This window comes from Bradyrhizobium lablabi (assembly GCF_018129385.1).
Classification (GTDB): domain Bacteria; phylum Pseudomonadota; class Alphaproteobacteria; order Rhizobiales; family Xanthobacteraceae; genus Bradyrhizobium; species Bradyrhizobium lablabi_C.
This window is the reverse complement of record NZ_JAFCLN010000005.1, coordinates 1-112188: the sequence shown is the minus strand read 5'-3', so window position 1 is coordinate 112188 and position 112188 is coordinate 1. Positions and strand designations below refer to the sequence as shown.

The 112188-nt window shown below is 63.3% G+C and carries 107 protein-coding genes and 3 pseudogenes (1 of these 110 only partly in view); 54 read left to right on the top strand and 56 right to left on the bottom strand.

Annotated features, from left to right (window positions below):
• On the top strand, positions 1-1832 hold the 3' portion of the coding sequence (locus JQ628_RS12460; protein ID WP_212222860.1) for a polynucleotide kinase-phosphatase. 727 nt of this gene lie to the left of the window's left edge; the window shows 1832 of its 2559 coding nt (coding positions 728-2559); the start codon falls outside the window, past its left edge; the stop codon is at positions 1830-1832.
• An 81-nt stretch (positions 1833-1913) separates the two neighbouring features.
• Here the strand turns inward: JQ628_RS12460 and JQ628_RS12455 are convergent, their stop codons facing one another.
• The 7 genes from JQ628_RS12455 to JQ628_RS34845 all read right to left on the bottom strand — a co-directional run bounded on the left by JQ628_RS12455 (position 1914) and on the right by JQ628_RS34845 (position 7040).
• A complete protein-coding gene (locus tag JQ628_RS12455) occupies positions 1914-2996 on the bottom strand; it encodes a DUF2167 domain-containing protein (protein WP_249127822.1) in 1083 nt (360 codons plus the stop codon).
• 24 nt (positions 2997-3020) lie between these two features.
• Positions 3021-4241 carry an MFS transporter gene (locus JQ628_RS12450; protein WP_212222859.1) on the bottom strand — a complete coding sequence of 407 codons (1221 nt, stop codon included), beginning with the start codon at positions 4239-4241 and terminating at the stop codon, positions 3021-3023.
• Between the two features lie 85 nt (positions 4242-4326).
• A complete protein-coding gene (locus tag JQ628_RS12445; protein WP_212222858.1) occupies positions 4327-4635 on the bottom strand; it encodes a hypothetical protein in 309 nt (102 codons plus the stop codon).
• Between the two features lie 35 nt (positions 4636-4670).
• The gene (locus tag JQ628_RS12440; RefSeq protein ID WP_212222857.1) at positions 4671-5408 is read right to left on the bottom strand and encodes a DUF899 domain-containing protein; all 738 of its coding nucleotides are present in this window, start codon (positions 5406-5408) and stop codon (positions 4671-4673) included.
• Between the two features lie 48 nt (positions 5409-5456).
• Entirely contained in the window at positions 5457-5990 is a 534-nt protein-coding gene (locus tag JQ628_RS12435) for an SRPBCC family protein (RefSeq protein ID WP_212222856.1), read from the bottom strand.
• The gene (locus JQ628_RS12430; protein ID WP_212222855.1) at positions 5987-6373 is read right to left on the bottom strand and encodes an ArsR/SmtB family transcription factor; all 387 of its coding nucleotides are present in this window, start codon (positions 6371-6373) and stop codon (positions 5987-5989) included. Before JQ628_RS12430 ends, JQ628_RS12435 begins: the two co-directional genes overlap by 4 nt.
• A gap of 70 nt (positions 6374-6443) precedes the next feature.
• Entirely contained in the window at positions 6444-7040 is a 597-nt protein-coding gene (locus tag JQ628_RS34845) for a CGNR zinc finger domain-containing protein (RefSeq protein ID WP_212222854.1), read from the bottom strand.
• 79 nt (positions 7041-7119) lie between these two features.
• On the opposite strand from JQ628_RS34845, the gene JQ628_RS12420 reads away from it, so the two are divergent.
• Positions 7120-8031 carry an SDR family oxidoreductase gene (locus tag JQ628_RS12420; protein WP_212222853.1) on the top strand — a complete coding sequence of 304 codons (912 nt, stop codon included), beginning with the start codon at positions 7120-7122 and terminating at the stop codon, positions 8029-8031.
• A gap of 3 nt (positions 8032-8034) precedes the next feature.
• Here the strand turns inward: JQ628_RS12420 and JQ628_RS12415 are convergent, their stop codons facing one another.
• Both JQ628_RS12415 and JQ628_RS12410 read right to left on the bottom strand, forming a co-directional pair.
• Positions 8035-9123 carry an adenylate/guanylate cyclase domain-containing protein gene (locus JQ628_RS12415; protein ID WP_212223147.1) on the bottom strand — a complete coding sequence of 363 codons (1089 nt, stop codon included), beginning with the start codon at positions 9121-9123 and terminating at the stop codon, positions 8035-8037.
• A gap of 99 nt (positions 9124-9222) precedes the next feature.
• On the bottom strand, positions 9223-9699 hold the full coding sequence (locus JQ628_RS12410; RefSeq protein ID WP_212222852.1) for an SRPBCC family protein: 477 nt from the start codon (positions 9697-9699) through the stop codon (positions 9223-9225).
• 314 nt (positions 9700-10013) lie between these two features.
• On the opposite strand from JQ628_RS12410, the gene JQ628_RS12405 reads away from it, so the two are divergent.
• The 5 genes from JQ628_RS12405 to JQ628_RS12385 all read left to right on the top strand — a co-directional run bounded on the left by JQ628_RS12405 (position 10014) and on the right by JQ628_RS12385 (position 12275).
• A complete protein-coding gene (locus tag JQ628_RS12405; protein ID WP_212222851.1) occupies positions 10014-10703 on the top strand; it encodes a VOC family protein in 690 nt (229 codons plus the stop codon).
• Positions 10704-10736: 33 nt separating this feature from the next.
• Positions 10737-11153 carry a cupin domain-containing protein gene (locus tag JQ628_RS12400; protein WP_212222850.1) on the top strand — a complete coding sequence of 139 codons (417 nt, stop codon included), beginning with the start codon at positions 10737-10739 and terminating at the stop codon, positions 11151-11153.
• Complete coding sequence (locus tag JQ628_RS12395) at positions 11150-11293, top strand: hypothetical protein (protein ID WP_212222849.1); 144 nt, start codon at positions 11150-11152, stop codon at positions 11291-11293. The genes JQ628_RS12400 and JQ628_RS12395 overlap by 4 nt, the downstream gene beginning before the upstream one ends.
• Before the next feature lie 21 nt (positions 11294-11314).
• Positions 11315-11992, top strand: a complete 678-nt coding sequence (locus JQ628_RS12390) for a hypothetical protein (RefSeq protein ID WP_212222848.1) — start codon at positions 11315-11317, stop codon at positions 11990-11992.
• Between the two features lie 133 nt (positions 11993-12125).
• Positions 12126-12275, top strand: coding sequence for a hypothetical protein (locus JQ628_RS12385; RefSeq protein WP_212222847.1), 150 nt, complete (start codon positions 12126-12128; stop codon positions 12273-12275).
• Positions 12276-12292: 17 nt separating this feature from the next.
• Here JQ628_RS12385 and JQ628_RS12380 read toward each other — a convergent pair whose 3' ends face one another.
• Positions 12293-13054, bottom strand: a complete 762-nt coding sequence (locus tag JQ628_RS12380; protein ID WP_249127820.1) for a class I SAM-dependent methyltransferase — start codon at positions 13052-13054, stop codon at positions 12293-12295.
• Between the two features lie 151 nt (positions 13055-13205).
• Between JQ628_RS12380 and JQ628_RS12375 the strand changes: the two genes are divergently transcribed.
• A complete protein-coding gene (locus JQ628_RS12375; protein WP_212222846.1) occupies positions 13206-14144 on the top strand; it encodes an FRG domain-containing protein in 939 nt (312 codons plus the stop codon).
• An 89-nt stretch (positions 14145-14233) separates the two neighbouring features.
• Here JQ628_RS12375 and JQ628_RS12370 read toward each other — a convergent pair whose 3' ends face one another.
• Genes JQ628_RS12370 through JQ628_RS12360 form a run of 3 tightly spaced genes read right to left on the bottom strand, consistent with a single transcriptional unit; the run spans position 14234 to position 16878 of the window.
• Positions 14234-15004, bottom strand: a complete 771-nt coding sequence (locus tag JQ628_RS12370) for an SDR family oxidoreductase (RefSeq protein WP_212222845.1) — start codon at positions 15002-15004, stop codon at positions 14234-14236.
• Between the two features lie 25 nt (positions 15005-15029).
• Positions 15030-16004: a zinc-binding alcohol dehydrogenase family protein gene (locus JQ628_RS12365; protein ID WP_212222844.1), complete on the bottom strand. Its 975-nt coding sequence runs from the start codon at positions 16002-16004 to the stop codon at positions 15030-15032.
• Between the two features lie 25 nt (positions 16005-16029).
• Positions 16030-16878 carry an alpha/beta fold hydrolase gene (locus JQ628_RS12360; RefSeq protein ID WP_212222843.1) on the bottom strand — a complete coding sequence of 283 codons (849 nt, stop codon included), beginning with the start codon at positions 16876-16878 and terminating at the stop codon, positions 16030-16032.
• A gap of 318 nt (positions 16879-17196) precedes the next feature.
• Here JQ628_RS12360 and JQ628_RS12355 point away from each other — a divergent pair, with 318 nt between their 5' ends.
• Positions 17197-17820, top strand: a complete 624-nt coding sequence (locus JQ628_RS12355; RefSeq protein WP_212222842.1) for a CGNR zinc finger domain-containing protein — start codon at positions 17197-17199, stop codon at positions 17818-17820.
• Between the two features lie 28 nt (positions 17821-17848).
• On the opposite strand, the gene JQ628_RS12350 is transcribed toward JQ628_RS12355, so the two are convergent.
• On the bottom strand, positions 17849-18487 hold the full coding sequence (locus tag JQ628_RS12350) for a class I SAM-dependent methyltransferase (RefSeq protein WP_212222841.1): 639 nt from the start codon (positions 18485-18487) through the stop codon (positions 17849-17851).
• 242 nt (positions 18488-18729) lie between these two features.
• Complete coding sequence (locus JQ628_RS12345; protein WP_212222840.1) at positions 18730-20403, bottom strand: Na/Pi cotransporter family protein; 1674 nt, start codon at positions 20401-20403, stop codon at positions 18730-18732.
• Between the two features lie 672 nt (positions 20404-21075).
• On the opposite strand from JQ628_RS12345, the gene JQ628_RS12340 reads away from it, so the two are divergent.
• The 4 genes from JQ628_RS12340 (at position 21076) to JQ628_RS12325 (ending at position 23233) form a co-directional block, all read left to right on the top strand.
• On the top strand, positions 21076-21477 hold the full coding sequence (locus JQ628_RS12340; RefSeq protein ID WP_212222839.1) for a hypothetical protein: 402 nt from the start codon (positions 21076-21078) through the stop codon (positions 21475-21477).
• A 5-nt stretch (positions 21478-21482) separates the two neighbouring features.
• Positions 21483-21902, top strand: a complete 420-nt coding sequence (locus JQ628_RS12335) for a hypothetical protein (RefSeq protein WP_212222838.1) — start codon at positions 21483-21485, stop codon at positions 21900-21902.
• A 78-nt stretch (positions 21903-21980) separates the two neighbouring features.
• Positions 21981-22493, top strand: coding sequence for a hypothetical protein (locus JQ628_RS12330; RefSeq protein ID WP_212222837.1), 513 nt, complete (start codon positions 21981-21983; stop codon positions 22491-22493).
• A complete protein-coding gene (locus tag JQ628_RS12325; RefSeq protein WP_212222836.1) occupies positions 22490-23233 on the top strand; it encodes a hypothetical protein in 744 nt (247 codons plus the stop codon). The genes JQ628_RS12330 and JQ628_RS12325 overlap by 4 nt, the downstream gene beginning before the upstream one ends.
• Positions 23234-23276: 43 nt before the next feature.
• Here the strand turns inward: JQ628_RS12325 and JQ628_RS12320 are convergent.
• Together JQ628_RS12320 and JQ628_RS12315 are read right to left on the bottom strand one after the other, a co-directional pair.
• A pseudogene (locus JQ628_RS12320) lies at positions 23277-23504 on the bottom strand (glutamine-hydrolyzing GMP synthase); the annotation flags it as partial.
• Positions 23505-23566: 62 nt separating this feature from the next.
• Positions 23567-23884 carry a hypothetical protein gene (locus JQ628_RS12315; protein ID WP_212222835.1) on the bottom strand — a complete coding sequence of 106 codons (318 nt, stop codon included), beginning with the start codon at positions 23882-23884 and terminating at the stop codon, positions 23567-23569.
• A 36-nt stretch (positions 23885-23920) separates the two neighbouring features.
• Here JQ628_RS12315 and JQ628_RS12310 point away from each other — a divergent pair, with 36 nt between their 5' ends.
• The 12 genes from JQ628_RS12310 (at position 23921) to JQ628_RS12255 (ending at position 35971) form a co-directional block, all read left to right on the top strand.
• Entirely contained in the window at positions 23921-24382 is a 462-nt protein-coding gene (locus JQ628_RS12310; protein ID WP_249127818.1) for a GbsR/MarR family transcriptional regulator, read from the top strand.
• Positions 24383-24445: 63 nt separating this feature from the next.
• The gene (locus JQ628_RS12305) at positions 24446-25129 is read left to right on the top strand and encodes a methyltransferase family protein (RefSeq protein WP_212222833.1); all 684 of its coding nucleotides are present in this window, start codon (positions 24446-24448) and stop codon (positions 25127-25129) included.
• A gap of 220 nt (positions 25130-25349) precedes the next feature.
• Positions 25350-25838: an AAA family ATPase gene (locus JQ628_RS12300; protein ID WP_212222832.1), complete on the top strand. Its 489-nt coding sequence runs from the start codon at positions 25350-25352 to the stop codon at positions 25836-25838.
• Between the two features lie 672 nt (positions 25839-26510).
• A complete protein-coding gene (locus JQ628_RS12295; RefSeq protein ID WP_249127816.1) occupies positions 26511-27596 on the top strand; it encodes a hypothetical protein in 1086 nt (361 codons plus the stop codon).
• 75 nt (positions 27597-27671) lie between these two features.
• Positions 27672-28484: an FAD binding domain-containing protein gene (locus JQ628_RS12290; protein ID WP_212222830.1), complete on the top strand. Its 813-nt coding sequence runs from the start codon at positions 27672-27674 to the stop codon at positions 28482-28484.
• Positions 28481-31195, top strand: a complete 2715-nt coding sequence (locus JQ628_RS12285; protein ID WP_212222829.1) for a molybdopterin-dependent oxidoreductase — start codon at positions 28481-28483, stop codon at positions 31193-31195. Before JQ628_RS12290 ends, JQ628_RS12285 begins: the two co-directional genes overlap by 4 nt.
• Positions 31192-32124 (top strand): antibiotic biosynthesis monooxygenase, encoded by a 933-nt coding sequence (locus tag JQ628_RS12280; protein ID WP_212222828.1) that lies wholly within the window; start codon positions 31192-31194, stop codon positions 32122-32124. Before JQ628_RS12285 ends, JQ628_RS12280 begins: the two co-directional genes overlap by 4 nt.
• Positions 32125-32217: 93 nt before the next feature.
• Positions 32218-32802, top strand: a complete 585-nt coding sequence (locus tag JQ628_RS12275) for a nucleoside deaminase (protein WP_212222827.1) — start codon at positions 32218-32220, stop codon at positions 32800-32802.
• A gap of 681 nt (positions 32803-33483) precedes the next feature.
• Positions 33484-33693 carry a hypothetical protein gene (locus JQ628_RS12270; RefSeq protein ID WP_212222826.1) on the top strand — a complete coding sequence of 70 codons (210 nt, stop codon included), beginning with the start codon at positions 33484-33486 and terminating at the stop codon, positions 33691-33693.
• A 776-nt stretch (positions 33694-34469) separates the two neighbouring features.
• Entirely contained in the window at positions 34470-34643 is a 174-nt protein-coding gene (locus tag JQ628_RS12265) for a helix-turn-helix domain-containing protein (RefSeq protein WP_212222825.1), read from the top strand.
• Between the two features lie 4 nt (positions 34644-34647).
• Positions 34648-35679, top strand: a complete 1032-nt coding sequence (locus tag JQ628_RS12260) for a CHAT domain-containing protein (protein WP_212222824.1) — start codon at positions 34648-34650, stop codon at positions 35677-35679.
• Positions 35680-35776: 97 nt separating this feature from the next.
• Positions 35777-35971 carry a hypothetical protein gene (locus JQ628_RS12255; RefSeq protein WP_212222823.1) on the top strand — a complete coding sequence of 65 codons (195 nt, stop codon included), beginning with the start codon at positions 35777-35779 and terminating at the stop codon, positions 35969-35971.
• Positions 35972-36185: 214 nt separating this feature from the next.
• Here JQ628_RS12255 and guaA read toward each other — a convergent pair whose 3' ends face one another.
• Positions 36186-37781, bottom strand: coding sequence for a glutamine-hydrolyzing GMP synthase (gene guaA, locus JQ628_RS12250; protein WP_212223145.1), 1596 nt, complete (start codon positions 37779-37781; stop codon positions 36186-36188).
• A gap of 108 nt (positions 37782-37889) precedes the next feature.
• Positions 37890-38846 (bottom strand): AraC family transcriptional regulator, encoded by a 957-nt coding sequence (locus JQ628_RS12245; protein WP_212222822.1) that lies wholly within the window; start codon positions 38844-38846, stop codon positions 37890-37892.
• Positions 38847-39226: 380 nt separating this feature from the next.
• On the opposite strand from JQ628_RS12245, the gene JQ628_RS12240 reads away from it, so the two are divergent.
• The 5 genes from JQ628_RS12240 to JQ628_RS12220 are packed head-to-tail and all read left to right on the top strand — an operon-like array spanning position 39227 to position 42170.
• Positions 39227-40282 (top strand): DUF2336 domain-containing protein, encoded by a 1056-nt coding sequence (locus JQ628_RS12240; RefSeq protein WP_212222821.1) that lies wholly within the window; start codon positions 39227-39229, stop codon positions 40280-40282.
• On the top strand, positions 40279-40584 hold the full coding sequence (locus JQ628_RS12235) for a PilZ domain-containing protein (protein WP_212222820.1): 306 nt from the start codon (positions 40279-40281) through the stop codon (positions 40582-40584). The genes JQ628_RS12240 and JQ628_RS12235 overlap by 4 nt, the downstream gene beginning before the upstream one ends.
• Before the next feature lie 45 nt (positions 40585-40629).
• Positions 40630-40902 carry a hypothetical protein gene (locus tag JQ628_RS12230; RefSeq protein ID WP_212222819.1) on the top strand — a complete coding sequence of 91 codons (273 nt, stop codon included), beginning with the start codon at positions 40630-40632 and terminating at the stop codon, positions 40900-40902.
• 11 nt (positions 40903-40913) lie between these two features.
• Positions 40914-41114, top strand: coding sequence for a hypothetical protein (locus tag JQ628_RS12225; RefSeq protein ID WP_212222818.1), 201 nt, complete (start codon positions 40914-40916; stop codon positions 41112-41114).
• A gap of 3 nt (positions 41115-41117) precedes the next feature.
• A complete protein-coding gene (locus JQ628_RS12220; protein ID WP_212222817.1) occupies positions 41118-42170 on the top strand; it encodes an HD-GYP domain-containing protein in 1053 nt (350 codons plus the stop codon).
• Positions 42171-43105: 935 nt separating this feature from the next.
• On the opposite strand, the gene JQ628_RS12215 is transcribed toward JQ628_RS12220, so the two are convergent.
• On the bottom strand, positions 43106-44401 hold the full coding sequence (locus JQ628_RS12215) for an RsmB/NOP family class I SAM-dependent RNA methyltransferase (protein ID WP_212222816.1): 1296 nt from the start codon (positions 44399-44401) through the stop codon (positions 43106-43108).
• Between the two features lie 24 nt (positions 44402-44425).
• Complete coding sequence (locus tag JQ628_RS12210) at positions 44426-44794, bottom strand: MAPEG family protein (RefSeq protein ID WP_212222815.1); 369 nt, start codon at positions 44792-44794, stop codon at positions 44426-44428.
• Between the two features lie 301 nt (positions 44795-45095).
• Between JQ628_RS12210 and JQ628_RS12205 the strand changes: the two genes are divergently transcribed.
• Complete coding sequence (locus JQ628_RS12205) at positions 45096-45935, top strand: metallophosphoesterase family protein (protein WP_212222814.1); 840 nt, start codon at positions 45096-45098, stop codon at positions 45933-45935.
• A gap of 130 nt (positions 45936-46065) precedes the next feature.
• Positions 46066-46335 carry a helix-turn-helix domain-containing protein gene (locus JQ628_RS12200; protein ID WP_212222813.1) on the top strand — a complete coding sequence of 90 codons (270 nt, stop codon included), beginning with the start codon at positions 46066-46068 and terminating at the stop codon, positions 46333-46335.
• A gap of 51 nt (positions 46336-46386) precedes the next feature.
• On the opposite strand, the gene JQ628_RS12195 is transcribed toward JQ628_RS12200, so the two are convergent.
• The 3 genes from JQ628_RS12195 to JQ628_RS12185 form a co-directional block, all read right to left on the bottom strand.
• Positions 46387-47409, bottom strand: a complete 1023-nt coding sequence (locus JQ628_RS12195) for an NADP-dependent oxidoreductase (protein WP_212222812.1) — start codon at positions 47407-47409, stop codon at positions 46387-46389.
• 155 nt (positions 47410-47564) lie between these two features.
• Positions 47565-49055 carry an IMP dehydrogenase gene (gene guaB / locus JQ628_RS12190; protein WP_212222811.1) on the bottom strand — a complete coding sequence of 497 codons (1491 nt, stop codon included), beginning with the start codon at positions 49053-49055 and terminating at the stop codon, positions 47565-47567.
• Positions 49056-49271: 216 nt separating this feature from the next.
• On the bottom strand, positions 49272-49520 hold the full coding sequence (locus JQ628_RS12185) for a hypothetical protein (protein WP_212222810.1): 249 nt from the start codon (positions 49518-49520) through the stop codon (positions 49272-49274).
• Positions 49521-49651: 131 nt separating this feature from the next.
• Between JQ628_RS12185 and JQ628_RS12180 the strand changes: the two genes are divergently transcribed.
• Positions 49652-51139: an MFS transporter gene (locus JQ628_RS12180; protein ID WP_212222809.1), complete on the top strand. Its 1488-nt coding sequence runs from the start codon at positions 49652-49654 to the stop codon at positions 51137-51139.
• A gap of 359 nt (positions 51140-51498) precedes the next feature.
• Positions 51499-51693, top strand: a complete 195-nt coding sequence (locus JQ628_RS12175; protein ID WP_212222808.1) for a septal ring lytic transglycosylase RlpA family protein — start codon at positions 51499-51501, stop codon at positions 51691-51693.
• Between the two features lie 8 nt (positions 51694-51701).
• Here JQ628_RS12175 and JQ628_RS12170 read toward each other — a convergent pair whose 3' ends face one another.
• Both JQ628_RS12170 and JQ628_RS12165 read right to left on the bottom strand, forming a co-directional pair.
• Positions 51702-52382: an RlmE family RNA methyltransferase gene (locus JQ628_RS12170; protein WP_212222807.1), complete on the bottom strand. Its 681-nt coding sequence runs from the start codon at positions 52380-52382 to the stop codon at positions 51702-51704.
• A gap of 141 nt (positions 52383-52523) precedes the next feature.
• A complete protein-coding gene (locus tag JQ628_RS12165) occupies positions 52524-53567 on the bottom strand; it encodes a Ppx/GppA phosphatase family protein (RefSeq protein ID WP_212222806.1) in 1044 nt (347 codons plus the stop codon).
• Between the two features lie 189 nt (positions 53568-53756).
• Between JQ628_RS12165 and JQ628_RS12160 the strand changes: the two genes are divergently transcribed.
• Both JQ628_RS12160 and JQ628_RS12155 read left to right on the top strand, forming a co-directional pair.
• Complete coding sequence (locus JQ628_RS12160) at positions 53757-56132, top strand: xanthine dehydrogenase family protein molybdopterin-binding subunit (protein WP_212223144.1); 2376 nt, start codon at positions 53757-53759, stop codon at positions 56130-56132.
• Positions 56133-57542, top strand: a complete 1410-nt coding sequence (locus JQ628_RS12155; protein WP_212222805.1) for an FAD-binding oxidoreductase — start codon at positions 56133-56135, stop codon at positions 57540-57542.
• Between the two features lies 1 nt (position 57543).
• Here the strand turns inward: JQ628_RS12155 and JQ628_RS12150 are convergent, their stop codons facing one another.
• Both JQ628_RS12150 and JQ628_RS12145 read right to left on the bottom strand, forming a co-directional pair.
• Complete coding sequence (locus JQ628_RS12150; RefSeq protein ID WP_212222804.1) at positions 57544-58152, bottom strand: 2-hydroxychromene-2-carboxylate isomerase; 609 nt, start codon at positions 58150-58152, stop codon at positions 57544-57546.
• Between the two features lie 20 nt (positions 58153-58172).
• Complete coding sequence (locus tag JQ628_RS12145) at positions 58173-58907, bottom strand: hypothetical protein (protein WP_249127846.1); 735 nt, start codon at positions 58905-58907, stop codon at positions 58173-58175.
• 184 nt (positions 58908-59091) lie between these two features.
• On the opposite strand from JQ628_RS12145, the gene JQ628_RS12140 reads away from it, so the two are divergent.
• The 3 genes from JQ628_RS12140 (at position 59092) to JQ628_RS12130 (ending at position 62614) form a co-directional block, all read left to right on the top strand.
• Entirely contained in the window at positions 59092-59589 is a 498-nt protein-coding gene (locus JQ628_RS12140) for a YaiI/YqxD family protein (RefSeq protein ID WP_212222802.1), read from the top strand.
• 5 nt (positions 59590-59594) lie between these two features.
• Entirely contained in the window at positions 59595-61415 is a 1821-nt protein-coding gene (locus tag JQ628_RS12135) for an ABC-F family ATP-binding cassette domain-containing protein (protein ID WP_212222801.1), read from the top strand.
• Positions 61416-61531: 116 nt separating this feature from the next.
• A complete protein-coding gene (locus JQ628_RS12130; protein WP_212222800.1) occupies positions 61532-62614 on the top strand; it encodes a D-TA family PLP-dependent enzyme in 1083 nt (360 codons plus the stop codon).
• 86 nt (positions 62615-62700) lie between these two features.
• Here the strand turns inward: JQ628_RS12130 and JQ628_RS12125 are convergent, their stop codons facing one another.
• The 8 genes and pseudogenes from JQ628_RS12125 to JQ628_RS12090 all read right to left on the bottom strand — a co-directional run bounded on the left by JQ628_RS12125 (position 62701) and on the right by JQ628_RS12090 (position 72253).
• Positions 62701-63930 carry an NAD(P)/FAD-dependent oxidoreductase gene (locus JQ628_RS12125; RefSeq protein ID WP_212222799.1) on the bottom strand — a complete coding sequence of 410 codons (1230 nt, stop codon included), beginning with the start codon at positions 63928-63930 and terminating at the stop codon, positions 62701-62703.
• 146 nt (positions 63931-64076) lie between these two features.
• Positions 64077-64994 carry an SDR family NAD(P)-dependent oxidoreductase gene (locus JQ628_RS12120; RefSeq protein ID WP_212222798.1) on the bottom strand — a complete coding sequence of 306 codons (918 nt, stop codon included), beginning with the start codon at positions 64992-64994 and terminating at the stop codon, positions 64077-64079.
• A 221-nt stretch (positions 64995-65215) separates the two neighbouring features.
• Positions 65216-65695, bottom strand: a complete 480-nt coding sequence (locus tag JQ628_RS12115; protein ID WP_212222797.1) for a MaoC family dehydratase — start codon at positions 65693-65695, stop codon at positions 65216-65218.
• A gap of 3 nt (positions 65696-65698) precedes the next feature.
• Positions 65699-67432, bottom strand: a complete 1734-nt coding sequence (locus tag JQ628_RS12110; protein WP_212222796.1) for an AMP-binding protein — start codon at positions 67430-67432, stop codon at positions 65699-65701.
• A 159-nt stretch (positions 67433-67591) separates the two neighbouring features.
• Positions 67592-68491 (bottom strand): annotated as a pseudogene (gene mmsB / locus JQ628_RS12105) (3-hydroxyisobutyrate dehydrogenase); the annotation flags it as partial.
• An 18-nt stretch (positions 68492-68509) separates the two neighbouring features.
• A complete protein-coding gene (locus JQ628_RS12100) occupies positions 68510-69592 on the bottom strand; it encodes an enoyl-CoA hydratase/isomerase family protein (protein ID WP_212222794.1) in 1083 nt (360 codons plus the stop codon).
• Positions 69589-70734 carry an isobutyryl-CoA dehydrogenase gene (locus tag JQ628_RS12095; RefSeq protein ID WP_212222793.1) on the bottom strand — a complete coding sequence of 382 codons (1146 nt, stop codon included), beginning with the start codon at positions 70732-70734 and terminating at the stop codon, positions 69589-69591. Before JQ628_RS12095 ends, JQ628_RS12100 begins: the two co-directional genes overlap by 4 nt.
• 22 nt (positions 70735-70756) lie before the next feature.
• Positions 70757-72253: a CoA-acylating methylmalonate-semialdehyde dehydrogenase gene (locus JQ628_RS12090; protein ID WP_212222792.1), complete on the bottom strand. Its 1497-nt coding sequence runs from the start codon at positions 72251-72253 to the stop codon at positions 70757-70759.
• 98 nt (positions 72254-72351) lie between these two features.
• Between JQ628_RS12090 and JQ628_RS12085 the strand changes: the two genes are divergently transcribed.
• The 3 genes from JQ628_RS12085 (at position 72352) to JQ628_RS12075 (ending at position 74750) form a co-directional block, all read left to right on the top strand.
• Entirely contained in the window at positions 72352-73269 is a 918-nt protein-coding gene (locus JQ628_RS12085; protein ID WP_212222791.1) for a LysR family transcriptional regulator, read from the top strand.
• Between the two features lie 166 nt (positions 73270-73435).
• The gene (locus tag JQ628_RS12080) at positions 73436-74020 is read left to right on the top strand and encodes an amino acid synthesis family protein (protein ID WP_212222790.1); all 585 of its coding nucleotides are present in this window, start codon (positions 73436-73438) and stop codon (positions 74018-74020) included.
• Positions 74021-74048: 28 nt separating this feature from the next.
• On the top strand, positions 74049-74750 hold the full coding sequence (locus tag JQ628_RS12075; RefSeq protein ID WP_212222789.1) for a glutamine amidotransferase: 702 nt from the start codon (positions 74049-74051) through the stop codon (positions 74748-74750).
• Between the two features lie 13 nt (positions 74751-74763).
• Here the strand turns inward: JQ628_RS12075 and JQ628_RS12070 are convergent, their stop codons facing one another.
• Both JQ628_RS12070 and JQ628_RS12065 read right to left on the bottom strand, forming a co-directional pair.
• The gene (locus tag JQ628_RS12070; RefSeq protein ID WP_212222788.1) at positions 74764-75372 is read right to left on the bottom strand and encodes a TetR/AcrR family transcriptional regulator; all 609 of its coding nucleotides are present in this window, start codon (positions 75370-75372) and stop codon (positions 74764-74766) included.
• Positions 75373-75432: 60 nt separating this feature from the next.
• A complete protein-coding gene (locus tag JQ628_RS12065; RefSeq protein ID WP_212223143.1) occupies positions 75433-75990 on the bottom strand; it encodes a PaaI family thioesterase in 558 nt (185 codons plus the stop codon).
• 127 nt (positions 75991-76117) lie between these two features.
• Between JQ628_RS12065 and JQ628_RS12060 the strand changes: the two genes are divergently transcribed.
• From JQ628_RS12060 to JQ628_RS12045, 4 genes are all read left to right on the top strand, one after another.
• A complete protein-coding gene (locus JQ628_RS12060; protein ID WP_212222787.1) occupies positions 76118-76891 on the top strand; it encodes an enoyl-CoA hydratase in 774 nt (257 codons plus the stop codon).
• Positions 76892-77107: 216 nt separating this feature from the next.
• Positions 77108-78304, top strand: coding sequence for an acetyl-CoA C-acyltransferase (locus tag JQ628_RS12055; protein WP_212223142.1), 1197 nt, complete (start codon positions 77108-77110; stop codon positions 78302-78304).
• Positions 78305-78417: 113 nt separating this feature from the next.
• A complete protein-coding gene (locus JQ628_RS12050) occupies positions 78418-79710 on the top strand; it encodes an MFS transporter (protein WP_212222786.1) in 1293 nt (430 codons plus the stop codon).
• A 282-nt stretch (positions 79711-79992) separates the two neighbouring features.
• Entirely contained in the window at positions 79993-80838 is an 846-nt protein-coding gene (locus tag JQ628_RS12045; RefSeq protein WP_212223141.1) for an alpha/beta hydrolase, read from the top strand.
• A gap of 72 nt (positions 80839-80910) precedes the next feature.
• On the opposite strand, the gene JQ628_RS12040 is transcribed toward JQ628_RS12045, so the two are convergent.
• Complete coding sequence (locus JQ628_RS12040; RefSeq protein WP_212222785.1) at positions 80911-82470, bottom strand: acyl-CoA carboxylase subunit beta; 1560 nt, start codon at positions 82468-82470, stop codon at positions 80911-80913.
• A complete protein-coding gene (locus JQ628_RS12035) occupies positions 82400-83374 on the bottom strand; it encodes an IclR family transcriptional regulator (protein WP_212222784.1) in 975 nt (324 codons plus the stop codon). Before JQ628_RS12035 ends, JQ628_RS12040 begins: the two co-directional genes overlap by 71 nt.
• 126 nt (positions 83375-83500) lie before the next feature.
• On the opposite strand from JQ628_RS12035, the gene JQ628_RS12030 reads away from it, so the two are divergent.
• The 4 genes from JQ628_RS12030 (at position 83501) to glsA (ending at position 89080) form a co-directional block, all read left to right on the top strand.
• Positions 83501-83722 (top strand): acetyl-CoA carboxylase biotin carboxyl carrier protein subunit, encoded by a 222-nt coding sequence (locus tag JQ628_RS12030; protein WP_212223140.1) that lies wholly within the window; start codon positions 83501-83503, stop codon positions 83720-83722.
• A gap of 183 nt (positions 83723-83905) precedes the next feature.
• Positions 83906-85069, top strand: coding sequence for a TAXI family TRAP transporter solute-binding subunit (locus JQ628_RS12025; RefSeq protein ID WP_212222783.1), 1164 nt, complete (start codon positions 83906-83908; stop codon positions 85067-85069).
• A 38-nt stretch (positions 85070-85107) separates the two neighbouring features.
• Complete coding sequence (locus JQ628_RS12020; protein WP_212222782.1) at positions 85108-87180, top strand: TRAP transporter permease; 2073 nt, start codon at positions 85108-85110, stop codon at positions 87178-87180.
• 64 nt (positions 87181-87244) lie between these two features.
• The gene (gene glsA / locus JQ628_RS12015; protein ID WP_249127814.1) at positions 87245-89080 is read left to right on the top strand and encodes a glutaminase A; all 1836 of its coding nucleotides are present in this window, start codon (positions 87245-87247) and stop codon (positions 89078-89080) included.
• Positions 89081-89150: 70 nt separating this feature from the next.
• Here the strand turns inward: glsA and JQ628_RS12010 are convergent, their stop codons facing one another.
• Positions 89151-91484, bottom strand: coding sequence for a Tex family protein (locus tag JQ628_RS12010; protein WP_349628054.1), 2334 nt, complete (start codon positions 91482-91484; stop codon positions 89151-89153).
• Positions 91485-91697: 213 nt separating this feature from the next.
• Between JQ628_RS12010 and JQ628_RS12005 the strand changes: the two are divergent.
• A pseudogene (locus JQ628_RS12005) lies at positions 91698-92954 on the top strand (Hsp70 family protein).
• Positions 92955-92959: 5 nt separating this feature from the next.
• On the opposite strand, the gene JQ628_RS12000 reads toward JQ628_RS12005, so the two are convergent.
• The 15 genes from JQ628_RS12000 to JQ628_RS11930 form a co-directional block, all read right to left on the bottom strand.
• A complete protein-coding gene (locus JQ628_RS12000; RefSeq protein WP_212222779.1) occupies positions 92960-93487 on the bottom strand; it encodes a carboxymuconolactone decarboxylase family protein in 528 nt (175 codons plus the stop codon).
• Positions 93488-94028: 541 nt separating this feature from the next.
• Positions 94029-94388 carry a Zn-ribbon domain-containing OB-fold protein gene (locus JQ628_RS11995; RefSeq protein WP_212222778.1) on the bottom strand — a complete coding sequence of 120 codons (360 nt, stop codon included), beginning with the start codon at positions 94386-94388 and terminating at the stop codon, positions 94029-94031.
• Entirely contained in the window at positions 94385-95521 is a 1137-nt protein-coding gene (locus JQ628_RS11990; RefSeq protein ID WP_212222777.1) for a thiolase family protein, read from the bottom strand. The genes JQ628_RS11995 and JQ628_RS11990 overlap by 4 nt, the downstream gene beginning before the upstream one ends.
• Before the next feature lie 144 nt (positions 95522-95665).
• A complete protein-coding gene (locus JQ628_RS11985; protein WP_212222776.1) occupies positions 95666-96832 on the bottom strand; it encodes an acyl-CoA dehydrogenase family protein in 1167 nt (388 codons plus the stop codon).
• A gap of 38 nt (positions 96833-96870) precedes the next feature.
• Positions 96871-97866: an OmpA family protein gene (locus tag JQ628_RS11980; protein WP_212222775.1), complete on the bottom strand. Its 996-nt coding sequence runs from the start codon at positions 97864-97866 to the stop codon at positions 96871-96873.
• A gap of 98 nt (positions 97867-97964) precedes the next feature.
• Positions 97965-99164 (bottom strand): CaiB/BaiF CoA transferase family protein, encoded by a 1200-nt coding sequence (locus JQ628_RS11975; RefSeq protein WP_212222774.1) that lies wholly within the window; start codon positions 99162-99164, stop codon positions 97965-97967.
• A 155-nt stretch (positions 99165-99319) separates the two neighbouring features.
• A complete protein-coding gene (locus JQ628_RS34500) occupies positions 99320-99520 on the bottom strand; it encodes a hypothetical protein (RefSeq protein ID WP_249127812.1) in 201 nt (66 codons plus the stop codon).
• 153 nt (positions 99521-99673) lie between these two features.
• The gene (locus JQ628_RS11965; RefSeq protein ID WP_212222772.1) at positions 99674-100843 is read right to left on the bottom strand and encodes an acetyl-CoA acetyltransferase; all 1170 of its coding nucleotides are present in this window, start codon (positions 100841-100843) and stop codon (positions 99674-99676) included.
• 36 nt (positions 100844-100879) lie between these two features.
• Positions 100880-101536 carry a bifunctional 4-hydroxy-2-oxoglutarate aldolase/2-dehydro-3-deoxy-phosphogluconate aldolase gene (gene eda / locus JQ628_RS11960; protein ID WP_212222771.1) on the bottom strand — a complete coding sequence of 219 codons (657 nt, stop codon included), beginning with the start codon at positions 101534-101536 and terminating at the stop codon, positions 100880-100882.
• Positions 101533-102447: a sugar kinase gene (locus JQ628_RS11955; RefSeq protein ID WP_212222770.1), complete on the bottom strand. Its 915-nt coding sequence runs from the start codon at positions 102445-102447 to the stop codon at positions 101533-101535. The genes eda and JQ628_RS11955 overlap by 4 nt, the downstream gene beginning before the upstream one ends.
• Before the next feature lie 9 nt (positions 102448-102456).
• Positions 102457-103443 carry a D-erythronate dehydrogenase gene (denD, locus tag JQ628_RS11950; RefSeq protein ID WP_212222769.1) on the bottom strand — a complete coding sequence of 329 codons (987 nt, stop codon included), beginning with the start codon at positions 103441-103443 and terminating at the stop codon, positions 102457-102459.
• 48 nt (positions 103444-103491) lie between these two features.
• A complete protein-coding gene (locus JQ628_RS11945; RefSeq protein WP_212222768.1) occupies positions 103492-104427 on the bottom strand; it encodes a carbohydrate ABC transporter permease in 936 nt (311 codons plus the stop codon).
• Positions 104420-105379 (bottom strand): carbohydrate ABC transporter permease, encoded by a 960-nt coding sequence (locus JQ628_RS11940; protein ID WP_212222767.1) that lies wholly within the window; start codon positions 105377-105379, stop codon positions 104420-104422. The genes JQ628_RS11945 and JQ628_RS11940 overlap by 8 nt, the downstream gene beginning before the upstream one ends.
• A 77-nt stretch (positions 105380-105456) precedes the next feature.
• Positions 105457-106776 (bottom strand): ABC transporter substrate-binding protein, encoded by a 1320-nt coding sequence (locus tag JQ628_RS11935; RefSeq protein ID WP_212222766.1) that lies wholly within the window; start codon positions 106774-106776, stop codon positions 105457-105459.
• Positions 106777-106859: 83 nt separating this feature from the next.
• Positions 106860-107927 carry an ABC transporter ATP-binding protein gene (locus JQ628_RS11930; RefSeq protein ID WP_212222765.1) on the bottom strand — a complete coding sequence of 356 codons (1068 nt, stop codon included), beginning with the start codon at positions 107925-107927 and terminating at the stop codon, positions 106860-106862.
• A gap of 212 nt (positions 107928-108139) precedes the next feature.
• Here JQ628_RS11930 and JQ628_RS11925 point away from each other — a divergent pair, with 212 nt between their 5' ends.
• From JQ628_RS11925 to JQ628_RS11915, 3 genes are all read left to right on the top strand, one after another.
• Entirely contained in the window at positions 108140-109168 is a 1029-nt protein-coding gene (locus JQ628_RS11925) for a LacI family DNA-binding transcriptional regulator (protein WP_212222764.1), read from the top strand.
• A 197-nt stretch (positions 109169-109365) separates the two neighbouring features.
• On the top strand, positions 109366-111192 hold the full coding sequence (locus JQ628_RS11920) for an IlvD/Edd family dehydratase (protein ID WP_212222763.1): 1827 nt from the start codon (positions 109366-109368) through the stop codon (positions 111190-111192).
• 167 nt (positions 111193-111359) lie between these two features.
• On the top strand, positions 111360-112091 hold the full coding sequence (locus JQ628_RS11915) for an SDR family oxidoreductase (protein ID WP_212222762.1): 732 nt from the start codon (positions 111360-111362) through the stop codon (positions 112089-112091).
• Positions 112092-112188 lie beyond the last annotated feature (97 nt).

The window sequence follows — 112188 nt, the reverse complement described above, 5'->3', positions numbered from 1 at the left end:
TGCGGATTGCGATGAGCATGACGGCTGATGGAATCGCCTATGCCGTGCAGGGCAACCATGATCGAAAGCTCGAACGCTGGCTGGCCGGCCGCAACGTGACGATCGCGCATGGACTGCAACAAACGATCGACCAACTCGCAGGCGAAGATCGCAGTTTCCGCGATGCGGTGAAAAACTTTCTGGATGATCTTCGCAGCCACGTCTGGATCGACGGCGGACGCCTCGCGGTGGCGCATGCCGGGCTCAAGGAAGAAATGATCGGCCGCGGATCGGGCGCGGTTCGCGAATTCGCGCTGTTTGGCGAGACCACTGGCGAGACCGACGAGTTCGGTTTGCCTGTACGAGCCGATTGGGCGGCAAGTTATCGCGGGCCAACCACCGTCGTCTACGGACATACGCCCGTGGTCCGCGCGGATTGGGTGAACAACACCCTTTGCATCGATACCGGTTGCGTTTTTGGTGGCAAGCTCACGGCACTCCGCTGGCCGGAGAAGGAACTGGTCGATGTTCCGGCGGTGCAAGTCTGGTCCGAGCCAATCCGCCCTCTCCGCGCCCCACCCGCATCCGCTTCCGCGCAGGCCGATGCCGACGAGGTGCTCGACATCAGGGATGTCAGCGGCCGGCGCTGGATCGATACAGAGCTTAAGGGCCGCGTCGTCGTTGCCGAGGAGAACGCTGCGGCCGCCCTGGAGGCAATGAGCCGGTTTTCCTTGGCGCCGCAATGGCTCGCGTATCTTCCTCCGACCATGTCGCCCTCCGAGACCAGCGCGCGCGACGGCTGGCTGGAACGTCCCGAGGAAGCATTTGCGCATTTTCGCGAACGCGGTATCGACGAGGTCGTCTGTGAAGAGAAGCACATGGGCTCGCGTGCGGTGATTGCGCTTTGCACGACGGCCGAGGCGGCCCGGGCACGATTTGGCATTGCTGGTGAGGAGACCGGTGCGATCTGGACCCGGACCGGACGGGCTTTCTTCAACGAATCCGCGACGACGGAAGCATTGCTCGCGCGGCTGCGTAGCGCGGTCCAGGACGCCGGCTTGTGGGACGAACTCAGCACGGACTGGCTGCTATTCGATGCCGAGATCATGCCATGGTCGGCGAAGGCCGGCAGCCTGATCGAAAGCCAGTATGCCCCGGTGGCAGCGTCGTCACGCGCAGGGTTGGCGGCTGCCGTGGAAGCACTGGCACAAGCCGGCAGTCGCGGCCTGGAGACTTCGGATATCCGCAATCGCTTCATCGATCGCGCAAGGCGCGCTGAACTCTATGGCAAAGCCTGGGCGCCCTACGTGTGGCCGGTCAAAGGAGTGGACGATCTCAAGGTCGCCCCCTTTCACCTGCTCGCCAGCGAAGGACGTGTCTGGTTCGATCAGGATCACGTCTGGCACATGAACCTTGCCGATCGCCTGGCAACTTCGGCCAATGGCGTCGTCACCCGAACGCAATGGCGGACGGTGGCGCTCGTGAGTGAAGAAGCCACGCGCGATGCGATTGGCTGGTGGGAAGACGTGACAGCTGGCGGCGGCGAAGGCATGGTCGTGAAACCCCGTGCCTTCATTGCGAAGGGCAAAAGGGGTCTCATCCAGCCCGCATTGAAGGTGCGAGGTCAGGAATATCTGCGGATCATCTACGGCCCCGAATATGACGTGCCGGAAAATCTTGTCCGGCTTCGCGAGCGCAGTCTTGGCGGCAAGCGGAACCTCGCGCTTCGCGAATTTGCGCTGGGCCACGAGGCCCTGAAACGTTTCGTCGCACGCGAACCGCTGAGGCGCGTTCACGAATGCGTCTTCGCCGTCCTGGCGCTCGAGAGCGAGCCAATCGATCCAAGGCTCTGATATTCGGAAGCCGCGCCCGGGCACAGTGCCCGGGCTCGCTCATTTGATTACGCCGACGCCGCGACCGTCCCCATGTTGGACCTATTCGGTGCGCGGTTTGCGACGGAAAAATTTTACCAGGCCGGCGCCTACGACAGCCGCGCCGAGCAGAATGACCTTGCCGAACTTGACCGCCAGCGCAGCCAGCAGTGCAAAAAGTCCGAGCTTCTTGGCTGCCACGCCGCCGACCAGAGCCATGATGCCATACTCTGCGATGCGGTCGGTGGTCGCGTTGAAGTCTTCATAGCGTTTGCCGGGATTGTAGGAGAGTTCCGCGAGCAGCTTGTGGGCCACCGATTTATCGCTGGCGATCCGCTCAGAGCCGGACAGCAGGTTCAGGCTGAAATAGCCGTCACGCCCCAACGCATAGGTATTGTAATTGATGTTCTTCTCGGTGTTGTCGGGCTGACCTTTGTCCTTGGCCAGCATCGACCACACCAGACGATGAGTTTTGGCATCATAAGCGGGCCGTTCCACCCATCCGATGACCTCCATCTCGGGGAAGCCGCGCGCAAGGCGGTCCTTGTTTGACTCATCCACGCCCTCCTTGATGTTTTTCAGGAGATCATCGGCGTTCCAGTCCTTGGCTTCATCATCCTTGATGTAGCCTTCCTTGATGTGACGAACCACCACAATCCACTGGTCGTTCTGCTGTGTTCCGACGACAAGACCGATGAAGGTTGCATCGTTCACGAGATTGCCGAGCGCGCGCAACACGCGCGTGCCTTCAGCCTTCGGCACGAAGAAATAGTTGGCCGGAAGTTTTAGCGCGGCTTGGTCGATCAGCGCGATGTCCGTGGGCCCGGCGCTGCCGGCCTTGCTGGCGGCTTCCCACGCAGCGGTCAACTCGGCCCTTCGCGCGGCTTCGCTGGGTGGCGCGGCTTGAGCAAATGCGGGAAGCGAACCGAACAGCGCCGGCATCAGGACGCTGAGGGCGACAATCAATTTTCGCACAGAAACTCTCCCGAAATTTTCGATGGAATGCGGCAGGCAGCAATAGCGGGTGACGCCAAACATATTCCATTCACAATCGCCCGGGAAGCGGCGATCGTCATTTACACGCTTTACGTGTCTGTCACGTCCCGCAAGGCGCGGCATGGTATTCCAAGAGAAAAGCCCGGGCATACGTGCCCGGGCTCGCTCATTAGACTACGCCGACGCCGCGACCGGCGCGGCTTGCGTCTTCGGGAACGGCCTGAAGGTCATCGCGATCAGGAACGCGCCGAGGCCCATGGCCCAGGAGCCGACATAGAGCCACGTGTAGCTGGCAAAGGTGTCGTAGATCAGACCGCCGGCGATTGGCCCGGTCGCCATGCCGAGGCTGCCCGCCATCGCCGTGCCGCCGATCACGGTGCCCATCATCTTGAGCGGGAAGTTTTCGCGAGCGATCGCCGCGTAGAGCGGCATCGTGCCGGCATAGACAAAGCCGAACAACGCCGCCACGGCATAGAATGCGCCGAGGTCGCGCACGAATGCGTAGGCGAGCGCTCCAAAGGCCTGAATCAGCAATCCCGCCACCAGCACGCGCTTGGCTCCGAACCTGTCGCCGAGCAAGCCAAATCCGATGCGGCCGAACAGGCCGGCAAATCCCTCGACGCTGTAGATCGAAACCGCCGCGATCAGCGGGATGCCGCAACTCACCGCGTAGCTGACGGTGTGGATGATCGGCCCCGAATGGGTGGCGCAGCAGAAGAAATTGGTCAGCAGCAGGATGATGAATTGCGGCGATCGTATCGCTTCGCCCACCGACATCTCGGCCGGCGGTCCGCCATCCGCGACAGCCGCATTTCCGTGCGTGAGTGCCGGCGAGCGCCGCACCAACAGCGATGCCGGAATCATGACGGCGGCCACGATGCCCGCGACAATCAGCATGGTCGTCCGCCAGTCATGGATGGAGACGAGCCATCCCACCAGCGGCGACATCGTCATCGGCGCGACGCCCATGCCGGCCGATACCAGCGACACGGCAAGGCTGACACGTCGGGCATCGAACCAGCCGGTCACGGTCGCCATCATCGGGGCAAAGATCGCGGCGATCGAGCCGCCGACCATTACGCCGAAGACCAACTGGAAGACGAGAAGCGAGGTCGTCTGGCTTGCAAGCGCAATGCTGGCCGCCAGCACCGTCGATCCCGTCAGCACTACCGGCAACGGCCCGAACCGGTCGGACAAGGTGCCCCAGACCATGCTGGCGCACGCCATGGCAAGGAACGCGATCGTCATGGCGCTCGAAATACCGGCGATCGACCAGCCGGTGTCATGCGCGATCGATTGCAGCAGGACGGGCAGCGAAAACATTGCGCCGAGCGCGACGCAGCCGAGCAGGCCGCCGGCCGCGACGATCACCCAGCGATAACGGGAAGGGTCCATAACAAATCTCCGTTTTGGCTCTCTCGCCTGCAAGACGATTGGGAAACGCCAAAGACGACAGGCACCGGTAACTTTTTTGCGAGGGCTAGCCGCTTCGTCGGCCGGAGATCAGTCGCAGCCAGGGCGCCAGATGGAAGGCGGACATCAGCAGGTACATGAGGACCATCCCCGTCAGAGGTGACGCCTTCGCAGACGAGCACAGTATATCCGCCGATCCCAGCACGCTCGTCAGCAGCGCCATCAACGCAAATGTCGGCGCGGCCGCAAGCGACAGCAAACGGTCCGCGCTTATCCTGAATGCGCCCTCTCGAAGACGCAGGGTGCCCAATTCAGGCTGGAGCGTGGCTCGACCGGCCGCCGGCGCTCCAGACCCGGTTCGCGAATAGAATTTCATCGCTCCGACTCCATCGGCGATGCCGCGTCAGCGGATTATTTGTTCTTGTTCCGGAACGCCGCCTCGCCTGCATCCGACACCGCGACCCATTTCGGATCGGGCGCGGCACCGGGAACGTAGCTGTCGTTCCAGTTCCACCATTTGTACGGCCGGGTCTTCGGATAACCTTCCGGCGAATCCTCCCATTCTTCCTGGCGGCCGAGTGCGGTCATATCGAGATAGCTCCACACGGAGCCCATCGCCTCGTCGCCGCGGTTGTTGATGAAGTACGTGCGGTAGATGCGCTCGCCGTCGCGGATGAAGGCATTATGCCCGTGCCATTCGTCGACGCCGAAATCGGCATCGAAACTGTCGGTGATCGTTACCCACGGGATGTGTTCCCACCCCATCCGCGCCTTCAGGCGCGCGATGTCGGCCTGCGGCGCGCGCGAGGCGTAGACGAGCGTCGTGTCCTTTGCGTTGAGGTGGACGAGGTTGGAGACCTGGTCGGCTCCGAGCGAACAGCCGATGCAGGCATGCTCGGGCCAGCCGTGCACGCCCGGCTCGAAGAAGGCGCGATAGACGACCAGTTGATGCCGGCCTTCGAACAGGTCGAGCAGGCTCACCTTGCCGTTCGGCCCGTCGAATTCGTATTTCTTCTCCACCGCCATCCAGGGCATCCGCCGCCGCTCGGCCATCAGCGCATCGCGTGCGCGGGTCACCTCCTTTTCCCGCACCAGCATCTTTTCCCACGCGGCGCCCCATTCCTTTGCAGAAACGACATGAGCCTTCATGACTAACCTCCTGTCTTGTCTTGATGCTTGTTGTGCGCGCCGTCCGCGTCAGGCCGGCAGGCGCGTCTCGTATTCCCGGTGCAGTTTCGCCCAGCCATCCCAGAACGGCGCCGGCTCGAGTCCGTTCACGCGGGCGACCAGCACGTCGAGATGCATGTGCCAGCCGGCCATGTGCTTGAGCATCATGCCGCGATCGGGGAAGCGCCGATGGACGATGGTGAGCAGCACCCTTTCGCCGCGCGGCTCCAGTTCGAAGGTGACGTCGCCGGTGTCGCGCCAGGTGATCGCAAGCTTGCGCGGCGGATCGAATTCGAGGATCCGGCTCTTCATCCGCGATTCTTCCGAAAATCCCTCCGGCCGCTTGCTTGGGGGATCGTTGAGCTCTTCGTTGCGCCAGACCAGCTCGAAGTCCGCGCCCGGCTGTCCTTTCATCACGCCGGCCGCCAGCCATTTGCGGCGCAGTTCGCTGTCGGTCAGATACGCCCAGATGCGTTCGACCGGACCGGGCAGCATGCGCTGGATCTTCAGCGTCGTCGGCTCGATCAGCGAGCCATAATTGTCTGATAACATGCCATCGTTCATCGCTTGTGTCCTTTCCCGCTCTTGCGGCCCGCCTTGCGCAGCACGGTCTTGCTTGCGTCCTCCTCGCTCAGAAGACGCTCGAGCACATCGAGCCGCTCGGTCCAGAAACGCTCGTAGAAACCAAGCCATTCGTGAACGCTGGCAAGCGGCCCCGGTTCGAGCCAGCACATGTGTGTGCGGCCCCTCACCTCGCGCCGGATCAGCCCTGCGTTCTCCAGCACCTTGATGTGCTTGGAGGCCGCCGCGAGCGAGATGGAAAACGGTTCCGCCAGCTCGCTGACCGACCGCTCTCCGTCCGCGAGATCGCGGATCATCTGCCGCCGCGTGGCATCGCCGAGCGCGTGGAAGATCGAATTCATCTGCCGGGTTTGTAGCTCAACCATGTGGTTGAATATAACGGCGCAGTCAGTCGATAGTCAACCTATCGGTTGAATATCGGATATCACGACCGCGTTAGATCGAACCGCTTCGTTCCCGGCGGGTTCCGAGGCTCGCCCGTTCCCGGAAGGCGGCGACCTTCACCCGGTTCTGGCAATTGAGGGAACAGAATCGCCGGCTTGCGTTGCGCGTGAGGTCCACATAGGCGCGGCCGCACTCCACCCGTTCGCAAATGCCCAGGCGCGACGCGCGATCGGCTGAGATCATCGACGCCAGGCCCTCGGCGCAAATCGCCGACCACATCGAAAGCAGCGGCGCGTCCGCCGGATGATGGTGCAGCCGCCAGCGCCCCGCTTCCTTGGCGAGATACGGATGCGCGGGATGCCTGGAAAGCAGGCGGTTGACGCGCAACGCCGCGGCATCGAGGTCATCGCGATCGAGCGCCGCGAACACGCGGTGCAGTTCGCGCGCCAGCTCGCCAAAGCCCCGCACATGCCCCGGCCGCAACGCCGCGACCGAGTTGGCATCGACGGCAAGGATGCGCTTGAGTGCGGCAACCGCATCGCGCGACGCCGCCTCACCCGCCTCCTCGACAACGAGTTCGTTGACGAGATCGATCGAGACCAGGATCCCGGCATCCCTGTAACTGTCTAATTTTACTTTACCGGTCACGCCGCCCTCGCTAGGCTGTTACTGTCTAATTTAATTACAGCAGTTACGCCGCGGGCCCGCAAGCGTCAGGGAGTACCGGATGACAAAATCGCTGGCTGGAAAGATCGCGCTCGTCGCCGGCGCAACGCGAGGCGCCGGACGCGGCATCGCCGTCGAGCTCGGCGCTGCCGGCGCGACAGTCTATGTCACGGGCCGCTCCACCCGAAATCGCCGTTCCGAGATGAACCGGCCCGAGACGATCGAGGAGACGGCCCAGCTTGTCGACCGCGCCGGCGGCTGCGGCATCGCGGTCGAAGTCGATCACCTCGAACCCGCGCGCGTGCGCGCGCTGGTCGAACGGATCGCGGCCGAGCAAGGCCGCCTCGACATCCTCGTCAACGACATCTTTGGCGCCACGCATATCGAGTGGAACAAGACCGTCTGGGAATCGGACCTCGACTACGGCCTGCACATGCTGCGCCTCGCCGTCGAGACGCATGCCATCACCAGCCATTTTGCGCTGCCGCTGCTGATCAGGAATCCCGGCGGCCTTGTCGTCGAGGTCGGCGACGGCACCGCCGAATATAATTCAAGCCGTTATCGCAACTCCTTCTTCTACGATCTCAGCAAGGCCGCCGTGCTGCGCATGGCCTTTGCGCTCGGACATGAACTGAAGCCGCATGCCGCAACCGCGGTTTGCCTGACGCCCGGCTGGCTGCGCTCGGAGGCGATGCTGGAGGCCTTTGGCGTGACGGAAGCCAACTGGCGCGGGGCCGCCGCGCGCATTCCGCATTTTGCGATCGCTGAAAGCCCGGCCTATCCCGGCCGCGCGGTGGTGGCGCTGGCGAGCGACCGTGACGTTGCGCGCTGGAACGGCCAGTCGCTGTCGACCGGCCAGCTCGCAAAGGTCTACGGCTTTACCGACATCGACGGCTCGCAGCCCGATGCCTGGCGCTATCTCGTCGAAGTCCAGGAAGCCGGCAAACCCGCCGACACCAGCGGATACCGATAGCGCCTAGTCCGGCACCGTGAAGACGGCACATGGCGTGGCGATCCCGCGCAGCTCATGCATGCCGAGCGGTATCAGCGGCATCGTGGTCCGGGCCGCTAGCGCGCCCGAGACCAGCACCGGCTTTTCGAGCGGCCGGCACAGCCCTTCCAGCCGGCTGACCAGATTCACCGCGGACCCGATCGCCGTAAAATCCAACCGGTCCGCCGCGCCGATATTGCCCCAATGAATCTCGCCGACATGCAGCGCCACGCCGAACGGCAGCGGCGCAAATCCCTGGGCAGCTCTTGCCTTGTCGAGATGCGCCATCCCTGCCCGCGCCGCCGTCACCGCGCGCAGCGCCGCATCGCATGCGGCGCGCGGCTCTCCATCCGTCACCGGAAAGATCGCCAGCACACCGTCGCCGATGAATTTCAGCACTTCGCCGCCGAACGCATGCACCGCGCCGGCGATCCGGTCGAACCAGGCATCGAGCGCCGCGATGACCTCCGCAGGCGGATGGCGCTCCGACATTTCCGTAAAGCCGCGCAGGTCGGCAAACAGCAGCGCCGCGGAAATGGTCTCGCCGACATCGCGGCGCAAAGGACCGGACAGCACACGTGCGGCGCTGCGCTTGCCGAGATAGGCTTCGAGCGCCGCCGTCAGCGTGGCGCGCGCCACGATCGCGGCGAGCGGTGCAGCCGCAAAGCGCGCAGCTTCGCGCAGCGCATCGGCCTCTTCCGGTGCAAACGGACGCGGGCCGATCCAGCCAAGCAAAGGTCCGTCCGGCTTTGCGCCGATGCCGTCTTCCTGCACGACACCGCCGGCAAGTTCGGCGAGCCAGCGTCGGCCGACTTCGCCTGACGAATCTGCTGCCGCCGTGGCCGGGAGTCCTCCCACAAAGCCCAGGGCCTCGATCACTTCCTCGCTTTCCGCCCGCCACAGCCAGGTGCGCCGCGCGATCAGCGGATGCGGCACCGCCAGTGTCAGCGCGCCGCCTGCGAGCGGCAGACCGTCGGCGGCCAGCCGCGTGCCGAGCTCGGCCAGCAGCCGGCCTGCGCCCGGCGCATCACCGGCCGCATCGACGAGCCAGGAAAGCGCCGAAGGAAGCTGCATGAAGCGATCATGCGGCAAGCCCGGTTTTCCTGTCACGAATTATTCGCGAGGCCTTCAGGCGCGAATGAAATTTCGCAATGATGGCTACCGCGCTAGCCTTTATTTGGGGCGCACATCGGGGCCGGGATCCCTGCCAACAGCCGACAGCGTGAGTCTGGCAAGGTAATGTGCCCAGCCGGTGCTGTGGCTCTCGCACTGTGCCGCAGTCGGCAGCCCGCTGTGGGTCATGCACAGCAAGGTCCCGCCGTCGCGCTCGATCAGGTCAATCTCGATCAGGCTCGATCCCGGCGGCACTTCCTCGCTGCCGTCCCAGCCAAACGTGTAGGCGAGCCTGTGCACCGGCACGACCTCGCGGAAGGTGCCGCGCGCCGCGCGGCCATGGATCCCCTTGAGAAGATAGAGTCCGCCGGGATGCATCTCGGTCTCTGCCTCCGTACCCATCCAGCTCACGATCTTTTCGGGATCGGTCAGGAAAGCGAACACGGTAGCGGGAGGAGCGGCGATCTGGGTTTCACGCCGGACAATAAACGGTTCAGCCGTTTGAGCTTTTGCCTGCGACGCAACTTGCTGGTTCATGTGCACCTTCCCGCCTGGTGAATAGGTCGGATGTTGAAATGCTGACCGAACGGCAAAGTTCAAGTGCTGGTTACTCGGCAAGGCATCGATCCGCCTTCTCGGAACACCCCGGTCAACAGTCCGTGACCGCCAAATAAATCGCATACGATTAAATCGGACCAGCTTGACATAGCCAAACTAATGGCCTAATTCACACGTATTCGATTACATCGGACACGATCTAGTTCACCGGCAATAATCCTCGGAATGCGAAAGAGAGTATCCGCCGAACTCCATACGATCCACGCGCCGCCGCCAACCAACAGGAGAGAGCAATGACCGCCACCGTCAAGGAACGCCCCGAAACCGCCGCCCCCAAGGCCAACAAGCCCGTCGACACGAAGTTCGAGATCGCCGTCGTCCCCGTTTCCGACGTCGATCGCGCCAAGGCGTTTTATTCCAGTCTCGGCTGGCGCCTGGATGCCGACTTCGCCGGCGACGACTGGCGCGTCATCCAGTTCACCCCGCCCGGCTCGCCCGCCTCCGTCATCTTCGGCAAGAACGTCACGGCAGCCGCGCCCGGCTCCGCGCAGGGCCTGTACCTGATCGTCTCCGACATCGAGGCCGCCCGCAAAAACCTGGTCGATCGCGGTATCAAGGTCAGCGAGATCTTCCACGCCGACGGTGACGTGCATGCCGGCAATGACGAGCCCTATCTGTTCGGGCGCGTGCGGATCAACGGAGTTCATCCCGAACGCGGCAGCTACCTTTCCTACGCCTCGTTCACCGATCCCGACGGCAACGGCTGGCTGTTCCAGGAAGTGACCACGCGCCTGCCCGGCCGCATCGATGCGAACGAAACGACTTTTGCCTCGCAAGCCGATCTCGCCGCCGCGCTACGGCGCGCTGCGGCTGCCCATGGCGAGCACGAGAAACGCAACGGCGGCCAGCACGATGAAAACTGGCCGGACTGGTACGCCGAATATCTCGTCAAGGAGCAGGCCGGCCAGCCGCTGCCACAGTGATAATTCGCCCGACAAACCGAAATGGAGTCAAACATGAGCAACCATCTGAAACGGACCGTGCAAGCCCTCACCATATCCGCACTGATCGGCGCAAGCGCCTTCGTGGCCCACGCCACCCAGGCCCAGCTCTCGCAGTTCAAGCGAACCGACCTGCAACAACACGACCTCAGCATCCCCGGGCGCGAAGCCATCCAGGTACGCGTCGACATCGCGCCGGGCGCCGCCTTCCCGAAACATTCGCATCCGGGCGAAGAGATCATCTATGTCCTCGAGGGCACGCTCGAATATCAGATCGAGGACAAGCCGCCGGTGACGCTCAAGGCCGGCGACGTGCTCTTCATTCCTGCCGGCGCCGCCCACTCGGCGAAAAACCCCGGTAACGTCACCGGCAGCGAGCTTGCCACCTATATCGTCGAAAAAGGCAAGCCGCTGCTCACGCTGGCCGAGTGATCACGGCCTTCTGCGCGGATCAGGACGCGGAAATTCCTGCCGCCATCGGCAAGACCTTCCGCTTCCCGGCACGCATCGGGAAAGAGCAAGCCAGCCAAATCAATCGCTTGCGCGTTGGCATGGCGGTTGCACCGACCTGATGGTCCGCGTCAGGAGTATCCATGATTACGAGTGCAGCCAACGCAGCAAGCTATTTGCGTCCCGCACAGGCGTCCGCGTCGAAAACGGCACTGACGCGTGCGGATGCTTTACCCGAGACCAGCGCGGACGAACCCGCCGCGGCGGAAGAAACGAAGCCGGGCATTCCGGTTTCCGCCGTCAAGAAACTGGATACCTCAGGGCTGAAGATCTTTTCGGTCAAGGACAATCCGGAACTGCGCGACCTCATGGCGGCGGCCTGGCTCCAGATGCATGCCACCTTGACGGGCTCCGAAGTTCCGGACAATGCCCCGCAAAACAACTACGCGACCGTCAAGGTCGGCGGGAAGGTCGTTGCCACCCTCTATAACAGCGGCTCCGTGGCGATGACCAACCAGGCCGCCGCAAAGGTCGGCGATCTCCAGGATCCTCCCGGCCTCATCGGCGGCCCCGATCTGGCGCAATGGCGCGCCGAACGAATCGCGAAGGCCGTTGGCGGCACGGTTGAAAAGGCCTCGACCGCGATCACGCAATCCGAATGGCGGCCGCGGGAGTCGTCATCAACAAACTATTCGCGCGAGCAACTCGATGCCGCCTTCGAGGCGATGCTGGCGGAAGGCCAGCGCGCAACCGCACAGCGGAGCGCCGGCTACTCGGCTGCGCGAGACACCTCGGGCGCCCGCACCGATCTCAACGCCTGATCGCACCTTCCCATACCAGGGTATGCCGCGCTCTCTCGGCAATTTGACTGGATGACGCCGGTCATTCCATTGATCGGTGAGGCCTCACACCTACGTCAAGGACAGTTCAATTCCTGATTCAGGAGAACTTTCCATGGCAACGCAAACCAATGGCTCGAGCACGTATTACCGCTACGAACTCGTGCACGGCGACGACGCCGACTTCATCGCCTATCAGCGAAATCGCGGCGACGGCGTCTGGCAGACCTTTTCGACCTGGATGATCCCGCGCTCAGCATGCTGACGATCGGCTGACCCGCCCTACCTGCCAGTCGGCTTACGACCGGCCACGCCGGTTGCGCAGCCGAAAAAGTATTTTGAGAATTCCACCTCGAGTCCGTGGCCGCGCAACATCGCGGCCAGCGCGGTGGCATCGCCGAAATTGGTGCTGTAGGTGCCGATCATCGCAAAATCCTGTGCGCCGCGCAGGTAAACGCGCTCGATGAGCGGCAACACGACTTTGAGGTGGAACAGGTAGAGCGGCCGCAGCCACCATCCCCTCGGGTCCGACGCCTCGATCATCGAGAATACGCCCCCGGGCTTGAGTACCCGCACGACCAGCGCCGCCAGCCGCGCATGCTGCTCCGGATTGAACGTCTTCAGCCCGAACGTCGAGATGACGAAATCGGCGCTGTCGGCCGGCAGGTCGCTCGCCAGCACATCGTCCTCGATGAACTCGATCCGGTGCGCCCGGTGCGCATGCAGCCGTTGCATCGCGAGGCGATGCATGCCGGACGAAATGTCGACCGCGGTGATCGACTTGATGCCATCAAACCGCCGCAGCAGATGCGGCCACACCTCCCCCGTCCCCGCCATCAAATCGTAGCCCTGCGCGCCCGCGGCCGATGGCGCCGGCATTGCCTCCACACACTGCCGCCGCCAGCGCTCGGTAAAACCGAACGAGCAGATCAGGCTGAACGTGATGTAACGCGACGAGCAGCGATCGAAGACGCTTTTGACGAAGGCGGGATCGTAGATGTCGGGCATGGCGGCAAGCACGAACGCATGAGGGATCGGATGCATCTGAATTTCGCTTGACGATCCCATACACAACTGAGAGCGCCACAATGCGCATCACGGCAGATATGGCTTCAGCGCTTGCTCCCGACGCACCCTTGTCCAATCGCGTCAAACTACTTATGATTGCATGTCGTTTTCTGCTAGGTTGTTTCGCATGTATCCGCTCGATGCTGTCTACGGACCGGCCGCATATCTCGAGTTCGAGCGTCACAAGGCGCTTAGAGCAATGAAGAGTACCCTGCAGGATTGGGAAGCGGTGAACAACGCCGCTTCGATCGAAGTCGACAGCTACGCCAAGCTTGTCGACGTCGTGTCATTCCTCTCCGTCATGAATAAACGGCTTACCTTGCATTTTCGTGGTCAAGCTGAAAATTGGCCACTGCGCTCCGCGATTTTTCGTCCTACCTGGCGATCGCTCAGCGGCACACATCACACGCTTCCGGCCGACGAAGACACGCGCGGCAAGATATGGAATCATCTGAACGGTCCGATATCTAAGATCGTCCACTCGGTGTGTGATAACCTTCCAATGCCACGGCCAAATACGCTGAGAATGTTTCGTGAAGCGGTGTGGGCCGTGGCGCAGCACTATGACTTGTGGCCGACACCGTTGATCGACGTAACACCGAGCCTTCGAGTCGCTGCGAGCTTTGCACTTTGGAACGGACAGGGTACTGGCTATCTGTACGTCGTGGCGCTCGTGCCCAGCACCAACTCGGTGACATTCGATGCCGACCAGCACATCGTGCTTGCTCGACTGCAGGCGGTCTGTCCGCCCGTTGCAAAACGCCCGCATTATCAGGATGGATTTCTGGCCGGTCGCTTCCCGTTCGTGAGTCCTGTCTCCAACATGGTCGACAGCGATCCGGACTACTTTTCCAGATTGAACCGCCGCCTTATCGCGCGAATTCATTTGAACGATGCGGCCGCCGGAGCCAAACTACCGATCCCAGGAGGCTTCTGGAGTGCCGATTTTCCCATCATGTCCGCCCGATCTTTGATGCCATCGGAAGAAGACGATCAGGTGCTATCTGCTTTCGCTAAGTGTTCCGACAAGATAGATAAGGCGATGAGTCAAATCTGTCAGGGCTAGCGGCGACTTGACGAACGTGTAACCGGGAGTGCCCCAAAACAAGCGGCGGGGCGCGTTAGCGTGGCCTACTTGGGCGGCGCGTCGCCCGGTCACACCGACTTCACCTCGCCGCCGTCCATGCGCAGCGTCGAGCCCGTCATCCAGCGGGCGCCGGGTGAGACCAGAAAGGCCATCAGCTCGGCGATTTCCTCCGGCTCGCCATAGCGCGCGATGCCGGCTTCCTTCGGGAATTTGGCGGTGGCTTCCTCGACTGTCATGTTGTGCAGCGGCGCCCAGTGCGCAAGATAGGAGCGGCGGCGGCCCGTCATGACGGGGCCCGGCAGCACGCTGTTGACCTGCACGCCGTCCGCAATGCCGCGATCGGAGAACGCTTTTGCCAGCGCGACGATCGCCGCGTTGATGGTGCCGACCGCGGCATAAGGCGACTTGGGAAACAGCGCCGAATTGCCCGACATCAACACCACCGAACCCCTTGCCGCCTTCAGCGCCGGCCACGCCGCGATCGTCAGCCGGCGCGCGCCGTGCAGCTTTAGCGCAAGGCCGCCCTCCCACTGCTCGTCCGTCATCTCGAACAAATCGATCTGCGGCACCGCGCCGGCGATGTTGAGCAGCGCATCGAGGCGGCCGAACGCGTCGCTGGTTCGATCGACGACCATTTGTGCCGCCGCGGGCTCGCTCAAATCGGCATCGATGACCAGCGCGTCTGCGCCGGCGGCCTTCACGACGCCAGCCGTCTGTTCCAGGTTGGCGCGGTCGCGGGCCACCAGCGCCAGTGCGGAAAAATCGCGCGCCAGCCGGATGGCCGTGGCCTTGCCGATGCCCTGGCTCGCGCCCGTGATCACAGCGACCGACTTTGTCATTGGCATTCTCCTTATCTGCTAACTCTCAGTCGTGCACCACGACCATCTTGCCGCGCGCTTCGTTCGACTCCATCACGCGGTGCGCCTCGCGGATCTCGTCAAAGCGAAAAACCCTGGCTGGCTTGACGTCGAGCTTGCCGGCCGCCGCATCGGCAGCGATCTGTCCCAACGGCACGTCGGAGAGCGGAAAGCCTGATGTGCCGAACACGAAGCTGCCGAAGAAGGTGAGGTAAACGCCGCTCGCCATTTGCAGCAGCGGGTTAAAATCGGGAATCGGATCGAGGCCGCCGAGCCAGCCGGCCAGGCACGAGCGGCCGCCGCGCCGGAGCATCGCCAGCGAGTCCAGCACGACGCTGTTGCCAACGAGGTCGAGCACCGCGTCGATCTGTTTTGCTTCCGCGATGTGCTTCGACAGATCGGGCCGCTCGATCTCGCAGCGCTCGGCGCCCAACTTTTCCAGGTGAGCGAAGCGTTCACGGCTGCGCGTGGTCGCGATCACCCGCACCCCGGCATTGACCGCCATCTTGAGCGCGGCCTGGCCAAAGGACGAGGTCGCGCCGCGAATGACCAGCAACTGTCCCTTCCTGATTTCGAGATTGCGGAACAGGCAGGTCCAGGCGGTCGCGTAGGTTTCGGGAATGGCGGCAAGTTCGGCCCACGGCAGGTCCGCCTCGATCAGCGCAACGTTGGAAACCGGCGCACGCGTATATTGCGCGTAGCTGCCGTTGATGGTGCGGCCGAGACCGCCCATCAGCGCCGCGACTTTTGCGCCGACCGGAAATTCACCGCCGGGGCACGATTTGACGATGCCGACGCATTCGATGCCGCTGACCGGCGCCGCCTCGGCCCACTCGCCGCGGCGCATGTGCAACTCGGCGTGGTTGAGGCCGAACGCCTTGATCTCGATGACGACGTGCCCGGCCTTTGGCTCAGGCTCGGGGATATCCTGGTAGACGAGGCTGTCCAGCCCGCCGAATTTTTCGAGCACGATGGCACGCATGACGAACTCTCCTTGACCTCAGAGATCAGTGAAGGAAGTCGCGGATCGCGGACGCGATCTCGGCGGCGTGGGTTTCCAGCGCGAAATGCCCGGTATCGAAGAAGCGCACCGTTGCGTCGGGGATGTCGCGCTTGAACGCCTCCGCTCCCGCCGGCACGAAGAACGGATCGTTCTTGCCCCACACCGCCAGGAACGGCGGCTTGTGGGTGCGGAAATAATTCTGGAAGGCCGGGTAGAGCGCGACGTTGCTCTTGTAATCCCCGAACAGATCGAGCTGCACCTCGTCGGCGCCGGGCCGCGACAGATAGAAATTGTCGAGCGAATAGCCGTCCGGCGAAACCTTTGCCGCATCGGCGCCGTGCGTATACTGCCAGACCGTCGTCTCCGGCTTCAGGAATGCGCGCAGCGCCTCGCGGTTTTTCGGCGAGGCATCTTCCCAATAGGCACGGATCGGCGTCCAGCCGTCGCTCAGCCCCTCCGCATAGGCGTTGCCGTTCTGCGAGATGATCGCCGTGATGCGCCCGGGATGCTTTGCCGCGATCCGGAAACCCGTCGGCGCGCCGTAGTCGAACACATAGATCGCAAAACGCTTCAAGGCGATCACCTCGGTGAAGCGGTCGATGACGTCGGCGATGTGATCGAAGGTATAGGCGAACTGCCCGCGCGCCAGCATGTCGGACTGCCCGAAGCCAGGCAGATCGGGCGCGATGATGTGATAGCGATCGGCGAGCAGCGGGATGAGATCGCGGAACATATGGCCGGCGCTCGGAAAGCCGTGCAGCAGGAGCAGCGTCGGCGCGTCCTTTGGGCCTGCCTCGCGATAGAAGATCTTCCAGCCGTCGACATCGGCAGTGCGATAGTTGATGGCAGTCATGGCTTTCTCCACTGTCTGGTAACTTCTCTATTTGGATTTTGATGGTTACGGTCTAGTACGGTTTTGCGCCGTCCAACGCTGCTGGCGAACTTGTGAACCCCGGCCGGTTCCGGCCCGTCGCTCACGCCTGAAGCCGGATCGTCCTCGCACATCGCCCCTCCTCCGCGCTGCTTCGAAACGCGTCGTAACCTACATAATGATATAATGACGGTTACCTCGCAAGAGCGTAACTTGTCAACGCCTACTGAACAGGTTATCTCTGGAACCGGTTCACGGTTGGGTGATGGCGCTTCGCCGGCGCCCGGAAAAGGAGCTGTGATGGACCAACGTCCTTCCGCGATGTTCATTGCCGACGCGCTCGGGCTCGACTTTTTGAATTCAATCGCCACGCCCGTCGATACGCCGGTCGACTGGATCGATGACGGCGAAGGCCTGCTCAACTGGCTGGAGCAGGCGGAGCTCGTGCCCGCGGAGGCTCTGAGGAGCATCAAGGCGCACGCGCTGCCCGGCGAGCTCGACAAGGTCGCCGATCAGGCCAGGCATCTGCGCGAGTGGTTTCGCGGTTTCGTCCGCAAGCACAAGGGCCATCCGCTGACGGCAAAGAGTCTCACCGAGCTGGAGCCGCTCAACCGCCTGCTCCAGCGCGACGAAGCCTTCAACCGGATCGCCGCCGCGCCGAAAGGCGAAGAGCCGCCGCTCCAGCTTCAGAAGGCGCGCCGATGGCGCACGCCCGAAGCCCTGCTCTCCCCGATCGGCGAAGCGCTGGCGCAGTTCGTCTGTAGCGAGGATTTTTCAGACGTGAAGGCCTGCGAAGGCCCGGCCTGCACCTTGCTGTTCGCCGACCATACCCGCGGCCGCACCCGCCGCTGGTGCATCATGGCCGTCTGCGGCAACCGCGCAAAGCAGGCCGCGCATCGCGAGCGGCGAAAGGCGGAGCGCTAAACCTCCCGCGCCCGGCGCGCCGGAGCCGTTATCGCTTTCTCGCTACCACGAACGGCCGCACGTCCCTGCCGCGCGAGGCATGACGTGCGAGCTCGATGATTTCAAATCCCGCCGCAGCGATGTCCCGCTGCAAATCCTCCGCCGAAAAGGACGCCACATACGGCGCCTTGCCGACGAGTTGCATCAGGGGAATAGCGATGCCGATCAGCGGGTTCATCTCCTTCAGGCATGGCGTCTTTGAGATGAACAGCCCGCCGGGCCGCAGCAGCCGATGCACGCCCCGCAAGGCCGCCTCGCGTTCGGCCACCAGGTGCACGACGTTGAAGGCGAACGCGACATCGAAGGCGCCATCCGGCCACGACGCCGCCTCCGGCCGCGCCACCTCGAACGTGGCATTGTCGCGGCCTTCCGCCTTCGCCCTCTCTCGCGCGATCGCGATCATTTCGCTGGAGATGTCGGTGGCCACGATGCGCCCAACCGATGGCGCGAGCCTCAGCGCCGTCGTCCCCGTCCCGCAGCCGAACTCGAACGCGCTCTCATCTCCCTTGAGATAATGTCGAGTCCGCTCCAGCGTGCGCTCATAGCCTGCCATATCGGCGATGGGATCGGCGGCATATTTCCGCGCCGTGCGGTCCCAGAACCGCGCGTCATTTACGGTACGAAACATTCGAAGTTCCTTCCCACGCTACGGCTTGCAGCATATGCGCGGAAATGGGAAGGCGGATGACAGCCGAATGCCGCAGGGCAGACTGCGCCGCCCTGCGGCATGGCTCTCGATTGGCTGTCCCGGATCAAGCCCGGGCATCGCCGGGCGCAGCGAGCGCAGGATTGCTCGCTCGCTATGCCTCGCGGTTACTTGCCCTGGATCGGAAGGATCACCGGAGGACCGGCTCGCGGGTCCCAGCCGGCTCATCCTCGTTCCTTCCGATTGTCATCCGCGCCGCGGCCGAGCAAATGGGCCGCCGAACGCCAGCCATGATACGCGATCCGGTCGAGCCGTCGGGCGGCCTCGACCCGCGCGAAGGCGTCCGCGGCGGTCAGCTTTCCGGGTGCGACGGAGGCCAGCGTCGCGGCACGATGGTCCCGCTGGAGGGCATCGAGTTCTCTCGCTGCGCTTTCCACATCGGCAAGAGCCGAGGCGACCTCCGGCGAAACGCTCCAGCCGATCGGCTCCGCCTGCGCGCTGAGGGCGGACTCCGAAGTGATCGAGCCGCCGATCGCCTGCGCCGCGCGCATGGCCCGTGTGCAGAGCTCGGCGGCGCGAAGGTCGTGAGAAGTCCCTGCCGGCTGTCTTGCGAGCCCGCCCTCGCCCACGGCTTCCACCAGGCGTGCGACATGATCGAGTGCGTGCAACGTGCTCGTGAGGCGGAGCCGTTCCGCCTCCGTCTCGGGCGGCTCGTGCAATTCGGACAGGAAATCCCGCACCTCCTCGAGCGCTGCGGCAGCCGCCGCCGTGTCCTTCTTCGCAGGGCCGGCGCCGCCTGAAAGCGCGACGGAAACCGAGACCGCTGACGTCGCGAGGATGTCCGCCACGACACGCCGCGCGGACTCCACCGCAATCACCGGACTTGCAAGCGCGCTCGGATCGAGCGCGCGCTGAAGCGCCGTCTGCTGCGAAGGCAGCAGCCGTTCCACGACACGGGCGAACCACTGCGTCGCCGGCAGCAGCACCGCGACGCCGACGACGTTATAGGCCGTATGGTAAGCGGCCAGCAGCGTCATCCCGTCGGCCGACGCCGACAAGGTTTTCATCAGCGCCGCCGTGAGCGGAAAGGCGACGATCGCGATCAGCGCCGCGATGACCTTGAACAGCACATAGGCGAGCGCGAGGCGCTTGGCCGTCGTGCTGGCGCCGATCGCCGCCAATGCGGAGCTCGTCGCCGTCCCGATATTCTGGCCGATGATCAGCGCCGCGCCCTGCTCCAGGCCCACCGCTCCGGCATAGAAAGCGGAAATGGTGACGGCGATAGCGGCCGTCGACGACTGCATGACCGCGGTCATCGCCAGGCCCACGACGATCAGGGTCATGAGGCCGCCGGCCCCCGCGATCCAGCCAATCCCCGGCATGCCCATCACCGCCGGCAGGTCGGACGGATGCAGGCTCTCCGCAAGACCTCCCATGCCCTGCTGGAGGGTCGTCAGCCCGTAAAGCACCAGCGCGAAGCCTGCGAGCGCGCCGCCAGCCGCTGCGATCCGCCCGCCTGCCAGCAACTTGGCCAGCGCGCCGACGAAGATCATCGGCAGCGCATAGACCGAAAGCGAGACGCGCACGCCGATCAGCGCCACCAGCCAGCCGGTACCCGTCGTGCCGACATTGGCGCCGAACACGAGGCCCAGCCCCTGCGGAAAGGTCAAGAGCCCAGCATTGACGAGGCCGATCGTCGTCATCGTCACCGCGCTCGACGACTGCACCAGCAGCGTGACGACCGCGCCCCACAAGGCACCCGAGAGCGGCGTCGCCGCCGCCCGGCCGAGGGCAGCCCGCAGCGCGGATCCGGCCAGCGCCTTCAGTCCGTCGGTCATGACGGCCATGCCGAGCAGGAACAGCCCGACGCCGCCGAAAATGGCAATTGCCGTCGACATGCACGTCTCGTCCCGACGCTGGCCCTGGACTATCTCCGTTCACATGGAGGGTCTGTTCGGATTCTGGTCTTTCCGGGACCGGTTGGCAAACCGGCTCGGCGTCAAGCCGCGGTGGTTAGCGAAACGTAATCCGCCATTCATAGCGCATCTCGAAGACTGCAGCTCATCGACCGCACGTCCGGCGTCGAAGCCGCCGCCGTCGGTGTAGAGGTCTTCAAGCAGTGAGCTCTTCCCAGCCATTGTTGTTCGATCTGCCGACAAGATGCGATTGCCCGAGCAGTTATGAATGCCGCTCGCCGGGCGACAACCAAGAAAACTTCCACAGGATGGTGAGCATAAAGTCGGAAAGACGCGCCCCCTTGAAATACAGCCAAAATCAAACAACAGTCAGAATAAAATTACCAATTAGACTGCCAACTTTGATGCCTCCGCATATCCAAAAAATAATCTAATTTACAATATGTTATGTAGATTTTATAAGGCTAGAAAGTTTTTATCTGTAAATCACCTCACGCATTATGAGTTCGTCGTAGAAAACGATGCCGAAAAGCGACCGCTTTTTCTCATAACATAATATGCACAAGATTATGAACGACTCGGCTTGACAAGCTTCTCGCCCAATGCGTACATAACGGGAACGCCAGTACTATCTTGTCGGGAGATTGAACAACAATGGCTGGGAAGAACTCACTGCTTGAAGACCTCTACACCGACGGCGGCGGCTTCGACGCTGAACGTGCCGCCAACGTGCTGAAGTCTCTCCTCACCATTCAACGAGATACGCACGCCGTGTTTTTCAAGAAGGGCAATAGCCTGAAAGAAGAGGACAAGGTTCTCGCCTACATGGTGGTGAAGAAGCTTCTGAAGAACGAGGGCGCGGCCGCCATTAGCGCGGTATCCGGGAAGGAGATTAAGAAGCAGACCCCGGTCAAATCCGGGACTGTCGATGCCGCGATCAAGAAACTACGCGAGGACGGCCTCATCACCGGCAGCGGGACCAATTACGAGATCCCCGCGCACGAGGTCGATGCGGTCTTGAACCGCCTTGAAGCACGTGGGCCGAAGGGAGGCTGATCACTATGGATCGCGAAATTAAGAAGGTGCTGGACGAGATCCTTTCTTCCGTCAAAAGCCTCGACGCCCGCCTCTCAAAACTTGAAGCCGGCACCGGGCGCGGCGACACCGGCGCCAGCGTCGAGGAGAAGAAACTATCCTTGAAGGAATTCCTGATCGAGCGAGGGCCGTCGAATGGGGTGCAGAAGACGCTGGCGATCGGCTATTTCCTCGAGAATTACGATGGCGCGTCGCCATTCAACGCAGCAGACCTTGAGCGCGGCTTCCGCGCGGCGCGCGAGCCAGTACCCCCGAACATCAACGACAAGGCAAACCTTTGCGTGAAAAAAGGACACTTCATGGAGCACAGCGAAAAGAAGGACAGTCTCAAGGCCTGGCTCGTCACGCGCACGGGCGAAGGCATCGTCGAAGCTGGGTTCGGATAGCGAGCGGGGTCATCGACCTCAGCCGATTCGATCGAGCGGCATCGGCGATTCGAAATCAAGATAGAAGGAACTCCAAAGGTGGACGAGAAAACTTTCAGTGAGCGCGCCGGACGCTTGGCGGAAGTCGGCGAGGTTATCGGCAAGTTGCCGAGCGAGGTCAGAGCCGAAGCTTTCGGCCTCTTGAAAGCGTACGTCACTCAGAACGCATCGTCCGGGGACAGCGCCTCCGAGGCCGAAGAGGATGTCGCCAGCGAGCGCGATGCAGGCGACAGCAGCGATAGCGGCCTGTTTAGCAGACACACTCACGATAAACCTGCCGACAACGTGCGGCTGGCGGTGGCGCACCTGTTCGAGCAGTACGGCTCAGAACCCTTCACTGCGGCGGAGATCGAGAGCGTGGCGGCCGACGCAGGCATCACTGTGCCGTCGAGGATCGACATGACACTTCGCCGTGCCACGGATGACGGCAAGCAGCTCTTCGTGTCCGCAGGGAAAGGGAAGTTCAAGCCTACGGTCCACGGTGAGATTCATCTTAAGAACACCTACAAGGTGAAGAAGGGCACAAAGACTCGCTCGAAGGCTGGCGCATGACGCTGGTCGAGTTCTTAGCTCCGCTCAAGGCAGGCACCCACGAGAGTCGCGTGCTCGCGGTACTTTATTTTTGCGAGCAGTACGAAGATCAGGCGTCGCTCACCGCTGACGTCATCAAGAAACGCCTCGTGGCCGCCCGCGCGCCCGGCGCATCTAAAGTCAATGTCCCGGACGTTCTGGGCAAGAGTGGCGCCTTCGCGGACACCAACGGCCTTCAGGGAAAGAGCCGCCTCTGGAAGCTGACGGAGTCTGGCCGCAAGCATGTGCGGGAGCTGTTGGGCCTGCCCGCGAATAAGCCCGAATTAGAGCATGACGTTGGCACGCTCACCGCGGCAGTTTCTAAGGTCACAGACGTGGACGTCCGCGAGTATCTGGAGGAGGCTTTGAAGTCCCTCAGCGTTGGAGCTCTGCGGCCATGCGTGGTATCGGTGTGGGTAGCGGCCGCCCGCACACTGCAACACGAGATGATGAAGAAGAGTCCAGCGGTCGTCACCGCCGCCGTCCAGAAGCACGACCAGAAGGCTAAAGCAGTCAAATCCGTCGATGACTTCGCCTACATCAAGGAAAGCATTCAGCTATTGGCCGCGCGCGAGCTTGGAGTCCTCGACAAGAGCGAGAAGGACACGTTGGAGGAAGCTCTGGACCTGCGTAACCGATGCGGGCATCCGTCAAAATACAGACCCGGCGTGAAAAAGGTTTCGGCCTTCATGGAGGACGTCGTCTCCATCGTCTTCACCTGATCCTTCCGCGAGTGGCGGCGAAAGCCATACAGGGCGTGCTACCCTACTCCCACTCAATCGTCCCCGGCGGCTGCTCGTCAGGTCATACACCACCCGGTTCACGACCTTCACCTCGTTGATGATCCGCGTTGCCGTCGCGCCGAGAAAACTCATGTCGAACGGATAGAAATCCGCCGTCATACCGTCGGTCGAGGTCACGGCGAGCAGGCCGACGACGTATCCATACGTCTGTCTTTACCGGCAGCAGAACGGCAAAGCCTGCCAGGGCCGTAGAGCGGGTTAGCGAGCGCAAACCCACCACGACGAGCGTTACCGTCAAGAAGATGCGGCGGGCTACGCCTCCGGCTGATCCGCGCGGCGGCGGAAGAACCAGCCGAAATACAGACAGACAACAAAGAGCGCGAAGTGGATCGTGCCGCGCACGGCGCTGAGGTCGGGCGACTGGACGGCGCCGGTCCACATCAGCGGGATCGGGATATCAGCCAGGTAGAAGTAGAATTGCATCCCGCTGCTGACGAAGAACGCGCCGGCCAGGAACTTGCGGTACTCGCGATATCGCACCGCGGCGTAGATGGTCGGCAGTCCGACAACGATGATCGCGGCAACAAGATAGGGAAGCATGGCCTCCTCCCGAGCGCGGGGCTTGTCCACCAGCCTATCCTTCAGTATATTCGGGATATGTCGAATATGTCAAACAAGCCAGGCAAGAACGAGCGGCGCTTCGCAGAAGACGTGGCCCGGCTGCTGACGCCCTGGGGCGTGCCGCCCGTCGCCGCCCGGCTCTACGGGCATCTGCTGCTCCGCCCCCGCCCCGTCAGCCTCGACGAGATCACCGAGGAACTCGGCATCAGCAAGAGCAGCGCCAGCGTGGCGGCTCGGCTGCTGGAGAGCTACACGCTGGCGCGGCGCCATAGCGAACCGGGAACGAAGCGTGCGCTTTACGCCGTGGCTGACGACTACGAAGCCATGATCCAGCAACAGAACCGGCTGCTCGACGCGTTGGCCGAGCAGTTCAGCGCCGGGACCAGAATCGTCGCGTCCAGGGATGTGAACGCACGTCTTGAGGAGATGGCGGATTTCTATCGGGTGATGCGCGGCGCCATGGAAGACGCCATGCGCCGCTGGAAACGGGGTCGCCGGCCGCGATGAGAAATCCCGCGGCCGGTACTCGCCGCGCGGAAGAATCCAGCTTCGACGGGAAAGGCAAAGAAAATGGGTCTCGTTCTCAACCTCCTCGTCCAGACGGTCGTCTGGTTCGGCTTCATAGGCGCAGTCATCTTCGGTGCCGCAGGCACGTTGGACTACACCGGCGGGTGGCTCTATGTCGGTATGATGGTCGCGCTCTCCATCGTTTTCGGGTCAATCATGCTGCGCGTCGATCCCGGGCTGCTCAGAGAGCGCCTGAAGCCGCCCGTGCAAGAGGACCAGCCGCTCGCCGACAAGCTGATTCTCGTCCCGATCCTGCTCCTCATCTTCGGAGGAATGGGCTTCATGGCGGCGGATGCGGCGCGCTGGCGCTGGTCGGCAATGCCGTTTGCCGTGCAGTTGGCAGGATGCGGCCTCCTGCTGGCGGCGCTCTTGTTCATCTACTGGGTCATGCGCACCAACAGTTTTGCAGCGCCAGTCGTGAAAATACAAAGGGATCGCGGACAGGCGGTCATCACGACAGGCCCTTATGCCATCGTCCGCCATCCGATGTATTTCGGCGCGCTGTTCTACATCGCCGGCACATCGCTCGTGCTCGGATCGTGGTGGGGACTTGTCGCCGTCCCTCTCCTCGCCCTGCTGTTCGGCATCCGGATCGGCATCGAGGAAAAAACGCTCCGCACCGGCCTCGAGGGTTATGACGATTATGCGAACCGCGTGCGCTGGCGCCTTGTTCCGTTTGTCTGGTGAGGCGGCTCGCCGACATGCTACCCTCCAGAAAACTCTTTAAGAGAGAATCTCTCTAAGGCGAGCATGGCATTGTTGAACTGCTCTGGCCGCTGATCTCCATATTGCTGCGGCGACCTGCCGGACGTGTTGCTCCTCGCTAGAGCGTAGCATGGTCTGTAACATGTCGGTTGCGAGCACCGCTGCGCGAATTCTGGACTCGCCAAAGTTATGAGGGATCAAATTGAAGCGTGTCTTGATTACCGGCATGTCCGGAACGGGGAAGAGCGCCGTTACTCGGGAACTCCTCGCACGGGGCCATCGGGCCGTAGACCTGGATACGCCAGAATGGTCCGAGTGGGTCGACGCCACACCGAGTGACACACCGACGCCGGCGGAGGGAAAGGATTGGATTTGGCGCGAAGACCGGGTCAGAAAGCTTCTGCTGAAGCAGGATCGAGCGCTGCTCTTTATCAGCGGCTGCGCTGAGAACATGACGCGGCTGTATCCTCTGATCGATCTAATTATTCTCCTGTCAGCTCCGGTCGCGACGCTTATGAAGCGGCTCGAAGCGCGTTCGGCGAACGGCTACGGCAGAACTGACGAAGAACGTCAGAAGGTTTGCGAACTTCTCGCGACCATCGAACCGCTGCTAAGGCAATCGGCCGATCATCAGATCGACACAAGCGGCCCGGTAGAAGATACGGTCGATGAGATTCTCAAGGTTATCTAACGCCGCACCCGCCCACTCGCACCAGATAGCAGCAGCACGACCGCCCCGATATCCGAGTCTGGGGCATGCCCGATGAGTTTGACCTCGTTCAGCACGATCCGCCGCAAGTGGGGCCCACGTCCACTTTCCGCTAGCTCGAGCCGGGCGCGGCGCAGGACCGGGTCGCGCCGATAATCTGGCTGCGCGCGGGCGGCTCACCGTCCGTCGCTAAATCCACCAGCCGGCAGTTCAGTGAGACCGCTGGACGAATCTGCGCGCGCCCACTACTTCTGCTCCCCGGAGTTGGCGCGATTTGGTTTTATCGTAGCTAGGGGTGGGCAGTGACGCAGTACGACGGCGCCGGCATCACCGGCTTCGGCCTTATCGGCACGCGCGAGAGCGACTCGATTCGCATGGGGTCGCCGTTACCAGCCTCGGTTCAACCGTTCGAACGTCAGTACGAGTTGATGCTCCGGGCTCGCTGTCAGGCGCACCTGCTCGCCGCCGCGTTCTTACAACCGGCCGTCACATACATTCCCACCTCGGGCTCATCGCCCACCAGCCGGTGCGCTCGCGATGACCTTGCACCTTAACGCTGCTGTTCCAGGGAGAGACTCGATGACCAGCGCAAACGGACGGACAGCTCCTGTCGGGGCCAGAAATGCAGGACTGATGACAAGAGGACTGTTGCACGTGGCTACGGGAGTCCTCGCGGCCGGCCTTGCCGCCGGGACGGCATCGGCGCAGGCGCCGGCCAACCTTCCAGGATATCTCGCCAACATCTCGGGCAATACGCCGTCATCGGCATCCGACCTCGCGACGCGCGACGTCCTGCAACTCGATATCGGCATGTTCTCGCTCTACGACAGGGCATCGAACATCTATCGCCGCAATATCCTGGCCAAGCATCCGATCATCCTTGCGATGTTCACCAACGAGGGCGGCCGGCTGATGCTTTTCAGGCCCGGTCAGGCCCCGATCGATGCTCCCAAGGTTCCCAAGGTCTACCAGATACTGAAATCGACCGGACACAGCACCATGGCGCTCAGTCAGGTCGCCATCCCGTCGGTCAACAACCCCGCCGACAAGCGCTGGATCGCGCCCATGGCGGCCTATCGTACGCAGATGAAGACGGCGCTCGACAACCTCGACGCCTCAAACGACATCCAGGCCGACTGGAAGCCCGCGGTGAAAGAGATTCTGGCCACCAACGTCGCCTACATGGACGATTGCCTGGCCAAAGGTGCGGTCACACTCGATCCGCTACTCGCCTTCGCCAAGAAACAGGCGCCCAACATCAAGCTGATCATCAACTGGGCGGCCTCCACCCAGGTCAAGCACTGGATGGGCGTGATGGACGAGTGGTCGGCGATGCTCGGCCCCGACATGGCCAAGACCTACGCGGCAGCGAACACGATCTACGTGGCGCGCCAGAACAACGTGCTGTTCAGCGTGCTCGCCCAGTATTTCGGGCCGGAAGCGATCAACGACCGGCTGATGCTGATCGAGACGATGGGCTTCACCACCACGCCCGAGGACATGCTGACGTCGATGACCCGCATCATCGGCGACCGCTCGGTCGGCGAGCTGTTCTTCGGCAACTACAAGGTCATGGACTTCGAGCTGATGGGAGGTGACGGCCGCAAGACCATCCTCTCCGAGATGCAGCGTCGCGGCAAGCAGCCCGTCCTGCCGCCTGCCGTGCCGTTCGGTTCGAAGCAGTGGCCGACCCTGATCACGGCGGGTCCCGGTCCGACGTCGCTCGACGATCTCAAGTGAGGATCGACGAAGCCCTGTGACGCAGCCACGACGCAGTTGGTGGCTGCCATCACACCAGGTGGGGGAAAAGGGGCGATGAATCTCAATACGATTTCCGAGGTGAAGCGGCCCAGATCGTTCGAGGACATCGAATGGCGCGACGGCCACGCGTTCCTGGCGGGCGGGACCTGGCTGTTTTCCGAGCCGCAGATTGCTACCGACACGCTGGTCGATCTCGAGCAGTTGGGTTGGCCGGCGCTCACCGTGACGGCGGAAGGCCTGGAGATCGCAGCGACCTGCAAGATCGTCGAGCTGCACGACTTCAAAGGACCGGCCGAGTGGAAAGCGGTGCCGCTGTTCAACCGGTGCATCGACTGCTTCCTGATGTCGTTCAAGATCTGGAACGCGGCGACCGTCGGCGGCAACATCGTCATGTCGCTGCCGGCCGGCGCCATGATCTCGTTGACCGCCGCGCTGGAAGGCGTTTGCACCCTGTGGCCGCAGAACGGCAAGCCGCGCCAGGTGCCGGTGGTCGACTTCGTCACCGGCATGCACACCAATGTCCTGCAAAAGGGCGAGCTGCTGCGGTCGATCTTTCTGCCGGCCGCGGCGCTCAGGAAGCGCTTTGCCATGCGTCAGATATCGCTCACTCACCTGGGCCGCTCGGCGGCGCTTATCGTTGCCACCGTCAACGACAACGGCGATGACTTCCTGCTGACCGTCAGCGCGGCGACGCCCCGGCCAGTGCATCTGCGCTTTGCCAAGACGCCGTCGGCCGCCGAACTGCGCCAGGCGATCGACCAGCGCCTGCCGCCGGACGCCTGGTTCCATGACGTCCATGGTTCGGCCCCGTACAAGCGTCATGTCACCCACTACCTCGCCGAACAGATTCGCGCGGAGCTGTCATGAGCAGTTACGAGGTCAATGGCCGCCTCTATTCGGCCGAGCCGAAACCGGGCCAGTGCCTGCGCACCTTCCTGCGCGACCTGGAAGTGTTCGGGGTCAAGAAGGGCTGCGATGCCGGCGACTGCGGCGCCTGCACGGTGTGGCTGGATGGCAAGCCGTACCATTCCTGCCTGGTCCCGGCTTTCCGGGGCGAAGGCAAGAAGATCACCACGATCGAGGGTCTCGCTGGGGACGGCGAGTTGCATCCAATCCAGCAAGCCTTCCACGACGCACAGGCCTTCCAGTGCGGCTACTGCGCGGCCGGCATGATGATGACGACCGCTTCGGCCGCATTCGATGAAGCGCACAAAGCCGACCTGCCGCACGCGCTCAAAGGCAACATCTGCCGCTGCACCGGCTATCGTTCGATCGTCGATGCGCTGCACGGCAGGAAGAACATAGAGGATGACGTTGCCGGCGAGGCGCTGGGTGCCAGCCTGCCCAATCCCTTCACCGACGCCATCCTGACCGGCAAGGCGCGCTACACGATGGACGTCGCGATCGAAGGCCTGCTGCACCTCAAGGTCTTGCGCTCGCCGCATGCTCATGCGCGCATCAGCAAAATCGACAAGAGCAAGGCGCTCGCCGTTCCCGGCGTCGTCACGGTCTACACCTGGGAAGATGTGCCACGCCGCCTCTACAGCACGGCGCTGCACGAGGACCATCTCGTCGACCCCGACGATACCTACCTGCTGGACAACGTCGCCCGTTTCGTCGGCCAGCGGCTGGTGGCGGTGGTCGGCGAGAGCGAGGCCGCAGCCGAAGCCGGCGTGCGCGCCCTCGCCGTCGAGTATGAAATCCTGCCCGCGGTGTTCGATCCCGTCGCCGCCATGGAGCCTGGCGCACCGATCCTGCACGACAAGAACGAGGTCGCGACCGACAACGGCAACGTCTTCTGCACCCTCCAGGGCGAGATCGGCGACGTGACCAGGGGCTTCAAGGAAGCCGACGTCATCCATGAGAAAACCTACTCGACTTCGCGCGTACAGCACGTCCATCTCGAGACGCACGGCTCCATCGCGTGGAAGGGCGACGACGGCCGCTGGCATGTGCGTACCAGCTCGCAGGGACCGTTCGCGGCTCGCACCAAGCTCGCCTACCTGATGGGCATCCCCGCAGCCCAGATCCACGTCTTCACCGAGCGCGTCGGTGGCGGCTTCGGCGGCAAGCAGGAGATGGTGTCGGAAGATCTGCCGCTGTTCGCCAGCATGAAGCTGGGGGGACGCCCGGTGAAATGGGAATGGACGCGCGAGGAAGAGTTCATCGGCGCCACGACGCGCCACCAGATGACGACGAAGGTCAAGATCGGCGCCAGGAAAGACGGCACCCTGCTCGCCCTCGACGTCCAGGTGGTCTCGAACACCGGCGCCTACGGCAACCATGCCAGCGAGACCCTCGCCGCCGCCATGGCGAGCCCGATCTCGGCCTATCGCTGCCCGAACAAGAAGGGCGTCGGCCGTGTCGTCTACACCAACATGATCCCGGGTGGCGGCTTCCGCGGCTACGGCGCGTCGCAGACCACCTTCGCCATGGAATGCGCCATGGACGAGCTGGCCAAGACCCTAGGCATGGATCCATTCGAGATTCGTCGCAAGAACGTGGTGCGGCCAGGCGACAACGTCGAGTCGATCTGGAAGGAACCGAGCGACGCGAGCTTCGGCAGCCACGGCATCGACCAATGTCTTGAGATCGTCGAGCGCGAGCTGAAGAAGGGCAATGGGGTCAGAAAGCCAGACGGCGACGACTGGCTCGAGGGGGTGGGAGCTGCGCTCGCCATGCTCGAATGCGGACCGCCGACCGAACACCGTTCGGGCGCGGAGATGAGGCTCCTGCCCGACGGTACCTATCACCTGGCCTGCGGCTCATCGGAAATGGGCAACGGCATCAGCACGGCACACAAGCAGATGGCCGCCGCCGTGCTCGGCGTTCGCGCCGGCGACGTCGCCCTCATCAACGCCGACACCGACCGCACACCGTACGATACCGGCACCTTCGCCAGCACCGGCACGGTCGTGGCCGGCAAGGCCGTGCTCGCCACTGCCGAGGCGATGCAGGCCGACATTCTCGACTTCGCCTCGCGCCACACCAAAACGCCGCTCGACCAGTGTCGCCTCGACAACGATGCGGTGATATGCGGCAACAACCGGATGATGCTCAGCGCGCTGCACGCCGAGGGCGCCAGGGTCGACCATCGTTTCACGGTCGGTCGCCGCGCTTACCTGTCGCCGCGCACGATCGCCTTCAACGTTCAGGGCGTGCGGCTCGCGGTGCACCGGGTGACCGGCGAGGTCCGCATCCTGCACAGCGTGCACGCCGCCGACATCGGCCGGCCGATCAACCCCATGCAATGCCGCGGCCAGCTCGACGGCGCGGTGGCCATGGGTTACGGCTGGGCCCTGGTCGAGCACATGGTGCACGACCAGGGCCACATGGTGAACCCGCAACTGCGCAACTGCCGTGTCCCGGCCTTCGCCGACACGCCGCCCACCGACATATTCTTTGCCGACACGGTCGATTCGATCGGGCCTTTGGGTGCAAAGTCCCAGGGTGAATGCGGCATCAACCCGGTTGCGCCGGCGGTGTCGAATGCGCTGGCCAATGCCACAGGCGTGCGCTTCGCCGACTTGCCGTTCACGCCGGACCGCTTGTTCGCTGACCTCGCGAAGACAAAATGACCGTCAGCATCGTCACCCAGACCAGCGTGCGGCCGGAGCGATCCGAGGATTTTGCCCGCTGGCAGGGCGAAACCAGCAACATCGTCTCGGGCTTTCCGGGCTTCGTCGAGCAGCGGCTGATGCCACCCAATCCGCCGTTGCAGGTCGACTGGGTCATCCTGCAACGTTTCCAGACGATGGAGGACGCGCAACGCTGGCTGGTCTCCCCCGAGCGCCAGACGCGCATCGAAGGCGCGGCGCCGTTCCTGATCGGCCGCGACGACGTCCACATCGTGCGGGACGACGAAGGCGGCCGCAAGCCCGCGCCGGTCTCGGTCGTCGTCAGCACCCGTGTGAAGCCGGGCAAGGAGGGCGAGTACCGCGTCTGGGAGCGCAAGATCGCTGCTGCCCAATCCAAAGCACCCGGCCTCCAGGGCTACCGTTTCGAGCCGCCGATGCCGGGCATCCAGGAAGACTTCGTCGCGATCCTGCGTTTCGACAACCAGGCAAACCTCGACGCCTGGCTGGCATCGCCGGTGCGCAGGAAGCTGATTGAGGAAGCCGAGCCGCTGACCGAAGAATTCCACGCGCGCCTCGGCACCGGCTTCGAGCAGTGGTTCCGCGACGAAGAGTCGGGTGCAGCGCCCTTGTCCATCTGGAAGATGAACATGATCGTGCTGCTGCTGCTCTACCCCATCGTCTTCATCTGGGGCGTCTGGGTCGGCACGCCGATCCTTCAGGACAGGATGAACATGCCCTGGGCCTTCAACCTGTTCGTCGGCAATGTCTTCAGCGTCCTCCTGACGGGTTTCATGGTGCCCTGGGTCGCCAATCGCATGGGCTGGTGGATGTTCCCGAAGGGCGACGTCCTCCGGGCCAACGTCCTCGGTGCCCTGCTGCTCTGTGCCATCTACGTCGTCTTCATCGTGGTCTTTTGGAAATTCTTCTAGAGCATGATCCGGAAGAGTGGGCACCGGTTTTCCCTCGCGACAAACGCGAAGCGTTTGCGCGGAGATCATGCTCAAACTCAAAGGAACGCTGCCATGACCCAGTTCACTTGCCGCCGCGCCTTCGTTGCCGGAGCGGCCGCCGCAGCGGGGCTCGCCGCGCTGCCGGCGCAGGCGCAAACACGGTCGAAGCCGACCGGCGTGAGCCCGGCTGACCTCGCCAGGCACGAGAAATACATGCGGCTCGCGATCGCTCAGGCCAATCGCAACCCGGGCCGGCCGTTCGGCTCGGTCATCGTCGACGAGCGCAATGGCGAGGTCGTCGGCGAAGGCGTCGTGAATATGAGCGCCAACCCGATGTACCATTCCGAGGTCGTCGCGATGAACGACTACATCTCGCGCCACGGCAACAAGGATTGGGAGCACGTGACCATGTACGGCACCGGGGAGGCTTGCCCGATGTGCATGAGCGCCATGGTGTGGGCGGGCATTCCGCGCATGGTGTACGGATCCGACACGCCCTTCGTCCGCAAGTACGTTGCCAACATCAACATCCGCGCCAGGGACGTCGTCGCCGCCGCGCATCCGCTCTACACCAACAAGCTGTTGCTGGGCGGCGTGCTGTCGGACATCACCGACAAGATGTTCGAGGAACGCGCCAAGGTTGGCAGGCAGAAGTAGATTGGAGCATGATCCGGAAAAGTGGGTACCGGTTTTACGCGTGTGGCTCCGGCTAATCCGCCCTACGAGCTCTTCCGCCTGTCGGTTGCTAGATCCGCTCCGACAGGAGCACGTAGGGCGAGTTAGCGAAGCGTAACCCGCCATCAGGGAATACAACTCGACGAACGAATGTGGTGGATTACGCCTTCGGCTAATCCACCCCACGAGCTTGCCCTCAGTCACTAGGCTCAGCCCATGCCCTTGCATCTTCTGAAATTAGTCTAGACAACCTAAAGGCGAATGGTCAACATCTCATTTTTTGGAGGAACGTCGATGTTGACGCCGGATAGCTGCGCTCGAATTTTAGAAGCTGGAGGAAGCCTAAGGGTAACCGGTCTTACGCCAGATACGTTGGTGCGTTTGGCCAGCATTGCCAAACGCAAAGGCGTCCGACTCGAAATCGTCTCTAACCTCACCCCTGATTCTTGCGTCAAGATCGCCACTGCAGGTGGCGGTGCCGTACTATTCGATCTGACCCAATAATAGCGAAACTCGCTATCACGAGAGCCTGTAGGGCAGGTTAGCGAAGCGTAACCCGCCGTTCGTAGCATCTCGACGAAAGAACGTGATGGATTACGCCTTCGGCTGATCAACCCTACGAGCTAACCTGAAGCGCCATGCCCCCTTGGAAAAGAAACGGTCATGAAGTCAGAAAACGAATCAACGAATCAATTGCTGCGCGTTATCATTGCACTCCTTCTTGAGCAATCCGAATCACACTCCACCCTGAAGAAAAAGGTTGAATTTCTCGACCGCGCAGGAATGGAGCAAACCGAGATTGGAAAAGTATTGGGTCGGACGGCGAGCCACATCGGCAAAGAGTTGGCCGGACTCCGCAAGGAAAAGAGATAACACGCGCCATAGATAGGACGGTCGCTAGGGAATCGCCCAGATCGACGGCTCATCCATTCATCCACAACATTAATACCCGCAATTCAGAAGGAATTTTTTATATTTTAGATCAGATACTTACATCGCTCTTTATAACATTGGTCGATTACCTCCGCGTTAGCCTGAATAGCGCGCTCCTTGAACTCTGCGATTTTCGCTCCATATGTGGCCCCGTTATTCACCTGAGGAGCGATAAGCATTGCTCTTCAATCAAGGCGGACCTGTCCTGCTTGGCGGCAACTGTTTCCCGCTGCACGTCTCGACAGGGAATGCATCGAAGGCTGGAGAGTGGCGCTCGTGAACGAGGAAGTCTTGGAAAGGCTCGATATTCTTATCAAGCTACAGGCAGCGGCTCTAACGGCCACGATGGAGTCTTCGAAGGATAAGATTCTGTTTCTGTCAGCCGCCGGCATTCGTCCGATACTGATAGCAGACATCCTTGGGACCACTACCAACAACGTCAACGTCACGCTGTCAAAGAGTCGGAAGCCCGCAAAATCGAAATAGATACGGAGATTCTTTATGGAGCCGACTGACCATGGTGAACTCGTCCAAGAGGTTCGCGCGGTCAAGATGATGCTAATTCTTAACGCCCTTGCACAGGGCTGCCAGCAGAAGCACGTCGCCGCAGCATTAGGCGTTAGCGAGGCAACGCTCAGTCGAATGTTTCCCAAGGGCTTCGCTAAGGAGATCGCAAAAATCGCAGATAGGCGCCTTACGAACCAAGCGGAGTCGGCATGACCGAGGAACAGGCCGATCAAATTCTCAAAGAGCTCGAGATTATCCGCAAACTCAAGTTAGCCGAAATGCTCGAGAAAGGTTTCTCGCAATCGCAGCTTGCGCAGATTTTGGGCGTAAGCCAGCCGACTGTAAGTCGGATGGCGCCGAAAATGTCAGCGAAGAAGAGATGAAACGATGAATGCCAGAACCGCCGTTGTCGATTGGTCGGGCAATTATGAGGAAAACTGCATTCAGCTTGGTAAGCATCTTGGCAAGAACAAGATTCGTCGGAAGCTTTTCGATGCGATCTATGGGCGTGGGTCCAAAGCTCGTTCGAAGAAGCAATTGATGATAGCAACTGGCCTGAAGGCCGGTGACAGTCAGCAGGCCCAAAATCAACTCGATTATCTTGCACGTTACGGCCTGATACTACGAGACAAGAACGGCGGCTCCGTTTCGGACGGAAGCCACTACGTGTTCAGCAAAGAGCCGCATGTCCGTGCTCATCGATCAAACATCATGAAATTTGCCGACAAGCCGGCGCTTGCCAAGAAGACAGCAACCAAACGAAATCAGGTCATAAAAGTTGTTACAACGAACGCCGTTACGCGCAGCGCTTTGCGAGGGAAGAAGCGGCTTGACGTTCTGTATCTTATGGCGAACCCAATTAAGAGGCACGCACTACGGGTAGATGCAGAGGTTAGCAAGGTTGCCGAGGAGATTCGCCGTTCGCGATTCCGCGACAACATCGCATTGCACCAGTCGCCGGCCGCCAACCTTGACGCAATAATCCGCGGCCTCAACGATCACAGGCCCCGCGTCGTGCACTTTTCGGGCCATGGAAACACCTCTGGGCTAGCGGCGGACGACGGCGGCATTAAGCGTATTAAGCGGCAGTTCGTGAGTTTCGAGACGCTGGGTAGAGCCTTTCGCGCAACTGACACACCGCCAGACGTGGTTGTATTGAATGCCTGTAGCAGTGCTGGCGCCCGCAGCGCGCTGCTGCCCTCGGCAAAAGCCATCGTGGTCATGCAGGACTCAATTAGCGACGTAGGTGCGGTTGCCTTTGCTACAAAATTCTACGGTGGAATCGCCAGTGGCCAGTCACTGAAGTCGTCTTTCGAACAGGGCGTCCTTGCGATCGAGTCGGTCTCATTAAGCGAAGTCGGTACGCCGGCTCTTTTTACCGCCAATGGAGTGAACGCAGCAAAACTGACGCTGGTGTAAGAGCACAAACTCGCACTTTTCATTGCGTCTGCACGATCAAGGCGATGGCAAATCACATTCTGAGAATCAAAAAGCTGACGAGAGGAAGGGCCGAGGGATGGCGAAGAAGAAGGTGAAGACCACAGACGATATTTTGACTGACCTGCTGATAGTTCAATGCGCGGCGGCGGGACTCAATCGACCATCAATCCGTGCCATAGCGGGTGTCGATACAAACCGCGTGGCACGCATCCTGAGACATTTCAAACCAGAAGGTAGGAGGAAAAATGGCGAAGGTGACCACGCCCGCTGAAGAACTGCTAAGCGAGGCTGTGAGACTGCTTCAGTGCCTCACGGCGCGCGACATGGCTCGAGCGGGCGTCACACAGCAGGCAATTGCAAAATTTCTCAGAACTGCAAAGGCCGACGTTGGGCCCATGGTTCAGGGTATAAGAAAGGAAGATAGGAGATGATTGGCTAGGGAGGTGGACAGCACCCGACGACGGAACGTCCTCAATGGGCACCCCTCACTCCCACTCAATCGTCCCCGGCGGCTTGCTCGTCACGTCGTACACCACCCTGTTCACACCCTTCACCTCGTTGATGATCCGCGTCGCGGTCGCGCCCAGAAAACTCATGTCGAACGGATAGAAATCCGCGGTCATGCCGTCGGTGGAGGTCACCGCGCGCAGGCCGACGACGTACTCATACGTCCGTCCGTCGCCCATCACGCCGACCGTCTTCACCGGCAGCAGCACGGCAAAGGCCTGCCAGATCTTGTCGTAGAGGCCGGCCTTCCTGATCTGGTCGATGTAGACCGCATCGGCCTGGCGCAGGATGTCGAGCTTTTCCCTGGTGATGTCGCCGGGGCAGCGGATGGCAAGGCCCGGGCCGGGGAATGGGTGGCGGCCAACAAAAATTTCGGGAAGGCCCAGTTCGCGGCCGAGCACGCGCACCTCGTCCTTGAACAGTTCGCGCAGGGGCTCGACCAGCTTCATGTTCATGCGCGCCGGAAGCCCGCCGACATTGTGGTGCGACTTGATCGTCACCGAAGGCCCGCCGGTGAACGACACGCTCTCGATCACGTCAGGATAGAGCGTGCCCTGCGCCAGGAATTCGGCGCCGCCGATCTTTTTCGCCTCAGCATCGAACACGTCGATGAACAGCCGGCCGATCGTCTTGCGCTTCACTTCGGGGTCGGTAACGCCGGCCAGCTCGCCCAGAAATTGCTTCGAGGCATCAACGTGAACCAAGGGGATGTTGTAGTGATGCCGGAACAGGTCGACGACCGTCTTGGCTTCGTCCAGCCGCAACAGGCCGTGGTCGACGAACACACACGTGAGCTGGTCGCCGATCGCCTCGTGGATCAGCACGGCGGCGACGGCGGAATCCACGCCGCCCGACAGGCCGCAGATCACCCTGCCCTTGCCGACCTGCGCGCGGATCTTTTCGATCGCCTCCTCGCGGAAGGCGCGCATGGTCCAGTCGCCGGCCAGGCCCGCCACCTTGCGCACGAAATTGCGCAGCAGTTTTGCCCCGTCGGGCGTGTGCACCACCTCGGGATGGAACATCAGCCCGTAATATTTCCGCTTCTCGTCCTGGATGACCGCGAACGGCGCGTTCGGCGAGACGCCGGCCACCGAAAATCCCGGCGGCATCTTTGTGATGCGGTCGCCATGGCTCATCCACACCGGGTGCTTTTCGCCCATCGACCAGGTCTGGTCGAACAGCTTGCTCGCGGTCTTCACCTCGAGATCGGCGCGGCCGAATTCGCGGTGATGCCCGCCCTCGACCTCGCCGCCGAGTTGCGCCGCCATCGTCATCTGGCCGTAGCAGATGCCGAGCACCGGCACGCCCGAGTCGAAAATCGCCTGCGGCGCGCGCGGCGAGCCGGCTTCGTGCACGGATTCCGGTCCGCCCGAGAGGATCACCGCTTTCGGCTTCATCTCGGCAAAGGCGGCTTCCGCCTTCTGGAACGGCACGATCTCGGAATAGACGCCCTCCTCGCGCACGCGGCGGGCGATCAACTGCGTCACCTGACTGCCGAAATCGACAATCAGAATCTTGTCATGCGCCGAGGCCACCGGGGGCGTCGACTGCTGGGCTTTCTGTGCTGCTGTCATGGCAAGCAGATACGCGACGGGACGCAGCGTCGCAACCGCACAGGGCATACGGCCCACATGCTTTGTGCGGCATGGACAAATGCAATTAGGTCAGTAATACTGCCATAATCAATGCGTCGGGGATGACCCCGACGCGCGCGATCTGGCCAGCGTGGCCGACGGGCTTTCGCCGAATTGCAGCAAATAGTTGTGCGCGAAGTCGCTGAGGTGCCAGAAGCCGAAGGCAAGGGCTGCGGCTTTCACGCTGTCCGCGCCGGCAAGAAGACGTTGGCGCACCAGCCAGAGCCGCCGCAGGCGCAGATAGCGATGCAGGCTCATGCCGCGAAATTGCAGGATCGCGTCGTGCAGCGTGCGGACCGACACCCCGATCTCGCGTGCAATGTCGCCGCTGTAGATCGGGCTGTCATAGTGCTCGGCAATCGCCGCCTCCGCATCGCGAAATACCTTGAACTTCGAAGAGAAATTCGCGCGCAGGTATTCCGGCGTGGCAACGACGCCGGCGAACGCCATGTCGACGGCTGCGAACAGGGACTCGCGCATGGCCATCGCAAGGACGCCGCCTTCCGGCTCGTCGGCAAACTCGGACGCCGCGGCAAGCAATTGTAGCACCAGGTTGCGCAGCCTGTGCAGCACCGACTCGCTGACGACATAAAATCGCCAGGTCGGTCCGCCTTCCATCCAGCCGCGATCCTCGACGCCCGGACTGAAAATGATCGACGTGTAGGACCTCGGGGTCTTCTCCACCTGGGTATATTGCGAGCCCCCGGTTCCGATCGCGATGGCCGGCAGCACTTCCTCGACGCCGTTGAAGCGCACCGGAACGCCATCGTCCATCGTGAAGGCGACGGCCGTGCAGTCCGGCCGAAGTTGAGCGTCGATAATCCGCGGGAAGGACTTCGTGTAATTCACGTCGCATCCCGGCAGAGTAAGAATGGTTTGCTCGGCAGCGATCTTCCGCACGAACGGCGTGAACACCACGTTCAGTTGCCGCACCGAGCTCCTGAACTCATCAACGTCGGTAAATCGAAATGTCTTCGGCGCCAGTGGCACAATAGCCTGACCCATAATTCTTCTTCAAAAATACCCGCCGGGACGCCGTCGATAGGCCCGTCAAGCGGCGTTGGTTGACCTCCTCGCAAATGATTCTCGGTAGATCCCCAGTCGGCACAGTTGGCTGTCGCTCCGTTGCGAACACAACGTGCAAATGCGCGCATCTGCCGAATTTCGATAACGTTTTGTGACAAAATTGCGGTACTATAGCACCTGCACGGCTATAACTTGATGAAAAAACTTAAGGAAATGGGCGCGAAATTCCGCTGGGGGAACATTGCCGTTCCGTTGCGAACCAGAACGGGCGCGCATCCATGCCTGCGATCGCTTGCGACATTATTGCCGAAGTGGAAGGGGCCGTCCGAGGCGGCTCGCCCGCGCGCCGCGTCGAGATTTTGCGGCAGGTCACCGGGTTGTTTCTCTCGGATGCCGCCCGTCTGAACGAGCGGCAGATCGACATTTTTGACGACGTGATGCTTTGCCTGCTGGAGCAGGTCGAAACGCAAACCCTCATTCACCTGAGCACGATGCTCGCCGAGGTGCCATTGGCGCCGAGAGAAGCAACGCGCCGCCTTGCGTGCCACGAGGAAGCTGATGTCGCCGCCCCCGTTCTGCGCCATTCGCAATCCCTCTCCGAGGGCGATCTGATCGAGGTCGCGGCCTGCCGCAGTCAGCAACATCTTTTGGCCATCGCGAACCGCACGGATCTCGGCACCGCGCTCACCGACGCCCTGCTGATGCGGGCCGACACCAATGTCTGCCGCGCCCTTGCAGGCAATCCCGGCGCGCGGTTTTCCGATCCGGGCTATTCGACATTGGCCGCTCGCGCTGAGCGCGACGAGGCCATCGCGGATTCCCTGGCAAGCCGGCCGGACACGCCGGCCGCCCTGCTCGACGAACTGTTCGCAAGAGCAGCAAAGCCGGTCCGCACGAGGCTTCTGACACTCGCGCCGGCCCAGGCACGCGGCGCAATGCGGCCGGCCGGCCAACGCAACGGGCCCGAAGCGGGCAGCAATCCGCGCGAGCCGATCGACTATTCCGAAGCGAAAGCCGTCGTCCTCGCGCTCAACAACGAGGGCAAGCTGGCCGACCAGGCGGTGAATCGTTTTGCCGTCCGACAGGAACGTCAAAACCTGGTGGCCGCGCTGTCCCTGCTCGCGACCGTCGAACCCGACATCATCGAGCCGCTGATCGAGCAAAGCGACGGTTACGGCCTGATGATCGCCTGCCGCGCATCGCGGCTGAACTGGAACACGACGCAGGCGGTGCTGTCCCACCGCAAGAACGCAACGCGCCTTCCGCCGCAGGAAATGGCACGGCGCCGGGACGCGTTCGAAGCCCTTCCCCTTTCGATCGCGCAATGGACCATCCGCTTCGACCCGGCAGCAGACTTTGCCGCCAAGCTCGGTCTGATCGAAAGCGCAGACAACGGCTCCGGGGCTCAGACATGAGCTGGGGTAATCGAAAATCAGACCGCGTCTATCTGGAGCACCGCTATGAGGTGAATCTCATGGGCGTCGACGGCACCTGGCGGCGAAGGTGCGCGCTGCTCGACGTCTCCGCCACCGGCGCCAGGCTCGAAGTGGAAGGCTCCCTCGAGGTGCTCCAGGCCGGCGAGTTCTTCCTGCTGCTTTCCTCCACCGGTCTCGCCTTCCGCCGCTGCGAACTGGTTCGGGTCGACGGCAATACGGTGGGCGTACGCTTTGTCGTGGCGGAGAAAAAGAAAAGGAGAGGCACAGTCGGCGGCAGGTAACGCGTGCGTACCGTTTCCAGCGCATCGGAGATGCCACATATGCAAATGATTTTTTCTCGAACGATTTCCTTTCTCGACGACCAGACTCTCGCGCCGGGCAACGCACGGCAAGCGCTGTTCCGCGACGAGCATTGCGGTTTCATCCTTTATCTGTCGGACGATCTCGCGGAGCCAAAGGACAGGATCATCCGGCTCGGCGCGCGCGAGGCGCTGCTATGGCTCAACCGGATATCGCAGGGTGACGAATTGTCCTGCGATCAGGATCTGTGGGCGCGATTGCCGCAAACTTTCGAACAAAACGACGCATTCAGAACGTGAGGACATTTTCCATGCGCGACATTCACAGAATCACCGAGGTTGCGGTATCGACCAGGTCGACCGAACCTCTCAGCGGCATCGTCCAGATCGGCACCGCCGCAGCGACGGTGCAGTTCGAATTGAACGAGGAGATCGCGCACGACCTCTGTAGCCGTCTCGATCGCTTTCTCACGCAGCGTCAGAACCTGCCCAGGGTTCGACACAGAAGATAGTCCATGTCCGTTCACGTCGTAGCCGATGTTCATGCCAAGGTTGCCGTACTGCGTACGATGCTCGAGCAGCGCTACGTGATCACGTCCGAGCTGCTCAACACGGCCAGCATCCCGCGCGGCAAGCTCGAGTCGATCGTCGTCGCGGCGGATTTGACCGTCGTTGAGAATATTGCCGCGCTGAAAGCGATATCTGCGCGGCTGGCCCGCGTTCCCAAGCGGGTTTTCCTGATTGACGGCACGGGACGCCTCTCGGTGGTTCAGGCCTATGCGCTTGGCGCGACGCACGTGCTGAGCAATCCCGTCAACCAGAAACAACTGCTCGCAAGGCTGGCCGACACCGAGGCTCAAGCCGTCTCTGCTGTCCCACCTGAGTCCGGCGGCAGTCAGGAGGCGGCCTCCGCCGGCTCGGCCAGCATTGCGGCGATGTTCTCCGCCGCGCTGAACGGCACCGCCGTGGATATCGCCGGCACCAGGGACGCCGGCAGCAGGATCGCTGACAGTGTCGCCGAAAACGGCCTGTCCGATTGGCTCAGCACCGTTCGCCGCCATCACGAGGGAACCTTTCAGCACTGCCTTCTGGTGACGGGCATCGCCGTCGATTTTGGCTTGAGCCTCGGCCTGTCGAAGGCCGACGTCGAGCGGTTGTCTTCCGCCGCCATGTTCCACGACATCGGCAAGGCGAAAATTCCGCTCACGGTGCTGGACAAACCCGCGCGTCTCGACGACCGGGAACGTGCGCTGATCGAAACTCACCCCGTCGTCGGTTACGACGTGCTGAAGGAAAGCCCGGGAATCTCGCCGGAAATCCTCGACGCCGTCCGGCATCACCACGAATATCTCGACGGCAGCGGATATCCCGACGGGCTTTGTGCCGCCGGCATATCCGATCTCGTCCGGGTCCTGACGATCTCCGACATCTTCGCGGCCTTGGTCGAGCACCGCACCTACAAGCCGACCATGTCCCGGCAAAAGGCCTACGACATCCTGCTGGGCATGCACGGCAAGCTCGAGAAGCCGTTGCTGCATGCGTTCCGGGACGTCGCGCTCAACAGGTAGTCACCACAGGCCCTGCCGTCATTCCGCAGGGCTAGCATAAGACCCATTTGCGCGTGTGAGCGAGTCCGGCCTTCATGGTTCGAGACGCGCCGCAAGCTGCGCTCCTCACCATGAGGGTCTAGGATTTCACCGCGAAACAAGACCTCATCCTGAGGAGCCCGCCAAAGGCGGGCGTCTCGAAGGATGGCCGCGAGCGCGACCGCTTTGCCGTCATTGCGGGCTCCTCGCAATGACGGCTCGGCACGAATGTGTGACCTATTCGACACGACGGGCAAATCAATTCTGATTTTCGGAAATCATGTCAAGGCCCAAAAACAAAAATATTCCGCTGGTCATGTCGGGCAAATCACTGGCACTACTCCGCGCATCCTCGGCCCACACGAGGGGCGCTTCGCGATCGTCACGAACCGTAGGGCTGAGGGAGTGATGGACGCTTTGGCGTCAGTGCGAGTTACATCGCGCGGACGAAAACGCCGGAGCGTACGGCCAAGTCGTGTGGTCCTGACGCCGCGATGCTGGCGTCAAGCTCGTGAGAAGCTGCCGCTTCTCAGGGGTGACGGTGACAACAAGCCCGCTCCACCGGGGAGAGCACGAAGTACGCCGTAACACCATTGCGCAGGGGATGTCGGACTGCCTCCGCTTCACCTGTATGCTCGTGTGCGCCTTTTTTGCTTGCGCATCAGGCACACGAGACCGCGGGTGCAGCGCGCACCCGGCATTCCCTGCGCCCTCTACGTTAGAGGCGCGATGAATTTGAAAGACTCGGATGCAAATTGCGTCGCGAGAACGCTGACACACACTCACTCGTCATCCCCGCGCAGGCGGGGATCCAGTATTCCAGAGACGGCAATGATAGAACCGAGAAGCCGCGGCGTACTGGATCGCCCGGTCGAGCCGGGCGATGACGACAATGGTTGAGGCGCGAGCGACGCGCGCTACTTCCTCCGCAGCACCGACACAAAAAACCCATCCGTGCCCGTGCGGCGTGGCGTCATCAGCCAGCCCTCTTCTGACCGCAGTGCCGCCGCGGCAAAATCCTCCGCCCTGTCCCACAGCACGCTCGCGGTCTCCTCCGGCGGTACAGGCGCAAACTCCGGATGCCGCGCCACGAAGCCGCGTACCTGCTCGCCATTCTCCGGCGGCAGCACCGAGCACGTGATATACGCGATCCGCCCGCCCGGCTTCACCATTCCGGCCGCACGCTCGAGCACCTCGATCTGGTCCTTCAGCCGCACCTCCAGCGCGCCCGGCCGCATCCGCCACTTCGCATCGGGATTGCGCCGCCAGGTGCCGGTGCCGCTGCACGGCGCATCGATCAGCACGAGGTCGGCGGTTGCCTTGATGTCGGCGAGCGGATCGGCCTCGCCCTTTGGCGTGCGCACGTCGCAATTGTGCACGCCCGCGCGCGACAGCCGCTCGTGGATCGGCGCGAGCTGGCGCTTGTCATGATCGGTCGCGATCAGCCTTCCCTTGCCCTGCATCTGCGCCGCGAGCGCCAGCGTCTTGCCGCCCGCGCCGGCGCACAGATCGATCACCTGCTCGCCGGGCTTTGCCGCCGAGAACAGCGCCGCAAGCTGCGAGCCTTCGTCCTGCACCTCAATCGCGCCCTTCAAAAAATCCTCTTCCGCATGAATGCCGGGATTGCGCGCATCCGCGCCAAGCCCGATGCGCAGGCCGATCGGCGACCACGGCGTCGGCCCCGCGCCGAGATGTTTCAGCGAGGAAAGCACCTTCTCGCGCTTGGCCTTCAGCGTATTGACGCGCAGGTCGAGCGGCGCGCGGCTGGCCATCGCGGTCGCCTCCGCCACGCGATCGTCGCCGAACACCGCCGCAAGATGCGCATCCAGCCATTCCGGATAATCGCCGGCGATATGCGCAGGCGCGTCTTCGAGCGAACGCGATGTCAGCGCCGTCAGCTCGGCCTCGCTCAGCGGCTCCGGCGCAAAGCGGCCGTCACACAGCGCGGCAATCGCACCCGCATCCATACCGCGCTCGAGCTTCAACATGCCGAGCACGCGCCCGCGCGGTGTATCCTCGTCCATCAGCCACGCGCTCGACGAGCGCCGCCGCAGCACGTCCCACACCAGCCCGGCGATCGCGGCGCGGTCGCCGGAGCCGGCAAAGCGGTGCGAGGTGCCCCACTCCTTCAGCGCCTGCGCCGCCGGAATGCGCATGGCGTCGATGGTGTGAATCACCTCAATGGCCGCGGACAGCCTTGCAGCAGGAGTCATCGAAAGCTTTCGGTTGGCGCGCTGTCAGATCAGCAGGAGCAGCCTGAGCGCGAAATATATCCACATCGCGAGCAGCACAAGCGCGCCGGCGAGCCATGCGAGCGATCGAGTCCTGCCATTGTTGGAAGTCACGAATATCCCGGCATGGGCGAACCGCGTTACCACAAACACCCAGGACAGCAACACAATAACCAGATCAGTACGGCGCAACGGCAGCGCGATCGCGATCAGCACATAGAACAGGACCGGTATCTCGAACTGGTCGGCGATCTGGGCCGCTCCGGTCGCGCCACGAGCCGGCGCATTGCGCCGCGCGTCGGCCGTCCAGAGCAGCAGGAAGAATGTAAGACCGACCTGCACAAAGACCGGCAGCAGTACCCATTGAACCGACATGACCGTTCCCCGGAGCAAAATTGCCATCCCGCTATAGCGAGCAGGCCCGCCCGTGACAATGAACCAGTTTCAGCAACTCTCCGATCAACGGCCGAGAACAGCTTCGGTTTCATGGCTCGCTCGCCATCGGCGAGACAGCGCCATGAACCCGGACGACACTGATCTTCAATCGACGTTTCAAACGGAACGACAAATTTCCCGCGTTCTAAAGCCAACAACCCCCCGTTGTGATGCTCCGAAAAGCTGTTGTCACCATTTCGACGCGCTACACTGCTAGCGGTGACGCCGAAAGGAATAGTGCATGTCCGAATTTCGCCTGACCCAGATTTCCGATACCCACCTCGCCCGCCGCCTTCCGGTCCTGACCGAAAATTTCCACCGCGTGAGCGAGCATATTTCAACGACGCGTCCCGACCTCGTCGTCAACAGCGGCGACGTCGGCTGGGACGGTCCGACCAGCCGCGCCGATCTCGAATACGCCAGGGAGCTGCACGCGGCACTACCCGTGAACTGCCGCTATCTGCCCGGCAACCACGACATCGGCGACAATCCGACCGCCGTCGGCGCGCCGCCCACGCAGCCGGCGACCGAGAAAGACCGCGATGCCTTCGTCGCGGTATTCGGCGAAGACCGCTGGAGTTTTGAAGCGGCCGGCTGGCACTTCATCGGTCTCAACTCGCTGATCATGAACACAGGATTGCCGAGCGAGATCGAGCAGATGGATTGGCTCACCACGCAGCTTTCAGATGCGAAAGGAAAGCCTGTCGCGCTGTTCCTCCACAAGCCGCTGTTCCTCAACACGCCATCGGATCCGGAAACGCCGGGCACTGCGATCCGCTTCGTACCGCAGCCGGTGCGTGGGCACCTGGTCGAGATATTCGGCAAGATCGACCTGCGGCTCATCGCCAGCGGCCACGTGCACCAGCGCCGCGATTTCACCTATGGCTACACCCGTCACGTCTGGTCGCCGTCGGCCGGCTTCGTCATACCGGACAAGATGCAGGAAGTGATCGGCATCAAGGAGACCGGCTTGGTCGAATACCGGTTTGCGCCCGACAGTGTTGAAGTCCGCCACGTCCGCGCGCCGGGCCAGGCGAATGTCTGGCTGGATGAACTATTGCACCCCAATTCGAAAGATTAGGAGCCTCTCCCCGTGGCAGCGGAAGTCGGCACGCACCGCGGGTTCCATTTCCCGGCGATTAAGGATTCATTAACCACATTCCTGTCCTCTGTCGCGGGGCAGGGATTCCTTCGCACAGTGGAGTATCGTCATGTTGCGACATCATCCCCATTCGCCGATCTCCAGCACGTCGCGGCGCCGCCTGGCGCGGTGGCTTGTCGGACTCCATGTCCGGGACGTCGAACGAGATCTCGTGCTGGAGACACTCGCCAGCACTCACGGTAACCGAACCGCAGCGGCACGCACGCTCGGAATGTCCGTGCGCACCCTGCGGAACAAGATCACCGAATATTCGGCTGACGGCATCGAGGTTCCGCCGCCCGACAGGGCCTTCGCCGAGTTCGAGGCCGGACCGCGCTAACGCGCGACGGTTGGAAATAGCAGCCGAGGCGCGACGGCCGGCAGAGGCGGCTTACGCCCTGTCCGGCCCGACGCGCACGAGCTGCTTGCCGAAATTGGCGCCCTTCAGCAGGCCCATGAAGGCGGTGGGAGCGTTGTCGAGGCCCTCGGTGACGAACTCCTTGTGCTTCAGCTTGCCCTCGCGAAACCATTGCGACATGTCGCGCAGGAAATCGCCGTGACGCGCGGCAAAGTCGCTGACGATGAAGCCGCGGATGGTCAGCCGCTTGGTCAGCACCGCGCGCATCAGGGATGGCGCCCATTTCGGCGCCACCGCCTGGGTGTCATTGTAATGCGCGATCAGGCCGCACACCGGAACGCGCGCGAATGCATTGAGCAGCGGGAATACCGCCTCGAACACCGCGCCGCCGACGTTCTCGAAGTAGACGTCGATCCCCTTCGGGCAAGCCTCCTTCAGCTTGGCGGCGAGGTTCGGATCGCGGTGGTCGAGGCACTCGTCAAACCCGAGTTCGCCCTTGACGTAGTCGCATTTGTCCTTGCCGCCGGCGATGCCGACGGCCCGCGCGCCCTTGATCCTGGCGATCTGCCCGACCGCCGAGCCGACCGCGCCGGAGGCCGCGGCGACGACCACCGTTTCGCCTGCCTGCGGCTTGCCGATGTCGAGCAACCCCGTATAGGCGGTCATCCCGGGCATGCCGAGCACGCCCACCGCCGTCGAGATCGGCGCGATTTTCGGATCGATCTTCGCCAGCCCCTGCCCGCTGGAAATCGCATGCGTCTGCCAGCCCGCGCGCGACAGCACGATGTCGCCCTTGGCGAAGGCCGGATTGTTGGAAGCGGCCACCTCGCTCACCGTGCCGGCTTCCATCACGCCGTTGATCGGCACCGGCTGTGCGTAGGACGGCCCGTCGCTCATGCGCCCGCGCATGTAGGGATCGAGCGACAGCCAGATCGTGCGGAGCAGCACCTCGCCTGCGCCCGGCGTCGGTACGGCATATTCCTCGATGCGGAAGTCGGTCGGCTTCGGCTCGCCGACGGGACGGGAAGCCAGAACGACGCGCTTGCCCTGGGGCATGGGTTGTCTCCTCGGATTGTGGTTGTCTCGTCATTACGAGAAGGAACGCAAGCACGCAATCCAGCCGACGTCATTCCGGGGCGATGCGAAGCATCGAACCCGGAATCTCTAGATTCCGGGTTCGGTCCTGCGGACCGCCCCCGAATGCTAAAAAATTACACGCCGCCCGGATAGTTCGGGGCTTCGCGCGTGATCGTGACGTCGTGCACGTGGCTTTCGCGCAGGCCTGCGCCGGTGATGCGGACGAACTCCGCCTTGTCGTGGAATTCCGTGAGATTGCGCGCGCCGACATAGCCCATCGCCGCACGAAGGCCGCCGGCGAGCTGGTGCATCACGTTGCCGACCGGACCCTTGTAGGGCACCTGCCCCTCGATGCCCTCCGGCACGAGCTTCAGGGTGTCCTTGATGTCCTGCTGGAAGTAACGGTCGGCCGAGCCGCGCGCCATCGCGCCGACCGAGCCCATGCCGCGATAGGCCTTGTAGGAACGGCCCTGCCACAAAAACACTTCGCCCGGCGTCTCGTCGGTGCCGGCCAGCAGCGAGCCGACCATGGCGATATCGGCACCGGCGGCGAGCGCCTTGGCGAGATCGCCGGAATATTTGATGCCGCCGTCGGCGATAACAGGCACGCTCGCCTTCTTCGCTGCCTCGACCGCATCCATGATCGCGGTGAGCTGCGGCACGCCGACACCGGCGACGATGCGCGTGGTGCAGATCGAGCCGGGCCCGATGCCGACCTTGATCGCGTCGGCGCCGGCATCGATCAGCGCCTGCGCGCCGTCTCTGGTGGCGATATTGCCGGCGATGACCTGCACCGCGTTGGATTGCTGCTTGATGCGGTTGACGGCTTCCAGCACGCGCGAGGAATGGCCGTGCGCGGTGTCGACCACGACGAGATCGACGCCGGCATCGATCAGCCGTTCGGTGCGCTCAAAGCCGCCCTCGCCGACGGTCGTTGCCGCCGCCACCCGCAGCCGGCCCTGCGCGTCCTTGCAGGCGAGCGGATGGGCGACCGCCTTTTCCATGTCCTTGACAGTGATCAGGCCGACACAGCGGTATTGATCGTCGACCACAACGAGCTTTTCGATCCGGTGCTGATGCAGCATCCGCTTCGCCTCGTCCTGGCTCACGCCTTCACGAACCGTGACGAGGTTTTCGTGCGTCATCAGTTCGCTGACCTTCTGCGACGGATTGGTAGCAAAACGAACGTCGCGGTTGGTCAGGATACCGACCAGCTTGCCCGGCGTGCCCTTGTTTGCGCCGGTCACCACGGGGACGCCGGAGATGCCGTGGTCCTTCATCAGCGCCAGCGCGTCCGACAGCGTCGCATCGGGGCCGATGGTCAGCGGATTGACCACCATGCCGGATTCGAACTTTTTCACCTGCCGCACCTGGGCGGCCTGCCCCTCCGGATCGAAATTGCGGTGTATGACACCTACGCCGCCGGACTGCGCCATCGCGATTGCCATCCGCGCTTCGGTCACGGTGTCCATCGCGGAAGCGATGATCGGAATGTTGAGCGGGATCGCGCGGGTAACGTAGGAGCGGATGTCGACTTCGGAGGGCAGCACGTCCGACAGGCCGGGCTTCAGCAGGACGTCGTCGAACGTAAAGGCCTCGCGGATCGCCGGAAATCCCTGCGCCATTGCCAACTCCTTTCGGCGGCGGTCCGCCGCATATCACTGGAGATGAACGCCGCCTTCGGCTGCGCTGGCACGCTGCCGTCGAATCGAGGCCCATCGGTGGGGTTGACGCGGGTCGATAGCATGGCCGAACGCCGAATCAAAGCGTTTGCCTGCCATGCACAGAATTTTTGCTTTTCGCGGCCTCGGCCAGCGCCGATCACCCGGTCTCAGCCGGCGTCAGCGCTGATAGCCCGGCGGCGGCCCATGCTGGCGGATGGCTTCCACCACCTCGCGGTGGCGGCGGTCCTCGCGCTTCATGTGGACCGCGATCAGCGCATGCGCCGACGGCACCAGCAGCAGAACGGGGAAAAACAGCGCCAAAATCACGCAAATCACGATCAGGACGAGATTGAGGATCGCCGAAAACGGCTGCCCGTTCAGCAAGAGCCCAAGCGGCGGAAGTAGCGCAGCGAGGATGTAAATCATGTCCCGTCTCCAGTGACCCATGCGTCAGGCACACGTCACACCGGATTTAGGAAGCTTAGCTGCTTCCGCAATAGCCTGTATGACGGTTGGGTGTTACAGCGCCGTCATCTTCCTCTTCCGGCCCTTCCCCGATGGACAAGCAACGCCTGATCCCGCTGATCGTCGCCACCGCCTTGTTCATGGAAAACATGGACTCGACGGTGATTGCGACCTCGCTGCCGGCGATCGCGGCCGACATCGGCACCAGTCCGCTGACGCTCAAGCTCGCCATCACATCCTATCTGCTGTCGCTCGCGGTGTTCATCCCGGCGAGCGGCTGGACCGCCGACCGGTTCGGCCCTCGCCTGGTATTTGCGATCGCTGTCGGCGTGTTCATGCTGGGATCGATCGGCTGCGCGCTGTCGCAATCGGTGACGCATTTCGTCATCGCTCGCATCGTGCAGGGCCTCGGCGGGGCGATGATGACGCCGGTGGGCAGACTGGTGCTGCTCCGGTCGGTCGACAAGAGCGCGCTGGTCAATGCGATGGCCTGGGTGACGGTCCCGGCGCTGATAGGTCCGGTGATCGGGCCGCCGCTCGGCGGCTTCATCACGACGTATGCCTCCTGGCACTGGATCTTCCTGATCAACATCCCGATCGGGCTGCTCGGCATCTTCCTGGCGCTGAAATACATCGACCCGATCAAGAGCGAGGACCCGGAGCGCTTCGATCTCTACGGCCTCGTGCTCGCCGGCATCGGGCTTGCCGGCATCGCCTTCGGACTTTCGGTCGCCGGCCTCAACCTGCTGCCGTGGGAGGTGATCGCGGCGCTGGTCGGCGTCGGCTCGATCTCGATGACGCTGTACGTGAGGCATGCGCGGCGAACCGGATCGCCGGTGCTCGATTTTTCCCTGCTGCGGCTGCCGACGCTGCGCGCCGCGATCATCGGCGGCTTCCTGTTCCGGCTCGGCATCGGCGCGCTGCCGTTCCTGCTGCCGCTGCTGATGCAGGTCGGCTTCGGCCTGTCGCCCTTCCAGTCCGGACTTGTGACGTTTGCATCAGCCGTCGGCGCGATGGGCATGAAGACGCTGGCCGCGCGGATCATCCGCACCTTCGGCTTTCGCAACATGATGACGGCGAATGCGCTGATCAGCACGATCTTCCTCGCGGCCTGCGCGCTGTTCACGATCAACACGCCGCTGCTGCTGATCATGATCATCCTGGTCGTCGGCGGCTTCTTCCGCTCCCTCGAATTCACCGCCATCAACACCGTCGCCTATGCCGAGGTCGAGGCCGCGCAGATGAGCCGCGCCACCACGCTGGTCAGCGTCAACCAGCAGCTTGCGATTTCCGCCGGCGTCGCGGTCGGCGCCTTCTCGGTGGAAACGACGATGCTCTGGCGCCACGCCACCGAGCTCGATGCCAGCATGTTCCCGCCCGCCTTCGTGGTGGTCTCGATCATCTCGGCGGCATCGAGCTGGTTCTTCTGGCAGATGCCCGGCGATGCCGGCCACGAAATCTCCGGGCGCAAGGCGGTGGAGATTTCCAGCCGGAAAGGCTCGGCAAGCGCGAAGGCGAGCGCGGCGGTCAAACATGCGAGCGAAGAAACCCACGACGCGCGCGACCAGCGGCTCGGCTAGAGCATGATCCGGAAAAGTGGGTACCGGTTTTTCCCTCGCGACAAACGCGAAGCGTTTGCGCGGAGATCATGCTCAAACAAAAAGATAGAGCGCCACAACCTTCCCGATTCAGCCGAACAATCGGCGCGGTGCCGCCACGATCCCGCCTGCAAGGAACCGGCACAATTGCCGCATGAGACTCGGCATCGCGCTCACGCTCTCAGAGTTGACGCTGTCCGCCACTTGCGCAGACGTTCGAGGAACTGTGGCTCACCCGGATCAAGCCGCCGCCCTATGGCGGCGTCGCCACCGAGTTCTACGACACCAAAGGCGCGGACGGAAAACGAATCCGTCCCTATCGCGACAAGGTCTGCGCCCACATGCTGGAGCCGCTCGGCCAGCGGCTTCGCGTGACCAATGTCGCCAACGGGAAATCAGTCGAATGCGTTGTCGCCGACCGAGGTCCGCACCGCCGGTTCTGGCCGCGCCGCGAAGTCGATCTGACGCCGCCGGCCTCGAAGGAAATCGGCTGCAACGGCATGTGCACCGTCAGCCTCGAGCGGGTGGTGCAGTAGCGGCCTGCTCAAGCGCCGCCGCGAAACCCCATCGCCAGCACATAGCGCTCCGAAGAATCCTGCCGGCTCGAAGCCGGCTTGACGTGCCGGACGCTGGCAAAATCCCGCTTCAACTGTGCGAGCAATTCAGCATCCGCCCCGCTCTGAAACACCTTTGCGAGGAACGTACCGCCGGGATTGAGCACTTCGCTGGCGAACAATGCAGCAGCTTCCACAAGGCCGACGATCCGGAGCTGATCGGTCTTGCGATGGCCGGTCGTGTTGGCAGCCATATCGGACATCACGACGTCGGCGCGCCCGTCCATCATCTCCAGCAACCGTGCCGGAGCATCCTCAGCGAGAAAATCGAGCTGCGCAAACGTGACGCCGGGGATCTCGCCCATCTCGAGCAGATCGATCGCGATCACCTTTCCCTTGCCTTCGGCCGAGCCGACGCGTCTGGCCGCGATCTGGCTCCAGCCGCCGGGCGCGGCGCCGAGATCGACCACGGCCATGCCCGGCTTCAGCAGGCGATATTTGTCGTCGATCTCCAGCAGCTTGTAGGCCGCGCGCGAGCGATATCCCTCGCGCTTGGCCTTCGCGACATAGGGATCGTTGAGCTGGCGTTCCAGCCATAGCTTGGAGGACAGCTTGCGCTTGCCGCCGGTCTTGACCTGGACATGCAGCCGTCCGGTGGTGTCTTTCGCCATTGTCAGTTTCGTCTGATGGAGGACGGCCTCGTGGTTCGAGACGCGCGGCGGCGCCGCGTTCCTCACCATGAGGGTCTGAGACCTCATCCTGAGGAGCGGCGCAGCCGCGTCTCGAAGGATGAAGGCCCGGACGGCCAATGCCTAGCACGCCCTGAGGACGCCGTCCTCGCGCATCATCTCGACCAGCATGCCCTCGCGCAGGCCGCGGTCGGCGACGCGCAGCCGCGGCAGCGGGAACGCGTTGCGGATCGCATCGAGGATGGCGCAGCCCGCCAGCACAAGGTCGGCGCGCTCGATGCTAATGCAACTGTTATTGGCGCGCTCCTGGTAGCTCATGCCCAGCAGCTTTGTGACGGTCGCGGAAATATCCGCATCGTTCATCCAGATGCCGTCGATGCGGCGGCGGTCGTAGCGCGCAAGATTAAGGTGGATGCCGGCCAATGTCGTCACGGTGCCCGATGTGCCCAGCATATGCATGTCACGCAAGTCCGCGCCCTGCTCGGCCGCGAACGGCGCGACATATTGCGCAACCTCCGCCACCATCGTCGCGTAGGATTCGGGAGTGACATCCCGCCCGCCAAAATGCTCGGCGAGCGAGACCACGCCGAGCGGGATCGACATCCAGGCTTTGATGCGCGGCATCGGATTTGGCTCGTCGGGATCGCGCTCGATCCGCACCAGTTCGGTGGAACCGCCGCCGATATCGAACAGGATGGCGCCGCGACCCCTGGGATCGAGCAGCGGCGAGCAGCCGATCACAGCCAGCGTTGCCTCGGTCTCGCGGTCGATCACTTCCAGCCTGATGCCGGTCTCGGCCGCCACACGATCGCGAAACTGCTCGGCATTGGCGGCGGCGCGGCAGGCTTCGGTCGCGATCAGCCGCAAGCGCCTCGCCTTGCGATACCTGATCTTGTCGCTACAGATCGACAGCGCCGCAATCGCGCGCTCGATCGCAGCTTCGCTGATCGATCCGGTCGAGGAGATGCCCTCGCCGAGGCGGATGATGCGCGAGAAGGAATCGACCACGCGAAACCCGTCCGCGGTCGGGCACGCGATCAGCAGCCGGCAATTGTTGGTGCCGAGATCGAGCGCAGCATAAACACCGGTTTCCGCCGGTGCCGCAACCAACCCCGCCGGGGCCGCGCGCGGCACATGGCCGTCGCGAAGCCGCGTATGATCGTTCATCAAAAGTCTTTCTGCGGCCCGCCGGCCGACATGGAATTTCCGTTCACGGAAACTTTAGCAGCGTCGAAAGACGGCGCAATCCATCACAAGGACCATGCCCAATCAGACGTTGTCGCCGCGAGGGCGGTGCGATATCTGATCGGAGCCGGCAAAATGCCAGCAAAACCCGTCATTTCAGGTCATTATTCGATGCAAGATCGCCCGCAGCCGTCCTCTCTGGAAAACGCTATTGCACTGCAAAAATACGGCGTCGGCCAGCCGGTGCGGCGCAAGGAAGACGACACCCTGGTGCGCGGCAAGGGTAGGTACACCGACGATTTCAGCCTTCCCGGCCAGGCCTATGCCTGGATCGTTCGCTCCAGCCACGCGCACGGCGTCATCAAGGGCATCGACACGACGGCGGCGAAGGGGATGCCGGGCGTGCTCGGGGTGTGGACCGGCGCCGACATGGCGCAGGCCGGCTACAACCCCTTCACCTGCGGCATGCCGCTGAAGAGCCGCGACGGCTCGCCGCTGCTACAGACCAACCGCCATGCGCTCACGAGCGACAAGGTGCGGTTCGTCGGCGATCCCGTTGCCTTCGTGGTGGCGGAGACGCTGGCGCAGGCGCGCGATGCCGCGGAGGCCGTTGAGCTCGACATCGAATCGTTACCGGCCGTCACCAATGCGGCGGAGGCCGCAAAGCCGGGCGCACCGCAGCTTTACGACCACATCCCGAACAACGTCGCGCTCGACTATCACTATGGCGACGCGGCCAAGATCGACGCAGCATTCGCGAGCGCCGCGCATGTGACAAAGCTCGACATCGTCAACACCCGCGTCGCCGTGGTCTCGATGGAGCCGCGCGTGGCGCTGGCCGCTTTCGACAAGAAGACCGGGCGCTACACGCTGCAAGTCCCGACCCAGGGCGTTTCCGGCAACAAGGCAACGCTGGCGAAGATCCTCAACGTTGCGAATGAGAAGGTTCGGATTCTGACCGCCAATGTCGGCGGCTCGTTCGGAATGAAAAACGTCAGCTATCCCGAATATACCTGCCTACTGCATGCGGCGAAGGAGCTGGGCCGGCCGGTGAAATGGACCGACGAGCGCTCGACCAGTTTTCTCACCGACAGCCATGGCCGCGGCCAGCTCATCCATGCCGAGCTCGCGCTCGATGCAGAGGGAAAATTCCTCGCCGTGCGCCTGTCCGGCTACGGCAATCTCGGGGCCTACATCACCGGCGTGGCGCCGGGGCCGCTGTCGCTCAACACCGGCAAAAATTTGGCGAGCGTGTACCGCACGCCGCTGCTCGGTGTCGACATCAAGACTGTGCTCACCAACACCACGCTGATGGGCGCCTATCGCGGCGCCGGCCGGCCCGAAGCGAACTACTACATGGAGCGGCTGATCGACCGCGCCGCCGACGAGATGGGCATCAACCGGCTGACGCTGCGCAAGCGCAATTTCATCAAGCCGGCACAGCTTCCCTTCCCGGCCGCATCCGGCGTCACCTATGACAGCGGCGATTTCCAGGGCGTGTTCAGCAAGGCGCTGGAGCTTTCCGACCACGCCAATTTCCCCCGGCGCCAGAAGGAAAGTCGCAAGGCCGGCAAGCTGCGCGGCATTGCTGTCGGCTGCTATCTAGAGGTCACGGCGCCGCCGAGCGGCGAGCTCGGCAAGATCACCTTTGAGCCGGATGGCTCGGTCAAGCTGACCACCGGCACGCTCGATTACGGTCAGGGCCATGCCACGCCGTTCGCTCAGGTGCTGTCGGCACAGCTTGGCGTCCCCTTCGAAAAAATCACTCTGGAGCAGGGCGACAGCGATCTCGTGCGCTTCGGCAACGGCACCGGCGGATCGCGCTCGATCACCGCCACCGGCCAGGCCATCGTCGAGGCGTCCGCGCTGGTGGTGGAGAAGGGCAAGGCCGCGGCGGCCTATCTGATGGAAGCGGCCGAAGGCGACATCGAGTTTGGCAGCGGCCGCTTCACCATCGCCGGCACCGACCGCTCGATCGGCATCATGGAGCTGGCGCAGCGCATGCGCGAGGGCAACATGCCCGAGGGCGCGCCGGCCTCGCTCGACGTCGATCATGCCACCAAGGAGACGGCCTCGACCTTCCCTAACGGCTGTCATGTCTGCGAAGTGGAAGTCGACCCCGATACGGGCGTGGTCAAGATCGTCCGCTACACCGGCATCAGCGACTTCGGCACCATCGTCAATCCGATGATCGTCGACGGCCAGTTGCACGGCGGCGTCGCGCAGGGCATCGGCCAGGCGCTGATGGAGGAAGTGAATTACGACGCGAGCGGCCAGCCGATCACCGGCTCGTTCATGGATTATGCGCTGCCGCGCGCGGAAGACATTCCTGTCATGGCGACGGGCAATCATCCTTCCCCGGCAAAATCCAATCCGCTGGGCACCAAAGGCTGCGGCGAAGCCGGCTGCGCCGGCAGTCTGGCCTGCATTGTCAATGCCGTGCTCGACGCACTGAGCGAAGTTGGCGTCACGGAGATCAACATGCCGCTGACACCTGAAAAGATCTGGCGCGCGATCAGCGATGCGCGAAAGGCAAAGGCGGCGTAAATGGCTGACGGAGCGGATCTGGTGCAATCGGCCATCATCGGCGATCTCCGTGCGGCGTTCGACGCGTCGACCGTCCTGACCGGCGCCGATATCGATGCGCGCTATCACACCGACATGGCCGGCATTCCTGTCGCGCCGCCGCTGGCGGTGATGCGGCCGCGCTCGACCGAAGAGGTCTCGAAATTCCTGAAGATGTGCCACGCCGCGCGTGTGCCGGTGACGACACAGGGCGGCATGACCGGCCTCGTGCGCGCCACCATGCCGATGCCGGGCGAAATCGTGCTGTCGATGGAGCGCATGACCGCGATCGAGGAAGTCGACACCGGCGGCGGTGTCGTCATCACCCAGACCGGCGTGCCGCTACAGCGCCTCCAGGAACGCGTCGCCCAGGACGGGTTCATGTTCCCGCTCGATCTCGGCGCCCGAGGCAGTTGCACGATCGGCGGCAACATCTCCACCAATGCCGGTGGCAACCGCGTGATCCGTTACGGCATGACGCGCGATCTCGTGCTCGGGCTGGAAGCGGTCCTCGCCGACGGCACCGTCCTCAAGGGCGTACGCAAATACATCAAGAACAATACCGGTGTCGATCTCAAGCAACTGTTCGTCGGCACCGAGGGTACGCTCGGCGTAGTGACGCGCGCCGCGCTGCGGATTTTCCCGGCGCCCGCCGAGCAGCAGGTAGCGCTGTGCGCCCTTCCCAGCTTCGACAGCGTCCGTGCGCTGCTGGCGCTGGCGCGCGGCCGCCTTGCCGGCGACCTCACCGCTTTCGAGGTGATGTGGAACGAATATTACCGCCTCACCACCACGCTGGTGCAAGGCGTCGCTGCGCCGCTGCCGGCCAATCATCCGTTCTACGTCTTGCTCGAGTCCTCCGGCAGCGATGCCGAGCGCACCCGCAGCGACGTCGAAAACTTGCTCGAGCACGCGCTGGAAAGCGGCATCATTCTCGATGCGACCATCGCCAGTTCCGGCGCGGCAGCGGCCGCCATCTGGACCATCCGGGATTCATCAGTCGAACTCGGCCGCGCGCTCGGCCCGCGCGTCGGTTTCGACATCAGCCTTGCCATCGACAAGATGGAAGCCTTTGCGGTCGAGATCAACCAGCGCCTCAAGAAGATCGACCAGGACGCCTACGGCATCGTGTTCGGCCACGCCGGCGACGGCAATCTGCACGTCATCGCCACCTACTCGCCGCCGCTGGACCGGACCGAGGAAGTGACGAAACTCGTCTACGGCATCACCGGCGAGTTCGGCGGCTCGATTTCGGCCGAACACGGCATCGGCATCCTCAAGCGGCCCTATTTGAAGCTGAGCCGTACCGAGGAGGAGATCGAGACCATGCGCACGCTCAAGCGCGCGCTGGATCCGCACGGCATTCTCAATCCCGGACGCATCTTCACGGTTTGAGCTAGGCCGCCATCTTCAGTGCGCGCTCCAGCATTTCCAGCCGGTCCTGGCCCCAGAAGATCTCGCCGGACGGCAGCACGTAGCTCGGCGCGCCGAATACGCCTGCTTTGAGAGCTTCCTGCGTATACTGATCGTACAGCCCGTCGAGTTCCACGTCCGAGGGGCCGCCCGCGCGCAGTGCCGCAATGTCGAGGCCTGCGCGCTGGGCGGCCGAGGTCATGACCGCGGGATCGGCGAGCGATTCCTCCCGTTCCCATATCGCGCGCCCGAATTCCAGCGACAGAAGGTGCGCGTCCTTCCCCTGCAGCTTGGCCGCGATCACCAGACGCACCGCGGCCGCGTCGTCGCTGGGAGAGTATTTTGGCTGGAGAACCAGCGGAATGTCCCGAACCTCCCGCCAGCGCTTCAGCTCCATCAGCCGATAAGCCTTCCGCTCCGGTGAGCGCTTCGGCAGCGGCAAGCCGCCGGTCTTCTCGAAGATCGGCCCAAATTTGGCGGGCTTGACGTTGACGGTTGCGCCGTTGCGCCTGGCGATTTCGGCGAACAGAGCGCTGCCCATGAAAGTCCAGGGCGAGTTGAGCGACAGGTAATAGTCGATGGTAACGGACATTATCAGACTTCCAATATTGCTTACGCCGCCGCCTGTTCGCGCGGCTGATAGATCGCGATGTGCCAGCAATGCGCCAGTGGCGTTGTGCCGTTGGCGACGACCAGTGCGTCGAACTCGACGAAGCGATGGCCCTTCTTGTCGTAATTGCCGGTGACCTTTGCCCGCGCGGTGATGACGTCGCCGGTCTTCGCGGCTGACAGGAGTTGCATCCTGCTGCCGACATGGATCCACGGACCCAGGATGGCGTTGTCGACAAGAACCCGGTTCATCACCTTTTGGATCAGGCCGGGATGACCAAGGCCTTCGCGGGCATAGATCGGATCGGTCTCGCGGATATCGGCGAGATATTCGGTGGCGGCATGGCCGGCCCATTCGCGCGGCGCGGTGCCGAGCCATTTGTCCATTTCGTAGGACATGGCATTGACCGGCTTGCGTTCGGCGACCGGCGCGACCTCGCGATAATCCGCGATCGAGATCGAGGGCGCAGCAGCCGGCAACGACGCGCTGCCGGTGGCGCAGAGATCGCCGCGGCTCCTGACCTCGATCGAGAGCCCACCGTTGCTCTCCTCCGCGGTGATATCGGTGGCTTCGCCGTCATAGACCGGCTTCACAAAACGCGCCTCGATCAGACCGCGCTCAAGGAAGGCCCGGCCCCATTTCGCCACCGGCATGTGCATCATATAGGCCATCACGTCGACGCCGGGGACCAGCCCACCGGAAAAGCCGAACCGCTTGGCGACGGTGTCGTCATGCATCTTGTTTTCGGATTGCTTGGCGGTGTTGTAGGCCTGGACGCGGTAGGTTTCGGGCACGGTTTCCTCGTCTTCTTAGGTATTTTTCTGCCTGCAATGGTACGCGAACAAACCGGCGTGGCAAGCGTGTTCCGGCCGCTCGTTTTGCTCGCAATTGGCCGTGTGATGGAGTACCACGCGGGCCACGATGACATCCATCCCAGCCAACACCCGCATCTATGTCGATGCCGACGCCTGCCCGGTAAAGGACGAGATTTATCTCGTCGCGATCCGGCACGCCCTGCCCGTCAGCGTCGTGGCCGGCAATTTCATCCGCGTGCCGCAGGATCCGCTGATCGAGCGCATCGCGGCCGGCTCCGGCATGGATGCCGCCGACGACTGGATTGCCGAACGCGCAGGTCCCGGCGACATCGTGATCACGGCTGATATTCCGCTGGCGAGCCGTTGTGTGAAGCTTGGGGCCGAGGTGATCGCACCGAACGGAAAGCCGTTTACGGAAGAATCGATCGGCATGACGCTGGCGGTGCGCAACCTCATGACCGATCTGCGCTCGTCCGGCGAGATCACCGGCGGGCCGAAATCATACTCGCCGCGGGACCGCTCCGCATTTCTCTCGGCGCTCGACAAGACCATCCGCCGCATCCAGCGCCGGCGCGCGGCTCAGCCCATTCCGAGCCAGGGTTAGTAGCGATGGCACCACCGCCCCTGATCCAGTTGAAGGATATCGCGCTGACCTTTGGCGGCACGCCGCTGCTGTCCGGCGTAGAGCTGTCGGTTTCCGCCGGTGAGCGCGTCTGCCTGATCGGCCGCAACGGCTCCGGCAAGTCGACATTGCTGAAGATCGCGGCCGGGCTGGTCGAGCCTGACGGCGGCAGCCGGTTCGTGCAGCCCGGCGCGACCATCCGCTATCTGCCGCAGGAGCCGGATTTCGGCGAGCACAGGACGACGCTGGCCTATGTCGAGTCTGGCCTCGGCCCTGGTGACGACCACTATCAGGCGCAATATCTGCTCGAACAGCTCGGCCTGCACGGCGATGAGGATCCCGCGCATATTTCTGGCGGCGAAGCGCGCCGCGCGGCGCTGGCACGGGTGCTGGCGCCCTCGCCCGACATCCTGCTGCTGGACGAGCCGACCAACCATCTTGACCTGCCCACCATCGAATGGCTGGAAGGCGAGCTCGACAGCCGCCGCTCCGCGCTGGTGCTGATCAGCCACGATCGGCGCTTCCTCACCAACCTGTCGCGCGCGACCGCTTGGCTCGACCGCGGCGCGATCAGGCAGATCGACCGCGGCTTTGCCTCGTTCGAGGCCTGGCGCGACGAGGTGCTGGCCGAGGAAGAGCGCGACCAGCACAAGCTGGACCGCAAGATCGTCAACGAGGAGCACTGGCTGCGCTACGGCGTCTCCGGCCGTCGCAAGCGCAACGTCAAGCGGCTCGGCAATCTGCATGCTCTGCGCGACCAGCGCCGCAACTATCGCGGCACGGCGGGTAGCGCCAATCTCGCCGTAGCTGAGGCAGATAAATCCGGCCGGCTGGTGATCGAGGCCAAGGGCATCGGAAAATCCTTTGGCGAGCGCAAGATCATCGAAAACTTTTCGATCCGCGTGCAGCGTGGCGACCGCATCGGTGTCGTCGGGCCGAACGGCGCCGGCAAGACCACGCTGGTCAATCTCCTGACCGGCGCCGATGCGCCGGATAGCGGCAGCATCCGTTTCGGCGCCAATATCGAGATGGCCACCCTCGACCAGCACCGCGAAAGCCTCGATCCGAAATCGACGCTGGCGGAGGCGCTGACCGGCGGTCGCGGCGACCATGTGATGGTCGGCGACAAGCCGAAGCACGTGATCGGCTACATGAAGGACTTTTTGTTCGCGCAGGAGCAGCGCGGCACGCCGTTGGAAGCGCTCTCCGGCGGCGAGCGCGGCCGGCTGATGCTGGCGCGCGCGCTGGCAAAACCCTCCAATTTGCTTGTGCTGGACGAGCCGACCAATGATCTCGACCTGGAAACCCTCGACGTGCTGGAAGAGATGCTCGGCGACTATGAGGGCACCGTCATTCTGATCAGCCACGACCGCGATTTCCTCGACCGCGTCGTGACCTCGGTGATCGTACCTGAAGGTAACGGCAAGTGGATCGAGTATGCCGGCGGCTATTCCGATATGCTGTTGCAGCGCGGCGACGACATCAGGCGCGAGGCGGTGAAGGCGGCGCCGGCCGAGGAGAAAAGGGAAGCCAAAGCAGCTGCCACGCCGCCTGCCGCTGCGCCAAAACGCCGGCTGAATTTCAATGAAAAGCACGCGCTGGAAACGCTGCCGAAGACGATCGAAAAGCTGCAAGCCGAGATCGCAAAACAGCAGCGGCTGCTTGACGATCCCGATCTCTACGCCAAAGATCGCAAGAAGTTCGATGAAGCTTCCGCCGCGATCGCAAAAGCGCAGACGGAGCTTGCGGCCGCGGAAGATCGCTGGCTTGAGTTGGAAGTACTGCGGGAAGAGATAGAACAAGCGTAACCGCGAGTGCCGTCATTGCGAGCGAAGCGAAGCAATCCAGCTTTGCCGCGACAAGAAAGCTGGATTGCTTCGTCGCTGTGCTCCTCGCAATGACGGGTGATAAATTGGAGTAGCCCATGACCACCATCCTCGCCGCAAAAATCGCCCGCGAATACGGCACACCCTGCGCAGTCATCGACATGGACCGCGTCGAGCGCAACATTGCGCGCATCCAGGCGGCGTGCGATGCGGCCGGTGTCGCCAACCGCCCGCACATCAAGACTCACAAGAGCCCGATGCTGGCGCGGATGCAGGTCGCGGCCGGCGCTCGCGGCATCACCTGCCAGAAAATCGGCGAAGCCGAGGTGATGGCGGACGCCGGGATCGACGACATCCTGATCAGCTACAATCTGCTCGGCGAAGAGAAAATGGCACGGCTGGGCGCATTACAGGCCAAGGCCAACATGACGGTTGCCGCCGACAATTCGGTCGTGATTGCCGACCTGCCGAATGCGGCCGCAGCCTCCGGGCGTCCGCTCAACGTCGTGGTGGAATGCGACACCGGGCGCAAGCGCGCCGGCGTCGAGACGCCCGCCGAGGCGATTGCGCTGGCCCGCGAGATCGCAGCCTCGGAGGGGCTGACGTTTGCGGGCTTCATGCTCTATCCGACCGAGACCGGCTGGGTTGATGCGCAAAAATTCTTCGACGAGGCGCTGGCCGGCGTTCGCGCGCACGGGCTTGACGCGAAGATGGTGTCGACCGGCGGCACGCCGAACATGAAGAATGTCGGCAAGCTCAAGGGCGCCACCGAGCATCGACCCGGCACCTACATCTACAACGACCGCATGCAGGTCGGGGCCGGTGTCGCCTCGTGGGACGATTGCGCGCTCAACATCTATTCGACCGTGGTGAGCCGCGCAGGTCCCGACCGCGGCATTCTCGATGCCGGCTCAAAAACGCTGACCTCGGATACCGGCGGCGGACTCGACGGTCACGGCCTGATCCTTGAGCATCCCGAAGCCAGGATCGCGCGCTTTGCGGAAGAGCACGGTTTTCTCGACCTCACCCGCAGCAACACCCGCCCGAATGTCGGCGACGTCGTGCGCATCGTGCCCAACCATGTCTGCGTCGTCGTCAACATGATGGACGAGGTCGTGATGGTGCGCGGCGACGAAATCATCGGCACGCTGCCGGTGGCGGCGCGGGGGAAGTTACGCTGAAACCCTCGTAGGATGGGTAGAGCGCAGCGAAACCCATCAGAATTCGTCCTGCGTGTCGCGATGGGTTTCGCTTCGCTCTACCCATCCTACGCATTAAGCCACTTCAACGCCCCTCGCCCAGCCGCGGCGCCGGTTGCAAATGAGGCTTGCAGCAGATAGCCGCCGGTGGGTGCCTCCCAGTCCAGCATTTCGCCCGCGACGAAGACGCCGGGCAAGCGGCGGATCATGAAATCCCCATCAAGCTCATCGAACGCAATCCCGCCCGCCGTCGAGATCGCGCGCGCGACCGGGGCGACGCCGGCAAGGCGGATCGGCACGGCGTCGATCAGGCGCGCAAGATCGGCTGGCGTCATCGACGCCAGCGCCGCGCCGGCCGCCTTCGCGGCCTCCTGCAACAAGCCGATGGCGATGGGAGAGAGGCCTGCGGCCTTGCGCAGGAAGTTGGAAAGAGACTGCTTCCCCTTTGGCACCGACAGTTTTGCGGCCAGTTCGCCGCTTCCGACATCAGGCCGCAGCGAGATATGCGGCGTGGCGTGGCCGTCGCGCAGTAACGCCTCGCGCAGTTCGGCCGACAGCGCATAGACTGCGCCGCCTTCGATGCCGTCGCGCGTGACGATCGCTTCGCCGCGGACGCTGTTCGGGCCGAACGAAAGCGCGATCCCCTTCAGGGGCTGCCCCTCGAAGCGGTCACGAAAGACATCCGACCAGGCGACGGTGAAGCCGGAATTGGCCGGCCTCAGCGGCGCGATTTTTACGCCCTTCGCGGCAAGTAACTCGACCCATCCGCCGTCTGAGCCAAGCCGCGGCCAGCTTGCGCCGCCGAGCGCGAGCACTGCTGCGCTTGCCTCAACGACGCGCGCTCCTTCAGCGGTTTGGAATTGCAACCGTCCTTCAGCGTCCCACCCTGTCCATCGATGACGGAATGCGAACGTCACGCCAGCCCCATCCAACCGTCGTAGCCACGCCCGCAGCAGGGGCGAGGCTTTGAAAGCTTCCGGAAACACCCTGCCGCTTGAGCCGACAAAGGTCGGCTGTCCCAGCGCCGCACTCCATGCGCGCAGCGCGTCCGGCGGGAAGGCTTCGATCGCCGGCTTGAGCTGCGGCATCGCCTCGCGATAGCGCGCGCGGAAATTTGGCAGCGGCTCGCTGTGCGTAAGGTTGAGCCCGCCGCGCCCGGCCATCAGGAATTTGCGGCCGGCCGACGGCATCGCGTCGTAGACGGTGACGCCGGCGCCACCTCGCGCTAGCACCTCGGCCGCCATCAGGCCGGCGGGACCGGCACCGATGACGGCGATGCTCGCTTCTGAAGCCGTCAAAGAGCTGCCTCCCGCTTACGCAACCTCATCCTGAGGAGCGGCCGCTTGGCCGCGTCTCGAAGGATGGGCCGTGCGCACCCTCATGGTTCGAGACGCGCGAAGACGCGCTCCTCACCATGAGGCCATTACGAGGTTTGCGCCAGCGACTACAGCTTTACCCCGGCGCGCTTGGCGGCCTGGGCGACATATTTCTGCGTCTGCTCGAACGCGCCTTCCAGCGCCTTGGCGGTCGACATGTCAGCGATCGCGTTGAAGTTCGCGGCGATGGCGTCGGGCGTCCATTCCGACTGCGGCAGGTTGATGCCTTCGGTCTCCACGATCCTGATCACCGCAAAGGAGCCAGCGCCGGCGCCCATGATGGTGCGGGTCGGCGCGTCCTCGCTGAGCAGATACTCCACCGCGGGCGTAATCGCCTCCGGCCTCATCAGTTCCAGTGCCTGCGGCGGCAGCAATTCTTCCGTCATGCGGGTGGCCGCGGTCGGCGAGATAGTATTGATGCGGATGTTGTTCTTGCGGCCTTCCTGCGCCAGCACGTTCATCAGGCCGACGATGCCGGCTTTTGCCGCGCCGTAATTGGCCTGGCCGAAATTGCCGAACAGGCCTGACGAGGACGTCGTCAGCACGATGCGCCCGTAATTGCGCTCGCGCATGCCGTCCCACACCGCCTTGCAGCAATAGAAGGAGCCGGCGAGATGCACGTCCAGCACTTTGGCGAAATCGGCGACTTCCATTTTGGCGAACGACTTGTCGCGCAGGATGCCGGCATTGGCGCATAGCAGATCGACGCTGCCCCACTCCTTCGTGGCGCGCTCCACCATCGCCGTGACCTGCTCGAAGTTCGAGACGTCGGCGCCGTCGGCCATCGCGGAGCCGCCGGCTTTGCGGATCTCCTCGACAACGGTCTCGGCCGGCGAAAGCGAGCCGCCGGTGCCATCGCGCGCACCGCCGAAATCGTTGACCACCACCTTGGCGCCGCGGCTCGCCAGCCCCAGCGCATGCGCCCGTCCAAGACCATTGCCCGCGCCGGTGACGATGGCGACGCGTCCGTCAAACCTGATTGTCATGCGTAAGATTCCCTGTTTCCTCTTCCTTCTCCCCTTGTGGGAGAAGGTGGCGCGCAAAGCGCGCCGGATGAGGGGTCTGCATCCGCGGAGACGGACCCCTCACCCGTCCGCGATGCCAAGGCATCGCGTCCACCCTCTCCCACAAGGGGAGAGGGAAGAATATCCGGCCGCTTTTTGAGCAGTGATGGATGGCCGGGTCAAGCCCGGCAATGACGACTGAACTACGCGAAATAAATCAGCCCGAGCCAGTTCGCCACCAGCGCCGGCTTGTCCTCGCCTTCGATCTCCACCGTGACATTGGTGCGCGATTGCAATTCCGTCGGCTTGCGCAACTTGGCTTCCGCCAGCACGAAGCGCCCGCGCACGCGGCTGCCGGCGCGCACCGGGGAGATGAAGCGCAGCCTGTCGAAACCGTAGTTCACGCCCATGGTGGTGCCTTCGATCACGGGCATCACCTCATAGGACATGATCGACAGCAGCGACATCGTCAGAAAACCGTGCGCCACCGTGGTGCCGAACGCGGTTTCCCGCCTGGCGCGCTCGGGATCGACATGGATGAACTGGTGATCCTCGATCACGTCGGCATAGACATTGATGCGGTTCTGATCGACCAGATGCCATGACGACACGCCGATCTCCTTGCCGACCATGCCCTGATAGGTCGCCAGCGACACCGGTGGCTTCTTCCAGACTTCATTCATCGATCAATTCTCCAGCCCGGCGGTCCGCACCTTCTGCAGCTCAGGGAAATCTTCCTCGCGATATTCCTGTCCGCGCAGCGGATCGTTGCGGTTGTTATCATGTTCCAGCCTGCGCAGTTGCACACGGCGGATTTTTCCGGAAATCGTCTTCGGCAGTTCCGTGACCAGCTCAAGCTTGCGGATGCGCTTGAACGGCGCCAGCCGCGTATGAAGATGACGGAAGATCGACAGCGCGGTTTCGGGATTGCGCTCGGTGCCCGCCGTCAGCAGCACATAGGCCTTCGGGATCGCGAGCCGGATCGGATCTGGGCTCGGCACGACGGCGGCTTCCGCGACCATCTCGTGCTCCAGCAGCACGCTTTCCAACTCGAACGGGCTGATGCGGTAGTCGGAGGATTTGAAGACGTCGTCGGAACGGCCGACGAAGGTCAGATAGCCCTCGTCGTCGACGAACACGACATCGCCGCTGCGATAGAGATCGCCATCGGCGCCGGACAGCTTTCCGTCGTCGCCCTGATAGCCCTGCATCAGGCCGGCGGGCCGGTCGGCCCCGAGCAACAGCGCGACCTCGCCCTCTTTCGTGATGTGTCCGTCGAGGTCGGTGATCTGCACGCGATAGCCCGGCAGCGGCCGGCCCATCGAGCCGACCTTGACCTTCTGGCCCGGCGAGTTGCCGGCGAGCGCCGTGGTTTCGGTCTGGCCGTAGCCGTCGCGAATGGTGAGGCCCCAAGCCGCCTGCACCTGGTCGATCACTTCTGGATTGAGCGGCTCGCCGGCGCCGCAGACCTCGCGCAAGCTGACCTTGAAGTCTGAAAGCCGCTCCTGGATGAACAGCCGCCACACCGTCGGCGGCGCGCACAGCGTGGTGACGCCACAGCGGCCGATGGTCGCGAGCAGCCCCTTTGCCTCGAAGCGCGGCTGGTTGACGATAAAGATCGTTGCGCCGGCGTTCCATGGTGCAAAGAAACAGCTCCAGCCGTGCTTGGCCCAGCCCGGCGAGGAGATGTTGAGGTGCACGTCGCCCGGCTGTAGCCCGAGCCAGAACATCGTCGACAGCGCGCCGACCGGATAGCTGCGCTGGCTATGCCGCACCAGCTTTGGCTTTGCCGTGGTGCCCGAGGTGAAATAGAGCAACATCGGATCGTCGGCGCCGGTCGGGCCATCCGGCGAAAATGTTTCCGGCGCATTGGCGGCTTCTTCGAACGGCAGCCAGCCATCATGCTTTGACGTGGCGCCGACGACGATCCGCACGAGCTTGTCGCCGCCGAGGCCTGCGAATTTTGCCACCTGATCCTGCGTCGCGACCACCACCCTCGCCCGGCCGCGATCGAGCCGGTCGCGCAGTTCATCCGGCGTCAGTAGCGTGGTGGCGGGGATCACGACGACGCCGAGCTTCATCGCCGCCAGCATGGTCTCCCACAGCGGCACGACATTGCCGAGCAGCAGCAGGAGGTGATCGCCGCGCTTCAGCCCTTGCGCGCGCAGAAAATTGGCGACCTGGTTGGAGCGGCGCGACAGCGCGGCAAAGGAGAGTTTTGTTTGCTTGTCGCTGCCGGCATCGACGATCCACAGTGCGGTGCGGTCGCGGCTCTCAGGATCGCGCGCCAGCTCCGCATCGAACCAGTCCAGCGCCCAGTTGAACGGAACGGGATCTGGCCAGCGAAACCCCTTGATCGCCGTGTCGTAGTCGGTGCGGTGCTTGAGCAGAAAGGCGCGCGCTTCCTTGAAGGTGGTCATGTCGATCGCCCTATGAGCCGGTTTACACCACCGTCATTGCGAGGAGCGAAGCGACGAAGCAATCCACCTTTCGTCGCGTGGCAAAGCTGGATTGCTTCGCGGAGCCTGTCATCCGGCGGCGCTTCGCGCCGACCGGGTGGCTCGCAATGACGGCGTTCGTTATTTACCGGCCAACGCGCGAACGTGCTGGATAATTCCGGAAAAGTCGACCCCGCCGTTCCCGGCCGCGTCGAACGCCTTGTAGATTTCCTGCGCGTGCTTGCCGAGCGGGGTCGCGGCTCCCGTCGAATTGGCCGCATCCTGCGCCAGCGTCAAATCCTTCACCATCAGCGCCGAGGCAAAGCCGGGCTTGTAGCCATTGTTGGCCGGTGAAGTGGGAACCGGGCCCGGCACCGGGCAATAGGTGGTCAGCGCCCAACATTGGCCCGACGAGGTCGAGGCGACGTCGAACAGCGCCTGGTGCGACAGGCCGAGCTTTTCGCCGAGCGCAAAGGCTTCTCCCACCCCGATCATGGAAATGGCCAGGATCATGTTGTTGCAGATTTTTGCCGCCTGCCCCGCGCCGGCGGCGCCGCAATGGACCAGTTTCTTGCCCATCTTCTCGAGCACCGGCTTTGCCGCGGCAAACGCCTTGTCCTCGCCGCCGCACATGAAGGTCAGTGTCGCGGCCTTGGCGCCGACGGTGCCGCCGGAGACCGGCGCATCGACGGAGGCCATGCCATGCTTCGCAGCCAGTGCATGCGCCTCTTTGGCGCTCGCCACGTCGATCGTGGAGCAGTCGATGATCAGCGCGCCCTTCTTCATGGCTGGCACGACCTCGCTCCACACCGACAGCACATGCTTGCCCGCCGGCAGCATGGTGACGACAGTGTCAGCGTCCTTCACCGACGCGACCCCGCTCTCGGCAATCCCTGCGCCATCGGCTTTCGCCTGATCGCGTGAAGCCGCCACCAGATCGAACGCAGTCACCTTGTGACCGGCCTTCACAAGATTGGCCGCCATCGGGCCGCCCATGTTGCCGAGGCCGATGAATGCGATGTTTGCCATGTCGATTTCCTCCGCGTGGCGTTTCTTTGATTATGGGAACTTCAATTCGTCCGCGCCGATCTCGGCAAGATACCGTGCGAGCATTTCCGGCGTTACGTCCTCGATCCGCGGCGGCGACCATTTCGGGTTGCGGTCCTTGTCGACCACGGCGGCGCGTATGCCTTCGCGGAAATCGTCCGAAGCGAACACTTCGAGCGCGGCGCGATACTCGCGCACCAGGCATTCTTCGAGCGAGGAAGCGGTGCGTGCCAGCCTCAGCAGTTTTAGCGTCACCACCAGACCGCGTGGGGATTTCTCACCGAGCGTCTTCAATGTCGCCTGAGCGAATTCCGAACCGTCTGCCTGCAAAGCCGCGACGATGTCCTGCATGCGATCATGCGCGAACCATTTGTCGATCATCGCCTGTTTTGACGCGACCGGCCCGGCCGTCTCGCCGGTCGCAAAGCCGTCAATCAGGGCCTTGATGTCAGCCGCGGTCGCACCGGCGCGAACCTTTGTCAGCGCCTCGCGCAACTCGGGCAGTTTAGCGGCTGGCACCACCGCGTCGGCAAAGCCCGCATGGATCGCGTCGGGTCCGTTCATCGTCCCGCCGGTCAGGCCAAAATACGTTCCGATCTCGCCCGGCGAGCGCGACAACAGCCACGTGCCGCCGACGTCGGGGAAAAAACCGAGACTGACTTCCGGCATTGCGAGCTTGGTCTTGTCCGTCACCACGCGGTGACTGGCGTGAGCCGACAATCCCACGCCGCCGCCCATGACGATGCCGTCCATGAAGGCGACGTACGGCTTTGGAAATTTCTTGATGCGTGCGTTGAGGATGTATTCGTCGCGCCACAGGATTTTTCCGAGATCGCCCTTTGCGGTCGAGCTTTCCCACAGCGTCCGGATGTCGCCGCCTGCACATAGACCGCGCTCACCCGCGCCTTCCAGCACGATCACCGCGACGGCAGGATCGGCCTCGAAGGCATCGAGCGCCTTGTCGATGTCGTGCATCATCTCCAGCGTCACCGCATTGATCGCCTTCGGCCGGTTGAGACGGATGATACCCGCCGCGCCCTCGCGCCGTGCGATCAGTTCGGGCTCCACACCGGTAACGGCCGCCGCTTCGCTCATCGCGCGCCCTCGATCAATTTCCGCGAGACGATCAGCCGCATGATCTCGTTGGTACCTTCGAGGATCTGGTGCACGCGCAAATCGCGCACGATCTTTTCGATGCCGTATTCGGACAGGTAGCCGTAGCCGCCGTGAAGCTGCAGCGCCTGGTTGGCGACTTCAAAGCCGACATCGGTGCCGAAGCGTTTGGCCATCGCACACAACATCGTCGCGTCGGGATCCTTGCGGTCGAGCGCCGCCGCCGCACGCCACAGGAAGGTTCGCGCGGCTTCCAGCTCGGTCGCCATATCGGCCAACCGGAACTGCAGCGCCTGGAATTCGTCGAGACGCTTTCCGAATGCCTTGCGTTCCTTCATGTAGGCGAGCGATTTGTCGAGCGCGTTTTGCGCACCGCCAAGCGAGCAGGCCGCGATGTTGATGCGGCCGCCGTCGAGCCCGGCCATTGCGATCTTGAAGCCGATGCCCTCCTCGCCCAGTCGATTCTCGATCGGCACGCGGGCATTCTCAAAGATCACCGCGCGGGTCGGCTGCGCGTTCCAGCCCATCTTGCGCTCGTTGGAACCGAACGAGACACCCGGCGTCTTGCCGTCGATGACAACAGTCGAAACGCCGCCGGGACCATCGCCGCCGGTCCGCACCATCGCCACCAGCAGATCGGTGCCGCCGGCCCCCGAAATGAACTGCTTCTGCCCGTTCAGGACGTAATGATCGCCCTCCCGCACGGCACGGGTTCGCAGCGCCGCGGCGTCCGAGCCAGCGCCCGGCTCGGTGAGGCAGTAGCTGGCGATCAGCTCCATGGTGCAGAGTCTTGGCAACCATTTGTGGCGCTGGGTGTCGTTGCCGAAAGCATCGATCATCCAGGAAGCCATGTTGTGGATCGAGATGAAGGCCGAGACGGTGGGGCAGCCGGTCGCCAGCGCCTCGAAGATCAGCGCGGCGTCGAAGCGGCTCATGGCCGAGCCGCCGACGTCGTCCTTGATGTAGATGCCGCCGATGCCGAGGCTGGCCGCCTCGCGCATCACGTCGACCGGAAAATGCTTTTCCTCGTCCCAGCGGATCGCATGCGGCGCGATTTTTTCCGCGGCGAACTCTCGCGCCATGTCGCGAACCGCGATCTGGTCGTCGTTCAGAGCAAACTGCATTCCGCGCCCCGGCTGCGACGCGCTACTTCATCGTCGGGATCGAGAACTCCGCACCTTCCTTGACGCCCGACGGCCAGCGCGAGGTCACCGTCTTGGTCTTGGTGTAGAAGCGGACCGAGTCCGGGCCGTGCTGGTTGAGATCGCCAAAGCCCGACTTCTTCCAGCCGCCGAAGGTGTAATAGGCGATCGGCACCGGGATCGGCACGTTGATGCCGACCATGCCGACATTGACCTTGGCGGCAAAATCGCGGGCTGCGTCGCCGTCACGGGTGAAGATCGCAACGCCATTGCCGTAGTCATGGTCGGACGGCAGTGCGAGGGCTTCCTTGTAGTCGTGGGCACGCACGACCGAAAGCACGGGACCAAAGATCTCTTCCTTGTAGATCCGCATGTCCTTGGTGACGTTGTCGAACAGCGAACCGCCGAGATAGAAACCCTTCTCGTAGCCCTGCATCTTGAAGCCGCGGCCGTCGACTGCCAGCGTCGCGCCCTCCTTGATGCCAATGTCTATATAGCTCTTGACCTTCTCGACCGCCTCGCGCGTTACCAGCGGGCCGTAATCCGCGGCAGGATCGATCGAGGTGCCGATCTTCAAAGACTCGACACGCGGGATCAGCTTTTCCATCAGGCGGTCGGCAGTGGTCTTGCCGACGGGGACCGCGACCGAGACCGCCATGCAGCGCTCGCCGGCGGAGCCGTAGCCCGCTCCGATCAGGGCATCGACGGTCTGGTCCATGTCGGCGTCGGGCATGACGATGGCGTGGTTCTTGGCGCCGCCAAAACACTGGCAGCGCTTGCCGGTTTGCGCCGCGCGCTCATAGATGTATTGCGCGATCGGCGTCGAGCCGACAAAGCCGATGGCCTTGATATCGGGATCGTCGAGGATGGCGTCGACGGCTTCCTTGTCGCCGTTGACGACGTTCAAAATTCCCGGCGGCAAGCCGGCCTCGATCATCAGTTGCGCCAGCATGATCGGCACGCCGGGATCGCGCTCCGACGGCTTCAGGATGAAGGCGTTGCCGCAGGCGATCGCGGGCGCGAACTTCCACATCGGGATCATCGCCGGGAAATTGAACGGCGTGATGCCGGCGACCACGCCGAGCGGCTGCCGCAGCGAGTAGATGTCGATGCCGGGACCGGCGCCTTCGGTGTATTCGCCCTTCATCAGATGCGGAATGCCGCAGGCAAACTCCGCGACCTCCAGGCCGCGCTGGATATCGCCCTTGGCGTCGGGGACGGTCTTGCCGTGCTCGCGGGCAAGCATATCAGCGAGCTTGTCGTAGTCCCGCTGCACCAGTTCGACGAACTTCATCATCACGCGCGCGCGACGCTGCGGATTGGTGTTGGCCCATTCGGGTTGGGCGAGCGCGGCGTTCTCGACCGCGGCGCGGACTTCAGCCTTGGACGCGAGCGCGACCTTGGCCTGCACGTCGCCGGTCATCGGCTCGAACACATCGGCCGTCCGCCCGGACGTGCCTTTTACTTCCTTGCCACCGATGAAATGTCCGATTGAGCGCATGAGTAATCTCCCTAGGGTCCCGGATGGCCTTTGTTGCTCTTTTTGACCTGCATTTTCTGGGATACAAGTCCGAGATATTGCACCATAGATGTGCGGAAATGCTGGATCAAGGCGGCGGAGCTATCGACTGGGACGACTTTCGTTTTGTGCTGGCCATCGTTCGCGGCGGCTCGGTTTCGGCTGCCGCAAAACAGCTCGGCGTCGATCATGCCACAGTGATCCGCCGTGTCGACCGGCTGGAACGCCACCTCTCCGCAAAACTGTTTGACCGCCGCAAGACCGGCTACCTCCTCACTGAGGCCGGCCAGCGCGTCGCCGACAGCGCGGAGGCGATGGAATCGACCATCGTCGCCAACCAGGAAGCGGTCGGCGGCTCGCGCGCGCATCTGACCGGCACGGTGCGGATCGGCGCGCCCGACGGCTTTGGCAGCCATTTTCTGGCCTCGCGGCTGGTGGCGTTCGGTGAGCGGTATCCCGATCTCGATCTGCAACTGGTCGCCACCGCGCGCCTGTTCAGCCTTTCCAAGCGCGAGGCCGACATCGCGATCAGCCTCACGATGCCGAAGGAAGGCCGCATCGTCGGACGCAAGCTGCTGGACTACAGCCTCGGTCTTTATGCCGCGCCCGCCTATCTCGACCGTGCGCCCAGGATCACCGCGCGAGCCGACCTCGCCGCGCATCGCTTCGTCGGCTACATCGAGGAACTGCTGTTCACGCCGGAACTGGACTATCTGCCGCAGGTCTCGCCGAGGATTTCGGCCAAATTCCGCAGCGCCAACCTGATCGCCCAGCTCAACGCCACCATCTCCGGTTTCGGCATCGCCGTGTTGCCGCACTTCATGGCGACGGCACATCCCGAGCTGCAAGCGGTGCTGCCCGACGAAGTCTCGATCTCCCGCACCTTCTGGATGCTGATGCACGCCGACAGCAAGGACCTCGCCCGCATCCGCGCCGTCGCAGACTACATCTATGAGACGGTGGAGCGTGAGCGGGCGCTGTTCGGCGGGCGATGGTAGACCTAATGCCGCCGCCTGCGCCTGTTCATCATGGCCGGCGGCACGCGCCTTGCGCGGAGGCGAGTGCAATCGGAGCAATAAATCCGGCAAACCGATGCGGGCCGCGCTTGACGGACCTCTCCTGACAGAGAATTTTTCTCCGAACAGGAAACAGGGGGGCGAGCCGATGAAGTTTCGAAGCATCACCGTCATCAGCCAGGACGTTCTCAGTGAAGGCGGCCGTGAGCTGGCCTCGCCCTGCCGGCGCGTTGCCGCCTGCGGCGTGCTGCACAACCCCCATGCCGGACAGCCGCCGCTCGATGATTTCACCGGGCTTGTCGAACTCTCCGTCGAAGCCGGCAAGGTTTTGACGTCGCGCGCGCTCGAAGCGCTCGGCACCCTGAAGCCGCGCGGCTATGGGAAGGCCGTCGTCGTCGGGACAGCAGGCGATCTCGAGCACGGCGCCAGCATGATCCATGTCCGGATCGGGATTGCGATGCGCCAGGGCGCCGGCGGCGGTCCGGCCCTCATCCCCGGCAATGCCAAGGTTGGCGGCGCGGGGACGCCAGTCGACGTGGTCTTCGGCGGTCTCGAGGACGGCTGGGACTATGATGCCATGGACACGATGACGGTGTCAGTCGCCGACGCCCCGCGCCCGGACGAGGTGCTGCTCGCGGTGGCGTTCCTCGGCGGCACCAGACCGAACGCGCGTATCAAGGGCGCTTCCCAGGAAGCGGTGGCCGAGGCCGTGCGCAAGATGCGAGGCGGATAGCAAGGCATCGGCGACCTGGAGATCCGTCATGAAACGCGCGTTCGCGATCCGCCATGTCGCTTTTGAAGATCTCGGCAGCCTTGCCGCCCTGCTCCGCCAGCGCGGCTACGATGCGGTCTATCTGGAGGCCGGCATCGCCGACCTCGCCTCCATCGCCGTTGACAGGGACGACCTGCTGATCGTGCTGGGCGGGCCGATCGGCGCCTATGAAGAGGATCGCTATCCGTTTCTCCGCGACGAACTGCGCGTGATCGAGCAAGCCCTGCGGGCGGATGTCCCGATCCTCGGCCTTTGTCTCGGAGCGCAATTGCTGGCGCGCGCGCTCGGCGCCCGGGTCTATGCCGGAAAGGGAAAAGAGATCGGCGTCGCGCCGATCGAGCTCTCGGCGGCGGGCCACGCCTCGTGTCTGCGCCATCTCGCGCCGGATTTTCGCGTCCTGCACTGGCACGGCGACACGTTCGACCTGCCCGCTGGTGCGACGTGCCTTGCTTCAACGAGCCTGACACCGCATCAGGCCTTCAGCATGGGTGCGAAAATCCTGGGCCTACAGTTTCATATCGAGGCGGAAGCGGAACAGGCTGAACGCTGGCTGATCGGCCACACCTGCGAACTGACCGGTGCGAGTCTCGACGTGCCGCAGTTGCGGCAGGACATGCGCCGATTTCTACCCGAGGTCGCGCAGAAGAGCCGCGCCGCCATCGGCGAATGGCTGGATGGCGCGGCGCGTTGAGTGGCGAAGGGCGCTAGTTCGGCTTTGCGCGCGGCTTCTTCGGGGCTGCGGCGCGTCCCAGCACGGCCTCGCGGCCCGCGCCGAGAATCTCGTCGGAGAATTCGCCTGACCCGGCGACGCGCGACAACACCAGTGCGCCGGCCATGGTCGACAATGCTGCAATCGCCTGCGCACGCGCGACCTTGCGCGGCATTTCCGGGAGCTGGTCGGCGATCATCTCGATCATCTCGTCGAGCCTGGCTGCGAAGGCCCGGCGCGTCTTCGGACTTTCACGGGCGATCTCCGGGCCCAGGGTCGGCACGGCGCAGCCATGGCCGGGATCATCGCGATGGATCGTCGTCAGATAGGAATCGACGATCGTCGCAAAGCGCTTTTCCGGCGGGATCTGCTCTGCCAGCTTGCGCCAGCGCTCGGTGGCGCGGCCCATCGCATAGTTGAAGGCCTCGATCACCAGCGCCTCGCGGGAATCGAAATGGGCATAGAAGCCGCCATGGGTCAGCCCCGCCTCTTTCATCAGGTCGGCAACGCCGATGCCGTGCGCGCCCTTCTCACGCAGCCGCACGGATGCCTTCTTCACGATCCGCTCGTGAGTCTCCTGCTTGTGTTCTTTCGAATACCGCATGGCAATCCCATTAAATGTCTATAGTCATATAATAACACCCGTGCGGGAAAAAAGCTGCATCTATTTCGGTTTTGCAGCCTCTCCGATCATGGAAAAGGTTGCAGTCGCGTGCACTGCAAGATCACCTTTGCCGTTCCGCACAAAACCTTCGGTGTAGCTGGTCTGGCGTCCCAGCTTGATGATTTTACCTTCGGCTTGAATCGTTCCAGATTTGGCCGACAGCGGGCGCAAGTAAGTCAGCTTGAGGTCGAGCGTCACCGAGTTCTGGCCGACGGGCAGCATGGTCGAGATCGCGCAGCCCATCGCGGTATCGAGCAGCGCCGCGGCGGTTGCGCCGTGCAGCAACCCGATGGTGTTTTCCAGGCTCTCCTCCGCGTCCAGTTCCATCACGATCCGGCCCGGCTCGGCCACCGCCATGCGAAACCCGATCAATTTTGCAAAGGGCGGCGGCGGCAGGACGCCGTCGCGAATCCCCTGCATCGCCTCCAGCCCCGACATCCCCATCGCCCTCAGCGCCACCGGCCCCGGCGTCTGCCACTCGACCATCCGCTGCCGCCGCAGTTCCGGTGCGAACAGATCTGGGGATTCCAGGCGCGTAGCATTGGCGATGGCAGTCATGGCGATCTCCATTAAATGACGATCGTCATACTTAATGCAACCCTTGCTGCGGCGCAACCGGGCCTTGACAACAACCGCCTTTGCCCGGGAAGTGGCGCCATCCCGCCTGCCCGAGAACGAGAAAATCATGGAAATGCTCAGTCCCCATTGCGGTGTCGACCGCGACAGCCGCGGCGTCGTGCGCCTGACGATCTGCAACGCCGGCTCGCTCAATATTTTGAGCTCGGCCGTTACAGACGGCATCCGCGCGGGATTTGAAAGGCTCGCCCGCGACCGCGACATCCGCGCGGTCATCCTAGCCGGCCAGAGCGAAAAGAGCATGATCGGCGGCGCAGACATCAGGGAAATGGCAAGGCTCGACCAGAAATCGGCCGAAGCTTTCATTACGCGTCTGCGCGACCTCTGCGAGGCCATGCGCCATTTCCCTGCCCCCGTGATCGCGCGGCTGCCCGGGTGGTGTCTTGGCGGCGGGCTCGAAGTCGCCGCCGCCTGCGATTTCCGCATCGCCGCCCATGACGCCATGTTCGGCATGCCCGAGGTCAAGGTCGGCATTCCCTCCGTCATTCATGCCGCGCTGCTGCCGCGACTGATCGGCCAGGGCCGCGCCCGCTGGCTGGTAATGTCGGCAGAGAATATCGACGCACCGACCGCGCTCGCCTGGGGGCTGGTCGATGCCGTCGCCAAACCTGGCGACCTCGATCAAGCAGTCGAGCACACCGTAAAGGCGCTGCTGGAATGCGGCGCCGAGGCGCTGCGCATTCAGAAGGAATTGTGCCGCGGCTGGGAAGAACTGCCGCTGACCGAATCCGTCAGTCTCAGTGTCGCCGCGTTCGGAAAATCCTTCCAGTCCGGCGAGCCGCAGCGGATGATGCAGGGCTTCCTGGATCGTAAGAAGAAATAGGGCAGAGCGTCTTCAAGGATCGCCAGCCACCGGAAAAGTCGCGCGGCCGGGCAGCAGCCGCAACAGCATCACGCGGGGCGCCGCGGCCGGCCGCGCCTTTTCGCCTTTGCCTCGTAAATTGATCCGACCACGACAATTTCTCATGTCTGCCCGATATTGCATTTTTTGCGTTGCATCATATGATGAACGTAATCTCATAGATTCCATTCTGGAGCACTGTCCATGGCCGCCGATCCCGTCGTCATCGTTTCCGCCGCCCGCACCCCGCTCGGCCGCTTCATGGGCGAACTGTCGCCCTTTACCGCTCACAAGCTCGGCTCTCACGTGATCGGCGCGGCGCTGGAGCGCGCAAAACTCGCGCCCGAGAAGATCGACGAAGTGTTCATGGGCAACGTGCTGCCGGCGGGACAGGGCCAGGCCCCGGCCCGGCAGGCCGCCCGCGGCGCAAAGCTGCCGGACGCCACCGGCGCGACCACGGTCAACAAGGTCTGCGGCTCCGGCATGAAGGCGACCATGCTGGCGCACGACATCATCAAGGCCGGCTCCGCCGAGATCGTATTGTCCGGTGGCATGGAGAGCATGAGCAATGCGCCCTATCTGCTTTCCAAGGCGCGCGCCGGCTACCGAGCAGGCCATGACCGCATCATCGATCACATGATGATGGACGGCCTCGAGGACGCCTACGAGACCGGCCGCTCGATGGGCGACTTTGGCGAGGCGACCGCAGAGGCCTACCAGTTCACCCGCGCCGACCAGGACAAGTACGCGATGGAGACGCTGACCCGCGCCCGCAAGGCGGTGGAAGGCGGCGCCTTCAAGGCCGAGATCGCGCCGATCACGATTACCGAAAAGGCCGGCCCGCGCGTCATCGCCAATGACGAGCATCCGCTGAAGGTCGATCCCGCAAAAATTCCCGGCCTGAAGCCAGCCTTCCGCGCCAACGGCACCATCACGCCGGCCGCCTCCTCCGCCAATGCCGACGGCGCCGCCGCGCTCATTCTCACAAAGCGCTCGCTCGCCGATCGCAACAGTCTGCCCGTGCTGGCCGAGATCAAGGGCCACGCCACCCACAGCCAGGAGCCGCAATGGTTCACCACCGCGCCGATTCCGGCGATCCGCAAATTGCTTGACAAGGTCGGCTGGAGCGTCGGCGATGTCGACCTGTTCGAGATCAACGAGGCGTTTGCGGTAGTCGCGATGGCCGCCCAGCGCGATCTGGGAATCCCGCGCGAAAAGCTGAACATCAATGGCGGCGCCTGCGCGCTCGGCCATCCCATCGGCGCTACCGGCGCGCGGCTGATCGTGACACTGCTGCATGCGATGGAAGCGAACAATCTCAAGCGCGGCATCGCTTCGCTCTGCATCGGCGGCGGTGAAGCCACCGCGATCGCGGTCGAACGCGCCGTTCACTAGCAGCCGTCCGCGCATGTCCGAAAATGAGGGAAGTTAGCCATTTCGGACTGACTTCCCTCATGTCAGAATGTGCCGGTCATTCCGATCAATCGACATTCCCTTCCAGAGGCCCAATGATCTCGAACTGGCTCGCCGCCACGCTCGCCCGCCGCAACATTCACTACGGCTGGGTGATGGTCGGCGTCACTTTCCTGACCGCGCTGATCGCGGCCGGCACGGTCGGTGCCCCCGGCGTCTTCATCGTACCGCTGCAAAAGGAATTCGGCTGGACCACCGCCGAGATTTCCTCGGCGCTATCGATCCGCTTCATCCTGTTCGGGCTGATGGCGCCGTTCGCGGCCGCGTTGATGAACCGCTATGGCCTGCGCAATGTGGTGCTGGCGGCGCAGCTCATCGTGGTCTCGGGCCTGCTCGCCTCGCTCATGATGACGCAGGTGTGGCAGTTGATGCTGCTGTGGGGCGTCGTGATCGGGATCGGTACCGGCATGACCGCGCTGGTGCTGGGTGCCACCATTGCCGCGCGCTGGTTCGTGGCGCGCCGGGGCCTCGTGGTCGGCATCCTCACCGCCAGCGTCGCGACCGGGCAACTGGCGTTTCTGCCGCTGCTGGCGAGCCTGACCGAAAGCTTTGGCTGGCGCATCGCGTTGTCGCTGATCTGCATCATGCTCTGCTTCTCGGCGTTCATGGTGCTGCTGGTGATGCGCGACCGGCCGAGCGACGTCTCCTTGCGTCCCTTCGGCGACGAAGGCACCGAGCCGCTGCCTGCCCCGCCTCCAAGCAATGCGCCCATCGTGGCCGCTGCGCTGGGCGCGCTGCGCGACGCCTCCAAATCAAGCGTGTTCTGGATTCTGTTCGCCACCTTCTTCGTCTGCGGCGCCTCGACCAACGGCCTCGTGCAGGTGCACCTGATCCCGATGTGCCTCGATTTCGGCATCCCGCAGGTGCAGGCCGCAGGCCTGCTCGCCGCGATGGGTATTTTCGATTTCGTCGGCACCATCGTGTCGGGCTGGCTGTCCGACCGCTACGACAATCGCTATCTGCTGTTCTGGTATTATGGCCTGCGCGGCCTGTCGCTGCTATTCCTGCCGTTCACCGATTTCACCTTCTACGGCCTGTCGCTGTTCGCCGTATTCTACGGCCTCGACTGGATCGCCACCGTGCCGCCGACCGTGCGCCTTACCGCGCAGCGCTTTGGCGCGGAGCGCGCCAATCTGGTGTTCGGCTGGATTTTTGCCGGGCATCAGCTCGGCGCGGGCGCTGCGGCGTTCGGCGGCGGCCTGTCGCGTACGCTTTACGAGAGCTACCTGCCCGCCTTCTTCATCGCGGGTGCACTCTGCATCATCGCCGCGTTGATCGTGCTCGCGATCTCGCGGCCAGCACCGAAGCCGGCGGCGGCGGCCGCGTAGACAAGTGCCAGGGTGGGCAAAGGCGTTCTAGCGCCCCGCCCACGATGGCGACCTTCACGTCGAGTGTTGGGCATGCTGCCGCCTTGCTCTTCGAGCGAGGACGGTAACTCTGCCCGCGATTGCAGATGCTCCAAATGAATTCGCGATGATCTGGCGCAGTCCAGGCGCGGACCCTATGTTGCGGATATCGCCGCATCACATGCGAGAAACTCGTGCGGTGCCCAGCCTGCGTACGACCAGGAAAAAGGGGCATCGCCCGGTACCACGGATATCGCCGTGCATATGTTCGGACCGGCCGGGCGCCTTGCTGCCCTTGTGGTTGTAACCTCGGTGCTCCCGGCGCCGGCTCTGCCTCAAAATCGCGAGCTTCACTACGTCCAGAGCGGCGGGAAGCCGGCGGCAGCAGCAGAAACCTTGCAGAGTTCCATATTCGATCTGCGATTTCGTCGCGGTATCAGCCAGCGCGTATTGTACGTGTCACCAGCCGCGCCCGTCGCGGTTATCGTAATGCTCCCTGGGGGCACCGGCAAAATTGGCCTGAAAGCGAATGGCGAGGTCACCCACGGCGACAATTTTCTGGTTCGCACCCGCGACATCTGGGCACGGCACGGATATGCCGTGATCATTCCGGACACGATCGACAAATCCAGTCTGCGCGGCGATCGCAGCTCACTCCCATACGCCAAAATAGTCGTGCAACTGGCGAATTTTGCGCGATCGCAGGCGTCGGCTCCCGTTTTCCTTCTCGGGACGAGCCAGGGATCGATCGCTGCGATCGACGGCGCCGCACACGCGCCGCCGGGCCTGATTTCCGGCGTGATCCTCACGGAATCGGTATCCAGGATCGGCGGCAGCGGCGAATCGGTGTTCAGTGCCGCGCCGGAACAGGTTCGCGTGCCGGCTCTCATCGTCGCGAACAGGGCAGATCAATGCAACGTCGCGCCGCCCAGTGACGCGCCACGCATCGCCGCGGCGATGAAGAATTCTCCGGACGTGCATGTCGAGTATGTCGACGGCGGGAAAGACAGGTCGCCAAGGGCCTGCGGCTCCCTGACGCCACACGGCTACTATGGCATCGAAACCGAGGTTATCGATGTCATCGCGCATTGGATCGACAGCCATCGATGAACCGATCCGAGAACCTTAGCCGCCACCCGATGCCGCTTCCTTGCGCGGCGGGCGCCATCGCGACGATGGCGCTTACGGCCTGATGGCAAAATTCGTCGCCGGCCCGGGCGTGCGCAAGGGTTCAGCGAGGCGCGCGAACTCGCAGAGCAGCGAACGTGTCTTGCGGGGATCGATCACCTCCTCGACCCAGAACTTTTCGGCCGAGCGGAACGGCGAGCGCAGCTTGTTGAGCCGGTCCTCGATCTCCTTCAGCTTCGCGGCCGGATCGGACGCAGCGTCGATGTCAGCGCGATAGGCCGCCTCGATGCCGCCTTCCAGCGGCAGCGAGCCCCAATAGGCCGACGGCCAGGCATAGCGCATCGAAAAACGGTTGGCCGGCTGATGCACCACGCCGGCAACGCCAAAGGCGTTGCGCACGATGATGGTGCACCAGGGCACGGTGGTCTGGTTGACGGCGGCCATCGCCCGCACGCCGTGGCGGATGGTAGCCGCCTTCTCCGCATCGAGCCCGATCATGAAGCCGGGGCAGTCCATGAGATAGACGACCGGCAGATGGAAGGTTTCCGCAAAGTCGACCCAGCGCACGACTTTCTGGCAGGCTTCTGCCGTCCATGAGCCGCCATAGTGAAAAGGATCGCTCGCCAGCAGCAATATGGCGCGGCCTTCGAGCCGCGCGAGGCCCACGATGATCGGCTTTCCGAAATTGGAACTGACTTCGAAGAACGAGCCCTTGTCGACGACGGCGTCGATGATCGGCCGCATCTTGTAGACCTGCCGGCGGCTGCGCGGCACCGCCTTCATCAACGACTCTTCCGAGCGCTCGGGATCATCGTTGCAAGCCGTGGTTGGCGGCAGATCGAAAACCGACGGCGGCAAATAAGAGAGGAAGCGCCTTGCGCACTCAAACGCCTCTTCTTCGGTCTCGACCGCTTGATCTATCGCGCCGGCACGGGTCTGAATGTCCGCGCCGCCGAGCTCTTGCTTTGTCAGGTCCTGACCGAGCCGCTTCACCACCGGCGGTCCTGCGACGAACATCGCCGAGCTCTTGGTCATGATCGAATAGTGCGTCGCCGCCAGCCGCGCGGCGCCGAGGCCGGCGACCGAGCCGAGGCCAAGGCCGACCACCGGCACGCGCGCCATGTTCGCCGTCGTGTACCAGTACCAGCGCGTGCCGCCGACGCCTCCGGGCAGGTTGGCCGCCCCTTTGGTCTCGATCGTCTTCACCGAGCCGCCGCCGCCGGAACCTTCGATCACGCGGATGATCGGCAGGCGGAAATCATGCGCCATCTCTTCGGCCATCAGCGGTTTTGCGGAGATCGATGCATCGGCCGAACCGCCGCGCACGGTAAAATCATCGCCGACCACCACCACCGTGCGGCCGTCGATGCGCCCGCGGCCGAACACGCAATTGGCCGGCGTCAGATGTTTGAGTTCGCCCTGTTCGTCGTATTCGCCGATACCGGAGATCGCGCCGATCTCGTGAAAGCTCTTTTGATCTACCAGCTTGTCGATGCGCTCACGAACGGTGAGCCGGCCCTGGTCGCGCTGCCGCTTGACCTTGTCAACGCCTCCCATCTCGCGCGCGAACGCTTCGCGCCGGGCGAGGTCGTCGAGCTCCGGCTTCCAGTTCATTCGTATCCTCCGTCTTGATTATTTTATTGTTGTTATGGGCGGGCACGGTAATCGATTTTCTTTCCAGCCGGTTGGTGAAGATGTCGCCTTCGCCCTCGAGCAGCGCACCGACGGCGGATGCCAGATCCAGCATGCGCGGCGCCGCTTCCTTGTGGATCCGCTTCTCGTCATACATCGCCGAGAGAAGACCGATCGTGACCACGACATAGGTCTGGTATTGCGGCGACCACAGCGGCACGGCGCAGCCGTTGATATGCGGGCTCCAGGTGCCGAACGCGGTGACGTAGCCTTGTTCGCGCAGGCTGCGGCGGTTGGCCTCGATGCGCGATCGCGCCAGCTTTGCGGCGTCCGGCGTCTCACGCCCCATTTCGTTGATCAGGGCGTCGCCAACCTCTGGCGCAAGCGCCGCGAGATAGGCGCTTCCCGCCGCCGTGCTCGCCATGCTGATGCGGCTGCCGGTGCTCTCATGCAACCCCAGCGCATTCGCCGCGCGCGCATATTCGAGATAGACGAGATGAAAGCGGTCGGGGATCACGAAGCCGACCGTGCCCGGCAGATGTTCGGCGACATCCTGTAGCCGCAACCGGATCAGGTTGCGAAGCTGGAGCCCCTTCATCATCGAAGTGCTCATCGCCACCGCGCTCGGCCCGATGCGATATTTCTGGTCGCGCGGCAGGTAGACCAGTTGCCCCATGCGCGTCAGCGTATGCGTCAGGCGCGACACCGTCGAGCGCGGCAATCCGCAGCGGTTTGAAATCTCGAGATTGCCGAGCCGCGCCTCGTGCCCCTCGAAGCAGCGCAGCACATCGAATGCGCGCGACACCACCTGAATGACGTCGCCCTCACCTGCCAGATCGCTGGCGAGCATTCCCTGCTTGCTTAGCCGCTCCGAGCGCCTTCCCATGGCATGGCTCCCATTCCGTCATGCGGAATAAAATTCCACTTGCAGAACAAGCTACCTCAGGCAATCTGCGGCCACAACAAAAAGCCGTTTGCGAGATCGCTCTCGATAAGCGGTGCAGGGAGTGGCATGCCAGATATCAAGGTCGTGACGGAAGTGGCGGGACGCATCTGCGCGCTTCCGGTCGAGGTCGGCGGCGCTGTCGGCGACGGTGACGACGTCGCATTCGTTGAAGCGATGAAGATGGAAATCCCGGTCGCCTCGACCGCAGCGGGAAAAATCAAAACGATACTTGTGAAGATTGACGATGTGGTTGCCGAAGGTCAGGCGATCGCGATCGTCGAAACGTAAACGCGCGAGCATTAAACTTCTGGTCGGTGGAGTTCCGCGACAATTGGCTCTTTGTCGCAAGAGACTATCGATAGACTATCGACCATTGTCCGATAGCCGGGTCGTTGCCATCGATTTTGCGCGATGACATGATCCGGCCAACACCAAAAACATCTTTCGCACAGCGAAATAAGGGAGAAAAACATGATCCATCGAATGATGGCGCTGGCGCCTGCTGCTCTTGCGGGCATTTCATTAGTCACTTTTTCTGCGGCGCACGCCGACGACGTCAAGCTGCCGCCGACGATGGCGATGACCGCCTACGATACCGGCACGGCCGGGTTCAACATCACCGTCGGCGTCGGCAAGATGATGAAGGACAAGTACGGCAGCGACGTGCGCGTGCTTCCGGCGGGCAACGACGTCGCCCGCCTCGCGCCGCTGCGCGCCAAGCGGGCGGTCGCGTCCGCCATGGGATCGGGCACCTATTTCGCGCAGGAAGGCGCGTTCGAGTTCGGCGCCAAGGAGTGGGGACCACAGCCCGTGCAGCTCATCCTGTCGTCGGTCGACTGCAATTGCGGTTCGCTCGGCGTTGCCGCCGATGCCGGCGTCAAGGAAGTCAAGGACCTCAAAGGCAAGCGCGTTGGCTTTGTCGTCGGCTCACCCGCACTGAACCAGAATTCGCTGGCGGTGCTGGCGTTCGGCGATCTGACGAAGAATGACGTCAAGGCCGTCGAGTTTGCGAGCTACGGCGCGATGTGGAAGGGTCTCGTCAACAATGATGTCGACGCTGCCTTCGGCACGACCATCACCGGGCCGGCGAAGGAAGCCGAGACATCTCCACGCGGCCTGATGTGGCCGCCGCTGCCGAAGAGCGACACCGCCGGATGGGAACGCATGAAGAAGGTCGGCTCCTTCTTCTTCCCGCAGGTCGCGACCTGCGGCGCCGGCATCTCGCCGCAGAAGCCGATCGAGCTCGGCAATTACCCCTACCCGATCTTCGTCGCCTATGCCTCGCAGCCGGCGGACCAGGTCTATTCGATCACGAAAGCGATGATCGACGGCTATGACGCCTACAAGGATTCCGCGCCCGGCGCCGGCGGCCTTGGCGCTGCCCGCCAGACCAAAAACTGGGTCGTCCCGGTGCATCCCGGCGCGGTGAAGGCGCTCAAGGAAGCCGGCCACTGGAGCGACGAGCAGGAAGTTCATAACAACGCTTTGTACAAGCGCCAGGAAGTGCTGGCCGCGGCGTGGGCGGCCTACACCAAAGCCAATCCGCCATCGGACGATGCCGCCTTTCTGGATGGCTGGATGAAGTCGCGCGGCGATGCGCTTGCGAAAGCCAAGATGCCGAACGGGTTTGAGTAAGGATCTGCTCAAGCCGAACACCATGCTGGGGGTCGATGATGTCCGTATCTGATAGCGCCGCGGTGGCAGCGCCCAAGAAGATCGAGTTCGCCGACCCTCACGCCACCGATGCCGCCGGTAATATGCAGGAGGCGGAAGTCACGCGCGTGCGTACCTTGCGCGGCGTGTGGCGATGGGCGCTGATCGTCGCCACCGCCGCCACCATCCTGCTCTGCATCAACCAGCAATTCTCGCTCCGGTTCTTTGTCGGCTACACCCAACTCAATACGGAATACTTCTACCTTTTGATTGCGCTGATGCTGCCGTTCACATTCCTGATCTTTCCGGGAACGGCGAATGCGCCGCTCGACCGCATTCCCTGGTACGATCTCGTCTTCTTCGTTCTCACATTCGGCTCCGCCATCCTCCTGATGCGGACCGTCCGAAAGGCGGCAGAGGCCGGTTGGGAATTCGGCGGCGCGCCGACCTCGGTGATCGTCGCCGGCCTCATCATGTGGATCGTGCTGATGGAAGCGCTGCGCCGCACCGGCGGCTGGAGTCTTTTGCTCAGCGTGTTTCCCTTCACGGTCTATCCGCTGTTCGCGGATGCCAGATGGCTCGGCCCGTTCCGCGGCACCGAGTCGACGCTCGAACAGGCGATCTCCTATCACGTCCTTTCGGGCGAAAGCCTGCTCGGCATTCCGATCCAGGCTTTTGCCGACACCGTGATCGGCTTTCTGGTGTTCGGCACCGCGCTGATGATGACCGGCGCCGGAAAGTTCTTCATCAACATTGCCTTTGCGCTGTGCGGCACGTTCCGCGGCGGCGCGGCGAAAGTCTGCATCTTCGCCAGCGGCCTGCTTGGCATGATGTCGGGCTCGATCATTTCCAACGTGCTGACTGCCGGCACCATGACGATACCCGTCATGAAGAAGAGCGGCTTTCGCGCCTCCTATGCCGGCGCGATCGAGGCCTGCGCCTCGACCGGCGCCGTGCTGGCGCCGCCGGTGATGGGCGCAACCGCCTTCGTGATCGCGCAGTTTCTCAACGTCAGCTATGCCGAAGTCGCCGTTGCCGCGATCATCCCGGCGGCGCTGTATTATGTCGGTCTGTTCATGCAGGTCGATTCCTATGCGGCCCGGCACAATCTGAAGGGCATTCCGCGCTCCGAGCTGCCGAAGGTCTGGGACACCATCAAGGAGGGCTGGTACTACGTCTTCGTCATCGCGCTTCTGATCGTGATGCTGCTGTACTTCAAGCGCGAGAGCCATGCACCGTTCTTTGCCACCGCGCTGCTGCTGGTGCTGAACCAGACCTTTTCCAAAGACACGCGCTGGACTTTTTCGACCATCAACAAGTTCCTCGAGGTCAATGGCCGCACCTTCGTGGAGCTGGTCGGCATCCTCGCCGGATGCGGCCTCCTGATCGGCGCCTTCTCCATGACCGGCGTGGTCTCGAGCCTCGCCAACGACCTGCTTCGCCTTGCCGGCGACAACGCCTTCCTGTTGCTTGCGATGTGCGCCTTCACCAGCCTGGTCCTTGGCCTCGGGCTGACGACGACGGCCTGCTACATTTTCCTCGCCATTCTGGTGGCGCCGGCGCTGGAGAAGCTCGGCCTCAACCGGATGGCGGTGCACATGTTCATCTTCTACTGGGGCATGCTGTCTTCAATCACACCGCCGGTCGCCATTGCCTCGTTCGCCGCCGCCGGCATCGCCGGCTCGCCCGCGATGAAAACGGGATGGGAATCGATGTGGGTCGGCAGCATCATCTATTTCATTCCGTTCTTCTTCGTGCTGAACCCGGCGCTGGTGCTGCAAGGACCGGACCCCTATCTCGCGGGCCTCGGCCTGATGCTGCTCGCCGGCATCGGCACGCTGTTCATCTGCGGCGGTATTCAGGGCTACCAGGCCTTTGTCGGCGATCTCAGCCGCACCGGCGCGCTGGAATGGCCGCTGCGGGTGTTGCTGGTGATTGGCGGCTTCGTGCTGGCCACGCCCGGCGGCGGCATCAATCCGCTGTCGCAAATGCAGATCACGGCGCTGGGCCTTGCAATCCTCGCACCCACGGTTCTGGTCGCGCTGATCCTCATCCGTCGCCAGCCTGTGCCGAGCCAGTTGCGAACTCCCTGATTGCGGTGCACAACGGGAGGCGATGAACGCCTCCTCTGCCACGACTTCGGCCCCGATGTCCGCCATGCCTTCGGCAACGGGCTGGGCCAGCTCAAAACCGCCTTTGCTGCGGTTTCTCGACCGCTGCCACGCGCAATTCGCCACCGAGGATGACGGCGCGGTCGCCGATTACATTCCCGAGCTCGGCAAGGCCGATCCTGCCCATTTCGGTATCAGTCTCGCCACCCTCGACGGCCATGTCTACGAAGTCGGCGACACCAAAATCCCTTTCACGATCCAGTCGATCTCAAAACCCTTTGTGTTTGCGCTGGCGCTGGACACGCTCGGAGCCGCCAAGGTCGAAAGCGCGATCGGCGTCGAACCCTCCGGCGATCCCTTCAATTCGATCCGGCTGAATGCGGAAAATCATCCGTTCAACCCGATGGTCAATGCCGGCGCGATCGCCTGCTCCGGCCTGATCCACGAGGCCAAGGGCGACGGCGCATTCGAGTATATCCGGCAGGCGCTTGGCCGCTTTGCCGGCCGCGAGCTCGGCGTGGATGAAGCCGTCTATGCCTCCGAGAGCGCGACCGGCGACCGCAACCGCGCGATCGGCTATCTCCTGCGCACCAATGCCGTGCTCAAGGATCGGGTCGATCTGGTGCTATCTGTCTATTTCCGGCAATGCGCCGTGCTGGTGACTGCGCGCGACATCGCGGTGATGGCGGCCACGCTTGCCAACCGCGGCGTCAATCCCGTCACCGGCGAGCAGGTGATGACGCCTTACGCGATCTCCCGCACGCTCTCGGTGATGACGTCGTCAGGCATGTACGATTATGCCGGCGAGTGGATCTACCGCGTCGGCATTCCCGCCAAGAGCGGCGTCGGCGGCGGCATATTGGCCGCCCTGCCGGCGCGGCTTGGGCTCGGCAGCTACTCGCCAAAACTCGACAAGCACGGCAACAGCGTGCGCGGCATCAAGGTATGCGAGGCGCTGTCTTCGCATTATGACCTGCACATGCTCAACCGCAGCGACGATGCGCGCAACAGCATCATCGCCGACTACGACATGGGCAGGAACCCGTCGCGGCGCAGCCGCCGCGCGCATGAGCAACAAATCCTGGCCGCGCATCGCGATGAGGTCCGCGTCATCGAACTGGTCGGCACGCTGTCGTTTTCCAATGTCGACTACGTCTCGCGTCAGCTCGCCTCAAAACCGCGGCCGCAATTCGTGATCTTCGACCTGCGCCGCGTCACCTCGCTCACGCGTGCCGGCGCCCGCCTGGTGACGGAAGAATTCCGCGAACTGGCGGCGCACCGCGTCACCGTGGTCCTGTCCGGCGTCAAGCGCGGATCCCGCGAATGGCAGATCATCACCGAATGGACCGCCGGCATCTCCAACGTGCGCGATTTCTACCTGCTCGACACCGCGATCGAATGGGCCGAAGACCAGATCGTCTACCGCTATGGCGGCGCCATCGATTTTCACGACACCACCGAACTATCCGAGCAGCCCCTGCTCGCCGGGCTGACACCGGAAGAACTGACCGACCTCGCCTCGGTCGGCATGGTCAGGCATTACAAGGCCGGCGAAAAGATCATCTCGGCTGGAGAGGCTGCCACCTCGCTGTACTTCCTGCGCAGCGGCGCCGTTCATATCACGCTGCCCGACGGCGTGCGCCTGGCGACACTCACCGCCGGCATGGCCTTTGGCGAGATGGCGCTACTGGAATCGCACCGTTCCGCCGACGTGACGGCCGACATGGCCGCAACCGCTTTCGAAATTCCGTTGCGGGATTTCGACCGTTTTCGCAAGCAGCACCCGCGCGCCGGCGAAGCCGTCATGCGCAACCTCGCGCAGCTCCTCGCCGACCGCCTGATCGTCGCCAACACCAAGGTGGACTTGCTGACGTCGTACTGAGGGGCGCCGGGGGTCCTAGACACAAAAACTCGAAAACAACCCCATGCACAGTAGCGCTAGGGGTATCTGGTTACTGACCAGACTTGCCGCGCCCGGCCTTCTCGCTCGCGCGGCGCATCGCGTCGGCGAAGGCCCCACCCGCGGCTTGCTGCGGCGCCTGCTTGCGTGGCGACGAGGACGTCTTCGCCGAGGTGGCCGTGCTCTTCGTCTGCTGCCCGCTCTTGCCGGCGGGCTCGTCGTCAAGCCGCAGCGTCAGCGAGATGCGCTTGCGGGCCACTTCAAGGTCCAGCACCTTGACCTTGACGATGTCGCCCGGCTTGACCACCTCGCGCGGGTCCTTGATGAAGTTCTTCGACATCGCCGAGACATGCACCAACCCGTCCTGATGGACGCCGATGTCGACAAAGGCGCCGAATGCGGCGACGTTGGTCACCGTGCCCTCCAGGATCATGCCGCGCTTGAGATCGCTGATGGTCTCGACGCCCTCCTTCAAGGTGGCCGTCTTGAACGCCGGACGCGGATCGCGGCCGGGCTTTTCCAGCTCCTTCAAGATATCGGTCACCGTTGGCAGGCCGAACGTATCGTCCACGAAGGCCTGCGGCTTCAACTGGCGCACGGCATCGCTGTTGCCGATCAGCGCCTTGATGTCGCTTTTGGTCGCTTCCAGAATCCGCCGCACCACCGGATAGGCTTCCGGGTGCACGCCGGATGCATCGAGCGGGTCCGTGCCGCCATTGATGCGCAAAAATCCCGCGCATTGCTCGAACGCCTTGGGACCGAGCCGCGGCACATCCTTCAGCGCCTTGCGCGACTTGAACGGTCCGTTGGCGTCGCGATGCTGCACGATGCTCTGCGCGAGCCCCGCGCCGATGCCCGACACCCGCGCCAGCAGCGGCGCGGATGCGGTGTTGGCGTCCACACCGACGGCGTTGACGCAGTCTTCGACCACTGCGTCGAGCGAGCGCGCCAGTTTGGATTCACCGAGATCGTGCTGATATTGCCCGACACCGATCGCCTTCGGGTCGATCTTCACCAGTTCGGCCAATGGGTCCTGCAACCGCCTTGCAATCGACACCGCACCGCGCAGGGTGACGTCGAGCTCCGGCAACTCTTCCGAGGCAAAGGCCGAGGCCGAATAGACCGAGGCGCCCGCCTCCGAGACCACGATCTTCGACATCTTCAGGTCGGGCAGCAGCTTCACCAACTCCGTCGCCAGCTTGTCGGTCTCGCGCGAAGCGGTGCCGTTACCGATCGCGATCAGGTCGACCCGGTGGGTGACCGCGAGTTTGCCGAGCGTCGCCAGCGCCTCGTTCCACTGCCGCTGCGGCTCATGCGGATAGACCGTCGTGGTCGCCACCACCTTGCCGGTGGCATCGACCACCGCGACCTTGACGCCGGAGCGGTAGCCGGGATCGAGGCCCATGGTGACGCGCGCGCCGGCCGGCGCCGCGAGCAGCAAATCGCGCAGGTTCGAGGCAAATACGCGCACCCCTTCCGTCTCCGCCGCGGTCCACAACCGCATGCGCAGATCGATGTTGAGATGCACCTGGATCTTGGTGCGCCACGCCCAGCGCGCCGTTTCGATCAGCCAGCGGTCGCCGGCGCGGCCCTGATCCGAAATGTTGAAGCGCTGCATGATCTTCAGCTCCGGCGCGGCCGGCACACCGGCGACCGGCGGCTCCCGCTCGGGCTGGATCTGCAATTCCAGTATCTCTTCCTTCTCGCCGCGGAACATCGCGAGGATGCGGTGCGACGGCAGCTTGTGCAGCGGCTCGCTGAAGTCGAAATAATCCTTGAACTTCTCGCCCTCGGTCTTCTTGCCCTTGCGGACCCCCGAGATCATCTTGCCGTCCGACCATACCTGTTCGCGCAGCGCGCCGATCAGGTCGGCGTCTTCAGCGAATTTTTCCACCAGAATGGCGCGCGCGCCCTCGAGCGCAGCGGCAGCGTCGGGCACTTCCTTCTCAGTGTTGATGAATCCGGCGGCGACCGCTGTCGGATCACTCTGCGGCTGCGCGAGCAGCAAATCGGCCAGCGGCTCGAGTCCTGCTTCCTTCGCGATCTCGGCCTTGGTGCGGCGCTTCGGCTTGAACGGCAGATAGATGTCTTCCAGACGCGCCTTGTTGTCGGCGGCAAGGATGGCCGCTTCCAGCGCGGCATCGAGCTTGCCCTGCTCGCGGATCGAATCGAGGATCGCCGTGCGGCGCGCTTCGAGCTCGCGCAGATACGTCAGGCGCTCTTCCAGCGTGCGCAGTTGCGCATCATCCAGGGCACCGGTGATCTCCTTGCGGTATCGTGCGATGAACGGGACGGTCGCCCCGCCGTCGAGCAACGTGACGGTCGCTTCGACCTGCTGCTCGCGCACGCCGAGTTCCTGGGCAATCTTGCCGAAAATATTTGCCACGCGATACCTTCCAAAGTGTCGCCGCGACTCTACCACGTCAGCGGGACGCCGCTTATGGACCATCCCCGCGCAGCCGATCAAGGCAGCGGGCGAAAGATTTTAATCTGTGGATCGGTCCTCTCGGTCAGCCACAACGCCCTGAGAAAACACAGCGAGATAAGGGTGGATTGATGGCCTTCCAATGTGTAAACGGACGCTCCCTCCGGAGCTCCCATGTCAATCTGCGGCCTTGATTTCGGAACGTCGAATACGACGCTCGGCACCATCGATGGCTCTGAGCCCGTTCTGACGGCACTGGAGGCGGCTCAGACCGCAATTCCGAGTGCGATCTTCTATGAGGCCGACGGCGGCGTCCGGATCGGCCGCAGGGCCGTCGAAGCCTATGTCGAAGGCGTTTCCGGCCGCCTGCTGCGGAGCCTCAAATCCGTGCTCGGAACGTCGCTCATCGACTAAACCACGCGGCTCGGGCGCGAGCGGCGCAGCTTCCGCGACGTGATTGCCTCCTATCTCGGCGCGGTCAAACGCCGCGCCGAGCAGGCCAACGGCCGCGAGCTTCGCCATGTCGTTCATGGCCGCCCCGTGCACTTCGTCGACAATGCGCCGGACGCCGACCGCAAGGCGGAAGAAACCCTGCGAACGATAGCCAAGGGAATCGGCTTCGAAGACGTCACGTTCCAGTACGAGCCGATTGCGGCGGCGCTCGACTACGAGCGGCAGATCGCATCCGAAGAGATCGCGCTGATCGCCGACGTCGGCGGCGGCACATCGGACTTTTCGATCGTGCGCCTCGGCCCCGCACGCCATGGCAAGACCGATCGCGCGAGCGATATTCTGGCCAACGATGGCGTGCGCATCGGCGGCACCGATTTCGACCGTCAGCTCAGCCTCGGCGTGGTGATGCCGCTGTTCGGCTTCGGCAGCCCCATGAAGCGCGCCGGGCTCGACGTGCCCTCCAGCTATTTCCACGACCTCGCAACGTGGTCGAGCATCAACCGCATGTATGAACCGCGCGTACTTGCCGATATCCGCCAGGTGCGGCAGGAGGCCACTCAACCGGACCTGCTCGACCGGCTGATCCGCGTGATCCACGAACAGCGCGGCCACACGCTGGCCATGGAAGTCGAGGACGCCAAGATTGCGCTTTCCGAGAAGCCGCGATCCGAGATCCCGCTCGCATGGGTCACGCCGGGACTTAACGCCGCCATCAATCGGCCCGACCTCGTCGGTCACACCAAGCAGCTCGCTGCCCGCATATCGGCTCGCGTCAAGAACTGCCTGGTTCAGGCCGGACTGAAGGCCGACGCGATCGACGCCGTGTTCCTGACCGGCGGCTCCGTCAGGCTTGCCCATGTTCGCAAGGCGATCGTCAAGGCCGTGCCGACGGCCCGTGTGGTCGAAGGCGACATCTTCGGGGCCGTCGGAAAGGGACTGACACTGGAAGCCTTGCGACGATACGGGCCTTTGAACTGAGCCAATCAGCCGACCACTTCCGTCACCGGCTGCATGTCGACGGCAAACGTCTCCAGGAATTTCGACGTCATGATGTAGAAGCCGACCGAAAGCTGCAATTCGACCAATGCACCCGGCGTCAGCTTTGAGGCAATCGCCTTGAAGGTGGTATCGGTCGGCTTGGGCAGCTTGACGATCTCGTCGGTGAAGGCGAGCGCCGCGCGCTGCACCTCGTTGAAGCAGGTTGCTGCTTGCCAGTTCTCCAGCGCCTCGTTCTGTTCATCGGTAACGCCGACGCCCCTGCCGATCCGCTTATGCGCCACGACCTCGTAGGGCGCCTCGCACAAAATGCCGGTCCGCGTGATCGCGAGTTCCCGCACGATCGGATCGAGCTCGCCGCGGCTGCGGATCGCACCGCCGAGCCGGCAATATTGCGAGAGATAGCTCGGCGAATGCGCCATCATGCGGAAGATATTGGCGTTGCGGTTCTTGCCGAGCAATTCGCGGGTGCGATCGTTGTAATTGGCGGGATCGCTGTAGTCGATGCGGGCCATTTCTCACCTTGTTTCTTGGTCTTCTGATTTTTGAAAGCCGGATCATGCCCTGCGCTTGGCAGGGGTTCAACGGCCGGTCGGCCATCATCTGCGCGAAAAGTTCCTTAACGCGCGCAAAATATGGTTGCACACGAGCCAAATTGCCGCCGCAAAGGTGTTCGACCCTGAGACGGTCGATATTTGCCCGAGTGGGGACTCATCAAGGGCGGATCATCGTCGAGGGGTGTTCCGAGTACCAAATCTGGCCATCGTAAGCGCGTCTCGCGCCACGATGAGTCTTGCCCAAAAGAGCGGACCGAAGGCCGAAGCAGGCCCAAGTCTAGGGAGAGAGATATGAAAGCAGCCACCAAAAGGGCGGCCTCGGAAGCGGTTGCCCAAATGCTGGCCGTCACCGCGATGCTCGTCATCGCAAGTGTAGTGTTTTATTGGAGGTGATCGCGGCCCACCGCCGTCATTGCGAGCGAAGCGAAGCAATCCAGCTTTGCCGCACGAAGAAAAGCTGGATTGCTCGTCGCTTCGCTCCTCGCAATGACGACGAAACTCACTTCGCCTTCTCGAAAAACGGCACCAGCCTTCCCGCAAACTGCGTGAACCGCGCGGCGACCCTGTCGCCTATCGCGAGACCGTTCTCGCCATGGCCCATCATGCGAAAACCCTCGGCCGCATCCACCAGCAGGATGTTGTAAGGGACATGCGCCCGGGTCTCCGGCGTCGCGGCGCGGCAGACCAGCGAGGCCGCATACACGATGCCCTCGCCGCTGGCACGCTTCTGCACCGGGCTCGGCGCGCCGCAAGCGGCGCAAAAGCTGCGGCGGAAATATTGCCTGGCGCCGCAGGCGGCGCAGTCCTGATAGACAATCGCCTCCGCGCCCATGGTCCAGTCCGCGAGTTTTTCGTTCATCGCACCCGCTCCAGGAACATGCTGACATGCGACGACAGCACGCCGCCGTCGCCATGCAGCAGCGCGATCGAGGCATCGCGGACCTGACGGTTATCAGCGCGCCCCGTCATCTGTAGATGGGTCTCGACCAGATGCGCCATTGCGCCGCCGACGCCGCAATGGCCGTAGCTCAAAAGCCCGCCATGGGTGTTGAGCGGCACTTCTCCATCGCGGCCGAAATAACCGGCGCGCACCCGCGCCGCGGCTTCGCCGCGTTTCGCAAGCCCGAGATCTTCCAGCAGCATCGCCAGCGTGATGGTAAAGCTGTCGTAGACCGCGGCGTAGCGCACATCGGAAATCGCCAGGCCCGAGGCAGCCTTGGCCTTGGCGATGGACATCTCGGCACCGAGCTCGCTCAAGGCGGGCATCGCCGTAACGTGCTGATGGGTATGCGCCTGCGCGCAGCCGCGCACGCGGATGCCGGCCTCGCCGGTCCGTTCGCGGCTGACGATGAACGCCGCGCCGCCATCCGACACCGGACAGCAATCGAGCAGCTTTAGCGGCATCGCCACCGGCTTCGAAGCCATCACATCGGCGACCGTGATCGGTTCGTGAAACTGCGCGCCGGGATGGGCGCGGGCATGGCGGCGCATCAGCACGGCAAATTCTGCGAGGTCTTCCTGCGTCACGCCGTATTCATGCATGTAGCGCGAGGCGACGAGGCCGTAATAGGCCGGGATCGTCGGTCCGAGCGAGACTTCGTACTCGGGGTGCCCGACCTGCGCCAGCGCCTGGATCGAGGCATCGCGGCTTTGTCCGGTCAACCGGTTCTCGCCCGATACCACGAGCACATGTCTTGCGACGCCGCTATCAACGAGGTGATGCGCCAGCATCGTCATCGCGAGCCCGGTGGCGCCGCCGACCTGCACCGCATGCGCGTAGGACGGACGGATGCCGAAATGCTCGGCGAAGACAGTGGCGAGCATGATGTGCGGCGAGACCGTGCTGTAGCCACACAAGACGCCATCGATGTCGGAGCGCTTGAGCCCGGCATCGGCGATGGCCATGGCGGCGGCCTTGCTCATGAGGTCGAGCGAGGACGAGCCTTCGTGTCTGCCGTACGGTGTAAGCCCGACGCCGGCGATGTAGCTCATCGCGAGGGACGCTCCGTTCTCTCGTCATTCCGGGGCGCGCCACTTGGCGCGGGCCCGGAATCCATAACCACGATCGGGAGTATGGATTCCGGGCTCGCGCTACGCGCGCCCCGGAATGACGAACCGAGAGAGCGCGCCCTCATCTCAATACGACTTCGGCAAGCCCAACACTTTCTCAGCGATAAAACTGAGAATGAGCTGCGGGCTGATCGGAGCGATGCGGGGGATCAGCGATTCCCGCAGGTAACGCTCGACGTGATATTCCTTAGCGTAGCCGAAGCCGCCATGGGTCATCACCGCCTGCTCGCAGGCGTGGAATCCCGCTTCCGCCGCCAGATACTTTGCGGCGTTGGCGGCCGGACCGCACGGCAAGCCCTGGTCGTATTGCCATCCCGCGCGCAGCACCATTAGCCAGGCGGCTTCCAGCTCCATCCAGTTCTTCGCCAGCGGATGCTGGATCGCCTGGTTCATGCCGATCGGCCGGTTGAAAACGATGCGGCTCTTGCCGTAGGCGGCGGCGCGCGACAGCGCGATCTGCCCCAAACCCACCGCTTCCGCCGCGATCAAAATCCGTTCTGGATTCATGCCGTGCAGGATGTATTCGAAGCCGCGGCCTTCTTCGCCGAGACGGTCCTCCAGCGGGATCTCGAAATTCTCGAAGAACAGCTCGTTGGAATCGACGGGCTTTCGGCCCATCTTCTCGATCTCATGCACAGTGACGCGCTGCTTGTCGAAGTCGGTGTAGAACAGGCTTAGCCCCTGCGTCGGCGTCTTCACCTCTTCCAGCGGCGTGGTGCGCGCGAGCAGCAGAATCTTGTTGGCGACCTGCGCGGTCGATATCCACACCTTCTGGCCGTTGACGATGTATTTGTCGCCCTTGCGCACCGCGCGCGTTTTCAACTGCGTGGTATTGAGACCGGTGTTCGGTTCGGTCACGGCAAAGCAGGACTTGTCGCGGCCGTCGACGATTCCCGGCAGCATGCGGTGGCATTGCTCCCTGGTGCCGAATACGACGACCGGATTGAGCCCGAACACGTTCATATGCACGGCCGAGGCGCCGGACATGCCGGCGCCGGATTCCGCAATCGTCCGCATCATGATTGCGGCATCCGTGATGCCGAGACCGGAGCCGCCGAACTCCTCGGGGATGCAGATGCCGAGCCAGCCGGCATCCGCCAGCGCCTTGTGGAAGTCGGCGGGATAGCCGCCTTCCTTGTCCTTTTTCAGCCAATAGGCATCGTCAAAGCGCGAGCAGATTTTGCCGACCGCGTCGCGGATCGATTCCTGGTTGGCCGAGAGTGCAAAATCCATTTGTCCGCTCCTCTGTGCCGCCGACGGTATGCCGCCCGCTACTGAAGCACCATCTCTACCCGGCGATTGCGCGCGCGGCCGGCGTCGGTCGCGTTGTTGCCAAGCGGCGCGTAGCTCGCAACGCCTGCTGCCGACAGCCGTTTGCCGTCCACCTTGTAGGCCGTAGCCAGGGTATCGACGACCGTCTGGGCCCGCGCCTTTGACAGCGCGAGGTTGGACTCGAGCGAACCCTGATTGTCGGTGTGCCCGACGATATGCACCTTGAGCGAGGCGTCGGCCTGGAGCACCTTTGCCATCTGATCGAGTTGCGGCTTCGATTCCGGCTTGATGACGGCCTTTCCGGTGTCGAAGTAGAGGCCGTACAGCGCGACCTTGCCTTCAGCCTGAAGTCCCTTCGTCAACGCACCGGCGTCGACGACGACGTTGCCGGTCTCCATCACCTTGGGTTCGACGATCTCGACGACCGTAGCGACGTATTTATCGGCCAGCGCGATCGTCCCCGGCTTCGCCGAGAGCACCGCGACATGCAGCGTCGTGCCCGATGCGTTCACCGTGCCGTACCAATAGCGCTCGGTCCCGGAGGTTTGCCACTGCTGTAGCAGGGTGATCGGGCTCCAGCCCTCCAACTGGGCTTTCGGCAGCGACGGGTTGGCCGGCACTGCGCGAAACTGTACGAAGTTGCGTGAGCCGCAGTCCTCGGCGCAGCCGTCGCGCCTCACCGCGCCGGCGCGCTCCAGCGCCTGCTCGTAATTGCGCTGCACCTCCAGCACCGACTTCCCGCCGGGGGCAAGATAGAACAGGCGCGTCACGCGGCCCTCGACCCGCACGACCTCGCCGCTGTTCAGGGGGATGCCGACCTGGTCGAAATTTTTGGCATCCTGCGCGACCAGCCAGGAGCCGGTATAGCGGCTGATCAGCGCGTGGTCGCGCGCATCGGGAGCGTCGGCCGGCATGGCGGCAAGGGCAATGACGGGTGCGGCGAACGAGAGGCCGAAGGCGAGGAGCACGAGGCGGATCGATTTCGAAGGGATCATTGGCAAATTCCAAATTCCGGCACGCAGGGAGCGTGACCAATACATCAATAGCTTTACCCGCGTGTGTCCGGCGGACGCTGGATCGGCATGCTCCGAGCCTACGTTACCGCCTTGCTGACGCCATTTTGCATCATCGCGGAGATCTCGTCCTCGGTGTAGCCCGCTTCCTTCAGTATCTCGGCGCTGTGCTCGCCGAGCCGCGGCGCCAGCCGCTCCGTCTCCACCGGCGTCTGCGACCAATTCGCCGACACCTTCATGCTGCGGATCTTTCCCTCGGTCGGATGATCGACCACGGGGAAGCGGTCGGTCGTCACCATGTGCGGATCGACCAGCAGGCTTTCGAGATCGTGCATCGGCATGACCGGCACGTCGGCCGTCGTCAAAATTTCCATCCACTCCTCGGTGGTTTTGGTCTCGAGGATGCGCGCGAGCTCGGCATAGACGTGGTCGATATTGATGGCGCGTCCGGCGAAGGTGGAAAATTTCGGATCCTTGCGCAGGTCGTCGCGGCCGGTGGCGGCGAAGAAATTTTCCCACTGCTTGTCGTTGTAGACGATGACGCAGATGTAGCCGTCGGAGGTCTTGTAGGGCCGGCGGTCGCGGGAGAGATGGCGGGCATAGCCGCCCTTGTCGAGCGGCGGATCGTAGGTGAGCCCGCCCATGTGGTCGCCCATCACAAAGCTCGCCATGGTCTCGAACATCGGAATGTCGACGCGCTGGCCCTGCCCGGTCCTGTCGCGATGCACGAGGCTGGCGCAGATCGCGCCGACCGCGGTCAGCCCGACGATGCGGTCGACCAGCGCGTTCGGCACGTAGCGCGGCACGCCGTCGGCGGAAGTCTGCGCCATCAGCGCCGGCAGCGCGGTCGCGCCCTGGATGAGATCATCATAGGCCGGCTTTGCCGCATACGGCCCATCCTGGCCGAAGCCGAACACACCGGCATAGATCAGCCGCGGATTGATTTTTGCGACCACGTCATAGCCGAGCTGTAGCCGTGCCATCGCCTGCGGCCGCACGTTGTAAACCAGCACGTCGGCCGTCTTGATCAGCCGCAGCACCGCATCGCGGCCGGCCGGCTTCTTGAGATCGAGACAGATCGAGCGTTTGCTGCGGTTGGTGTTGAGGAACACCGGCCCCATGCCGGCATGCCGCGTCGGCCCGATCTGCCGCGTGACGTCGCCATCGAGCGATTCCACCTTGATGACATCGGCGCCGTAATCGCCGAGCATCTGGGTCGCATAGGGGCCCATCAGCACGGTGGTCATGTCGATGACCTTGATGCCCTTTAGCGGTCCCATGTCACAGGTCTCATGGCTGCCGTTCGCTCCCAAAATATCGTTGGGACCTAGTAACGGCAGCGCAGCGCCAAGATCAAGCGCACCGGGCGTATGGCCGTATGCGCGGCGTCGACGTTAAAGCGGCGACGACAGACGCTGAAGTCGATGCGCAACAGCTATTTCTTGAGCCGTGCTTCCCGCTCGTTGGTCAGCCGTTCGAGCTCGGCATTCTGCTGACTGATGCGATCGGCGATCCGCGCCTCGCTCTGTTCGCCCGACGCGCCGGCCGCCTGTTCAATCAACTGCCTGATGTTGTCCCGAAGGATTGCGATCCGATCATTGAGCTCGGTCAGCGATAACGAACTCTCATCGCCCATGACGCGTTCCTTCCTGTCATCGTCGTCCCGGCCAAGCGAAGCGCGAGCCGGGACCCATACGCCGAGGCTTGTCCGTGATGCGCTGGAGCTAACTGCCCTCGTAACAATTGATATCGGTGGCTATGGGTCCCTGCGTTCGCAGGGACGACACGACTACTTCACCGGCTCCAGCAGCGAAACATAGTTAGCAACCGCGGCGCCGCCCATGTTGAAGATGCCGGCAAGCTGCGGATTCCTGAGCTGCATGCCCTCGGGCGCCTGTCCCGTGAGCTGCATCGCGCTCATCACATGCATCGAGACGCCGGTGGCGCCGATCGGATGTCCCTTGGCTTTCAGGCCGCCGGACGGGTTGACCGGCAGCTTGCCGTTCTTTTGGGTCCAGCCTTCCAGAATCGCGCGCGCGCCCTGCCCCTTCGGCGTCAGGCCCATCGCTTCATATTCGATCAACTCGGCGACGGTGAAGCAGTCATGGGTCTCGACAAAGGACAGGTCGTTCAGCGTGACGCCGCCCTTTTCGAGCGCGCGCTGCCAGGCCACGGTGCAGCCCTCGAACTGGAGGATATCGCGCTTGGACATCGGCAGAAAATCCTGCGCGTGCGCGGTGGCGCGGAAGTTGACGGCCTTGCCCATGGTCCTGGCGGTCTCGCCGTCGGTCAGCACCAGCGCGGCCGCGCCATCCGATACCAGCGAGCAATCGGTGCGCTTCAGGGGGCCGGCAACGTACGGATTCTTCTCGCTCTCGGCGCGGCAGAATTCAAAACCAAAATCCTTGCGCATCTGCGCGTAGGGATTGGCAACGCCGTTCTTGTGGTTCTTGGCGGCGATCATGGCGAGCGCATCGGACTGGTCGCCGTATTTCTGGAAATAGCTTTGTGCGATCTTGCCGAACACGCCGGCGAAGCCGCCGACAGTGTCGCCATCCTCCGGCAGATACGACGCCTTGAGGAGGTTCTTGCCGATCTCGGCGGAAGGCGTGCGCGTCATCTGCTCGACGCCGACCACCAGCACGATTTTTGCCGCGCCCGCATCGATCGCGCGGATGCCCTGATGCACGGCGGCGGAACCGGTGGCGCAGGCGTTTTCGACGCGGGTGGTCGGCTTGAAGCGCAGCGCGGGATCGGCCTGTAGCACCAGCGAGGCCGTAAAATCCTGCGGAGAGAAGCCGGCGTTGAAATGCCCGAGCACGATCTCGTCGACATCCGAAGCGGCGATGCCGGCATCCGCCAGCGCCTCGTTCGCAACCTTCACCACGAGGCTTTCGACCGTCTCGGCGTCGAATTTTCCGAATGGCGTATGCGCCCACCCTACGATGCTGGCCGTCATGCTCGTTCTCCCGACATTTGCTGAATCGCTTGTAGCCTATCTATCCCTAGGTTTCAGCGATTTCATGGCCCGCTCGCACATGGCGGTTATGCCAGCCCAGTTGCCGGCCCTGATCTCGGCGGGCGGGCAGAGCCAGGAGCCGCCGACGCAGAGCACATTTGGCTCGGCCAGCCAGGAGGCCGCATTGGCTTCCCCAATGCCGCCCGTTGGGCAAAACCTGGCGTTCGGAAACGGCCCGGCCAGCGCCCGGATTGCCCTGATACCGCCGGCCTGCTCGGCCGGGAAGAATTTGACGAGGTCAAAGCCCGCGGCCAGCGCCGCCATCAACTCCGAGGCGGTGGCGACGCCGGGGGCAAACGGCAGGTTGCTCGCCGCCGCGGCCTGGAGCAGTTCTGGCGTGGCGCCCGGGCTGATGCCGAACACGGCGCCCAGCTCCCTGGCGCGGGACAGATCGTCGCCGTTGAGGATGGTGCCGATCCCGACCACGGCATCGGGCACTTCCGCAATGATCGCCTTGGCCGCATCCACCGCCACCGGCGTGCGCAGCGTGACTTCGAGCACCCGCACGTCGCCGGCCACCAGCGCTTTCGCCAGCGGCACGGCATGCTCCAGCCGTTCGATGGTCAGCACTGGAATAACGACGGCCTGCCGGAACAGCGCGGCGAGCTTTTCCCGTCTTGGTATCGCAGTCATTTCGTGGCCCTTGCCGGCATCGCCTCACGGGGAATGATCGCACCGGGATAGCATACAACCACACCGGCGAGATGGTGCCCGGCGCGGGCGGCTTGAACCGGATCGGCGCCGCCAAGACGCGCGGCGAGATAGGCGGCGGCAAAACTGTCGCCGGCGGCGGTGGTGTCGACGACGGGGCGCGCCACCGGCTCGGCCTTCACCGCCTGCGCGAGGCCGTCGACGCGAACGATGCTTGCGGGCTCGCCGAGCTTCATCACGACCTCCCCGGAAAGAATTCGCGCCATCAGGCGTTCTTCGTTTTCGCCGGGATAGAGCGGCAGCAAATCCTCGGTCGAGGCCAGCACGATATTTGCAGCCTCAAAGGCGTCGTGAAATACCGTTCGCGCCACGTCCAGATCGGGCCAGCCGCGCGCGCGGAAATTGGTGTCAAAGGCGATGCGTGCGCCTTTCGCCCTCGCCTGCCCGAGCGCGGCAATCAACCTGCTACGGCCGGCCTCGCCAAGGATCGAGAGCGTGATCGCCGAGAGATAGACGACGTCATAATCAGCGAGCGACTGGAGGATGTTCTCCGTATCGGGCAAGTCCATCAATTGCCGCGCGGCGGCGCTCTCACGCCAGTGGAAGAATTTTCGTTCGCCCCTGGCATCCGTCTCGATCATGTAGATGCCCGGCAGCTTGCTCTTGAGCCGAGCCACCTTCGCCGTGCCGACGCCTTCGGCCTGCCAGCCGGCGATCATCTCGTCGCTCAGCGTGTCATCGCCAAGCGCAGTGATGTAGTCCGTCTCGATGCCAAGGCGCGCGAGATAGACCGCCGTGTTCAAGGTGTCGCCGCCAAAGCCGCGCGAGAACAGCCCGCCGGGCGCGGGCCGCAGCTCGATCATGCATTCGCCGATGCAGGCGACCCTGGCCATGCCACCGCCTCAGGCGGCAAATTTTCCGCCGAGTTCATCCTCGATGTGGATGCGGATGATGTCGTCAAACGTCTTCTCGGCCGTGGTGAAGCCGAGCTTCAGCGCGCGGTCGGTAACGAAATCGCGCGGCCAGCCGCTGACGATGCCGATGATGGTGGGATCGGGGACGCGCTTGATGCGCGCGACGACCTTCTTGCCGGCGACGCGCTCGAGCGCGGCAATCTGTTCGCCGACGGTGGCCGCAAGGCCGGGCATGCTGAGATTGCGCCGCGGCCCGATCGACTGGAGATCCATGGTGCCGGCGTGGACCAGGAAGCCGACCGCCGATTTCGGCGAGGCGTGCCAGTGCTTGACGTCGTCGGAGACCGGCAGCACGGCTTCCTCACCCGCCAAGGGCTCGCGGATGATGTTGGAGAAGAAGCCGGAGGCCGCCTTGTTCGGCTTGCCCGGCCGCACGCAGATGGTCGGCAGGCGGATGCTGATGCCCTCTAACAGGCCTTTCCGCGTGTAGTCATTGATCAGGAGCTCGCAGATCGATTTTTGCGTGCCGTAGCTGGTCAGCGGCGTATGGAAGAACTCGTCGCCGATCTTTTCCGGGAATGGCGCGCCGAACACGGCGATCGAGGAGGTGAACACCAGCCGCGGCTTGTAGCCGCCGCCGACCGCACGGATGGCGTCGATCAGGTAGCGCGTGCCGTCGAGGTTGATGCGATAGCCCTTGTCGAACTCAGCCTCCGCCTCGCCCGAGACGATCGCGGCAAGATGGAATATCACGTCCGGCCGTTCGGCCACCAGCGGCGCGGCGGCACCGGAATCGGCGAAATCGGAAGCCACGACCTTGACCGGGATTTTCGCATTGGCCGGTTTGGTCGGCGCCACGACATCCTGCAACGTCATGCTGGTGATGTCTGTCTTGCCGAGGCGCCCGTCGCGCAGCAGCCGTTCCGTGAGCTTGCGGCCGACCATGCCGGCGGCGCCGAGAATCAGAATGTGCAAAAGCCCTACTCCCTTTTGTTCTTGTTACCTGAGACGGGCCTTAATCGATCACTCTTTCACGGCGCCGGTCATCGCCGACACATAATGCTCTACGAAGAAGGCGTAAAGGATAACCAGCGGCAGCGAGCCGGCCAATGCGCCCGCCATCAGCGAGCCCCAGCGGTAGACGTCGCCGTCGACGAACTCGTTGACGATCGCGACCGGCACGGTCTTGTTCTGGGTCGATTGCAGGAAGGTCAGCGCGTAGATGAACTCATTCCAGCACAGCGTGAAGCAGAAGATGAAGGCCGAGATCAGGCCGGGCACCGCCAGCGGCAGCACGATCTTGATCAGGATCTGCCAGCGGCTGGCCCCGTCGATCAGCGCGCATTCCTCCAGCTCGAACGGAATGGTCTTGAAATAGCCCATCAGCAGCCAGGTCGAGAACGGGATCAGGATGGTCGGATAGGTCAGGATCAGCGCCATCGGCGAGTCGAACAGGCCGTACTGGAACACGACGGTGGCGAGCGGAATGAACAGGATCGACGGCGGCACCAGATACGCGAGGAAGATCAGGCCGCCGACGAGGTTGGCTCCCTTATAGCGTAGGCGCACGATCGCATAAGCCGCCAGCACGCTGGCCGTGATCGACAGGATGGTGGCGCCGACGGCGACATACATCGTGTTCCACAGCCACATCGGATAGTGGCTTTCGAACAGCAGCTTGTAAAAATGCTTGAAGGTCGGATTCCAGGTCCAGAACGGGCTGTAGGTCTCCATGTCGAGCAATTGCTCGTCCGGCTTCACCGAGGTCAGCGCCATCCAGTAGAACGGGAACAGCAGCACGAAGACGATGATCCCCAGCGGCAGATAGAGCGTCACTAGCCGGCGTGGCACCGACTGTAGATAGCTCATGCCTTCGCTGTGGTCGGCCCGTGCGACGGTCGGCGCGGAGCCAGACAGCACGCCCTTGAGATTGATGTGGGTGGTCGGGAGATCAGTCATTGTTTTCTCCCTGCTGCCATTTGCGGCGCTGCAAGCCGAACCATGACACCATAATCGCCGCCAGCAGGAACGGGATCATCGCGCTGGAGATCGCGGCGCCCTCGCCCAATTGTCCGGCGATGATGGCGCGCTGGTACGACAAGGTCGCCATCAGGTGCGTGGCGTTGACCGGGCCGCCGCGGGTCATCGCCCAGATCAACTGGAAGTCGGTGAAGGTGAACAGCACCGAGAAGGTCATCACGACCGCGATGATCGGCGTGAGCAAGGGATAGGTGATGTGGCGGAACATCTGCCAGCGCGTCGCGCCATCCAGCGTCGCCGCCTCGTAGAGCGAGGGCGACACGGTCTGTAGGCCGGCCAACAGCGTGATCGCGACGAACGGCACGCCGCGCCAGATATTGGCGAAGATCACGCAGATGCGCGCCCATGTGGGATCGCCGAGGAAATTGATGTTGTGGTCGATCAGCCCGAGATGCCGCAGCGACCAGGAGATGATCGAGAACTGGGAATCGAAGATCCACCAGAACGCCAGCGCCGACAGCACCGTCGGCACGATGAAGGGAATCAGCACGGCCGCGCGCAAGATCGCCTTGAACGGCATGTGCTCGTTGAGCAGCAGCGCCAGATAGAGCCCGATGCCGAATTTGATGGCGCTGGCGACGAAGGTATAGAGCAGCGTGTTGAAGACCGAGAGCCAGAAAATGGCGTCGTCCCACAGCCACTCGTAGTTTTCCAGCGCGATGAACTGCCCGACGCGGCCGATCTTGGTGTCGGTGAAGGACAGCCAGATACCGAGTCCGAGCGGATAGGCCAGGAAGAAAATCAGGAACGCCATCGCCGGCATCATGAACCAGAAGCCGAGCCAGTTCCGGTTGTGCTTGACCTGGTCCCACGCGGTCGCTTCGCGGATTTCCGCCTTGGCTTTTGCCGGCGTGAGTGCGATGTCAGCCATAGCCTGTTTCCCTGGGCGGTGTCCCGTTCAGCCTGGGTGAGGCGGGCGGCGAATGACCGCCGCCCGCCGCGACCTCATCAGCGATAGATGCGCTTCAACTGCCGCTCGGCTTCCGCCATCGCGCCCTTGGCATCCTTGGCGCCGGTGCAGTAGTTGGCGAACATGTCGACCACGATGAAGTCGGCGATCGCAGTCGCCGCCTTCTCGCCTACCTTGCCGATGCCGGAAGCCGGCAGCGCGCGCCTCGAAGCCTGCGCGAACACCGCGTTCTTCGGATCAGCCGTCCACACCGGCGAATTGTCGTAGGCATTGAGCGTGTGGGTGAGATAGCCCCGCGCGCCTGTCAGCCACTTGTCGTAGTTTTCCTTCTCCAGCATGAAGGCGACGAAGGCCTTCGCGGCGTTCGGGTACTTCGTGAAGTTGAACGCCAGGATCGGCACCGCGAGCTGGAGCTCGGTCGGCTTGCCGATCGGGCCCACCGGCCACAGCGCGTGATAGGTGTCCTCGGTGAGATCCTTCATCTTCGGATCGTCTTTGGCCGCGACGTAGATCGAGATGCCGTTGGCGGTGCAGTAGAGTTCGCCCGCCAGGAACGCCTTGTTGTTCGAGCCGTCATTCCAGGACGCGGTGCCGGGAATGAAGGTGTCGGAAAGCTGCTTGCAGTAGTCCAGCGCTTTGGCGGTCTCAGGCGAATTGATGATGACCTTGTCGTCCTTGTCGACGGTCCAGGCGTTGTGGCCCCAGAGGATCCAGTGCAGCCAGGCATTGGCGTCGCCGGTGGCGTGACCGAGCGCAAAGCCGGCCGGCGTGTTGTTCTTCTTGAGCGCCTTGCAGAGCTCGAGGAAGCCCGGAAAATCCTTCGGGAATTCCTTGAAGCCGGCCTTCTCGACCGCGGACTTGCGGTAGGTCATGTAGCCGCCGATGGTGGCGACGGGAATGCCGAGCCAGTCATTGCCGAGCATGCAGGTCTTCTGCGCCGCGTCGGTCCAGCCGCCGTATTTCTTGCCGAGGTAATCGGCAACGTCGTTCATCTTGAGGACCTTGGTGGGGAAGAGCTGCGGCAGCGTGTGCAGGCCCCAGGCGAGGTCGAGGCCCGAGCCGGTATTGGCGGCGACGGAGGCCTTCGGCTGCACGTCCTCGAAGGATTCCGAGAACACGTTCATCTCGGTGCCGGTCGCGGTCTTGAACGCGGCGACCATGGCGTTGAAGGCATCATCCTCCGCGGGCACGAAGCGCTTCCAGCGCATCACAGTGAGCTTGGCGCCGGATTCCGCCTTCCAGGGCGCGGCCTGCGCCCAGGCTTTTGCGAAGTCGAGCAATGCGGGCCCGGTGAGCGCGCCCGCGGCGGCCAGTGCAGTGCCGCCCTGAAGAAGCGAGCGACGTGTAAAATCGTGCATAGAACCTTCCTCCCGATATTTTTTGTTCAGTTGTTCATTCGCTCTCCCGAGTCTTCTTCATTCCCGATTATTGGTTTCGGGTTTCAGCTATTCAGCCGCTTGCCTGTCGTCTCGTCGAACAGATGCACGAGCGACGGATCAGGCTTGAGCCGGACCTTGTCGCCCGGACTGAATTGATGGCGCTCGCGGAACACGGCGACGACCTGCTCGCCGCCGATCTTGGCGAATACCTGGGTCTCCGAGCCGGTCGGCTCGACCACGACGATCTCGGCTTCCGCACCGTCATCGGCGATGGTGAAATGCTCGGGCCGCACGCCGTACACGACGGGCTTGCCATCGGAATTGGCGGGCGCGGTCTTGAGCGGCAGCTTGACGCCGTTCGGGCCCTCGAAGCTCGCGCTACCATTCACCTTGATCTTGCCCTTGAGGAAGTTCATCGCGGGCGAACCGATGAAGCCGGCGACGAACTGGTTCTCCGGACGGTCGTACAGTTCGAGGGGCGAGCCCATCTGCTCGACGATGCCGTCATGCATCACCACGATCTTGTCGGCCATGGTCATGGCCTCGATCTGGTCGTGGGTGACGTAGACGGTGGTGGTGCGCAGGCGCTGATGCAGTTCCTTGATCTCGGTGCGCATGGCGACGCGCAGCTTGGCATCGAGGTTGGACAGCGGCTCGTCGAACAGGAACACCTGCGGGTCGCGCACGATCGCGCGTCCCATCGCCACGCGCTGCCGCTGGCCGCCGGACAACTGCCGGGGATAGCGTTCGAGCAGCGGCGTCAGCGCCAGGATTTCAGCGGCGCGCTTGACGCCGGTGTCGATCTCTTCGGACTTGGCGCCGCGCAGCTTGAGCGAAAAGCCCATATTGTCGCGCACCGTCATGTGCGGATAGAGCGCGTAATTCTGGAATACCATCGCAATGTCCCGCTCCTTGGGCTGGACATTGTTGACGACGCGGTCGCCGATCGAAATCGTGCCCGATGTGATGTTTTCCAAGCCCGCGAGCATGCGCAGCAGTGTCGACTTGCCGCATCCGGAGGGACCAACCAGTACAACGAACTCGCCGTCCTCGATCGGGACCGTCACGCCGTGCAAGACTTCAAAAGTGCCGAACGATTTTCGCACGTCGCGAATATGGACCGACGACATCCACTTCCCTCCTTTAAGATTTCCCGGCGGCGTGCGACGGGCGCCGCCACCGTTTCCGTTGTTTTTCTTGTCCGACTTCGCATCAAGCGAGGTCTGTCCGGACCGATATTGTCCGCAGTTTATACGGTTTTGGCAATCGTTCGATTAGCAATCGCTTGGTAGCGCTGTCAATAGTGGTTTGATTGCTGACATTCCTGTGATATGAGCGCCGAATGGGACGAAAACGCACCAAGCCCGGCAAGATCAGGCTTACCGAGGTCGCCGAACTGGCCGGCGTCAGCCCGATCACCGCCTCGCGCTTCTTCCGCAATCCGGAAGCGCTTTCGTTGACCAAGCGCGTGCGGGTCGAAAGTGCGGCGAAAGAGCTCGGCTATGTGCCGAACCTTGCCGCGCGCGCGCTCGCCTCGCAACGTACGGAAGTGATCGGTGTCCTGATCCCGTCGCTGACCAACAACGTGTTCTCCGACGTGCTGCGCGGCATCTACGACGCGGTGGATGGCAGCCGCTACAGCGTGCAGCTCGCCAACACCCGCTACAGCATCCTCCAGGAAGAAAAGCTGCTGCGCCTGTTTCTGGCGCAGAAGCCGGCCGGGTTGATCGTCACCGGCATCGATCAGACGCCGGAATCCCGCTCGATCATGGAATCGGTGGATTGCCCGATCGTTCAGTTGATGGAAACCGGCCCCGATCCGGTCGACATGATGATCGGCTTTTCGCACTCGGACGCCTGCCGTGCGGCGATTTCGCACCTGTTTGCACAAGGCTGCCGCAGGATCGGATTCCTCGGCGCACGCATGGATCCGCGGGTGCAGCGGCGGTTTGACGGTTATGTCGCCATCATGAAGGAAGCCTCGCTCTACGATCCGCGCCTCGTCGTGACGACGCCGCTGCCGACCTCGGTGACGCTCGGCGGGGCGCTTTTGGCCGATCTCCTCACCAAGGCGCCGGATACCGATGCGGTGTTCTGCGCCAATGACGACCTCGCGCTCGGCGTGCTGTTCGAGTGCCGCCGCCGCCACATCTCGGTACCGGAGCAGATGGCGATATCGGGCTTCAACGATCTCGAATTCATGGCCTCTGCCGTCCCGACGCTCACCAGCGTGCGCACCAACCGTTACGAAATGGGCAGGGACGCTGCCACGATGGTGATCGAGGCGATCGAAGGAAGACGGCCCGAGCAGCGGGTCGTCGACCTCGGATTCACGGTCATGGAACGCCAGAGCTCGATGCGTCGGACCTGACGGGTGCCGCCTCGCGCGGCAATCATTCGGCAACACAAGAAGCAAGACAAATTGATAGCGCAATCATCCATCTAGAACTAAGGTTCAATCCGGCAAGGCCATCAGCGCAGTCGTCCGCCGGTTTGTAATGAAAGCGAATTTGCGCTTGTTAGGACGGAAGACCCTGAACGGGCCGGTTTGAAATGCGGGAGGAACCAATGACAAAAAGCGCCAACGGGCACGACAAGTCCGCCAACGGCAAGGGCCGAAAACTCCGATCCACCGAATGGTTCAATAACCCGCATAATCCGGGGATGACCGCGCTCTATCTGGAGCGCTATCTCAATTACGGCCTCACCCGCGAGGAACTACAGGCCGGCAAGCCGATCATCGGCATTGCGCAGACCGGCAACGACCTCTCCCCCTGCAACCGGCATCATCTCGATCTCGCCAAGCGCGTGCGCGAAGGCATCCGCGCTGCCGGCGGCATCGCGATGGAGTTTCCGACCCATCCGATCCAGGAAACCGGCAAACGCCCGACCGCGGCGCTCGACCGCAACCTCGCCTATCTCGGTCTCGTCGAAGTCCTGTTCGGCTATCCGCTCGACGGCGTGGTGCTGACCACCGGCTGCGACAAGACGACGCCCGCCTGCCTGATGGCGGCGGCGACCGTGAACCTGCCGGCGATCGTGCTGTCGGGCGGACCGATGCTCAACGGCTGGCACAAGGGCGAGCGCACCGGTTCCGGCACCGTCGTCTGGAAGGCGCGCGAGCAGCTCGCCGGCGGCGAGATCGACTACGAGGAATTCATGAACATCGTGGCCTCCTCCGCGCCTTCGGTCGGCCACTGCAATACCATGGGCACGGCCTCGACCATGAACTCGCTGGCCGAAGCGCTCGGCATGTCCCTGCCCGGCTGCGCTGCTATCCCGGCGCCCTACCGCGAGCGCGGTCAGATCGCCTACGAGACCGGAAAGCGCATCGTCGAGATGGTCTGGGAGGATCTGAAACCCTCTGACATCCTGACCCGCAAGGCGTTCGAGAACTGCATCGCCGTCAATTCGGCGATCGGCGGCTCGACCAACGCCCCGATCCACATCAATGCGCTGGCGCGCCATATCGGCGTCGATCTGTCGATTGACGACTGGCAGAAGCACGGTCACGACATTCCGCTGCTGGTGAACATGCAGCCGGCCGGCTTCTATCTCGGCGAGGAATATCACCGCGCCGGCGGCGTGCCGGCGGTGGTGCGCGAACTCATGAAGCACAAGCGCATCCACGAGGACGCCAAGACCGTCAACGGCCGCAGCATGGGCGACAATTGCCGCGAGGCGGCCAAGCCCGACAATGAGGTGATCTGGAGCTACGACAAGCCGCTGGTGAAGGACGCCGGTTTCATCGTGCTGCGCGGCAACCTGTTCGATTCCGCGATCATGAAGACCAGCGTGATCTCGAAGGAGTTTCGCGAGCGCTATCTGGTCAATCCGAAGGACCCGAACGCCTTCGAGGGCCGCGCCATCGTGTTCGAGGGACCGGAGGATTATCACGAGCGGATCGACGATCCGAAACTTGCGATCGACGAGCACTGCATGCTGTTCATCCGCGGCGCCGGCCCGATTGGCTATCCCGGCGGCGCCGAGGTCGTGAACATGCAGCCGCCGGCCGCGCTGATCAAACGCGGCATCCTCTCGCTGCCGTGCATCGGCGACGGAAGGCAGTCCGGCACCTCGGGCTCGCCGTCGATTCTCAACGCCTCGCCGGAAGCCGCCGCCAATGGCGGGCTTGCGGTTCTCAGGACCGGCGACAAGGTTCGCATCGATCTGAACAAGGGCACCGCCAATATCCTGATAACAGACGAAGAGCTGAAGAAGCGTCACGCCGAGCTGAAGGCCAAGGGCGGCTTCGCCTACCCGGCCAACCAGACGCCGTGGCAGGAGCTCTACCGCTCGACCGTCGGCCAGCAGGCCACCGGCGCCTGCATGGAGTTCGCCACCCGCTACCAGGACATCGCCGGCCGCGTCGGCGTGGCGCGGGATAATCACTAGCATCGGGTCGCAGCGGCGGCCCTCGCCGTCGCAGCACCCCCGCCGTCATTGCGAGCGAAGCGAAGCAATCCAGCTTCCTTTCCACGACAAGAAAGCTGGATTGCTTCGTCGCTTCGCTCCTCGCAATGACGACGCAAACAACATCCGCCGAATTCAAGGGAGAAGAAATGTCAGACCGCCTGAAGGGCAAGCGCGCCTTCGTCACCGCCGCCTCCGCCGGCATCGGTCGCGCCTGCGCCGTCGCATTCGCGCGCGAAGGCGCCACGGTCATCGCCACCGATATCGATGAGGAGGGTCTGGCGACGCTGGCCAAAGAAGGCATCGCCGAGACGGCGCGGCTCGACGTCCGCAACACCGCCGACGTCAATGCCTTCGCCAAGCGCATCGGAAAAATCGACGTGCTGCTCAACGCAGCCGGCTTCGTGCATCACGGCACGATCCTGGACTGCTCGGAAGAAGACTGGGATTTTTCGTTCGACCTCAACGTCAAATCCATGCACCGCACCATCAGGGCGTTCCTGCCGGCGATGATCGCCGGCGGCGGCGGCAGCATCGTCAACATCTCCTCCTGCGCGGCGCTGCGGCCGCCGGCCAACCGCTACGTCTACAGCGCCTCTAAGGCCGCGGTCTCGCTGCTGACGCGCGCGGTCGCATCCGACTTCATCACGCAGGGAATCCGCTGCAACAGCATCTGCCCCGGCACCGTGGAAACGCCCTCGATGCTGCAACGCGCCGCCGCGGCCGGCCCGGACGGCAAGGAAAAATTCGTCGCCCGCCAGAAGATGGGCCGGCTCGGCACTGCGGAGGAGATCGGGTCGATGGCCGTATATCTCGCCAGCGACGAAAGCGCATTCACGACCGGCGTCGATCTCGTCGTCGACGGCGGCTACATGCTGTGACTCCACCTCTCCCCGCTTGCGGCAGGGCTATCGCATATGACTGAGAATAGCCAAGAGGAAGGCGTTGTCCCAGCCGGCGCGCTTGATTTTGCGGCGC

Excerpts from the sequence above, each read along its gene's own strand:
- JQ628_RS12455 (WP_249127822.1), bottom strand. The coding sequence starts at position 2,996 with ATGCCCGGGCTTTTCTCTTGGAATACCATGCCGCGCCTTGCGGGACGT.
- JQ628_RS12450 (WP_212222859.1), bottom strand. The coding sequence starts at position 4,241 with ATGGACCCTTCCCGTTATCGCTGGGTGATCGTCGCGGCCGGCGGCCTG.
- JQ628_RS12445 (WP_212222858.1), bottom strand. The coding sequence starts at position 4,635 with ATGAAATTCTATTCGCGAACCGGGTCTGGAGCGCCGGCGGCCGGTCGA.
- JQ628_RS12440 (WP_212222857.1), bottom strand. The coding sequence starts at position 5,408 with ATGAAGGCTCATGTCGTTTCTGCAAAGGAATGGGGCGCCGCGTGGGAA.
- JQ628_RS12435 (WP_212222856.1), bottom strand. The coding sequence starts at position 5,990 with ATGAACGATGGCATGTTATCAGACAATTATGGCTCGCTGATCGAGCCG.
- JQ628_RS12430 (WP_212222855.1), bottom strand. The coding sequence starts at position 6,373 with ATGGTTGAGCTACAAACCCGGCAGATGAATTCGATCTTCCACGCGCTC.
- JQ628_RS12420 (WP_212222853.1), top strand. The coding sequence starts at position 7,120 with ATGACAAAATCGCTGGCTGGAAAGATCGCGCTCGTCGCCGGCGCAACG.
- JQ628_RS12415 (WP_212223147.1), bottom strand. The coding sequence starts at position 9,123 with ATGCAGCTTCCTTCGGCGCTTTCCTGGCTCGTCGATGCGGCCGGTGAT.
- JQ628_RS12410 (WP_212222852.1), bottom strand. The coding sequence starts at position 9,699 with ATGAACCAGCAAGTTGCGTCGCAGGCAAAAGCTCAAACGGCTGAACCG.
- JQ628_RS12405 (WP_212222851.1), top strand. The coding sequence starts at position 10,014 with ATGACCGCCACCGTCAAGGAACGCCCCGAAACCGCCGCCCCCAAGGCC.
- JQ628_RS12400 (WP_212222850.1), top strand. The coding sequence starts at position 10,737 with ATGAGCAACCATCTGAAACGGACCGTGCAAGCCCTCACCATATCCGCA.
- JQ628_RS12390 (WP_212222848.1), top strand. The coding sequence starts at position 11,315 with ATGATTACGAGTGCAGCCAACGCAGCAAGCTATTTGCGTCCCGCACAG.
- JQ628_RS12385 (WP_212222847.1), top strand. The coding sequence starts at position 12,126 with ATGGCAACGCAAACCAATGGCTCGAGCACGTATTACCGCTACGAACTC.
- JQ628_RS12380 (WP_249127820.1), bottom strand. The coding sequence starts at position 13,054 with ATGCATCCGATCCCTCATGCGTTCGTGCTTGCCGCCATGCCCGACATC.
- JQ628_RS12375 (WP_212222846.1), top strand. The coding sequence starts at position 13,206 with ATGTATCCGCTCGATGCTGTCTACGGACCGGCCGCATATCTCGAGTTC.
- JQ628_RS12370 (WP_212222845.1), bottom strand. The coding sequence starts at position 15,004 with ATGACAAAGTCGGTCGCTGTGATCACGGGCGCGAGCCAGGGCATCGGC.
- JQ628_RS12365 (WP_212222844.1), bottom strand. The coding sequence starts at position 16,004 with ATGCGTGCCATCGTGCTCGAAAAATTCGGCGGGCTGGACAGCCTCGTC.
- JQ628_RS12360 (WP_212222843.1), bottom strand. The coding sequence starts at position 16,878 with ATGACTGCCATCAACTATCGCACTGCCGATGTCGACGGCTGGAAGATC.
- JQ628_RS12355 (WP_212222842.1), top strand. The coding sequence starts at position 17,197 with ATGGACCAACGTCCTTCCGCGATGTTCATTGCCGACGCGCTCGGGCTC.
- JQ628_RS12350 (WP_212222841.1), bottom strand. The coding sequence starts at position 18,487 with ATGTTTCGTACCGTAAATGACGCGCGGTTCTGGGACCGCACGGCGCGG.
- JQ628_RS12345 (WP_212222840.1), bottom strand. The coding sequence starts at position 20,403 with ATGTCGACGGCAATTGCCATTTTCGGCGGCGTCGGGCTGTTCCTGCTC.
- JQ628_RS12340 (WP_212222839.1), top strand. The coding sequence starts at position 21,076 with ATGGCTGGGAAGAACTCACTGCTTGAAGACCTCTACACCGACGGCGGC.
- JQ628_RS12335 (WP_212222838.1), top strand. The coding sequence starts at position 21,483 with ATGGATCGCGAAATTAAGAAGGTGCTGGACGAGATCCTTTCTTCCGTC.
- JQ628_RS12325 (WP_212222836.1), top strand. The coding sequence starts at position 22,490 with ATGACGCTGGTCGAGTTCTTAGCTCCGCTCAAGGCAGGCACCCACGAG.
- JQ628_RS12310 (WP_249127818.1), top strand. The coding sequence starts at position 23,921 with ATGTCAAACAAGCCAGGCAAGAACGAGCGGCGCTTCGCAGAAGACGTG.
- JQ628_RS12305 (WP_212222833.1), top strand. The coding sequence starts at position 24,446 with ATGGGTCTCGTTCTCAACCTCCTCGTCCAGACGGTCGTCTGGTTCGGC.
- JQ628_RS12290 (WP_212222830.1), top strand. The coding sequence starts at position 27,672 with ATGAATCTCAATACGATTTCCGAGGTGAAGCGGCCCAGATCGTTCGAG.
- JQ628_RS12285 (WP_212222829.1), top strand. The coding sequence starts at position 28,481 with ATGAGCAGTTACGAGGTCAATGGCCGCCTCTATTCGGCCGAGCCGAAA.
- JQ628_RS12280 (WP_212222828.1), top strand. The coding sequence starts at position 31,192 with ATGACCGTCAGCATCGTCACCCAGACCAGCGTGCGGCCGGAGCGATCC.
- JQ628_RS12275 (WP_212222827.1), top strand. The coding sequence starts at position 32,218 with ATGACCCAGTTCACTTGCCGCCGCGCCTTCGTTGCCGGAGCGGCCGCC.
- JQ628_RS12270 (WP_212222826.1), top strand. The coding sequence starts at position 33,484 with ATGAAGTCAGAAAACGAATCAACGAATCAATTGCTGCGCGTTATCATT.
- JQ628_RS12265 (WP_212222825.1), top strand. The coding sequence starts at position 34,470 with ATGACCGAGGAACAGGCCGATCAAATTCTCAAAGAGCTCGAGATTATC.
- JQ628_RS12260 (WP_212222824.1), top strand. The coding sequence starts at position 34,648 with ATGAATGCCAGAACCGCCGTTGTCGATTGGTCGGGCAATTATGAGGAA.
- JQ628_RS12255 (WP_212222823.1), top strand. The coding sequence starts at position 35,777 with ATGGCGAAGAAGAAGGTGAAGACCACAGACGATATTTTGACTGACCTG.
- guaA (WP_212223145.1), bottom strand. The coding sequence starts at position 37,781 with ATGACAGCAGCACAGAAAGCCCAGCAGTCGACGCCCCCGGTGGCCTCG.
- JQ628_RS12245 (WP_212222822.1), bottom strand. The coding sequence starts at position 38,846 with ATGGGTCAGGCTATTGTGCCACTGGCGCCGAAGACATTTCGATTTACC.
- JQ628_RS12235 (WP_212222820.1), top strand. The coding sequence starts at position 40,279 with ATGAGCTGGGGTAATCGAAAATCAGACCGCGTCTATCTGGAGCACCGC.
- JQ628_RS12230 (WP_212222819.1), top strand. The coding sequence starts at position 40,630 with ATGATTTTTTCTCGAACGATTTCCTTTCTCGACGACCAGACTCTCGCG.
- JQ628_RS12225 (WP_212222818.1), top strand. The coding sequence starts at position 40,914 with ATGCGCGACATTCACAGAATCACCGAGGTTGCGGTATCGACCAGGTCG.
- JQ628_RS12220 (WP_212222817.1), top strand. The coding sequence starts at position 41,118 with ATGTCCGTTCACGTCGTAGCCGATGTTCATGCCAAGGTTGCCGTACTG.
- JQ628_RS12215 (WP_212222816.1), bottom strand. The coding sequence starts at position 44,401 with ATGACTCCTGCTGCAAGGCTGTCCGCGGCCATTGAGGTGATTCACACC.
- JQ628_RS12210 (WP_212222815.1), bottom strand. The coding sequence starts at position 44,794 with ATGTCGGTTCAATGGGTACTGCTGCCGGTCTTTGTGCAGGTCGGTCTT.
- JQ628_RS12205 (WP_212222814.1), top strand. The coding sequence starts at position 45,096 with ATGTCCGAATTTCGCCTGACCCAGATTTCCGATACCCACCTCGCCCGC.
- JQ628_RS12200 (WP_212222813.1), top strand. The coding sequence starts at position 46,066 with ATGTTGCGACATCATCCCCATTCGCCGATCTCCAGCACGTCGCGGCGC.
- JQ628_RS12195 (WP_212222812.1), bottom strand. The coding sequence starts at position 47,409 with ATGCCCCAGGGCAAGCGCGTCGTTCTGGCTTCCCGTCCCGTCGGCGAG.
- guaB (WP_212222811.1), bottom strand. The coding sequence starts at position 49,055 with ATGGCGCAGGGATTTCCGGCGATCCGCGAGGCCTTTACGTTCGACGAC.
- JQ628_RS12185 (WP_212222810.1), bottom strand. The coding sequence starts at position 49,520 with ATGATTTACATCCTCGCTGCGCTACTTCCGCCGCTTGGGCTCTTGCTG.
- JQ628_RS12180 (WP_212222809.1), top strand. The coding sequence starts at position 49,652 with ATGGACAAGCAACGCCTGATCCCGCTGATCGTCGCCACCGCCTTGTTC.
- JQ628_RS12175 (WP_212222808.1), top strand. The coding sequence starts at position 51,499 with ATGCTGGAGCCGCTCGGCCAGCGGCTTCGCGTGACCAATGTCGCCAAC.
- JQ628_RS12170 (WP_212222807.1), bottom strand. The coding sequence starts at position 52,382 with ATGGCGAAAGACACCACCGGACGGCTGCATGTCCAGGTCAAGACCGGC.
- JQ628_RS12165 (WP_212222806.1), bottom strand. The coding sequence starts at position 53,567 with ATGAACGATCATACGCGGCTTCGCGACGGCCATGTGCCGCGCGCGGCC.
- JQ628_RS12160 (WP_212223144.1), top strand. The coding sequence starts at position 53,757 with ATGCAAGATCGCCCGCAGCCGTCCTCTCTGGAAAACGCTATTGCACTG.
- JQ628_RS12155 (WP_212222805.1), top strand. The coding sequence starts at position 56,133 with ATGGCTGACGGAGCGGATCTGGTGCAATCGGCCATCATCGGCGATCTC.
- JQ628_RS12150 (WP_212222804.1), bottom strand. The coding sequence starts at position 58,152 with ATGTCCGTTACCATCGACTATTACCTGTCGCTCAACTCGCCCTGGACT.
- JQ628_RS12145 (WP_249127846.1), bottom strand. The coding sequence starts at position 58,907 with ATGCATGACGACACCGTCGCCAAGCGGTTCGGCTTTTCCGGTGGGCTG.
- JQ628_RS12140 (WP_212222802.1), top strand. The coding sequence starts at position 59,092 with ATGACATCCATCCCAGCCAACACCCGCATCTATGTCGATGCCGACGCC.
- JQ628_RS12135 (WP_212222801.1), top strand. The coding sequence starts at position 59,595 with ATGGCACCACCGCCCCTGATCCAGTTGAAGGATATCGCGCTGACCTTT.
- JQ628_RS12130 (WP_212222800.1), top strand. The coding sequence starts at position 61,532 with ATGACCACCATCCTCGCCGCAAAAATCGCCCGCGAATACGGCACACCC.
- JQ628_RS12120 (WP_212222798.1), bottom strand. The coding sequence starts at position 64,994 with ATGACAATCAGGTTTGACGGACGCGTCGCCATCGTCACCGGCGCGGGC.
- JQ628_RS12115 (WP_212222797.1), bottom strand. The coding sequence starts at position 65,695 with ATGAATGAAGTCTGGAAGAAGCCACCGGTGTCGCTGGCGACCTATCAG.
- JQ628_RS12110 (WP_212222796.1), bottom strand. The coding sequence starts at position 67,432 with ATGACCACCTTCAAGGAAGCGCGCGCCTTTCTGCTCAAGCACCGCACC.
- JQ628_RS12100 (WP_212222794.1), bottom strand. The coding sequence starts at position 69,592 with ATGAGCGAAGCGGCGGCCGTTACCGGTGTGGAGCCCGAACTGATCGCA.
- JQ628_RS12095 (WP_212222793.1), bottom strand. The coding sequence starts at position 70,734 with ATGCAGTTTGCTCTGAACGACGACCAGATCGCGGTTCGCGACATGGCG.
- JQ628_RS12090 (WP_212222792.1), bottom strand. The coding sequence starts at position 72,253 with ATGCGCTCAATCGGACATTTCATCGGTGGCAAGGAAGTAAAAGGCACG.
- JQ628_RS12085 (WP_212222791.1), top strand. The coding sequence starts at position 72,352 with ATGCTGGATCAAGGCGGCGGAGCTATCGACTGGGACGACTTTCGTTTT.
- JQ628_RS12080 (WP_212222790.1), top strand. The coding sequence starts at position 73,436 with ATGAAGTTTCGAAGCATCACCGTCATCAGCCAGGACGTTCTCAGTGAA.
- JQ628_RS12075 (WP_212222789.1), top strand. The coding sequence starts at position 74,049 with ATGAAACGCGCGTTCGCGATCCGCCATGTCGCTTTTGAAGATCTCGGC.
- JQ628_RS12070 (WP_212222788.1), bottom strand. The coding sequence starts at position 75,372 with ATGCGGTATTCGAAAGAACACAAGCAGGAGACTCACGAGCGGATCGTG.
- JQ628_RS12065 (WP_212223143.1), bottom strand. The coding sequence starts at position 75,990 with ATGACTGCCATCGCCAATGCTACGCGCCTGGAATCCCCAGATCTGTTC.
- JQ628_RS12060 (WP_212222787.1), top strand. The coding sequence starts at position 76,118 with ATGGAAATGCTCAGTCCCCATTGCGGTGTCGACCGCGACAGCCGCGGC.
- JQ628_RS12050 (WP_212222786.1), top strand. The coding sequence starts at position 78,418 with ATGATCTCGAACTGGCTCGCCGCCACGCTCGCCCGCCGCAACATTCAC.
- JQ628_RS12045 (WP_212223141.1), top strand. The coding sequence starts at position 79,993 with ATGTTCGGACCGGCCGGGCGCCTTGCTGCCCTTGTGGTTGTAACCTCG.
- JQ628_RS12040 (WP_212222785.1), bottom strand. The coding sequence starts at position 82,470 with ATGAACTGGAAGCCGGAGCTCGACGACCTCGCCCGGCGCGAAGCGTTC.
- JQ628_RS12035 (WP_212222784.1), bottom strand. The coding sequence starts at position 83,374 with ATGGGAAGGCGCTCGGAGCGGCTAAGCAAGCAGGGAATGCTCGCCAGC.
- JQ628_RS12030 (WP_212223140.1), top strand. The coding sequence starts at position 83,501 with ATGCCAGATATCAAGGTCGTGACGGAAGTGGCGGGACGCATCTGCGCG.
- JQ628_RS12025 (WP_212222783.1), top strand. The coding sequence starts at position 83,906 with ATGATCCATCGAATGATGGCGCTGGCGCCTGCTGCTCTTGCGGGCATT.
- JQ628_RS12020 (WP_212222782.1), top strand. The coding sequence starts at position 85,108 with ATGTCCGTATCTGATAGCGCCGCGGTGGCAGCGCCCAAGAAGATCGAG.
- glsA (WP_249127814.1), top strand. The coding sequence starts at position 87,245 with ATGCCTTCGGCAACGGGCTGGGCCAGCTCAAAACCGCCTTTGCTGCGG.
- JQ628_RS12000 (WP_212222779.1), bottom strand. The coding sequence starts at position 93,487 with ATGGCCCGCATCGACTACAGCGATCCCGCCAATTACAACGATCGCACC.
- JQ628_RS11995 (WP_212222778.1), bottom strand. The coding sequence starts at position 94,388 with ATGAACGAAAAACTCGCGGACTGGACCATGGGCGCGGAGGCGATTGTC.
- JQ628_RS11990 (WP_212222777.1), bottom strand. The coding sequence starts at position 95,521 with ATGAGCTACATCGCCGGCGTCGGGCTTACACCGTACGGCAGACACGAA.
- JQ628_RS11985 (WP_212222776.1), bottom strand. The coding sequence starts at position 96,832 with ATGGATTTTGCACTCTCGGCCAACCAGGAATCGATCCGCGACGCGGTC.
- JQ628_RS11980 (WP_212222775.1), bottom strand. The coding sequence starts at position 97,866 with ATGATCCCTTCGAAATCGATCCGCCTCGTGCTCCTCGCCTTCGGCCTC.
- JQ628_RS11975 (WP_212222774.1), bottom strand. The coding sequence starts at position 99,164 with ATGGGACCGCTAAAGGGCATCAAGGTCATCGACATGACCACCGTGCTG.
- JQ628_RS34500 (WP_249127812.1), bottom strand. The coding sequence starts at position 99,520 with ATGGGCGATGAGAGTTCGTTATCGCTGACCGAGCTCAATGATCGGATC.
- JQ628_RS11965 (WP_212222772.1), bottom strand. The coding sequence starts at position 100,843 with ATGACGGCCAGCATCGTAGGGTGGGCGCATACGCCATTCGGAAAATTC.
- eda (WP_212222771.1), bottom strand. The coding sequence starts at position 101,536 with ATGACTGCGATACCAAGACGGGAAAAGCTCGCCGCGCTGTTCCGGCAG.
- JQ628_RS11955 (WP_212222770.1), bottom strand. The coding sequence starts at position 102,447 with ATGGCCAGGGTCGCCTGCATCGGCGAATGCATGATCGAGCTGCGGCCC.
- JQ628_RS11945 (WP_212222768.1), bottom strand. The coding sequence starts at position 104,427 with ATGACTGATCTCCCGACCACCCACATCAATCTCAAGGGCGTGCTGTCT.
- JQ628_RS11940 (WP_212222767.1), bottom strand. The coding sequence starts at position 105,379 with ATGGCTGACATCGCACTCACGCCGGCAAAAGCCAAGGCGGAAATCCGC.
- JQ628_RS11935 (WP_212222766.1), bottom strand. The coding sequence starts at position 106,776 with ATGCACGATTTTACACGTCGCTCGCTTCTTCAGGGCGGCACTGCACTG.
- JQ628_RS11930 (WP_212222765.1), bottom strand. The coding sequence starts at position 107,927 with ATGTCGTCGGTCCATATTCGCGACGTGCGAAAATCGTTCGGCACTTTT.
- JQ628_RS11925 (WP_212222764.1), top strand. The coding sequence starts at position 108,140 with ATGGGACGAAAACGCACCAAGCCCGGCAAGATCAGGCTTACCGAGGTC.
- JQ628_RS11920 (WP_212222763.1), top strand. The coding sequence starts at position 109,366 with ATGACAAAAAGCGCCAACGGGCACGACAAGTCCGCCAACGGCAAGGGC.
- JQ628_RS11915 (WP_212222762.1), top strand. The coding sequence starts at position 111,360 with ATGTCAGACCGCCTGAAGGGCAAGCGCGCCTTCGTCACCGCCGCCTCC.